Origin of the sequence: Spirillospora sp. NPDC000708, from assembly GCF_040299565.1 — a bacterium.
Taxonomy (GTDB): domain Bacteria; phylum Actinomycetota; class Actinomycetes; order Streptosporangiales; family Streptosporangiaceae; genus Spirillospora.
In genome coordinates, this window is sequence record NZ_JBEPCJ010000016.1 from 1 (window position 1) to 110,890 (window position 110,890).

The 110,890-nt window shown below is 73.9% G+C and carries 108 protein-coding genes (1 of these 108 cut by a window edge); 48 read left to right on the forward strand and 60 right to left on the reverse strand.

The features are described 5' to 3' along the window. Together ABT299_RS14070 and ABT299_RS14075 are read left to right on the forward strand one after the other, a co-directional pair. Positions 1-839 (forward strand): polysaccharide deacetylase family protein (locus ABT299_RS14070; RefSeq protein WP_500251000.1); only part of this gene is annotated, 839 nt, incomplete at its 5' end. Positions 840-842: 3 nt separating this feature from the next. After that, positions 843-1,622 carry a hypothetical protein gene (locus tag ABT299_RS14075; protein WP_500251001.1) on the forward strand — a complete coding sequence of 260 codons (780 nt, stop codon included), beginning with the start codon at positions 843-845 and terminating at the stop codon, positions 1,620-1,622. Positions 1,623-1,767: 145 nt separating this feature from the next. Here the strand turns inward: ABT299_RS14075 and ABT299_RS14080 are convergent, their stop codons facing one another. Then, positions 1,768-2,031, reverse strand: a complete 264-nt coding sequence (locus tag ABT299_RS14080) for a DUF397 domain-containing protein (RefSeq protein ID WP_387022482.1) — start codon at positions 2,029-2,031, stop codon at positions 1,768-1,770. Beyond that, entirely contained in the window at positions 2,022-2,831 is an 810-nt protein-coding gene (locus tag ABT299_RS14085) for a helix-turn-helix domain-containing protein (protein ID WP_500251002.1), read from the reverse strand. The genes ABT299_RS14080 and ABT299_RS14085 overlap by 10 nt, the downstream gene beginning before the upstream one ends. Positions 2,832-2,972: 141 nt before the next feature. Here ABT299_RS14085 and ABT299_RS14090 point away from each other — a divergent pair, with 141 nt between their 5' ends. Then, positions 2,973-3,368, forward strand: coding sequence for an ATP-binding protein (locus ABT299_RS14090; protein WP_500251003.1), 396 nt, complete (start codon positions 2,973-2,975; stop codon positions 3,366-3,368). Positions 3,369-3,398: 30 nt separating this feature from the next. Here the strand turns inward: ABT299_RS14090 and ABT299_RS14095 are convergent, their stop codons facing one another. Then, on the reverse strand, positions 3,399-4,457 hold the full coding sequence (locus tag ABT299_RS14095) for a LacI family DNA-binding transcriptional regulator (protein WP_190861098.1): 1,059 nt from the start codon (positions 4,455-4,457) through the stop codon (positions 3,399-3,401). A gap of 190 nt (positions 4,458-4,647) precedes the next feature. Between ABT299_RS14095 and ABT299_RS14100 the strand changes: the two genes are divergently transcribed. The 11 genes from ABT299_RS14100 to ABT299_RS14150 all read left to right on the forward strand — a co-directional run bounded on the left by ABT299_RS14100 (position 4,648) and on the right by ABT299_RS14150 (position 16,905). Beyond that, complete coding sequence (locus tag ABT299_RS14100) at positions 4,648-5,574, forward strand: ABC transporter permease (protein ID WP_190861101.1); 927 nt, start codon at positions 4,648-4,650, stop codon at positions 5,572-5,574. A 95-nt stretch (positions 5,575-5,669) separates the two neighbouring features. Beyond that, entirely contained in the window at positions 5,670-6,692 is a 1,023-nt protein-coding gene (locus ABT299_RS14105) for an ABC transporter substrate-binding protein (RefSeq protein WP_500251004.1), read from the forward strand. Between the two features lie 11 nt (positions 6,693-6,703). Beyond that, positions 6,704-7,516: an ABC transporter ATP-binding protein gene (locus ABT299_RS14110; RefSeq protein WP_190861105.1), complete on the forward strand. Its 813-nt coding sequence runs from the start codon at positions 6,704-6,706 to the stop codon at positions 7,514-7,516. An 84-nt stretch (positions 7,517-7,600) separates the two neighbouring features. After that, positions 7,601-8,749 (forward strand): Gfo/Idh/MocA family protein, encoded by a 1,149-nt coding sequence (locus tag ABT299_RS14115; RefSeq protein WP_387022500.1) that lies wholly within the window; start codon positions 7,601-7,603, stop codon positions 8,747-8,749. After that, positions 8,746-9,876, forward strand: coding sequence for a dihydrodipicolinate synthase family protein (locus ABT299_RS14120; protein WP_387022503.1), 1,131 nt, complete (start codon positions 8,746-8,748; stop codon positions 9,874-9,876). The genes ABT299_RS14115 and ABT299_RS14120 overlap by 4 nt, the downstream gene beginning before the upstream one ends. Then, complete coding sequence (locus tag ABT299_RS14125) at positions 9,873-10,673, forward strand: sugar phosphate isomerase/epimerase family protein (RefSeq protein WP_190861112.1); 801 nt, start codon at positions 9,873-9,875, stop codon at positions 10,671-10,673. The genes ABT299_RS14120 and ABT299_RS14125 overlap by 4 nt, the downstream gene beginning before the upstream one ends. Positions 10,674-10,710: 37 nt before the next feature. After that, entirely contained in the window at positions 10,711-11,988 is a 1,278-nt protein-coding gene (locus ABT299_RS14130; RefSeq protein ID WP_500251005.1) for a purine-cytosine permease family protein, read from the forward strand. A 101-nt stretch (positions 11,989-12,089) separates the two neighbouring features. Then, positions 12,090-14,180, forward strand: a complete 2,091-nt coding sequence (locus ABT299_RS14135; RefSeq protein WP_387022508.1) for a PQQ-dependent sugar dehydrogenase — start codon at positions 12,090-12,092, stop codon at positions 14,178-14,180. A 64-nt stretch (positions 14,181-14,244) separates the two neighbouring features. Beyond that, positions 14,245-15,186, forward strand: coding sequence for a LamG-like jellyroll fold domain-containing protein (locus ABT299_RS14140; protein ID WP_500251006.1), 942 nt, complete (start codon positions 14,245-14,247; stop codon positions 15,184-15,186). Positions 15,187-15,297: 111 nt separating this feature from the next. Continuing rightward, complete coding sequence (locus tag ABT299_RS14145; protein ID WP_500251007.1) at positions 15,298-15,879, forward strand: DUF4240 domain-containing protein; 582 nt, start codon at positions 15,298-15,300, stop codon at positions 15,877-15,879. Positions 15,880-15,918: 39 nt separating this feature from the next. Then, complete coding sequence (locus ABT299_RS14150; protein ID WP_500251008.1) at positions 15,919-16,905, forward strand: asparaginase; 987 nt, start codon at positions 15,919-15,921, stop codon at positions 16,903-16,905. A 44-nt stretch (positions 16,906-16,949) separates the two neighbouring features. Here the strand turns inward: ABT299_RS14150 and ABT299_RS14155 are convergent, their stop codons facing one another. Continuing rightward, on the reverse strand, positions 16,950-17,849 hold the full coding sequence (locus ABT299_RS14155; protein ID WP_500251009.1) for a YncE family protein: 900 nt from the start codon (positions 17,847-17,849) through the stop codon (positions 16,950-16,952). 140 nt (positions 17,850-17,989) lie between these two features. Between ABT299_RS14155 and ABT299_RS14160 the strand changes: the two genes are divergently transcribed. Next, entirely contained in the window at positions 17,990-19,441 is a 1,452-nt protein-coding gene (locus ABT299_RS14160) for a hypothetical protein (RefSeq protein ID WP_500251010.1), read from the forward strand. Here the strand turns inward: ABT299_RS14160 and galT are convergent. From galT to ABT299_RS14180, 4 genes are read right to left on the reverse strand one after another with little or no spacing between them, the layout of a single operon-like run. Continuing rightward, positions 19,428-20,489, reverse strand: coding sequence for a galactose-1-phosphate uridylyltransferase (gene galT, locus ABT299_RS14165; RefSeq protein ID WP_500251011.1), 1,062 nt, complete (start codon positions 20,487-20,489; stop codon positions 19,428-19,430). The genes ABT299_RS14160 and galT overlap by 14 nt on opposite strands. Positions 20,490-20,499: 10 nt before the next feature. Beyond that, on the reverse strand, positions 20,500-21,111 hold the full coding sequence (locus ABT299_RS14170; protein ID WP_190861132.1) for a GTP-binding protein: 612 nt from the start codon (positions 21,109-21,111) through the stop codon (positions 20,500-20,502). Further along, a complete protein-coding gene (locus tag ABT299_RS14175; RefSeq protein ID WP_151545489.1) occupies positions 21,092-21,472 on the reverse strand; it encodes a DUF742 domain-containing protein in 381 nt (126 codons plus the stop codon). The genes ABT299_RS14170 and ABT299_RS14175 overlap by 20 nt, the downstream gene beginning before the upstream one ends. 6 nt (positions 21,473-21,478) lie before the next feature. Next, the gene (locus ABT299_RS14180) at positions 21,479-24,247 is read right to left on the reverse strand and encodes a sensor histidine kinase (RefSeq protein ID WP_500251012.1); all 2,769 of its coding nucleotides are present in this window, start codon (positions 24,245-24,247) and stop codon (positions 21,479-21,481) included. Positions 24,248-24,545: 298 nt separating this feature from the next. On the opposite strand from ABT299_RS14180, the gene ABT299_RS14185 reads away from it, so the two are divergent. Next, complete coding sequence (locus tag ABT299_RS14185; protein ID WP_190857076.1) at positions 24,546-25,742, forward strand: extracellular solute-binding protein; 1,197 nt, start codon at positions 24,546-24,548, stop codon at positions 25,740-25,742. A gap of 84 nt (positions 25,743-25,826) precedes the next feature. Here ABT299_RS14185 and ABT299_RS14190 read toward each other — a convergent pair whose 3' ends face one another. Genes ABT299_RS14190 through ABT299_RS14200 form a run of 3 tightly spaced genes read right to left on the reverse strand, consistent with a single transcriptional unit; the run spans position 25,827 to position 28,053 of the window. After that, positions 25,827-26,120 carry a DUF1330 domain-containing protein gene (locus tag ABT299_RS14190; RefSeq protein ID WP_190857065.1) on the reverse strand — a complete coding sequence of 98 codons (294 nt, stop codon included), beginning with the start codon at positions 26,118-26,120 and terminating at the stop codon, positions 25,827-25,829. 29 nt (positions 26,121-26,149) lie between these two features. Next, entirely contained in the window at positions 26,150-27,568 is a 1,419-nt protein-coding gene (locus ABT299_RS14195) for an MFS transporter (protein WP_387022531.1), read from the reverse strand. Between the two features lie 26 nt (positions 27,569-27,594). Further along, positions 27,595-28,053 (reverse strand): MarR family winged helix-turn-helix transcriptional regulator, encoded by a 459-nt coding sequence (locus ABT299_RS14200; protein WP_500251013.1) that lies wholly within the window; start codon positions 28,051-28,053, stop codon positions 27,595-27,597. A gap of 172 nt (positions 28,054-28,225) precedes the next feature. Here ABT299_RS14200 and ABT299_RS14205 point away from each other — a divergent pair, with 172 nt between their 5' ends. Then, on the forward strand, positions 28,226-29,134 hold the full coding sequence (locus ABT299_RS14205; RefSeq protein WP_500251014.1) for an oxygenase MpaB family protein: 909 nt from the start codon (positions 28,226-28,228) through the stop codon (positions 29,132-29,134). Here the strand turns inward: ABT299_RS14205 and ABT299_RS14210 are convergent, their stop codons facing one another. Genes ABT299_RS14210 through ABT299_RS14225 form a run of 4 tightly spaced genes read right to left on the reverse strand, consistent with a single transcriptional unit; the run spans position 29,135 to position 32,416 of the window. Next, positions 29,135-30,043 (reverse strand): RecB family exonuclease, encoded by a 909-nt coding sequence (locus ABT299_RS14210; protein ID WP_190857074.1) that lies wholly within the window; start codon positions 30,041-30,043, stop codon positions 29,135-29,137. Positions 30,044-30,080: 37 nt separating this feature from the next. Then, on the reverse strand, positions 30,081-30,791 hold the full coding sequence (locus ABT299_RS14215; protein WP_190857062.1) for an MBL fold metallo-hydrolase: 711 nt from the start codon (positions 30,789-30,791) through the stop codon (positions 30,081-30,083). Between the two features lie 9 nt (positions 30,792-30,800). Then, complete coding sequence (locus tag ABT299_RS14220) at positions 30,801-31,721, reverse strand: PHP domain-containing protein (RefSeq protein WP_500251015.1); 921 nt, start codon at positions 31,719-31,721, stop codon at positions 30,801-30,803. A gap of 47 nt (positions 31,722-31,768) precedes the next feature. After that, positions 31,769-32,416, reverse strand: a complete 648-nt coding sequence (locus ABT299_RS14225) for a DUF6758 family protein (RefSeq protein WP_500251016.1) — start codon at positions 32,414-32,416, stop codon at positions 31,769-31,771. Positions 32,417-32,499: 83 nt separating this feature from the next. On the opposite strand from ABT299_RS14225, the gene ABT299_RS14230 reads away from it, so the two are divergent. Next, on the forward strand, positions 32,500-32,895 hold the full coding sequence (locus ABT299_RS14230; RefSeq protein WP_500251017.1) for an NUDIX hydrolase: 396 nt from the start codon (positions 32,500-32,502) through the stop codon (positions 32,893-32,895). On the opposite strand, the gene ABT299_RS14235 is transcribed toward ABT299_RS14230, so the two are convergent. Together ABT299_RS14235 and ABT299_RS14240 are read right to left on the reverse strand one after the other, a co-directional pair. Then, positions 32,881-34,299, reverse strand: coding sequence for a CPBP family intramembrane glutamic endopeptidase (locus ABT299_RS14235; RefSeq protein WP_500251018.1), 1,419 nt, complete (start codon positions 34,297-34,299; stop codon positions 32,881-32,883). The two genes, ABT299_RS14230 and ABT299_RS14235, sit on opposite strands and share 15 nt — an antisense overlap. A 22-nt stretch (positions 34,300-34,321) precedes the next feature. Beyond that, the gene (locus tag ABT299_RS14240) at positions 34,322-35,263 is read right to left on the reverse strand and encodes an HpcH/HpaI aldolase/citrate lyase family protein (RefSeq protein ID WP_190857057.1); all 942 of its coding nucleotides are present in this window, start codon (positions 35,261-35,263) and stop codon (positions 34,322-34,324) included. Positions 35,264-35,302: 39 nt separating this feature from the next. Here ABT299_RS14240 and ABT299_RS14245 point away from each other — a divergent pair, with 39 nt between their 5' ends. After that, positions 35,303-35,809, forward strand: a complete 507-nt coding sequence (locus tag ABT299_RS14245) for a hypothetical protein (RefSeq protein WP_500251019.1) — start codon at positions 35,303-35,305, stop codon at positions 35,807-35,809. A 17-nt stretch (positions 35,810-35,826) separates the two neighbouring features. Here ABT299_RS14245 and ABT299_RS14250 read toward each other — a convergent pair whose 3' ends face one another. From ABT299_RS14250 to ABT299_RS14260, 3 genes are all read right to left on the reverse strand, one after another. Beyond that, complete coding sequence (locus ABT299_RS14250) at positions 35,827-36,717, reverse strand: RNA polymerase sigma-70 factor (protein WP_190857055.1); 891 nt, start codon at positions 36,715-36,717, stop codon at positions 35,827-35,829. Between the two features lie 148 nt (positions 36,718-36,865). Continuing rightward, complete coding sequence (locus ABT299_RS14255) at positions 36,866-37,366, reverse strand: inorganic diphosphatase (RefSeq protein WP_190857054.1); 501 nt, start codon at positions 37,364-37,366, stop codon at positions 36,866-36,868. 42 nt (positions 37,367-37,408) lie between these two features. Further along, entirely contained in the window at positions 37,409-39,595 is a 2,187-nt protein-coding gene (locus ABT299_RS14260) for a SpoIIE family protein phosphatase (protein ID WP_190857053.1), read from the reverse strand. Positions 39,596-39,814: 219 nt separating this feature from the next. Between ABT299_RS14260 and ABT299_RS14265 the strand changes: the two genes are divergently transcribed. Further along, positions 39,815-40,819, forward strand: a complete 1,005-nt coding sequence (locus ABT299_RS14265; RefSeq protein ID WP_190857052.1) for a DUF5954 family protein — start codon at positions 39,815-39,817, stop codon at positions 40,817-40,819. Here the strand turns inward: ABT299_RS14265 and ABT299_RS14270 are convergent. Then, a complete protein-coding gene (locus tag ABT299_RS14270; RefSeq protein ID WP_387022557.1) occupies positions 40,814-42,265 on the reverse strand; it encodes an MFS transporter in 1,452 nt (483 codons plus the stop codon). The two genes, ABT299_RS14265 and ABT299_RS14270, sit on opposite strands and share 6 nt — an antisense overlap. Positions 42,266-42,272: 7 nt before the next feature. Then, complete coding sequence (locus ABT299_RS14275) at positions 42,273-42,683, reverse strand: nuclear transport factor 2 family protein (RefSeq protein WP_387022560.1); 411 nt, start codon at positions 42,681-42,683, stop codon at positions 42,273-42,275. A 75-nt stretch (positions 42,684-42,758) separates the two neighbouring features. Here ABT299_RS14275 and ABT299_RS14280 point away from each other — a divergent pair, with 75 nt between their 5' ends. Next, a complete protein-coding gene (locus ABT299_RS14280) occupies positions 42,759-43,367 on the forward strand; it encodes a TetR/AcrR family transcriptional regulator (RefSeq protein ID WP_500251020.1) in 609 nt (202 codons plus the stop codon). A 47-nt stretch (positions 43,368-43,414) separates the two neighbouring features. Here ABT299_RS14280 and ABT299_RS14285 read toward each other — a convergent pair whose 3' ends face one another. Further along, positions 43,415-45,193 carry an ABC transporter ATP-binding protein gene (locus ABT299_RS14285; RefSeq protein ID WP_500251021.1) on the reverse strand — a complete coding sequence of 593 codons (1,779 nt, stop codon included), beginning with the start codon at positions 45,191-45,193 and terminating at the stop codon, positions 43,415-43,417. Continuing rightward, on the reverse strand, positions 45,190-47,061 hold the full coding sequence (locus tag ABT299_RS14290) for an ABC transporter ATP-binding protein (protein ID WP_500251022.1): 1,872 nt from the start codon (positions 47,059-47,061) through the stop codon (positions 45,190-45,192). Before ABT299_RS14290 ends, ABT299_RS14285 begins: the two co-directional genes overlap by 4 nt. Before the next feature lie 77 nt (positions 47,062-47,138). On the opposite strand from ABT299_RS14290, the gene ABT299_RS14295 reads away from it, so the two are divergent. Then, positions 47,139-47,861 (forward strand): TetR/AcrR family transcriptional regulator, encoded by a 723-nt coding sequence (locus ABT299_RS14295; protein ID WP_500251023.1) that lies wholly within the window; start codon positions 47,139-47,141, stop codon positions 47,859-47,861. Positions 47,862-47,877: 16 nt separating this feature from the next. On the opposite strand, the gene ABT299_RS14300 is transcribed toward ABT299_RS14295, so the two are convergent. Next, a complete protein-coding gene (locus tag ABT299_RS14300; protein WP_500251024.1) occupies positions 47,878-48,891 on the reverse strand; it encodes an acyl-CoA dehydrogenase family protein in 1,014 nt (337 codons plus the stop codon). After that, entirely contained in the window at positions 48,888-50,054 is a 1,167-nt protein-coding gene (locus ABT299_RS14305; RefSeq protein ID WP_500251025.1) for an acyl-CoA dehydrogenase family protein, read from the reverse strand. The genes ABT299_RS14300 and ABT299_RS14305 overlap by 4 nt, the downstream gene beginning before the upstream one ends. A gap of 150 nt (positions 50,055-50,204) precedes the next feature. Here ABT299_RS14305 and ABT299_RS14310 point away from each other — a divergent pair, with 150 nt between their 5' ends. From ABT299_RS14310 to ABT299_RS14320, 3 genes are read left to right on the forward strand one after another with little or no spacing between them, the layout of a single operon-like run. Next, the gene (locus ABT299_RS14310; protein ID WP_500251026.1) at positions 50,205-51,041 is read left to right on the forward strand and encodes an enoyl-CoA hydratase; all 837 of its coding nucleotides are present in this window, start codon (positions 50,205-50,207) and stop codon (positions 51,039-51,041) included. Then, on the forward strand, positions 51,031-52,161 hold the full coding sequence (locus tag ABT299_RS14315) for an acyl-CoA dehydrogenase family protein (RefSeq protein WP_190857044.1): 1,131 nt from the start codon (positions 51,031-51,033) through the stop codon (positions 52,159-52,161). Before ABT299_RS14310 ends, ABT299_RS14315 begins: the two co-directional genes overlap by 11 nt. After that, positions 52,158-53,060 (forward strand): acyl-CoA dehydrogenase family protein, encoded by a 903-nt coding sequence (locus ABT299_RS14320; RefSeq protein ID WP_500251027.1) that lies wholly within the window; start codon positions 52,158-52,160, stop codon positions 53,058-53,060. The genes ABT299_RS14315 and ABT299_RS14320 overlap by 4 nt, the downstream gene beginning before the upstream one ends. Positions 53,061-53,129: 69 nt before the next feature. Here the strand turns inward: ABT299_RS14320 and ABT299_RS14325 are convergent, their stop codons facing one another. Next, positions 53,130-54,698 carry a FadD3 family acyl-CoA ligase gene (locus ABT299_RS14325; protein ID WP_190857042.1) on the reverse strand — a complete coding sequence of 523 codons (1,569 nt, stop codon included), beginning with the start codon at positions 54,696-54,698 and terminating at the stop codon, positions 53,130-53,132. 186 nt (positions 54,699-54,884) lie between these two features. On the opposite strand from ABT299_RS14325, the gene ABT299_RS14330 reads away from it, so the two are divergent. Beyond that, entirely contained in the window at positions 54,885-56,684 is a 1,800-nt protein-coding gene (locus ABT299_RS14330; RefSeq protein WP_500251028.1) for a CocE/NonD family hydrolase, read from the forward strand. A gap of 67 nt (positions 56,685-56,751) precedes the next feature. Here the strand turns inward: ABT299_RS14330 and ABT299_RS14335 are convergent, their stop codons facing one another. The 3 genes from ABT299_RS14335 to ABT299_RS14345 are packed head-to-tail and all read right to left on the reverse strand — an operon-like array spanning position 56,752 to position 59,638. Continuing rightward, positions 56,752-57,918, reverse strand: coding sequence for a GDSL-type esterase/lipase family protein (locus ABT299_RS14335; protein ID WP_500251029.1), 1,167 nt, complete (start codon positions 57,916-57,918; stop codon positions 56,752-56,754). Then, a complete protein-coding gene (locus tag ABT299_RS14340) occupies positions 57,915-58,247 on the reverse strand; it encodes a nuclear transport factor 2 family protein (protein ID WP_387022594.1) in 333 nt (110 codons plus the stop codon). The genes ABT299_RS14335 and ABT299_RS14340 overlap by 4 nt, the downstream gene beginning before the upstream one ends. Then, the gene (locus ABT299_RS14345) at positions 58,244-59,638 is read right to left on the reverse strand and encodes an MFS transporter (RefSeq protein ID WP_500251030.1); all 1,395 of its coding nucleotides are present in this window, start codon (positions 59,636-59,638) and stop codon (positions 58,244-58,246) included. The genes ABT299_RS14340 and ABT299_RS14345 overlap by 4 nt, the downstream gene beginning before the upstream one ends. An 85-nt stretch (positions 59,639-59,723) precedes the next feature. On the opposite strand from ABT299_RS14345, the gene ABT299_RS14350 reads away from it, so the two are divergent. The 3 genes from ABT299_RS14350 to ABT299_RS14360 all read left to right on the forward strand — a co-directional run bounded on the left by ABT299_RS14350 (position 59,724) and on the right by ABT299_RS14360 (position 62,224). Further along, a complete protein-coding gene (locus ABT299_RS14350; protein WP_500251031.1) occupies positions 59,724-60,434 on the forward strand; it encodes a TetR/AcrR family transcriptional regulator in 711 nt (236 codons plus the stop codon). Positions 60,435-60,459: 25 nt separating this feature from the next. Continuing rightward, entirely contained in the window at positions 60,460-60,936 is a 477-nt protein-coding gene (locus tag ABT299_RS14355; protein WP_500251032.1) for an RrF2 family transcriptional regulator, read from the forward strand. Positions 60,937-61,018: 82 nt separating this feature from the next. Then, positions 61,019-62,224: an MFS transporter gene (locus ABT299_RS14360; RefSeq protein ID WP_500251033.1), complete on the forward strand. Its 1,206-nt coding sequence runs from the start codon at positions 61,019-61,021 to the stop codon at positions 62,222-62,224. 18 nt (positions 62,225-62,242) lie between these two features. Here the strand turns inward: ABT299_RS14360 and ABT299_RS14365 are convergent, their stop codons facing one another. Further along, positions 62,243-62,698: a DUF6194 family protein gene (locus ABT299_RS14365; protein WP_500251034.1), complete on the reverse strand. Its 456-nt coding sequence runs from the start codon at positions 62,696-62,698 to the stop codon at positions 62,243-62,245. Between the two features lie 63 nt (positions 62,699-62,761). Between ABT299_RS14365 and ABT299_RS14370 the strand changes: the two genes are divergently transcribed. Next, the gene (locus tag ABT299_RS14370; protein WP_500251035.1) at positions 62,762-63,484 is read left to right on the forward strand and encodes a MerR family transcriptional regulator; all 723 of its coding nucleotides are present in this window, start codon (positions 62,762-62,764) and stop codon (positions 63,482-63,484) included. A 12-nt stretch (positions 63,485-63,496) separates the two neighbouring features. Here ABT299_RS14370 and ABT299_RS14375 read toward each other — a convergent pair whose 3' ends face one another. The 15 genes from ABT299_RS14375 to ABT299_RS14445 form a co-directional block, all read right to left on the reverse strand. Continuing rightward, complete coding sequence (locus tag ABT299_RS14375) at positions 63,497-64,507, reverse strand: threonine ammonia-lyase (protein ID WP_500251036.1); 1,011 nt, start codon at positions 64,505-64,507, stop codon at positions 63,497-63,499. Between the two features lie 10 nt (positions 64,508-64,517). Next, the gene (locus tag ABT299_RS14380; protein WP_500251037.1) at positions 64,518-65,321 is read right to left on the reverse strand and encodes a MaoC/PaaZ C-terminal domain-containing protein; all 804 of its coding nucleotides are present in this window, start codon (positions 65,319-65,321) and stop codon (positions 64,518-64,520) included. Continuing rightward, positions 65,318-66,493 (reverse strand): lipid-transfer protein, encoded by a 1,176-nt coding sequence (locus ABT299_RS14385; protein WP_500251038.1) that lies wholly within the window; start codon positions 66,491-66,493, stop codon positions 65,318-65,320. The genes ABT299_RS14380 and ABT299_RS14385 overlap by 4 nt, the downstream gene beginning before the upstream one ends. Then, the gene (locus tag ABT299_RS14390; protein ID WP_500251039.1) at positions 66,490-66,948 is read right to left on the reverse strand and encodes a MaoC family dehydratase; all 459 of its coding nucleotides are present in this window, start codon (positions 66,946-66,948) and stop codon (positions 66,490-66,492) included. Before ABT299_RS14390 ends, ABT299_RS14385 begins: the two co-directional genes overlap by 4 nt. Beyond that, positions 66,945-68,015 (reverse strand): acyl-CoA dehydrogenase family protein, encoded by a 1,071-nt coding sequence (locus ABT299_RS14395; protein WP_190857032.1) that lies wholly within the window; start codon positions 68,013-68,015, stop codon positions 66,945-66,947. Before ABT299_RS14395 ends, ABT299_RS14390 begins: the two co-directional genes overlap by 4 nt. Continuing rightward, positions 68,015-69,013: a bifunctional MaoC family dehydratase N-terminal/OB-fold nucleic acid binding domain-containing protein gene (locus ABT299_RS14400; RefSeq protein WP_500251040.1), complete on the reverse strand. Its 999-nt coding sequence runs from the start codon at positions 69,011-69,013 to the stop codon at positions 68,015-68,017. The genes ABT299_RS14395 and ABT299_RS14400 overlap by 1 nt, the downstream gene beginning before the upstream one ends. Further along, on the reverse strand, positions 69,010-70,173 hold the full coding sequence (locus ABT299_RS14405; RefSeq protein ID WP_500251041.1) for an acyl-CoA dehydrogenase family protein: 1,164 nt from the start codon (positions 70,171-70,173) through the stop codon (positions 69,010-69,012). Before ABT299_RS14405 ends, ABT299_RS14400 begins: the two co-directional genes overlap by 4 nt. Positions 70,174-70,255: 82 nt before the next feature. Then, complete coding sequence (gene casI / locus ABT299_RS14410; protein WP_500251042.1) at positions 70,256-71,911, reverse strand: steroid-22-oyl-CoA synthetase; 1,656 nt, start codon at positions 71,909-71,911, stop codon at positions 70,256-70,258. Continuing rightward, complete coding sequence (locus ABT299_RS14415; protein WP_500251043.1) at positions 71,904-73,103, reverse strand: NADH:flavin oxidoreductase; 1,200 nt, start codon at positions 73,101-73,103, stop codon at positions 71,904-71,906. The genes casI and ABT299_RS14415 overlap by 8 nt, the downstream gene beginning before the upstream one ends. A gap of 115 nt (positions 73,104-73,218) precedes the next feature. Next, positions 73,219-73,569, reverse strand: a complete 351-nt coding sequence (locus ABT299_RS14420) for a hypothetical protein (protein WP_190857027.1) — start codon at positions 73,567-73,569, stop codon at positions 73,219-73,221. Positions 73,570-73,571: 2 nt separating this feature from the next. After that, positions 73,572-74,345, reverse strand: coding sequence for an ABC transporter ATP-binding protein (locus tag ABT299_RS14425; protein ID WP_500251044.1), 774 nt, complete (start codon positions 74,343-74,345; stop codon positions 73,572-73,574). Beyond that, the gene (locus tag ABT299_RS14430) at positions 74,342-75,079 is read right to left on the reverse strand and encodes an ABC transporter ATP-binding protein (protein ID WP_387022635.1); all 738 of its coding nucleotides are present in this window, start codon (positions 75,077-75,079) and stop codon (positions 74,342-74,344) included. The genes ABT299_RS14425 and ABT299_RS14430 overlap by 4 nt, the downstream gene beginning before the upstream one ends. Then, a complete protein-coding gene (locus ABT299_RS14435; protein ID WP_500251045.1) occupies positions 75,066-77,324 on the reverse strand; it encodes a branched-chain amino acid ABC transporter permease in 2,259 nt (752 codons plus the stop codon). Before ABT299_RS14435 ends, ABT299_RS14430 begins: the two co-directional genes overlap by 14 nt. A 33-nt stretch (positions 77,325-77,357) precedes the next feature. Beyond that, the gene (locus ABT299_RS14440) at positions 77,358-78,779 is read right to left on the reverse strand and encodes an ABC transporter substrate-binding protein (protein ID WP_500251046.1); all 1,422 of its coding nucleotides are present in this window, start codon (positions 78,777-78,779) and stop codon (positions 77,358-77,360) included. Positions 78,780-78,901: 122 nt separating this feature from the next. Next, on the reverse strand, positions 78,902-79,663 hold the full coding sequence (locus ABT299_RS14445) for an SDR family NAD(P)-dependent oxidoreductase (RefSeq protein WP_387022644.1): 762 nt from the start codon (positions 79,661-79,663) through the stop codon (positions 78,902-78,904). A 190-nt stretch (positions 79,664-79,853) separates the two neighbouring features. Between ABT299_RS14445 and casG the strand changes: the two genes are divergently transcribed. Continuing rightward, entirely contained in the window at positions 79,854-81,482 is a 1,629-nt protein-coding gene (gene casG / locus ABT299_RS14450; RefSeq protein ID WP_500251047.1) for a steroid-24-oyl-CoA synthetase, read from the forward strand. Positions 81,483-81,537: 55 nt separating this feature from the next. Beyond that, positions 81,538-82,812 carry a M48 family metalloprotease gene (locus ABT299_RS14455; protein ID WP_500251048.1) on the forward strand — a complete coding sequence of 425 codons (1,275 nt, stop codon included), beginning with the start codon at positions 81,538-81,540 and terminating at the stop codon, positions 82,810-82,812. Positions 82,813-82,901: 89 nt separating this feature from the next. On the opposite strand, the gene ABT299_RS14460 is transcribed toward ABT299_RS14455, so the two are convergent. Genes ABT299_RS14460 through ABT299_RS14470 form a run of 3 tightly spaced genes read right to left on the reverse strand, consistent with a single transcriptional unit; the run spans position 82,902 to position 86,878 of the window. Continuing rightward, entirely contained in the window at positions 82,902-83,513 is a 612-nt protein-coding gene (locus tag ABT299_RS14460) for a PaaI family thioesterase (RefSeq protein WP_500251049.1), read from the reverse strand. Further along, complete coding sequence (locus ABT299_RS14465) at positions 83,513-85,705, reverse strand: acyl-CoA dehydrogenase family protein (RefSeq protein ID WP_500251050.1); 2,193 nt, start codon at positions 85,703-85,705, stop codon at positions 83,513-83,515. Before ABT299_RS14465 ends, ABT299_RS14460 begins: the two co-directional genes overlap by 1 nt. Positions 85,706-85,717: 12 nt before the next feature. Continuing rightward, the gene (locus ABT299_RS14470; protein WP_387022673.1) at positions 85,718-86,878 is read right to left on the reverse strand and encodes a steroid 3-ketoacyl-CoA thiolase; all 1,161 of its coding nucleotides are present in this window, start codon (positions 86,876-86,878) and stop codon (positions 85,718-85,720) included. A 303-nt stretch (positions 86,879-87,181) separates the two neighbouring features. Between ABT299_RS14470 and ABT299_RS14475 the strand changes: the two genes are divergently transcribed. After that, the gene (locus ABT299_RS14475; RefSeq protein WP_433148748.1) at positions 87,182-88,102 is read left to right on the forward strand and encodes an SDR family NAD(P)-dependent oxidoreductase; all 921 of its coding nucleotides are present in this window, start codon (positions 87,182-87,184) and stop codon (positions 88,100-88,102) included. A 108-nt stretch (positions 88,103-88,210) separates the two neighbouring features. On the opposite strand, the gene ABT299_RS14480 is transcribed toward ABT299_RS14475, so the two are convergent. The 3 genes from ABT299_RS14480 to ABT299_RS14490 all read right to left on the reverse strand — a co-directional run bounded on the left by ABT299_RS14480 (position 88,211) and on the right by ABT299_RS14490 (position 90,541). Then, positions 88,211-88,987, reverse strand: a complete 777-nt coding sequence (locus ABT299_RS14480; protein ID WP_190857011.1) for an SDR family oxidoreductase — start codon at positions 88,985-88,987, stop codon at positions 88,211-88,213. A 71-nt stretch (positions 88,988-89,058) separates the two neighbouring features. Next, a complete protein-coding gene (locus tag ABT299_RS14485) occupies positions 89,059-89,805 on the reverse strand; it encodes an SDR family NAD(P)-dependent oxidoreductase (protein WP_500251051.1) in 747 nt (248 codons plus the stop codon). A 61-nt stretch (positions 89,806-89,866) separates the two neighbouring features. Beyond that, a complete protein-coding gene (locus tag ABT299_RS14490; protein ID WP_190857009.1) occupies positions 89,867-90,541 on the reverse strand; it encodes a TetR family transcriptional regulator in 675 nt (224 codons plus the stop codon). A 161-nt stretch (positions 90,542-90,702) separates the two neighbouring features. Here ABT299_RS14490 and ABT299_RS14495 point away from each other — a divergent pair, with 161 nt between their 5' ends. After that, positions 90,703-92,229, forward strand: a complete 1,527-nt coding sequence (locus tag ABT299_RS14495; RefSeq protein ID WP_500251052.1) for an FAD-dependent oxidoreductase — start codon at positions 90,703-90,705, stop codon at positions 92,227-92,229. Next, positions 92,226-93,392 (forward strand): alpha/beta hydrolase, encoded by a 1,167-nt coding sequence (locus tag ABT299_RS14500; protein WP_500251053.1) that lies wholly within the window; start codon positions 92,226-92,228, stop codon positions 93,390-93,392. The genes ABT299_RS14495 and ABT299_RS14500 overlap by 4 nt, the downstream gene beginning before the upstream one ends. Positions 93,393-93,491: 99 nt before the next feature. Here ABT299_RS14500 and hsaA read toward each other — a convergent pair whose 3' ends face one another. Next, entirely contained in the window at positions 93,492-94,658 is a 1,167-nt protein-coding gene (hsaA, locus tag ABT299_RS14505) for a 3-hydroxy-9,10-secoandrosta-1,3,5(10)-triene-9,17-dione monooxygenase oxygenase subunit (protein WP_190857006.1), read from the reverse strand. A gap of 154 nt (positions 94,659-94,812) precedes the next feature. Between hsaA and ABT299_RS14510 the strand changes: the two genes are divergently transcribed. From ABT299_RS14510 to ABT299_RS14525, 4 genes are read left to right on the forward strand one after another with little or no spacing between them, the layout of a single operon-like run. Next, a complete protein-coding gene (locus ABT299_RS14510; RefSeq protein ID WP_500251054.1) occupies positions 94,813-95,973 on the forward strand; it encodes a 3-ketosteroid-9-alpha-monooxygenase, oxygenase component in 1,161 nt (386 codons plus the stop codon). Then, positions 95,970-96,212 (forward strand): ferredoxin, encoded by a 243-nt coding sequence (locus ABT299_RS14515; RefSeq protein WP_190857004.1) that lies wholly within the window; start codon positions 95,970-95,972, stop codon positions 96,210-96,212. The genes ABT299_RS14510 and ABT299_RS14515 overlap by 4 nt, the downstream gene beginning before the upstream one ends. After that, entirely contained in the window at positions 96,205-97,005 is an 801-nt protein-coding gene (locus ABT299_RS14520) for an SDR family NAD(P)-dependent oxidoreductase (RefSeq protein ID WP_190857003.1), read from the forward strand. Before ABT299_RS14515 ends, ABT299_RS14520 begins: the two co-directional genes overlap by 8 nt. Further along, complete coding sequence (locus ABT299_RS14525; protein WP_190857002.1) at positions 97,002-97,790, forward strand: SDR family NAD(P)-dependent oxidoreductase; 789 nt, start codon at positions 97,002-97,004, stop codon at positions 97,788-97,790. The genes ABT299_RS14520 and ABT299_RS14525 overlap by 4 nt, the downstream gene beginning before the upstream one ends. 99 nt (positions 97,791-97,889) lie before the next feature. Here the strand turns inward: ABT299_RS14525 and ABT299_RS14530 are convergent, their stop codons facing one another. Then, positions 97,890-98,324, reverse strand: a complete 435-nt coding sequence (locus ABT299_RS14530) for a MarR family transcriptional regulator (RefSeq protein ID WP_190857001.1) — start codon at positions 98,322-98,324, stop codon at positions 97,890-97,892. Between the two features lie 52 nt (positions 98,325-98,376). On the opposite strand from ABT299_RS14530, the gene ABT299_RS14535 reads away from it, so the two are divergent. The 3 genes from ABT299_RS14535 (at position 98,377) to ABT299_RS14545 (ending at position 100,690) form a co-directional block, all read left to right on the forward strand. Next, positions 98,377-99,216 carry an alpha/beta fold hydrolase gene (locus tag ABT299_RS14535; protein ID WP_500251055.1) on the forward strand — a complete coding sequence of 280 codons (840 nt, stop codon included), beginning with the start codon at positions 98,377-98,379 and terminating at the stop codon, positions 99,214-99,216. 68 nt (positions 99,217-99,284) lie between these two features. Further along, positions 99,285-99,806, forward strand: coding sequence for an RNA polymerase sigma factor (locus tag ABT299_RS14540; protein ID WP_500251056.1), 522 nt, complete (start codon positions 99,285-99,287; stop codon positions 99,804-99,806). Continuing rightward, positions 99,803-100,690 carry a hypothetical protein gene (locus ABT299_RS14545; protein ID WP_500251057.1) on the forward strand — a complete coding sequence of 296 codons (888 nt, stop codon included), beginning with the start codon at positions 99,803-99,805 and terminating at the stop codon, positions 100,688-100,690. Before ABT299_RS14540 ends, ABT299_RS14545 begins: the two co-directional genes overlap by 4 nt. A 9-nt stretch (positions 100,691-100,699) precedes the next feature. Here the strand turns inward: ABT299_RS14545 and ABT299_RS14550 are convergent, their stop codons facing one another. Continuing rightward, entirely contained in the window at positions 100,700-100,942 is a 243-nt protein-coding gene (locus ABT299_RS14550; protein ID WP_500251058.1) for a hypothetical protein, read from the reverse strand. 104 nt (positions 100,943-101,046) lie between these two features. Next, entirely contained in the window at positions 101,047-101,493 is a 447-nt protein-coding gene (locus ABT299_RS14555) for an ATP-binding protein (protein WP_500251059.1), read from the reverse strand. Positions 101,494-101,606: 113 nt separating this feature from the next. On the opposite strand from ABT299_RS14555, the gene ABT299_RS14560 reads away from it, so the two are divergent. From ABT299_RS14560 to ABT299_RS14570, 3 genes are read left to right on the forward strand one after another with little or no spacing between them, the layout of a single operon-like run. Then, positions 101,607-102,416 carry a helix-turn-helix domain-containing protein gene (locus ABT299_RS14560; protein WP_190856995.1) on the forward strand — a complete coding sequence of 270 codons (810 nt, stop codon included), beginning with the start codon at positions 101,607-101,609 and terminating at the stop codon, positions 102,414-102,416. Beyond that, on the forward strand, positions 102,413-102,601 hold the full coding sequence (locus ABT299_RS14565; RefSeq protein ID WP_500251060.1) for a DUF397 domain-containing protein: 189 nt from the start codon (positions 102,413-102,415) through the stop codon (positions 102,599-102,601). Before ABT299_RS14560 ends, ABT299_RS14565 begins: the two co-directional genes overlap by 4 nt. Before the next feature lie 11 nt (positions 102,602-102,612). After that, entirely contained in the window at positions 102,613-102,798 is a 186-nt protein-coding gene (locus tag ABT299_RS14570; RefSeq protein WP_500251061.1) for a DUF397 domain-containing protein, read from the forward strand. A gap of 227 nt (positions 102,799-103,025) precedes the next feature. Here ABT299_RS14570 and ABT299_RS14575 read toward each other — a convergent pair whose 3' ends face one another. Further along, positions 103,026-103,565: a carbohydrate binding domain-containing protein gene (locus ABT299_RS14575; RefSeq protein WP_500251080.1), complete on the reverse strand. Its 540-nt coding sequence runs from the start codon at positions 103,563-103,565 to the stop codon at positions 103,026-103,028. A gap of 423 nt (positions 103,566-103,988) precedes the next feature. Between ABT299_RS14575 and ABT299_RS14580 the strand changes: the two genes are divergently transcribed. Continuing rightward, positions 103,989-106,682 carry a DUF4132 domain-containing protein gene (locus ABT299_RS14580; RefSeq protein ID WP_500251062.1) on the forward strand — a complete coding sequence of 898 codons (2,694 nt, stop codon included), beginning with the start codon at positions 103,989-103,991 and terminating at the stop codon, positions 106,680-106,682. 69 nt (positions 106,683-106,751) lie between these two features. Then, a complete protein-coding gene (locus ABT299_RS14585; RefSeq protein WP_500251063.1) occupies positions 106,752-107,285 on the forward strand; it encodes a DUF488 domain-containing protein in 534 nt (177 codons plus the stop codon). A 26-nt stretch (positions 107,286-107,311) separates the two neighbouring features. Here ABT299_RS14585 and ABT299_RS14590 read toward each other — a convergent pair whose 3' ends face one another. The 3 genes from ABT299_RS14590 to ABT299_RS14600 all read right to left on the reverse strand — a co-directional run bounded on the left by ABT299_RS14590 (position 107,312) and on the right by ABT299_RS14600 (position 110,531). Next, positions 107,312-107,719 carry a nitroreductase family deazaflavin-dependent oxidoreductase gene (locus ABT299_RS14590; RefSeq protein WP_500251064.1) on the reverse strand — a complete coding sequence of 136 codons (408 nt, stop codon included), beginning with the start codon at positions 107,717-107,719 and terminating at the stop codon, positions 107,312-107,314. Positions 107,720-107,823: 104 nt separating this feature from the next. Continuing rightward, positions 107,824-109,044: an MFS transporter gene (locus tag ABT299_RS14595; RefSeq protein WP_500251065.1), complete on the reverse strand. Its 1,221-nt coding sequence runs from the start codon at positions 109,042-109,044 to the stop codon at positions 107,824-107,826. Positions 109,045-109,178: 134 nt separating this feature from the next. Next, complete coding sequence (locus ABT299_RS14600; RefSeq protein WP_190856987.1) at positions 109,179-110,531, reverse strand: ATP-binding protein; 1,353 nt, start codon at positions 110,529-110,531, stop codon at positions 109,179-109,181. 137 nt (positions 110,532-110,668) lie between these two features. Here ABT299_RS14600 and ABT299_RS14605 point away from each other — a divergent pair, with 137 nt between their 5' ends. Next, positions 110,669-110,890 carry the beginning of an NADP-dependent oxidoreductase gene (locus ABT299_RS14605; protein ID WP_500251066.1) on the forward strand. 714 nt of this gene lie beyond the right edge of the window, so only the first 222 of its 936 coding nucleotides appear in the window; it begins with the start codon at positions 110,669-110,671; the stop codon falls past the right edge of the window.

Below are 110,890 nucleotides of genomic sequence, written 5' to 3' on the forward strand. Positions count from 1 at the left end.
CCGCCGCACCCGCCCCCCCCCCCCCCCCCCGCGCCCCCCCCCGTCTCCCCCCCAGTGCCCCGCGCGGCCCGGGGGCGCCCCCCCCCCCCCCGGCCCGCCGCTCGCGGCGGTTCCGCCGCCACCTCACCGAGCTCGCCTTCGGCGTCCTCGCGCTCGCCGCGATCGTCCCGCCGGCGCTGGACGCGCTGGTCCCGCGGCGCGGCAGCGCCGGCACCGGGCGCGCCGAGACCGTCGTCACCCGCGCGATGCTCAGCCACGCCGGCACGGGCAACGCGTGCCGGCGCGGGCGCGTCGCCCTCACCTTCGACGACGGCCCCGACGTCTACACGCCGCAGATCCTGGAGGTCCTGCGCGCCTACGGCGTGCGCGCCACGTTCTTCATCATGGGGAAGAAGGCCGCCGCGCGTCCCGCGCTGGTCCGCGCGGTCGTCGCGGGCGGCCACCTCGCCGAGAACCACAGCTGGGACCACCCGCACATGGCCGATCTCGACGCCCCCGCGATCCGCCGCCAGCTCGCCGACACGACCGCAGCGATCATGCGGGCGGGCGCGCCGCGCCCCACCCTGTTCCGGCCGCCGTTCGGCAACACCGACGGCGTCGTGGACGAGCAGGCGCGCGCGCTGGGGCTGCGGGTCGTCCGCTGGTCGGTCGACACCAACGACTGGCGCGGGCGCCGGCCCGCCGACATCGCCGCCACCGTCCTCACGCAGGCCGGCCCCGGTTCGGTGGTCCTGATGCACGACGGCGTCGCCAACTCCGCCGCCACCATCCGGGCCCTTCCGGCGATCATCACCGGGCTCCGGGCGCGGGGCCTGTGCACGGCGCCCGACGCGGGGTAGCCGATGGCCTCCCGGCGGACCTTCATCGCGGGCGCCGTCGCCGTCGCGGCGATCCCCCCGGCCGTCTGGTCCCTGGCCGGGCGCGGCGGGACGGGCGACTTCACGTCCCGCACGTCCGGGCACGACCGCCTGGTCACCAACGAGTACGCGCACTGGAACCCGCGCGCGCCCGACGCGCACCGGTCCGCCGACTGGGACGTGACCAGCGGGTCCCTCTTCGTCCGGGACGGCGCCGGCTGGTCGGGGCCGCCCGACCGGGCGGTTCCGGACGCCCGGTCGTCCACCGGCACCGGGTCGAGCGTGTTCCGGATGAACACCCGCCGCGCCGACTTCGGCGACGTCCGGGTGACGCTGCGGGTCCGCGTGCTGCGGCTCGTGCCGGGCGGCGGCCGGGCGCCGACCGAGCCGACCGACGGCGTCCACCTGATGCTGCGCCGCCAGGACCAGACCGAGCTGTACGTCGCTTCGCTGGCCCGGCGGGACGGGCTGCTCGTGGTGAAGAAGAAGCTGGCCGGCGGCACCGAGAACGGCGGCACCTACACGACGCTCGCCCAGGTCCGGCACCCGTTCCGGCCCGGCGCGTGGCAGTCCTTCGACGTCCGGATCACCTCCAACGGGCGGTCGCTGGTGACCGTCGCCGTCCGCCAGAACGGGCGCGAGCTGCTGGAGGCCGTGGACGACGGCCGGCACGGCCCGCCGATCGTCCGGCCCGGCTCGATCGGCCTGCGCGCCGACAACTGCGAGTTCGAGTTCACCGACCTGCAAGCCCATCCGCTCCGGTGAGTCGCGGCGAGTCGTTGTCATGGCGGCGTCCATGACCGCGACTCGCCGCAAGTCAACGAGCCGGTAGGCGGACGTGCCCGGCCTGGCGGTGCGGACGGCCCCGTCCGACTCGGCCTGTGGAGGAGAAGGACGCGTGGCGGGACGGTCAGCGGGTCGCGCGGGCGGAGTTCACGGCGCTGCGCAGGGCCACGCGGGTGACCAGCAGGACGGGGCCGCCCGGGTCCTTGCTGTCGCGCACCGCCACCGCCTCAGCAACCGCCCCGGCCGCGTCCGCCAACTCGACACAGTCCCCGCCGTTCTCGCCACTGCGCGCACTCTTGCGCCACACGAGTCCGGCTACCTCAACGCAATTGCCGCCGTTGGAGCCGGTGTAACTGCTCTTTCGCCACTTCGCGTTCGTCAGGTCCATCTCTCCTGAATGACCTTTCTCATCAGGTCGCGCGACATGTCTTCGGTGAGCGCCCGCGAACGAAGCGCGATCAGGGTCCGGGTGAGCATCGACAGGTCCGTGGGGTCGTCCGTCGTGATCGCTCGTATGGCCGTTTCGATGTAGGCGACTTCGCTGCGGTCGTCCATCGTTGCGACCACGAACGCGCCCATGTTGCCGTCATGCTCGCCGCTTGCCAACACTACTTGAACCGTGATGTTGGGCAACATGCTCATTTCGATGAGGTGCTCGAGTTGTCCCCTGGTCGTCTCGGGTGTGCCCACGGGACGGTAGAGCGCCTGCTCATCCACCAGAAGGACCAGATCCGGCGGCACCCGCTCCTCGTTGTTCTTGAGGATGTACTGACGGCTGAGTCGCGCCTCTACCGCTTCCTGGTTGCCGCGCAGGAGAGCTGAGGCGTAGGCCGGGGTCTGGACCAGCCCGGCGATCAGCATGGGCTCCCAGGAGACCAGCGTTGCCGCGTCCGCCTCGATATTGGGCCAGTCGAACCAGACCGGCACCGGATGGCCATTCCTGTTCAGGTCCTCCCAGAGTTTGATGAGTGCTCCGTCGGCTTCGAGTAGGCGGTCTACAGCCTCGACGAAGGACCGGGTAGCGCGCCTGGTGCCGCTCTCGATGCGGCTCACCTGGCCTTTGCTGATGTTCGTGTGATCGGCGATGGACTGTTGCGTGATGTTCTTCGCTTCGCGCATCCGGCGCATCTGGCCACCGAAGGCGATCAGCGCGAGGGACTCCTTGGGACGTTGCCGTTTTGGGGGCATGACGCGAAGTTTCCTTCCTTGGTACCTCGCCAGGAGGACACGCCTGTCGCCAGTCGTTTCCAAGGCGATCTGGCAACCCCACGATACTGCGCAACATTGCTACTTGTGTTGTGTTCATCACACGTAGTGAGGAGAAGGATCATGGGTGAGGCGGCGCGGGGTGAGGGCGAGATGGCGGTGAAGCAGGATCTCGCGGTCGTGGCTGAGGTGCGGCGGTTCGTGCGGCTGGTCACCGGTCAGTGGGGCATGGACGACTTCGTGCCGTGCCTGGTGGCCAGCGAGCTCGTCACCAACGCGCTGCGGTACGCCTCCGCGTCCGACGACGATGTGACGTTCCGGATCGGGCGGGACGAGGACGGCGCGCTGTGGATGGAGGTGCAGGACGCCTCGTGTGACCTGCCGTGCGTCCAGCGGGCCGACACGATCAGCGAGGCGGGGCGGGGCCTGTTCATCGTCGATCAGTTCTGCCGCTGCTGGGGAGTCCGGCCGGTCGCCGGCAAGGCAGGCAAGATCGTCTTCGCCGTCCTCAACCCCTGAACAGGCGCCCGGTGCGCGAGGAGTGCGGGGTCAGCGGGGGGCGGCGGTGCTCTCGCGCAGGATGACGTGGCCGGCGACGCGCTCGATGCGGCTGCGGCGGGCGGCCGGCTCGCGGAGGGCGAGGCCCATGACGTGCTCGCCCATCGCCTCCAGCGGCAGCGCGACGGTGGTGAGCGGCGGCGCCAGGTCGCGGACGATCGGAATGTCGTCGAAGCCCGCGAGGGAGACCTCGCCCGGCACCGCGACGCCGTGGTCGCGCAGCGCGGCGAGCGCGCCGATCGCCATCACGTCGGTCACCGCGAAAACGCAGGTCGGACGGGGTGCGCGGCGCAGCAGCTCGGTCGCCGCGCGGTACCCGCCGTCGCGCGTGAAGGACTCCTCGACGATGTGCTCCTCGCGCACCCGCACCCCCGCCTCGGCGAGCGCCTCGGTGAACCCGCCGAGCCGGTCGGAGACGGTGGTGAGCGCGCGCGGCCCGGTGAGGACGGCGAAGTCGCGGTGGCCGAGGTCGAGCAGCGCGCGGGCGAGCGCCCCGGCGCCCTCCCGGTTCTGCGGCAGGACGGCGTCGACCTTGAGGCTGCGGTGCCGGCTGAGCACCGCGACGCGCCCGCCGGTGCGCTGGTAGGGCTCCAGCTCGCCGGCCATCGAGCGCTCCCAGTCGCGGTCCTCGAAGCCGGAGCCGATCAGCAGGATCGCGCGGGCCCGCTGCGCGCGCAGCATCGCCACGTACTCGATCTCGCGGGACGGGTCGCGGAACGTGCTGGCCAGCATGACGAGCATCCCGTGCTCGGCGGCGGTGCGCATCACGCCGCGGGCGACGGCGGCGAAGTAGGGGTCGCTGACGTCGTGGCAGATCACCCCGACCGCCTTGCTGGAGGAGCTGGCGAGGGCCTGGGCGTGCGCGTTCGGGGTGTAGCTGAGCTCGGCGGCGGCGGCCAGCACCCGCTCCCGCAGATCGGCCCTGACCTGCGACGTCCCGTTGAGCACGCGGGAGGCCGTGGCCAGCGACACCTCGGCCTGCCGGGCGACGTCCTGCAGCGTCACGTACGCCCGGTCGCCGGTGCGCGGCTCGTCCGCCGCCTCGGTCATGCGTCCTCCTCGTGGGAGCCGTCCTCCGCGCCCCCCGTGCGGGAACCGCGGCCGTCCCGCGGCCCCTCGCCGGCCGCCGCGCGGCGGGCCCGTTCGGAAAGACCCCCTTGACCGCGCCCGGCGCAGGTTCTTACGGTACCTCAGAAAGCGCTTTCTGAACGCGCTTTCTCGGCACGGTCCCGGAGGAACCATGGTGAGTCAGCACCTCTCGCGGGGGGACGACCCCCCGCGCTCGGCGAACCGGCCCCCGCGCGGGCACGGCACGTCGGACGAGAAGCCGGCGGCGGACGCCGCGGGGGTCGTCGAGCGCGCCCGGCCGGGCGCGGGCGAACGGATCGCGGGCGCGCTGGAGTCGGCCTGGCGGCCGGTCGCGCTGCTCGTGGCCTGCTTCGCCGCCTGGTGGGCGATCACCGCGTTCAAGCTGGTCGAGGCGTACCTGGTGCCCTCGCCGTGGACGACGCTGAAGCTCATGGGCGACAAGTGGGGCTACATCTGGCACCACACCTGGGTGACGACCTACGAGACCCTCATCGGCTTCGCGCTCGCGGTGGTCATCGGGGTCCTCGCCGCGGTGCTCATGGTGTACTCCAGCACGGTCGAGCGCACCCTCTACCCGATCCTGCTGTTCGCGCAGGTCATCCCCAAGATCGCCATCGCCCCGCTGTTCGTGGTCTGGCTCGGCTTCGGCATCGGCCCCAAGATCGTCGTGGCGGTGCTGATCGCGTTCTTCCCGGTGGTGATCTCGATGGTCGCCGGCCTGAAGGCGGTCGACCCGGAGATGCTGCAGCTGTCGTCCACGATGGGCGCGAGCGCGTTCGCCACCTTCAGCAAGATCCGGCTCCCGGCCTCGCTGCCGCACCTGTTCTCCGGCCTGAAGGTCGCCGTGACGCTGGCCGTCACCGGCGCCGTGGTCGGCGAGTTCGTCGGCGCGAACGAGGGCCTCGGCTACGTGATCCTGCAGGCCAACGGCAACATCGACACCCCGATGCTGTTCGCCGGGCTGCTGGTGATGTCCGCCATCGGCGTCGTGCTGTTCGTCGCCGTCGAGATCGCCGAGAAGCTGCTGCTCCCCTGGCACGCCAGCCGCCGCGGCGAGGCGGTCACCACCACCTACTGACCCGGTGCCCGTCCCGCGACGGGCGCCTTCCGAACCCGCCTCCACGAAACCGGCCGTCCGGCCGGGAGCTCACCCCACCCATGGAGGACCGTCCCATGAAACTCCGCATCCTCGCCGCCTCCGTCCTCGTCCCGGCCGTGGCCCTCGCGGCCGCCGCCTGCGGCGGCGGCTCCGACGAGACCACCGGCGCCTCGGGCAAGAAGCTGAAGAAGGTCACCCTCACGCTGAACTGGTACCCCTACGGCGAGCACGCGCCGTTCTACTACGGCAAGAAGAAGGGCATCTACGAGAAGCACGGCATCGACCTGGAGATCAAGGCGGGCCAGGGCTCGCAGAAGACCGTCCAGGCGACCGGCGCCGGGCAGACCGACTTCGGCTGGGCCGACACCCCGGCGCTGCTCGCCGCCGTCGACAAGGGCATGCCGATCAAGAGCATCGGGGTGTTCCTGCAGACCACGCCCGCGTCGGTGCAGGCGTTCAGCAGCAAGAACCTCAAGGCCCCCGCCGACCTCAAGGGCAAGAAGATCGCCATCACGGCGGGCGACGCGCTCTCGCGCACCTTCCCGGTCTTCCTGAAGAAGAACGGGCTGTCGGAGAGCGACGTCCCGCTGCAGAACACCGACCCGGCCGGGAAGATCGCCGCGGTCATCTCCGGCAAGGCGGACGGCCTCGTCGGGTTCGCCAACGACCAGGGCCCGACGGTCGCGAACAAGTCCGGCAAGCCGGTGTCGTACCTGCGCTACTCCGACTTCGGGGTCAACTTCTTCTCCAACGGCCTGCTGGTCGGCGAGCGGAAGCTGAAGAGCGACGCCGACCTGGTCAAGGACATGGTCGCCGCCACCAGCGAGGCGTGGAGCGCCGCCGAGTCCGACCCGCAGGGCGCGGTCGCGAGCATGGCCGGCGCGTCCGAGCAGCTGCCGCCGACCCCGGTCGTGTCCGAGCAGTTCAAGACCACGCTAACGCTGCTGCACACGCAGGCGACGCAGGGCAAGGCGCCCGGCGTCAACACCGAGGACGACTGGAAGCGGACGATCACGCTGTTCCAGCAGACCGGGGTCATCGGCAAGGCCGAGGAGCCGTCGAAGTACTGGTCGCCGCAGCTGGCGGCGCAGGGATGAGCGGACGGGCGATGAAGACCATGAGCCAACCGGGCAAGGCCGCGGCGGAGCAGGCCTCCGCCGTCGGGATCGACGAGGTGGCCGTCCGGTTCCGCAGCAAGAAGCGCGACGTCACCGCGCTGCGCGAGGTGTCGCTGGACGTCCCGATGGGGCAGTTCGTCGCCATCGTCGGGCCGTCCGGATGCGGGAAGTCGACCCTGCTGAAGCTGGTCGCGGGGCTGCTCAAGCCGTCCACCGGGACCGTCCGGCTGCGCGGCGAGCAGGTCGCGGGGCCGCGCGCCGACATCGGCTACGTGTTCCAGCGGGCCGCGCTGCTGGAGTGGCGCAGCGCCCGCAAGAACATCCTGCTCCAGGCGGAGATGCGCAAGATGCCCGCCGAGCAGGCGCGGCGGCGCACCGCCGAGCTGATGGAGATGACCGGGCTCACCGGCTTCGAGGACGCGCTGCCGCACGAGCTGTCGGGCGGCATGCAGCAGCGGGTCGCGCTGTGCCGGGCGCTGCTGCACGAACCGCCCGTCCTGCTGATGGACGAGCCGTTCGGCGCGCTCGACGCGCTCACCCGCGAGCAGCTCAACATCGAGATGAACCGGATCTGGCGGGAGACCGGCACCACCGTCCTGCTCGTCACGCACTCGGTCGCCGAGGCCGCGTACCTGGCGAACCGGGTCGTGGTGATGACCGACAGGCCCGGCACGATCGCCGAGGTCATCGACGTGGACCTGCCCGCGGAGCGGGACTACGCCGAGACCATGGCGCAGCCCGAGTTCGCTCGCGTCACCGGCCGGATCCGCAAGCTGCTCGGCGCCGGCGCGGCGCTCGACTAACCGGCCCCTCCAACCGACGAGCCGGCTCTTCCGACGCCGGCTCTCTCAACACTGCCCACATCACGAAGGCTGGGAAGGAACGGGATGGCACGCAAGTCCATCGGGATCGTCATGAACGGCGTGACCGGCCGGATGGGATACCGGCAGCACCTCCTGCGCTCGATCCTCGCGATCCGCGAGCAGGGCGGGCTGCGGCTCGCGGACGGCACCGACCTGTGGCCGGAGCCGGTGCTGGTCGGCCGGTCGGAGGCGAAGCTGCGGGACCTCGCCGCACGGCACGGGCTGGACGCCTGGACGACCGACCTGGACGAGGCGCTGGCCCGTCCGGACACCGAGGTCTACTTCGACGCGCAGGTCACCAGCGCCCGCGTCGAGGCGATCCGCGCGGCGGTCGCGGCCGGGAAGCACGTCTACACCGAGAAGCCGCTCGCCGACGACCTGGCGGGCGCGCTCGCGCTCGCCCGGCTCGCCGACGAGGCGGGCATCAAGCACGGCGTCGTGCAGGACAAGCTGTTCCTGCCGGGGCTGCTGAAGCTGAAGCGGCTGATCGACGGCGGCTTCTTCGGCCGGATCCTGTCGGTGCGCGGCGAGTTCGGCTACTGGGTGTTCGAGGGCGACTGGCAGGAGGCGCAGCGGCCGTCCTGGAACTACCGGGCCGAGGACGGCGGCGGGATCATCCTCGACATGTTCTGCCACTGGCGGTACGTGCTCGACGCGATCGCGCCGGTCAGGTCCGTGCAGGCGCTCGGCGCGACGCACATCCCCGAGCGGGTGGACGAGGACGGCAAGCCCTACGAGGCGACCGCCGACGACGCCGCGTACGGGATCTTCGAGCTGGACGGCGGGATCGTCGCGCAGATCAACTCGTCGTGGACGACCCGGGTGTTCCGCGACGAGCTGGTGGAGTTCCAGATCGACGGGACGGAGGGCTCGGCGGTCGCGGGGCTGCGGCGCTGCCGCGTCCAGCACCGGTCGATGACGCCGAAGCCGGTGTGGAACCCGGACCTGCCGGCGACGGAGGACTTCCGCTCGCAGTGGCAGGAGATCCCCGACAACACCGAGTTCGACAACGGCTTCAAGACGCAGTGGGAGATGTTCCTGCGGCACGTCACCGAGGACGCGCCGTTCGCCTGGGACTTCTACGCGGGCGCGCGCGGGGTGCAGCTCGCGGAGCTGGGGCTCCAGGCGTGGCGCGAGGGGCGCCGCCTCGAGGTGCCGGAGCTGCGGCGATGAAGATCGAGCTGCCGGAGCCGGACGGGACGCTCGTCCCGTACACGATGGGCGAGCCGCGCGCCTACCCGCGGCCGTCCGGGCCGCCGTCGTCGCGGGTCGCCTACGCGGCGGCGCACGTCGTCGCCGATCCGTTCGGCGACTCGCTGGACTGGGACGCGACGCTGGCGTTCCGCCGCCACCTGTGGTCGTACGGGCTGGGCGTCGCGGAGGCGATGGACACGGCGCAGCGCGGGATGGGGCTGGACTGGGCGACGACCCGGGAGCTCATCGTTCGCAGCAGTGAGGAAGCGCTTTCAGCAGGCGGCCGGATCGTCTGCGGAGCGGGCACCGACCAGCTCCCGCCCGGCCCGGCGACCCTGGAGCAGATCACCGCCGCCTACGAGGAGCAGCTCGGCGTCATCGAGGGCGCCGGGGCCGTCCCGGTGCTGATGGCGAGCCGCCACCTCGCCGCCGCCGCGCGCGGGCCGGAGGACTACGCGGCTGTGTACGGGCGGCTGCTGCCGCAGCTGCGGAACCCGGCCGTCCTGCACTGGCTCGGCCCGATGTTCGACCCGGCGCTGGAGGGCTACTGGGGCTCGTCCGACCTGGACGCCGCCGCCGACGCGGTGCTGGCGCTGATCCGCGAGCACGCCGCGTCGGTCGACGGCGTCAAGATCTCGCTGCTGGACGCCGGCCGGGAGATCGCGTTCCGGCGGCGGCTGCCGGCGGGCGTCCGGCTCTACACCGGCGACGACTTCAACTACCCGGAGCTGATCAAGGGCGACGCCGAGGGGCACAGCGACGCGCTGCTCGGGATCTTCGACCCGATCGCCCCGGCCGCCGCCGCCGCGCTGCACGCCCTCGACCGGGGCTCGGACGAGTACGAGGAGATCTTCGCGCCGACCCTGCCGCTCGCCCGGCACCTCTTCGAGACGCCCACCTTCTACTACAAGACCGGGGTCGTGTTCCTCGCCTGGCTGGCCGGCCACCAGCGGCACTTCCGGATGGTCGGCGGGCTGGAGTCGGCGCGGTCCGTCCCGCACCTGACCCGGCTGTTCCGGCTCGCCGACGCGGCCGGGCTCCTTCCCGACCCGGACCTCGCCGCGACCCGGATGCGCGCCTGGCTGACCGTCCAAGGAGCCGCATGACCAGGTTCAGCCTCAACCAGTGGACGGCCCGGCACTGGCCCGTGCCCGACCTGCTCGCCGGGTGCGCGGCCGCCGGCGCCGGGGTGGGCCTGTGGCGCGAGCCCGTCGCCGAGTACGGCCTGAGCCGCACCGCCAAGCTCGTCCGGGACCACGGCCTCACGGTCACGTCGCTGTGCCGGGGCGGCTTCTTCCAGAACCCGGACGCCCTGGCCGACAACCGCCGCGCGATCGAGGAGGCCGCGGCGCTCGGCACCCCGGTCCTGTGCCTGGTCAGCGGCGGCCTGCCGGACGGCTCCCGGGACCTGGACGGCGCCCGGGCGCGGGTCGCGGACCTGCTCGCCGAGCTCGCGCCCTACGCGGGCGAGCACGGCGTCCAGCTCGCGCTGGAACCGCTGCACCCGATGTACTGCTCGGACCGGTGCGTCGTCTCCACCCTCGCCCAGGCGCTCGACCTGGCCGCGCCGTTCCCGGCCGCGCAGGTCGGCGTCATGGTCGACACCTACCACCTGTGGTGGGACCCGGACGTGTGGGACGGCATCGCGCGCGCGGGCGCGGAGGGCCGGATCGCGCTGTTCCAGGTCGCCGACTGGGTGACGCCGCTGCCCGAGGGGGTCCTCACCGGCCGCGGCATGCTCGGCGACGGCCGCATCGAGCTGCGCCGGTTCCGCGAGGCCGTGGACGCCACCGGCTACACCGGCCCGATCGAGGTCGAGATCTTCAACGACGCGCTCTGGGCGATGCCGGGCGCCGCCGCCCTCGACCTCGCCCTGTCCCGCTTCGCCCAGCACGTGGCATGACGCCCCGGACGGCGTTCACCCGCGGCGAGCCGTCGCCATGACGGCGCGCGGGACGGCCGCTCGCCGCGAGCCGGCGGGCGGGGAGGGCGAGGGGCGGACGTGGCGGGCGGCGTCCGGGGCGTGGCTCGGGATCGGGACGGCGCCGGGCGCGCTGGTCCTCGGCGCGCAGGTCGGCGGGCGGCACGGCGGCGCGCTGCCCGTCGCCGTGCTCGCGGCGGGCGGCGTCGTGATGACCGCGCTGCTCGCCGCGCAGGGACGGCTCGGCCTGCGCCCGCCCGCCGGCGAGGGGGCCGGCATGACCGTCCTCGCCCCGCGCTACCTGCCGCCGGTCGCCGAGCGGGCGTTCACCGCGCTGCTCGCGGTCGCGATGGCCGGCTGGTTCGGCTTCAACGTCGGGCTCGGCGGCGCCGCCCTCGCCGCGCTCACCGGCCTGCCGGACGCGGCCGGGGCCGTCCTGCTGACCGTCCCGATCGTCGCGGTCCTGCTGGCCGGCGGCGGGCGCTGGAACGCGATCGCGGTCGCCACCACGCTGACCGCCATCGCGCTGATCGGGATCGTCGCGGTGCGGCTGCCGCCGCCCGCGTCGCCGGTGTCGTTCGCGCGGGACGGCCCGTTCACCGGGCTGGCCGCCGACCTGGCCGGCTACATCGGCTACGTGTCGGTGTTCGCGGTGCGGGCGCCGGACTTCACCGCCGGGCTGCGCGGCCGCCGCGACCTCGCGGCGTGCGTCGCGCTGCTGGTCGGCCCGGCGCTGGCCGCGTCGGTGGTGGGCGCGGGCGTCGCGGCGGCGAGCGGGTCCACCGACGTGGTGGCGGTGCTGGCCGGGCCGGACGGGCTGCCCGCCGCGAACCTGTTCGTCGCCGCGTCGGTGATCGCCCCGACGTTCGCCGCCGTGCACTCCGGGGCGCTCGCCGTGCGCCGCTTCCTCCCCGCGGGACGAGGGCCGGACGGCCCGCCCGGCGCGCGGGTGTGGGGCGTGCTGGCGGTCGCGGTGCCCGGCGCGGTGCTCGCCGCGCTGCGCGTCGACCGGATGCTGCTCGACTGGCTGACGGTGCTGGCCGCCGCGCTGCCCGCGCTCGTCCCGCCGATGGCCGCCGAGGCGGCGCGGCGGCGGCGGGGACGTCCCGCGCGCCCCGTCCGGACGTGGATCTGGGCGCCGGGCGCGGTGCTCGCCGTCGCGCTGACGCTGGCCGGGCACGCGGCGGCGGCTCCGGTCGGGCTCGCGGTGTCGGCCGCCGCGACGCTGGCGCATGCCTGGTCGGGGCGCGCCCGGCCGGCCTCCGGCCTCCCGATCCGGCTCCGAATTCGTTCTTGACGGCGGGCGAGAGCCGGTCGTACGTTCGGGAAAGCGCTTCCAGAAAGCGCTTTCCAATCCACTCCGTCCCCCACCCATCCCCCCCACCTTGGACGGTCGGAATGAAAAAACTGAGATGGTGCCTGCTGACGACCCTGGCGATGCTCGCCGCCCTCATCACCGTGCTCCCGGCCGGTGCGCAGGCGCGCGACGACGCCCCGATCCTCGACCCCATCCCCGACGACCCCGCCCCGTCCGGACTCGGCCTCGTCCTCAAGGAGGTCGCCCAGCTGCCCAAGTCGGAGCCCTCCGCACCGCCCACCGACCCGCGGCTGCAGCGCTGGAACCGCATCAACCACGTCGGTGAGCTGCCCGACCACTCGGGCCGGCTCTACGTCCCCGACCTGAACGGCAACCTGTACTTCCTCGACAAGAAGTCCGGGAAGTCGCACGTCTACCTCGACGTCAAGGCCGCCTTCCCCGACTTCTTCTCGGCCGCCGGCCTCGGCCAGGGCTTCGGCTTCGTCGCGTTCGACCCCGACTTCAAGAAGAACGGGAAGTTCTACACCACGCACGTCGAGTCGGGCGACGCGCTCAAGACGAAGACGCCCGACCTCACGCCGCAGCCGAAGACCGGCTACCACGGCGTCGTCGACGAGTGGACCGCCGACGACCCGAAGGCGCAGACCTTCCACGGCACCCACCGCGAGCTGCTGCGCATCGGCTTCGCCGGACGCATCCACAACCTGCAGCAGATCGACTTCAACCCCAACGCCAAGCGCGGCGACGCCGACTACGGCAAGCTCTACCTGTCCGTCGGCGACGGCGGCAACGGCAACGTCGGCGACAACGGCGGCGACCCGCAGAACCTCGGCGTCCCGCAGGGCAAGATCCTGCGGATCGACCCGTCCGGCAACAACTCCGCGAACGGCAAGTACGGCATCCCCGCCGACAACCCGTTCGCCGGCCAGTCCGGCAAGGTCGGCGAGATCTACGCCTACGGCATGCGCGACCCGCACCGGTTCAGCTGGGACACCGGCGGCACGCACCGCATGTTCCTCGCGCACATCGGCGAGCACGAGATCGAGTCGATCCACGAGGTGAAGGCCGGCGACAACATCGGCTGGAGCGAGCGCGAGGGCGCGTTCACCTTCCGCAAGGACGACCGCTGCCACCTGTACCCGCTGCCCGCGGACGACGCGAAGAACAACTACGACTACCCGGTCGCGGCCTACGACCACGACCCGCCCGCGAACTGGGACTGCTCCAGCGACACCGGGCACGCGATCTCCGGCGGCTACGTCTACCGCGGCGCCGCCCTCCCCGCCCTGCGCGGCAAGTACCTGTTCACCGACATCGTCGACGGCCGGCTCATGTACACCGAAGAGTCGGAGATGAAGCGGGACCCGGCCGGCAAGCACCGCGCGCAGATCTACTCGCTCGCGGCCTACGACACCAAGGGCAACCCGGTCACGATGAAGCAGCTCGCCGGGGACAACCGGGTCGACCTGCGCTACGGATCGGACGCCAAGGGCGAGCCCTACCTGCTCTCCAAGGCCAACGGCAAGATCTGGAAGGTCGTCGGCACCAAGAGCTACGCCGGCTGCCGTCCGAACGACATCCGCGAGAGCCGCCTCATGGCGGCGGACAACTGGGCGCCCGTCACGCCGTCGAAGTGGCGGTTCCCGGGCAACGAGGTCGTCCTCGCGGAGGAGGGGACGCAGCGGCCCGGCCCGCGCCGCCCCTTCGAGTACGCGGTGCTGAAGTCGGGCCCGGTGCTCGGCTCGTCCAAGATCGACGCCGAGGTGCGGCTCGACACCCCGGTCGACATCATCAACCGTGACGTGATCATCGTCTTCGGCTACCAGGACGACACGCACTTCTACTACGCGCACCTGTCCACCGACAACAGCATCTACCCGCACAACGGCATCTTCGTCGTCAACGGCGCGGACCGGCTGCGCATCGACCAGCAGTGGAACGCCAACCGCTCGCACGGCGCCCCGCCGACCATCACCGACGCCGACTGGCACCGCGTCCGCGTCGCGCACTGCGCCGACACCGGCGAGATCGCGGTCTACGTGGACGGCTCCACCCGTCCCGCCATGACCGCCCTCGACAAGACGTTCACGTCCGGACGCGTCGGCTTCGGGTCGTTCGACAACATCGGACGGCTCCGCGACCTGACCGTCCACGCGAACCCGGCACGGTAACCGGCCTCCCCGGGGCGGGCGGACCTCACCCGCCCGCCCCGGGGGCACCAGAAGGAGACCCTCCATGCTGCTCCGCCGCCGCATCACGGCCGCGACCGCCCTGCTCGGCGCGTCCGTCGTCGCCGCCTCGCTGGCCGCCCCGGCCCAGGCGTCCCCGGCCCCGGGCGTCGCCCCGTCCCTGAAGAAGAACCTCGTCTCGTACTACGACTTCGAGCACCCGGTCCGCGGCGACGCGGCCCAGGAGCGCGACCTCGGCCCCTCCGGCACCACCATCGGCCTCATCAACGGCGGTGCCGCGATGCGCGTCCGGGACGGCGCCCGCCGGCACGCGATCCAGCTCGGCCAGGTGAACCCGTCCACCGCGGGCAACGACGACTGGAAGGCCGGCGTCTACTCCGCGACCGGCGTCCCGTCCCTGCACGCGTTCAACGCCGCGCGCAGCGCGACCGTCGCGGGCTGGTTCAAGATGACCGGCACGAACCCGTCGCCCAACTCGGGCACCGCGAACCCGGACGACGTGTACAACGCGGTCGGCCTCATCGGCGTCCTCACCGGGGACTCCGACGGCCACGCCGTCCGCGCCCTGCTGGAGATCATCGACGTCTCCGGCACGCTCCGGCTCGTCGCGCTCGGCCGCCGCATCGACGGCGGCAGCTCGCAGACGTTCGCCGCGAACGCGGACTGGCGCACCCTCCTGCCGCAGAACACCTGGGTGCATCTCGCCGCCACGTTCGACTACGACACCGGCAAGATGGCCCTCTACAAGGACGGCGAGCCCCTCGACGGCTTCTACACCGTCTCGGGCGACCCCTGGAAGCTCCAGGGCACGCCGAGCCCGCACCTCGCCTCCGCCACCGACCCGCGCGGCATCAAGATCGGCGGCAGCTTCCCGCAGAACACCCGGGAGGCGAACCCCTGCAACTGCCGCATGGACGGCCTGATGTTCCTCGACCGGGCCATCACCCCGGCCGAGGCGCGCCTCCAGTACCGCATCGCCAAACGCTGAACCCCACCCCCAGGCCGCCGGTGCGCTCCGCGCGCACCGGCGGCCCTGTCGTACCCGGCGGCCCTGTCGTACCCGGCGGCCCTGTCGTACCCGGCTGCCAGACTGCCCCGCATGACCGAGGACGAGTTCTGGGACCTGGTCGAGCGGTCCCGCGACCACTCCCCCGACCCGGGCCGCCGGCTGGCCTGGCTCGAAGAGCGGCTCGTCCGCCTGCCGCCGGCGGAGATCGCCGACTTCCAGGTCCGCCAGGACGAGACGCGCCTGCGGTCGGACACCTACGCGCTCTGGGGCGCCGCGTACCGGATCATGGGCGGCCTGTGCTCGATGGACGCCTTCTGGTACTTCCAGCCCTGGCTGATCGGCCAGGGCCGCCGGACGTTCCACCTCGTCACCGCGGCGCCCGACCTGCTGGCGGAGCTGCCCGGCATCCGGCGCCTCGCGGGCCGCCCGATGGGTGGATGGTCGGACGCGGAATGGCCGGAATGGGAGTCGTTCAACTACCTGGCCGCCACCGCCTACGAGCGCGTCACCGGAGACGAGGACGGCCTGGGCGGCGCCCTGCTCGCCCGCGGCCACGAGACGCCGTACGACACCGCGCCCGCCGACCCGTCCTGGGACTTCGACGACCCGGCGGAGATCGCCCGGCGGCTTCCCCGGCTCTCCGTCCTCTTCCCGGCGCGGGCGCGAGGCTAGCGTGGGCCATGGCGAGTCGATCTTCGTGGGGAGGCCGGTATGAGCGTCGCGCTGTTCACGCTGGGCGGGACGATCGCGATGGCGGGGCACGGTCCCGGCCGCGACGGCGGGACGGTCGTGGCGCGGCTGAGCGGCGCCGACCTGATGGCCGCCGTCCCCCGGCTGGCGGGCGTGGGCGTGCCGCTGGAGGTGCGGGACATCGAGGCCGTCCCGAGCGCCCGGCTGACGTTCGCGCGGATCCTCGACCTGGTGCGGCGGGCGTCGGACGCGGTGCGGGACGGCGCGCTCGGCATCGTGGTCACGCAGGGCACCGACACGCTGGAGGAGACGGCGTTCCTCGCCGACCTGCTCTGGCCCCATGACGAGCCGTTCGTGATGACGGGCGCCATGCGGAACCCGACGCTGGCGGGCCCGGACGGGCCCGCCAACCTGCTCGCGGCCGCGCACGTGGCCGCGGCGCCGCAGGCGCGCGGGCTCGGCGCGCTGGTGGTCATGAACGACGAGATCCACGCGGCGCGGTGGGTGCGGAAGGCGCACAGTACGAGCACGGGTGCGTTCGCGTCGCCGAACGCCGGTCCGATCGGGTTCGTCCACGAGGGGCGGGTCGGCGTGCACGGCGGCGTGCCGCGCCGAGCGCCCGTCGAGGTCGACGCGGCGGCCCTGGCCGGGGTGCGGGTGGGGCTCCACACCGTCGTGCTGGACGACGATCCGTCGATGATGAACACGGAGGGGTGCGACGGGTTCGTCGTGGCGGGCTTCGGGGTGGGGCACGTGCCCGCCTCGTTCGCGCCGGTACTGGGCGATCTCGCGCAGCGCGTGCCGGTGGTGCTCGCGTCGCGGACGGGGGCCGGGCCGGTGCTGCGCGACACCTACGGCGCCGCCGGCTCCGAGACCGATCTCCAGCGGCGCGGGCTGATCAACGCGGGGATGCTCGACCCCTACAAGGCCCGCGTCCTGCTGCGGGTCATGCTCGCCGCGGGCGCCGGCAGGGACGGCGTCGCCGCCGCGTTCGCCGAGCGCGGGTGACGGCGTCGGGCGACAGCGCGGGCGACAGGCGACAGTGCGGGTGGTCACGCGGACGCGAGGCGGAGGCCGGTGTCCGTGGCGGCGATCAGCGTCCCGTCCGTGCTCAGCGCCAGGTCGTTCACCCGGGCCGGCAGGGGGACGCGGCGGCGCGGCGTGACGGACGCGGCGTCCCACACCAGCAGCTCGCCGCCGACGTCGGCGCCCACCAGGAGACGGCCGCCGGCGACGGCGGCGGCGACCGCGCCGATGCCGCCCGGCGCGGGCAGCGCCACCGCGGCGTCGCCGTCCAGGGTCCGGGTGAGCACCTCGGCGCCGGACGGCTGGACGAGGAGCGGCGGGCCGTCCGGGCCGGGCGCGAGCACCGCCTGCGAGCCGGAGGACGGCAGCGACGCGGCCTCCTCCTCCCGCTCCACGTCGAGGAGGCCGATGGTCCGCTCGGTGTCGCAGGCGAGGCCGACGAGGGGCCCGCTCGCCGGTGCGGCGTGCAGGATCCAGCGGTCGATGGCCGTCCAGTGGCCGAGCCAGACGCCGAACTCGGTGCGCAGGTCGCCGGTGCGGGCGTCCAGCACGGCGACCCGGGCGTCGCTGGCCGGGCCGAACACGGCGACGACGGCGCCGCGGCCGCCGTGGACGGCGAGCCCGAGCAGGTCGGGCTGCCCGTCGACGGCGACCTCGGCGCCGGTGGACAGGTCGAGGACGTGCACGCGGTCGCGGTGCGTCCAGGCCACCACGGGCGCGCCGTCCGGCAGCAGCCCGAACGCCCATTCCGCGCGGTGGTCGGGGAAGTCGGGGATCGGCGGGCCCAGCGCGGCGCGCGTGCGCAGATCCCAGCCCTGGCCGATGTTGGCGCCCTGGCCGGTCCGCGAGGCGAACGCCAGCGGCGGCCCCGCGGCCGTGGCGGCGACGCCGTCGAACGCTCCCTGCGCCAGCACGCTTTCGGGCATGCCTGGGAGGCTAGGGCACCGGGGTGAGATCGTTCCGCGAAGTGCGCGAAAACGCAGCGAACGCGGCCGCGTGCCGCGCGTGACCGTTCTCGCCCGGTCGTTCGGCGAAGGACCGGATGATGCCGGTAGGTTCCTGGCTTGTGGAGCCGATCGATCTGACCCCCGTCGAGCGGCGCGTGTGGCGGGCGTTCCCCACGGGCCGGCCCATCGACCTGCGCGACGGCGACGACGATCCGGAGAACGGCGCCGCGTGGGGAGCCGAGCGGACGGTCCGGGCGGGCGTGCTGCGCAAGCTGCTGCTGGGGCCGGCGGCCGACGGGGAGATCGCGGCGCTGCGGCTGAGCGGTGCGCGGATCTCGGGGCGGCTCGACCTGCGGTACGCGTCGGTCGCGCATCCGGTGCGGATGGCGGGCTGCCGTTTCGACGAGGCGCCGGAGCTGTACGGCGCGCACCTGCGGCAGCTGAACCTCAGCGGCTCCTTCCTGCCGGGCCTGGTGGCGCAGACCCTCAAGGTGGACGGGGTGCTGCGCATGACCGACTGCCGCGTCCCGGGGCAGGTCCGCCTGGGCGGGGCGCGGCTGGCCGGCGCCTTCTTCCTGGAGCGCGCGCGGCTCGGGGAGGACGGCGCGCGGAAGGAGGTCCTGCACCTCAACCACTCCGTCATCGAGGACGACTTCTGGGCGCCGGGCCTGGAGGCGCGCGGGGAGATCCGGCTGAACGGCGCGTCCGTCGCGGGGACGCTGAACCTCAGGGGCGCCGTGCTGCTGACCCCGGGCGGGCGGGCGTTCGACGGCGAGAACCTCACCGTGGCATCGGATCTGGTCGCCACCGGCGCGCGCATGGAGGGCGAGGTCAGCCTGCGCGGCGCCGCGATCCCCGGGCTGCTGGTGCTGACGAGCGCGCGGCTGTCCGACGCGTCCTGCGCGCTGCGGGCGACGAGCGCGGTGATCGGGGAGGTCTGGCTGCGGGAGGCGCGGGTCGACGGCCCGGTGAACCTGCTGCGCGGCCGCTTCGGGCTGCTGCACGCGGCGCCCGGCGCGCTCGGCGGCACGGTCTGGCTGGACGGCCTGACGTACGGTTCGCTCACGCCGCGGCTCCCCGCCAAGGTCCGCATCGCGATGCTGGAGCGGGACGAGGAGGGCTACGTCCCGCACGCGTACGAGCAGCTCGCCGCCGCGTACCGGCAGGCGGGCGACGACCGGGCGGCGCGGAACGTCCTGCTGGCCAAGCAGCGCAGGCACCGCTCGACGCGGCCCCGGTACGCGCGGCTGTGGGGGTATCTGCAGGACGTGACGGTCGGGTACGGATTCCGTCCGGTGTGGGCGGCGGCGTGGCTCGCGGGGCTGCTGGCGGTGGGCACCGCGGTGTTCGGGCCGCATCCGCCCGCACCGCTGAAGGCCGACGAGCATCCGCCGTTCAACGCGCTGTTCTACACGCTGGACCTGCTGCTGCCCATCATCGACTTCGGGCAGGAGAAGGCGTTCAAGCCCGCGGGCTGGCACCAGTGGCTGGCCTACGCGCTGGTCATCGCGGGCTGGGTGCTCGCGACGACGATCGCCGCCGGGATCACCCGGACGCTCAGCCGGCAGTGACCTCGCGGAGCCGCGCGGCGGCGGCCTCCGGCGGCACGTCGTTGATCCACGCCGCCATGCCCGACTCCGATCCCGCCAGGTACTTGATCTTGTCGGGGGAACGCCGGATGGAGAACAGCTCCAGGTGCAGCCGGACGAGGTCGCGGCCCTCGCCGGTCGGCGCCTGGTGCCAGCCCGCGACGTACGGCAGCGGCGTGCCGTACAGGGCGTCGCAGCGGCGGAGCAGGTCGCGGTAGAGGACGGCCAGCTCGTCGCGTTCGGCGGTATCCAGTGCGGCGAGGTCGGGGACGTGCCGGTGCGGCATCAGGTGGACCTCGACCGGCCAGCGCGCCGCAGCCGGGACGTACGCCGTCCAGTGCTCGCCCGACAGCACCACCCGGGTCCCCGCCCGCTCGGCCTTCAGCACGTCGTCGAACAGGCCGGGGTGCCGGGACGCCATGGCGAGCACGCGCTCGGTCCGCGGGGTGACGAACGGGTACGCGTAGATCTGCCCGTGCGGGTGGTGCAGCGTCACGCCGATCTCGACGCCGCGGTTCTCGAAGGCGAACACCTGCCGGACGGTCGGGATCTCCGACAGCTCGGCGGTGCGGTCGGCCCACGCGTCGATGACCGTCCGGACGCGGGACACGGGCAGGTCCGTCATCGCGGCGTCGTGGTCGTCGGTGAAGCAGACGACCTCGCAGCGCCCCGCGCCGGCGAACCGGGCGAACACCTCCGCGCCGTCGACCGCGGGCGGCACCGCCGGGGTCCGGGTGTCGAACGAGGGGAACCGGTTCTCGAAGACGGCGACGTCGTAGGAGTCGTCGGGGATCTCCGAGGCGGGACCGCCGGGGCACAGCGGGCACTGGTCGGGCGGCGGCAGGAACGTGCGCGTGTTGCGGTGCGCGGTGACCGTGACGTGGTCGCCGGTCAGCGGGTCGCGGCGGACCTCGCACACCGGCTCGACCGGCGGCAGGCCGCGGGGGTCGGGAACGGGGACCCGACCGGGGGACTCGTCGTAGTAGACGAGTTCGCGGCCGTCGGAGAGCCGCGCGCGTGTCCGGTGCATCGCCCGCAGCCTACAGGGCCCCGGCGTTCGCCGTCTCCGCCGCGTGCACCGCCAGCAGGTGCTTCACCAGCGTGGTCAGCACCTCCTTGCCGGATGCGCGCTCGCGGACGTCGCACAGCACGATCGGGGTGGCGTCGCCGAGGTCGAGCGCCTCGCGGATCTCGTCCTCGGTGTAGTCGTAGCCGTCGTCGAACATGTTGACGGCGATGACGAACGGGAGCCCGCGGTTCTCGAAGTAGTCGACGGCGGGGAAGCAGTCGGCGAGGCGGCGGGTGTCGGCGAGCACGACCGCGCCGAGCGCCCCGTACGACAGCTCGTCCCACATGAACCAGAAGCGGTCCTGGCCGGGGGTGCCGAACAGGTAGAGGACGAGGCCGTCGCGGATGGTGATGCGGCCGAAGTCCATCGCGACGGTCGTGGTCGTCTTCTGCTCGACGCCCTCGGTGTCGTCGACGCCGATGCCCCGGTCGGTGAGCAGTTCCTCGGTCTGCAGCGGCCGGATCTCGCTGACGGCGCCGACGAGCGTCGTCTTGCCGACCCCGAAACCGCCGGCGACGAGGATCTTCACCGCGATGGGCGCGGCGGGCGCCGGACCCGCGGCTTCAGAGGGCTTGGAGACCATGCAGCACTTCCCTGAGCAGGCGTTCCTTGGAGAGCGTGCTCTCCTGTTGTTGCGGGCGGGTGACGGTGATGAGCCGGTGGTGCAGCAGGTCGCCGAGCAGCACCCGGACGACCACGAGCGGCAGCCGGATCCGGGCGGCGATCTCGGCGACGGGCTGCGGCTGCAGGCACATCTCCAGGATGTCCAGGTGCTCGGGGCCGATGCCGGGCGACCCGGAGCGCGGCCGGGCCGCGGTCGCGACGATCGTGATCATGTCGAACGCCTCGGCCGTGGCGGGCCTGGCGCGCCCGCGGGTGAGCGCGTACGACCGGACGATCGGCCCGGCCTCGTCATCGAGCCATTCGCTCCCAGGACCGCTCATGCGGGCTCACGAGTCCTCGGTATCGAGGGCCTCGGCGCGCCCGCGCCGGGTGCCCTGCTGGATGGACGACATCATCGAGCGCAGCTCCTCGGGGGTGCGGCCGGCGCGCGGCGCGGGCTCGGGGGCGGGCCGGGCGCCCTGCTCCTCGCGCAGCTGAGCGGCCATGTTCTCCTGCCGGACGCGCTTCGGCAACGCCGGCCGGTCGCCGCGCGCGGCGCCCGGGGGACGGCGGCGGACCTCCCGCGGGGAGCGCGGCGTCCGCTGCGCGGCGGGCCGCTCGTCGTCGCGGCGCGCGGGCGGCTCGCCCCACGCGGACGGCGACCGGCGCTGCTCGGGCAGCGGCCCCTGCACGGGCTCGGCGAACACCGGCCGCGGACCGGTCGCCTCGGACGCCTCCCCCGGTCCGGACCCGTCGCCGGTCTCGCCGGACGCGTCGCTCGGGCCCCATCCGATCGGGCCGGTCGCGGCGCCGCCGGGGGCCGGGCCGGCCGGGACCCCGATCGGGCCGGTGGCCGGACCGTCGGAGGGCAGGCCGACCGGGCCCGTGGGCGGACCGTCGGAGGGCAGGCCGATCGGGCCGGTGGGCGGGCCGCCGGCGCGGTCGCCGAACCCGGTGGAGCGGCCCGCCGCGCCGCCGCCCGGGCCCGCGCCGAGCGGGTCGTCGCCGAAGGGGTCTTCGGCGAGCGGGCCGAGCGGGTCGTCGCCGAACCGCGGCGGGCGGGCGAGCGGCTCCGCGGGACGGGCCTCGGCGGGTTCCGGGCGCGGCGCCGCGGCGTGCCGTCCGGCCGGGAGGCGCAGCACGGCGCCGCCGGGCCCGTCGTCGTCGGGGCCGTCCGGACGGCGGCCGACGACGGCACCGACCGGGACGAGGGCGTCCTCGGCGCGGCGGGTGGTGAGCGCGGGCGGCGCCTCCAGCGCCTCGGCGTCGGCGCGGACGACGAGGTCCTCGGGCAGCAGCACGATCGCGGTCATGCCGCCGTACGGGGAGGTCCGCAGGGTGACCTTGACGCCGTGCCGGCGGGCGAGCCGGCCGACGACGAACAGGCCGAGCTGCGAGGCGTCGGACAGGTCGAACTCGCCGCCGCTGGCGAGCCGCTCGTTGGCCGCGGCGAGGCTCGGCTCGTCCATGCTGAGCCCGCGGTCCTCGACCTCCAGGGTGAAGCCGTGCGAGACGGCCTGCCCGTGCACCTGCACGGTGGTGTGCGGCGGCGAGAACGCGGTCGCGTTCTCGATCAGCTCGGCGAGCAGGTGGATGACGTCGGCGACGGCGGGCCCGACGATCGCGGCGCGGGTCATCGGCGCGACGTTGACGCGGGTGTAGTCCTCGACCTCGGACGCGGCGGCGCGGGCGACGTCGACGATCGCGACGGGGCTGCGCCAGCCGCGGCCGGGCGCCTGCCCGGACAGGATGATGAGGCCCTCCGCGTGCCGGCGCATGCGGGTGGCGAGGTGGTCGACCCGGAACAGGTCCTCCAGGTCGTCGGGGACCTCGATGCGCCGCTCCATCGAGTCGAGCAGCTTGAGCTGGCGGTGCAGCAGCGTCTGGCTGCGGCGGGCGAGGTTGACGAAGACGTCGCTGACGTTGCGGCGCAGCGTCGCCTCCTCGACCGCGCCCTGGATGGCGGTGCGGCGGGCGGCGTTGAACGCCTCGCCGACCTGGTCGATCTCGCGGGTGCCGAACGCCAGCGGCGGCGCCTCGGCGGCCACGTCGACCTCCTCGCCGCGGCGCAGCCGGCGGATCACGCCGGGCAGCCGGACGTCGGCGAGGTCGATGGCCTCGCGGCGCAGCCGGGCCAGCTCGCGGATCACGGACCGCGCCACCCACACCGCGATGACCAGGGACGCGACGACGGCGAGGAGGCCGAGGACGCCGGCCAGCACGACCCGGGTGATGATGCCGTCGGAGATCGGCTTGGCGCGCTGCTCGGCGCCCGCGGCCACCGACAGCTCCAGGCCGCGCAGCCGGGTGAGGTTGGAGTCGGCGGTGGTCTTCCACAGCGTCCCGGAGTCGGTGGACGGCCGGACGAGCGTGCGGGACGCGACGAACCGGTCCTCCAGCGCGCGGAGCCGGGCGTACTCCGGCATGCCGGTGACGCGCTGGTAGTAGGACTGGTCGTCGGCGCGCAGCTCGGACGAGGCGAACCCGTACAGGGCGCGCTGGGTGCCGACGAGCTTGACGAACTGGGCGTGCTCGGCGGGCGTCATCCGCCCGGCGGCGAGCGCGCCGGCGAGGACGGCGTCCTCCTCGGCGAGGGTCTCGCGGGCCCGCGACAGCGACGCCTCGTTGCGGGCGTCCTTGGCGACCTCGGAGTTGTCGAGGGTGGCGAGGGAGCCCTGCAGCGACCCGACGTCCGACAGCAGGGCGGTGTAGTCGGCGAACGCCTTGGCGCGGCCGGTGGCGCCGGCGTCGATGGCGCGCCGCCCGGTGCCGAGCGCGGCGAGCTCGCCGCCGATCCGGTCGGCGAGCCGGCGGGCCTGCGCGGGCGCGGCGCCGCGGGCGCCGGGGTCCTGGACGAGGCGGCGGAACAGCTCGGCCTGCCGGTCGGTGACGAGCCGCCCCGACTCCATCGCGGCGCGGTCTCCGTCGGTGCGGCTGCCGAGGTACACCATCGACAGCCGGCGCTCGTTCTGCAGGGCGCTGCCGAGCGCGCCGGACGGGTAGCCGAAGTGGTCCTGGACGGTCTCGACGTGCCGGAGGTTGAGGCCCTGGCCGAGCGCGATGCTCGCGGCGAAGGCCCAGAGCACGCCGAGCGAGACGACCGAGACGGTCACCATCAGGACGACCTTGAACCGGATGGACCGGAACCGCGACGCCTTGGGGACCCGACGGTGGCCGGCGGCGGGGTCCGAGGAGCGGCCTCGTTTTGGCACTTCGGTGACGACTTTCGCTCGTGGGGGCAGGTGGGGGCCGACAAGGTCCGGGCGGAACCCACAAGGTTCGAGCGGAACCGGGGAGGTCGCCGCGGAACGGACGGAAGCCTAGGGCGATCCCGCGCCGTGTGTCGACAGTTTCCAGATCATCACATTTTGTGTGCGCACGTGACCAAAAATAGCCCTACGATCTCTCAGCGTGATGGCGAACACCCCGAACCACGCGCACCGGGTGCGGCGCCCGCTCGCGGCGGCCGCGCTCGTGGTGGCCGCCCTGACCGCCGGGTGCGGCGGCGGCTCGACCGGCGCGGCACCACCGCCGGACATCCCGACGCAGCAGGAGATCGGCGCCTCGGAGGGCCGGCTCGACCTGGTCGTCTGGGCGGGCTACGCCGAGAACGGGTCGAACGACCCGAAGGTCGACTGGGTCACCCCGTTCACCAAGGCGACCGGATGCCGCGTCGAGGCGAAGGTGGCCGACACGTCCGACTCGATGGTCGCGCTGATGCAGACGGGCAAGTACGACGGCGTGTCCGCGTCCGGCGACGCGTCGCTGCGGCTCGTCTACGGCGGGACGGTCGCGCCGGTCAACACGCGGCTGCTCAGCGGGTACGGCGACATCGCCGGGTTCCTGAAGAACCAGCCGTACAACTCGGTGGACGGGCGGATGTACGGCGTCCCGCACGGCTACGGCGCCAACATGCTGATGTACCGGACGGACAAGCTGGCGCAGCGCCCCACGTCCTGGGACGTCGTGTGGAGGAAGGACTCCCCGGCGTCGGGGCACGTCGTCGCCTACGACTCCCCCATCTACATCGCCGACGCCGCGCTGTACCTGAAGGCGCACCGCCCGGACCTGAAGATCAAGAACGTGTACGAGCTGGACGAGAAGCAGTTCGGCGCGGCGATCGACCTGCTGAAGCAGCAGCGGCCGAACGTGAACCAGTACTGGGCGAACTACCTCGACGAGCTCCAGTCGTTCAAGAGCGCCGACAACTACGCGGGCACCGCGTGGCAGGTGACCGCGAACCTGGCGATGGACCAGCGGTCACCGGTCGCGACCACGATCCCGACGGAGGGCGCCACCGGCTGGTCCGACACGTGGATGATCTCGTCGAAGGCGCAGCATCCCGCGTGCATGTACAAGTGGATGAACTGGATCATCAAGCCGAGGGTGCAGGCGCAGGTCGCGCAGTACTTCGGTGAGGCGCCGGCCAACCCGAAGGCGTGCGCGTACACCGCGAAGGGCTTCTGCTCCACGTACCACGTCGGCGATCCCGCCTTCTACAAGCGGCTGGCGTTCTGGCGCACGCCGGTGAAGGACTGCGGGGACGACCGCGGCAACGACTGCGTCGACTACGCGCGCTGGACGCAGGCCTGGACGCAGATCAAGGGCTGACCAAGAAGACCCGGCGCTCGAACGGACCGGTACCGGGACCGCGCCGGGTGTCGCGTCCCGTGGACCCCGGCGCGGCATCGGTCGTCAGTCGAGACCTTCGATGATGCGGAAGTCGCGCTCGACGCCGTCGGCGAGTGCGGCCAGCGCCTCCTGGTAGGCCGCGCTCGCGCGCGCGGCGACCGCCTGTTCGAAGCTGTCGAACTCGATCAGGATGGTGCGCTCGGCGATTCCGGCGTCGTGCGCGACGACCCGGCCGTCGCGGGCGAGCACCCGCCCGCCCGCGGCCCTGACGGCCGGACCGGCCAGTTTGTTGTAGGCGGCGAGCTTCTCGGGGTCGGCGATGGTGCGGTAGACGCTGACCCAGTAGCCCTTGGCCACGGTGACCTCCTGTGTTCGGACGGCTTCGGTCAACCGGCCGGGTCCGCGATCGGATCCGTCTCGGCTGAGCGTCGGCGGGCGAGGACGAGGCTGGTCATCGTCGTGATCGCCATCGCGGCGACGCCGACCAGCGCGGCGGTGGTGTAGGCGCCGTCGTTCGGGAAGACGCGGCCGGTGCCGGTGCCGGCGGCCAGGACCAGACCGCCGATCGCGCTGCCCAGGGAGTACCCGACGCTGCGGACGACGTAGTTGAAGCTCATGGCGCTCGACGTCTCGCTCTTGGGCGTGACGGCCAGGATGACGCCGGGCATGGCGGCCGAGAAGCTGCCGACGCCGAACCCCAGCACGCCCATGGCCACGAGCAGTTCGGCCAGATTGGACCGGGCCGCCGCGAACAGGACGAACCCGCCGCCGACGATGGCGGCGCTGCCGGCCAGCAGCAGGGGGCCGTCGATCCGTTCGCGGACCCGGGGCGTGAGCTTGCCGGCGACGAACCCCAGCACGGAGAAGGGGATGAGGACGAGCCCCGCCACGAAGGTGCTCAGCCCGAACCCGTAGCCGGCGCCGTGCGGCGTCTGGGCGTAGCGGGTGATGAGCGTGAGCAGGAGGTACATGCCGCTCCCGCCGACGAACATGGCGATGTTCGCCCCGGCGACCGCCGGGTGCCGCACCGCCCGGACGTCGACCAGAGGCGTCGTGCTGCGCAGCTCGGAGGCGGTCCAGGCGCACAGCAGGAGCACGGCGGCGACGGCGAGGGTCACCGCCACGGCGAGGTGCCGGCTCCACAGGCTGCTCTCGCCGGCGAGGAACAGGACGAGGAGCAGTCCACCCGCCAGGACGAGCGCACCGGCCACGTTCACGTGAGCGGAGCGGCCTTCGGGAGCCGCGGGCACGGAGCGCCAAGCGGTCAGGAACGCGACGGCGGTGACGAGCAGGCCGAGGCCGTAGGCGGCCCGCAGTCCGCCGAACTCGGCGAGCAGCGCGGCCAGCGGGTAGCCGACGCCGGCCCCGATGATGGAGACCACCGAGATCAGGGCGATCGTGGCCGCGCCGCGCCGCTCGGGGAGATGGTCGCGGGCCACGCCCATCATCAGCGCCGTGAGGCCGAGTCCGGTGCCTTGGGCCGCTCTGCCGGCGAGCAGGCAGGCGAACGGCAGCGGCAGCACGGTGAGCGCGCTGCCGACGACGACGATCGCCAGCGTGGCGAGGATCGTGGCCCGCCGGTGCGGACCGGCGCCGAGCCGGCCGAGGACGGGCGTGGCGACGGCGCCGCTGAGCAGGGCGATGGTCAGCGTCCACTGCGCGCTGTCGAGGGAGACGTGGAACGTGGTCGCCACGCTGGTGATGAGCGGCGTCCCGAGGCTGCCGACCGCCGCCACGACCAGGGCGATGAACATCAGGGCGGGGACCAGCAGACGCGCCTCGGAACGCGCCGGGGCTGTGCTCATGGGCCGGTCGTGACCCTGGGCCGCGGTCACCGGTCCGACTCCTCTCGGGCGTGGCTTTCGAGCTCCGCCAGATGCAGCAGCGCCGGGAGGGCCGCCGCCAGGGCCTCGGCCTCGTCACCGGTGAGTTCGTCGATCAGCCGCGCGTACGCGTCGACGCCCGCCTGGCGCCGTGTCCGGACGTACGACGCGCCGGCCTCGGTCAGGCGCACCAGCGTCACCCGCTTGTCGGACGGATCGCCCGTCCGCTCGACCAGCCCGGACTTCTCCATCACCCGGACCACGACGGTCATCGCGGGCTGGGTGACGCCCTCGGCCGCCGCCAGATCGGTGATCCGTCGCGGGCCGGTCTTGTCCAGGGTGGCCAGGGTGGCGGCGGACGTCAGGCTCATGTCGCGGGGAAGGCGTCTCACGGCCCTGGTGGCCAGGTCGTAGAGGGCCGACCCGATGGCATCGGAAGCGTCGTGCGCGGCGCCTTGGCGACTCATGGGTGAAGCATAGCAGCTTTATATAGAGCCTTTATGCATATCTCGACCGGGATCCGGCGACACTCGACCGCGTCACCTCGAACGGGACGCGACACCGGGGCCGGTGTCGCGGCCATGGCCGGGTAATGAGACACTTACATCGGTTTGTCGCACGACGTCTGGTGAGGTGGGAATGTCCGCGACCGTCCAGCCCCCCGAGAGCGTGACCTGGCGGGTCCACATCGACCGGTCCATGTGGGTCGGCGGGGTGCGCAGCCTCATGCTGCAGGCCCTGCACCCCATGGCCATGTGGGGCGTCTGGCAGAACTCCAACTTCCAGGAGGACCCCTTCGGCCGGCTCCAGCGCACCGCCGACTTCGTCGGCGTCGCCACGTTCGGCACCCGCGAGGAGATCGACGCGCTGGCCCGGAAGGTCCGCGACATCCACCGCAGCCTGCGGATCCTCAACCACGACACCGGGAAGAAGGAGCGCCTCGACCAGCCCGAGCTGCTGCTCTGGGTGCACTGCGCCGAGGTCTACTCCTACCTCCAGGTCGCCCGCCGCGCCGGTCTCCTGCTCACCGACGCCATGGCCGACCGGTACCTGGACGAGCAGCGCAGCACCGCCGCCTACGTCGGGCTGCACGCCGAGGACGTCCCCGGCAGCGTCGCGGAGATGGAGCAGTACCTCGCGAGCATGCGCCCGCACCTGCGCGTCACCGAGGAGGCGGCGGCCACCGTCAGGTTCCTGATGTGGCCCACGATGCCGGAGAACCTGAAGTTCCTCGCCCCTGGAAAGCCGGGCTACTTCCCCTTCGGCGCGCTCTGCTACTACTCGCTGCCCGACTGGGCCCGCAAGATGTACGGGGCGCTTCCCGAGGTCCCGCAGCCCGCCGTCACCGCCGCGCTCCGCTCGTTCCGCCTCGCGATGAACTCGGTGCCGGAGAAGCTGCACGACTACGCGTTCGCCAAGCCCACCCGCGAGATGCTCGAACGCGCCCGGCAGAACCTCGCCGCCGAGGGCTACGACGTCAGCCGCGGACTCTACGGCCTCCGCGACCCGCGCCGCTGGAAGTCCCGGAAGGCCCTGACCGCCGCCTGATCAGGCGTCTTCGCCGAGGGCCGCCCACGGCTCCTTGCGAGGGGCGGCCTCGCGGCCTTCGGGGCAGTGGCGGGCGAAGTCGCACCACGAGCACAGCCGACCGGGACGCGGCGGGAACTGCTCGTCGAACGGTGCGTGGTCGACCGGCGGCGCGTCGCGGCCCGGCCCGGTGTCGCGGCTCTGCGCGCCGACGCGGGTCCGGGCGTTCTCGCCGCGACGCGGGGCGGGGACGCGCGCCCGGTACGCGTCGTCGGCGGCGGACGCCTCCGCCGCGATCTGCTCGGCCCGCCTGATGTGCCGCTGCAGCGACTCGTCGGTGTGCTCCCAGACCGCGACCTCGCCGGACGGCAGGTGGTGCAGCTCGACGCGGTGGCACGGGCGGCGCAGCACGCGGGACGCGGCGACCGCGTAGATCGCCAGCGCGAGCGAGCCGCGCGCGTCGTCGGCGGTCTGCACGTGCCGGCCCGTCTTGTAGTCGACGACGACGAGCTCCGAGCCGCGGGCGTCGAGCCGGTCGATGCGGCCGGACACGGCGATGCGGTCGGTGCGGGCCGCGACGGTGCGCTCGACGCCGACCGGCTCGTCCGCCGGGTCGAGGCCCGCCGCGTACCGCTCGGTCATCTCGCGGGCGCGCTCGCGCCACCGCGCGGACTGCGCCTCGTCCCGGAACCCGTCGGTCAGCCAGCCGCGCGCCAGCAGGGTGCCGGCGGCCTCCGGGGTCCGCTCGGCGGGCGGCAGCCGCCACCAGCCGGCGAGCGCGTTGTGCACGGCCGCGCCGACGCTGTTGTGCGCCCACGGCGGGCCCTTCGGCGGCATCGGACGGTCCAGGTAGGTCATCCGGTACCGGCGGGGGCAGTCCAGCCAGGTGTTCAGCCGGGACGGCGTGCACGCGTACAGCCGCTGGGGCATGCCGTCGAAGCCCAGCTGCTCGGCCCCGGCCACCGGATCAGTCGTCGTCCTGCTCGCGGGCGAGCGAACCCCAGGTCTCCCAGCGGGCGTCCTCGTCGCCGACCGTCGTCTCCTCGCCCTGGCCGGGCAGGATCCGCAGGTCCTTCGGCAGCGGGGTGAGCAGCGCGCCGATCGAGTTCAGCTGCTTGCCGAGCTCGTCGTACACGCCGCCGATCGAGCCGGGGCGGCCGCGGTGCAGGGTGTCGCCGGAGAACAGCACGCCGAGCTGCTCGCTGATCACGCTGACGCTGCCGGGCGTGTGGCCGGGGGTGTGCAGCACCTCCAGCTGGGAGTCGGCGATCTCGAAGATGCCGCCGTCCTCCAGCCAGATGTCCGGTTCGAGGGAGCGCAGCGCCTTGGCGTCGTCCTCGTCCTTCTCCTCGCGGGCGAGGCGGCCGAAGTAGTCCCGCCACAGCACCCGGTCGCCGCGGTGCAGCGCGATCGGGGCCCAGTTCTCCTCGTCCTCCTCGCCGGCGGCGGCCACCTCCAGCACCACCTCGAGGCGGTGCTCGTTGCCGTCGGTGAGCAGGACGGCCATGACCTCGCGTTCGCCGACCTCCTTGAGGATGGCCTCGGCGTCGAAGGCCGGGTCGATCACGATGACCTCGTCGTCGTCGCCGACGATGTAGGTGTTGTTCTCGACGTCGTACTCGGTGTCGTCGAGGGTGAGCTTCCCCGACGTCGTCACCTGTTCGATGCGCGCGTCCACGCTGGCACCCTACCGTGCTTCCGGGGCGGTTCCGGGCGGCACCGCTCCAGTGCCCGAAGACACCGCGTCAGCGCCCGCGGAGACGGGCGAAGAGACGGGCGCCGAGCCGGTGGACGCGGCGACGAGGGCGGCGTAGGCGTCCGGGGCGGTGGTCTCCGCGCCGAGGCGGTCACCGGTCAGGGCACCGTGGTCGTCGCTGGAGCCGGTGGCGGCCAGGCCGAGGTCGCGGGCGAGGCCGCGCAGCGCGGCGCGCTCCCCCGCGTCCTGGTCGGGGTGGTCGACCTCGATCCCGGCGAGGCCGGCGGCGGCGAGGCCCGCGATCACCTCGTCGGAGAAGACGTAGCCGCCGCGCCGGGTCCGCGGATGGGCGAGCACGCACACCCCGCCGGCCGCCCCGACCAGCCGGATCGCCCGCGCCGGGTCGAGCGCGTACCGGTCGGCGTGCGCGCGGCCGCCCTCGGCGATCCAGTCGCGGGTGAACGCCTCGTCCGGGGACGCGACGACGCCCGCCTCGACCATGGCGCGCGCGATGTGCGGGCGGCCGACCGCCTCGCCGCGCGCCAGCGCGCGGACCCGCTCCCAGGTCACGTCCGCGCCCAGCTCCCGCAGCCGCTCCACCATCGTCCGCGCCCTGATGACGCGGTCGTCGCGGATCCGGGCCAGCTCGGCGGCGAGGGCGGGCTCGGACGGGTCGAACAGGTACCCGAGCAGGTGCAGGCTGCGCCCGTCGTGCTTGCACGACAGCTCGACGCCGGGGACGAGCGTCAGCCCGTCCGGCAGAGCGGCGGCGGCCTCGTTCCAGCCGGCGACCGTGTCGTGGTCGGTCAGCGCGACGACGTCCACGCCGTTCGCGCGGGCCCGCCGGACGACCTCGGACGGCGGGCGCGTCCCGTCGGAGACGTCGCTGTGGCTGTGCAGGTCGATGCGCATGCGCCCTTTCTAACAGCCGCCGGCCCGGCGGGCGGGCGGCCGTCCGCCTACTCGTCGAGCCGGGGGCTGTAGGCGCCGTAGGGAAGGTCCAGGTCCATGCCGGGTTCGCGCAGGTCGAGGAGGTTCTGGCGCTCCAGCATCAGCACGCCGGCCTCGGCGGGCCACAGCACCGCCCACAGCCAGTCGCCCATCGCCTCGCCGACGTAGACGGCCCGGTCGGGCCGGGTGCCGACGGCCCACATCGGCACCGAGTGGCCGCAGGTCGCGGCGGGCCCGCTGATGTCGATCTTGGCGTCGGGCGGGCTGCCGTCGAACCCCGGGCCGGGGTCGCCGCCGTCCAGCCCGGCGTAGTGGCCGCCGAGCCCGATGCCGGGCTCCTCGGCGATCAGCACCAGGTCGGCCGGGCCGCTGAGCAGGCCCGGCCCGGACAGCGCGACGGCCGTCGCCCGGGCGCCCGAACGCTCGTCGCCCACCGCGCAGAAGCCGGTGACGAGCCAGGCCGGCGGAAGGGGCCAGGGCGTCCAGACCGGGACCCTGGCGTCCTGGAGCACGGCCGCCAGCCCGTCCGGGCCGGGGCGCTTGGACGGCTGGCGGGGTAGTACGGCGCCGTGCACGCCGCAGCTCCAGTCGCTCGACCAGAGGCCCGGCGCGCTCACCGGGCCCGCGCATCGCGGGCATGTGGGCTCCGACCTCATGACTACCCACCCTGCGCGCCGATTCCCGCCGCCGTCAAGTTCCCCGAGGTAGCGGACCGGGCAAGGCGCGTCAAAATGGTGACATGAGGGTGCGCTGCGTCGGGGGGATCGTGAGGGACGCGAGCGGGCGGCTGTTGCTGGTGAGGCGCGGCCGGCCGCCGGGCGCCGGCCTGTGGTCGGTGCCCGGCGGGCGGGTCGAGCCGGGCGAGGACGACGCCGCCGCGGTGGTCCGGGAGCTGAAGGAGGAGACGGGCCTGGACGTGGTGGCGGGCGCGCTCGCCGGGTCGGTGGACCGTCCCGGCCCCGGAGGCGTTGTCTACGAGATCCACGACTACGAGGCCCGGGCGGTGGGCGGCGTCCTGCGTGCCGGGGACGACGCCGCCGACGCTCGCTGGGTCACCGCGGCGGAGCTGCGGGAGCTGCCGCTGACGGACGGCCTGGTCGAGGCCCTGGAGTCGTGGGGCCTACTGGGGCCGTGAGACGAACGCGGGCTCGGCGTCCTGCGGGACCGCGCCGGGCCCCGGGTCTTCGGCCGCGCCCGCCGTGACGGTCTGGATCCTCTTGCGGCGCGCCAGCCAGACGACGACCGCCGCGTACAGCAGCATCGGCGCGACGTCGGCGGCGACGGCCTGCCACGGCACGGAGCCCTGGTCGATGTCGAGCTTCCCGACGGCGGCCGGGCCGAGGAACGCCAGCAGGTTGTTGAACACGTGCAGGGCGATGCCGGACTCCAGCCCGCCCGTCCGCGTCGCGAGCCAGGCCGCGACCGCGCCGAACACGAAGATGTCGAGGATGCCCCAGCCGGTGTAGCCGTGCAGGGACGTGAACGCGGCCGACCCGATGACGATCCCGGGCCACGGGGTGCGGAACACGGCGCTGAACGCGCGCCCGACCCGCCCGGTGCGGGTCTCCAGCGTGCAGGCGCCCACGGCCTGCAGCAGCCAGCCGCGGAAGACGACCTCCTCCGCCGACGACTGGAGCGGCACCAGCAGGACGATCACGAGGGCGGCGGGCGCGAACCGGCCCCAGCCGACCCAGTGCTCGCCGCCGGACGAGTCGTCCGGGAGGAACGCGCTCGCGACGATCGACGACGCGTACGACAGCACGCAGAACCCGACGGCGAGGCCGCAGCAGGTGAGCAGCCAGCGCCAGCGCACCCGGCCCGCGACGGACGCGAGGGTGCCGGGCCTGCGACGCTGCACGAGCCACGCGGCCAGCAGCGCCATCGGCAGGAAGACCGCGATGACGGCCAGGTTGAACGCCAGGTCGGCGGTCGGGTTCCCGAAGATCGTGTCGGCGCCGCTCCCGGTGGCGTCGGGTGCGTCGCCGGTCGCGATGACCCGCACCACGATCCCGATGATCATCATGCCGATCGCCAGCGCCATGCCCGCGACGATGATCACCGCACTGCCCACGAGCGGCCGCCACCAGCGGTGCAGCGGCGTCCGCGCCATCCGGTGGAACGGGGTGCCGGGCGGCGGCGCGGCCGTCCACGGCCCCTTCGGACGCGGCGGCCCGTACCCGGTGAACCCCTGCGCGGCGTAGGGGCCGTAGGGCGCGCCGTACGCCGGTGGGTACGGGCCGGCGCCGTACTGGCCCGGATAGGGCTGGGCCGTCGACTGGGGTTGGGCGCCCTGGCCGGCGGGCCATGTCCAGCCGGTCGGCGCGGGCAGCCCATCCGAGGTCGGGCCGGGCGAGCCGGCCGGGCCGGGCGGCACAGGCGGGCCGATCACGGGCGGCGCGGGCGCGGGCGGCGCGGGCGCGGGGGCCTGCGGCTCCGGCGCCCCCTCGGACCCGTCCGACATACCGGGATCGAGCGGGGCCCAGCCGTTCTCGTCCCCTGCCATCGGCACCTGGTCCTCTCCCCGCGACGGTTCTCCCATGTGGGACGAATGGTACGTCCCGTCAGGTCGCCGGGGCGTCGAAGCGCTTGGTCCGGGCCATCCCGGCGGCGCGCCCCTTCGCCGCGACGACGAGCGCCATCTTCCGGGACGCCTCGTCGATCATCTCGTCCCCGAGCGTGGCGGCGCCGCGCCCCTCCACGGTGACGTAGTGCTCGTAGGCGTCCAGGATCAGCTCGGCGTGGTCGTAGTCCTCCTGCGACGGGGAGAACACCGCGTTCCCCGCGTCGATCTGCGCCGGGTGCAGCACCCACTTGCCGTCGAACCCGAGCGCGGCCGAGCGCTTCGCGACCCGGGTGAACGCGTCGACGTCCCGGACGTTGAAGTACGGCCCGTCGATGGCCTGCAGGTCGTTGGCGCGCGCGGCCATGAGGATCCGCATCAGGATGTAGTGGTAGGCGTCGCCCTCGGTGTACCCGGGCGGCTGCTCCCCCACCACCAGCGTCCTCATGTTGATCGAGGCCATCAGGTCGCCGGGGCCGAACACCAGCGCCTCCAGCCGCGGCGACGACGCGGCGATCTCGTCGATGTTCACCATGCCCTTGGCGTCCTCGATCTGCGCCTCGATGCCGATGCGGCCCGCCTCGAACCCCATCGCCCGCTCGATCTGGGTGAGGAGCCGGTCGAGCCAGCGCACGTGCGAGGCGTCCGACGCCTTCGGCAGCATGATCGCGTCGAGGTTCGCGCCCGCGCCCTCGACGACCTCGATCACGTCCCGGTACGCCCAGTGGGTCTCCAGGTCGTTGATCCGCACCACGCGGGTCTTGCCCGTCCAATCGCCGTCGTTGAGCGCGGCCACGACGGTCTTGCGCGCGCCCTCCTTGGCGGACGGCGCGACCGCGTCCTCCAGGTCGAGGAAGATCTCGTCGGCGGGGAGCCCCTGCGCCTTCTCGATGAAGCGGGGATTGCTGCCGGGGACCGCGAGGGTGGTACGTCGAGACCGCATGAGGCGGATGCTATCCAGCGCGTATGAGACGCTTTCCGCGTGGGTGAGCTGAACCGCGCGCTGGTCGAAGAGGCGGCGAAGAGGTCGGGGCTGCTCTGGCTCGACCTGCCCGGCCTGCCGCAGCCGCGCGCCGCGTGGCACGTGTGGCACGACGGGTCGGCGTACGTGCTGACCGGCGGCGAGGGCGAACAGCCGCTGCCGGGCCTGCCGGACGCCGAGCGGGTCACGGTGATCCTGCGCAGCAAGGACAAGGGCGGCCGGCTGGTCGCGTTCACCGCCGGCTGCGAGCGGGTCGAGCCCGGCGGCGAGCTGTGGGACGAGGTCGTGCCGCTGCTGGTCAAGGAGCGGCTGAACGCCCGCACCCACGAGGGGCAGGCGGAGACCTGGGCGGCCGAGTCGTGGATCGTCCGGCTGACCCCGGTGGACGCGGTCGACGACCCGGACCCGGAGGCGTACGCGACGGTGCGTCCGGTGCCGACGCCGGCGACCACCGCGGGCCCGCCGCCGAGGATGTTCGGCGGCAGGCGCCGCAGGGTCGACGAGTAGCCGCCGGCGGGTCCCCGTCACATCGGCAGCGTGCGGCCCTCCGCGATCGCGCGGAGCTTGTCCGGATTCGCCACCAGCTGGATGTCCCGGACGCGCCCGTCGTCGCCGACGGTGGCGCTGATCACGCTGATCGGCCCGTCCGGGCCGTCGACGACCACGGCCGGCCCGCCGTTGATCTCGACCTGCCGCAGCCGCCAGTCCTCGGGGGCGACGCCCTCGTAGGGGCGGGTGGCGATGTTCGCGAAGAACCGGGCGATGAGGTCCGCGCCGTGCACGATCTTCCGCGGCGCCTGGACCTTGCCGCCGCCGTCGGTCCACAGCGTCACGTCCGGGGCGAGGGTCTCCATGAGCCGGTTGATGTCCCCGCCGACGACCGCGTCGAGGAACCGCTCCGTCGCGGCGCGCCGCTCGGCGCCGCCCGCCTCGAACCGGGGACGGCGCGCCTCGACGTGCTTGCGCGCCCGGGTGCCGAGCTGCCGCACCGACGTCTCCGTGCGGTCCAGCGCCCGCGCGATCTCCGCGTACGGGTAGCCGAACACCTCCTTCAGCACGAACACGGCGCGTTCCAGCGGGCTGAGGGTCTCCAGCACGACCAGCATCGCCATCGACACCGACTCCGACAGCTCGGCGCCCTCCGCCGCGACGTCCGGGGAGGTCAGCATCGGCTCGGGCAGCCACGGGCCGACATAGGTCTCGCGCTGCGCGCGCGCCGACCGCAGCCGGTCCAGCGCCACGTTCGTGGTGATCCGGACGAGGTAGGCCTTGGGGTCCTGGACGTCGGAGCGGTCGGCGGCGGACCAGCGGATCCACGCGTCCTGGACGGCGTCCTCCGCGTCCGCGGCGGTGCCGAGCATCCGGTAGGCCACCGCGAACAGCAGGTTGCGGTGCTCCTCGAAGACATCAGACATGATCGTTCAGCCTTTCACGGCCGGGCACGCGCGCCCGCCCTCACCACCGAGGACGGGACGCCCGCCCGGATCGTGACATCGCCGCGGAACCGACGCCACCGGGCACCGCACACCCGGCCTCCGGGCACCGCACGTCGCGGCGTCCCGGCTAGCGCGATCCGGCGAGGTGGGCGTCGGCGGCGCGCTCGATGGAGTCGCCGATCTCCCGGTCGGCGACGAGGCGGTCCTGCCAGCCGCGCACGTCGGTGTCCTTGCCGGGCTCCAGGTTCTTGTAGATGTCGAAGAAGTGCGCGATCTCGTCCAGGAAGTGGTTCGGCACATCGCTCAGGTCGCGGACCGACTCGTAGCGGACGTCCCGCGCCGGCACCGTGAGGATCTTGGCGTCGGGCAGGCCGCCGTCGTGCATCCAGAACACCCCGACGCTGCGGACCGACACCTGGCAGCCGGGGAACGTGGGCTCCTCCAGCAGGACCATCGCGTCCAGCGGGTCGCCGTCCTCGGCGAGCGTGTCGGGCACGTAGCCGTAGTCCACCGGGTACTGCGTGGAGGTGAACAGCATCCGGTCCAGGCGGATGCGCCCGAGCCGGTGGTCCATCTCGTACTTGTTGCGTGATCCGCGCGGGATCTCGACGATCATCTCGATTTCCATGGTGCCTCCCCAGCAGGGTCGTACCCGGCATGCCGGGCCGCCCTACTCCCCCGATGCCGGAACGTGCAGCGCGAGCAGCGTCACGTCGTCGGACTGCTCGTACCCGGCGAGCAGCCGGGCGACCAGGTGGTCGACGAGCCGTCCCGGATCGGCGGCGGCGCCCGGCGGCAGCTCCGCCGCGGCCGCGACCAGGTCGCCGAGCCCGGTGTCGACGCCGCGCCTGCGGTTCTCCACCAGCCCGTCGGAGTACAGCACGACGGTGTCGCCCGGCGCCAGCGAGAAGCTCGCCTGCTGCCGGTGGCTCGGCCAGCCCAGCGGGGTGCCCGCCTCGACGTCGCTGAGGCCCGGCGGCGCGCCCGCGGGCAGCAGCAGCGGCGGCGGGTGCCCGGCGCTGGTGTACAGGCCCTGCCCGGTGGACGGGTCGATCACCAGGTAGGCGACGGTGGTGAACTGCTCGGCGTCCTCGGTGGCGCTGAACAGCCGGTCCAGGCCGGACAGGACGGCGGCGGGCCGCGGGTCGGTGAGCGCGAGCGCGCGCAGCGCGTTGCGCACCCGGCCCATGATCGCGGCGGCCAGCACGCCCTTGCCCATGACGTCGCCGACGACCACCGCGAGCCGGCCGCCGGGCAGCTTGAACACGTCGTACCAGTCGCCGCCGACCTGCACGTGCCGGGTCACCGGGTCGTAGCGCGCGGCCATCCGCAGCTCCGGGGAGCTCGGCAGGTCGCCCGGCAGCAGGCTGCGCTGCAGCTGCTCGGCGGTGCGGTGCTCGCGCTCGAACAGCAGCGCCCGCTCCACCGCGAGCGCGCACTGCCCCGCCAGCGCCTCCAGGAACACCTGCTCGTCCTCGGTGAGGAACCGGGTCCGGGTGAAGGCGAACCGCAGCACCCCGATGGGCGCGCCCGCCGCCAGCAGCGGCAGCGCCACCCACGCCTGCTCGCCGGGGCCGCGCCGCCGCTCCGCCGCCGCGGCGGCCTCGCCCAGCTGCCGGCGCAGCTCCTCGGGGTTCTCGGCGACGAACGGGCGGCCGTCGCGCGCGGCGGCCGACATCACGCCCGGCTCCGCGACGGCGAGGCTGTCCGGCCAGGCGTCCGAGCCGTCCGGCCCGGAGTCCGCGTCGGCGCCGGACGGGTCGTCGGCGGGGGCGACCGGGGTGAGCCGCGTCCGGCCCTCGTCCAGGAGCGCGACCGTGCAGTGGTCGACGCCGACCGCGGACTGCCCGACCTCCACGATGACCCGCACGACCTCGCCGACGGTCAGCGCCTCGGCGAGCATCGAGGTGGCCTGCTGGAGCCGGGCGGTGCGCAGCGCGGCGGCCGAGAGCTGGCCGGTGAGCCTGCCGCGCATCTCCTCGGCGTCGCGGCGGCCGGTGACGTCGGTCCCGGCGCACACCCACTCGATCACCGCGCCGTCCCGGCGGATCGGGACGGCCCGCACCTCGAAGTGCCGGCGGCCGCCGGACGCGGTGAGGACGCGGCAGTCGACCTCCAGGACGCGCCCGTCGCGCATGCAGGCGCGCCACTCGGCGGCGACGCGGTCGTAGTCCTCGGGATGCACGGCGGCGATCCAGCCGCCCCGCGCGTACGCCTCGGGGGTCTGGCCGGTGACGGCGCGCCAGTGCGGCGCGTCCTCGCCGGCGGCGCCGTCCGCCGCGGTCGTCCACACCACCGGGGTCGTCGCCTCGACCAGCGACCGGTACCGCTCGGTGCGGCGGGTGATGGCGTCCTCGACCGCGCGGCGGACCGTCTCGTCCTGGACGATCAGCGCCGCGCCGAGCATCGCGCCGCCGGGGCCGCGCACCGGCAGGCACGCGCAGACCCAGACCCGCTCGCCGTAGGCGTCGGGCGCGGCGGCGTCGGGCACGGCGGCTCCGGGCGTGCCGGGCGCGGGGCCGGCGGGTGCGGGCGCGCGGACCTCCAGGCCGGTGACGGGACGGCCGTCGTCCAGGACGCCGCGCAGCGCCGGTTCGAGGACGGCCGCGAACTCGCCGTCCAGCACCTCGGCGAGCCGCCGCCCGACGGGGTTCACACCGTTGCGGCCGCCGGCGCCGCCGCCGCGCAGCAGCGCGCGCAGCGCCTCGTTGGCCCGGCGCAGGCGCAGCCGGGCGTCGAGGAACGCGACGCCGAAGGGCACCTCGGTGACCAGTGCACCGAACAGCGCCGAGTCGGCCAGGGCCGTGCCGGTCCAAGCCGAGCCGGTCCGAGCCGTGTCGCGGGCATCCGGGACCATCGCCTCATCCCCCGGTGTCGATCCGGCCACCAGTCTAGACGCGGCCTCCCCCGGACGGCGGCGGTCGCGCGAGCCGTGTCCGGCCGCGGCGGTGCGGGCCCCGCGGCGCCGCATCATCTGCCGGACATAAGCCGCCGATCGGGAGAAGTCGCACGTCAGCGGGGGTCCGGTTCCGCGGATTCGCCTGCGGGCCGCCGCACGGAAACCGACTATGAGGGCATGACGTTCCCGTTGATGCAGGGGTACGACCACATCAACCTGGTCGCCTCCCTCGATCCCGTCGCGGCCGTGCGGGACCGCGAGATCGGCGACGCGATCCTCGCCTTCCCCAAGCTCCTCCCGGCCGGGTCGCCCGACTTCGGGTACGCGGTGCAGACCGGCGCGGAGTGGCGCATCGGCTGCCTCGGCGCGACCGACCCGTCCGCCGCCCGCTACGGCCTGGCCGCCGACCTGCGGCGGGACGCGGCGGACGGCGGCCACCCGCCCGGCGTCGCGCGGGCGATGCTCGCGGCGGCGGGCCGGCTCGACCCCGAGGAGGGCGACCAGCTCCCGAAGGACGAGTGGGAGATCGGCGACCGGCGCTACCGGATCATCCGGGTGGAGAAGTACACGCTGCTCGGCGACCGGGTGATGGAGCCGCCCCGGCCGACCGACACGCCCGGCACCTGCGGCGACGGGATGCTCCGCGGCCACCTGCTGGAGCCGGCGGCGCCGGCCGGCCAGTGGGAGGCGCAGCTGAGGCTGAACCTGGTCGGCTTCATGCCGGTGCCGGGTTCCGTCCCGGCGACGGTGCTGACCGAGGCGCAGCACGCGGTGCGGACGCATCCGGGCGTGGTGCTGCTGCCGCCCACGTTCATCGCGGTCGAGGTCAAGGAGAACGGGTGGGCGCCGCTGACCGGCGGCGACGACCCGGAGGAGACGCGGCACCGGCTGGCCCGCTACTTCGGCGACCTGCTGCCGCGGCTGCGCGAGTTCCAGGGCGACCCGCCCGAGCCGGCCGAGCTGGCGGAGTGGGACCGGGCCGCCGAGCAGATCGAGGCGGCGACCGGGCACGCGTTCACGGCGGCGGGGCGCGAGTTCCGCACCGTCCGCATCTCGCGGATGCTGCGGCTCGGCCGGGACGGGCCGGAGGCCCCGCGCCCCTCCGACCAGGAGCGCTACGGCCTGTCCGGCGCCGTCCACGACGAGGAGTACGACGAGGAAGAGGAGGAGGAGACCTCATGACGGCCGGGCGGCGGCCGCCCGGCCGGTGACGAGGAACACCACCGCCGCGACGGCGCACAGCGCGCCGGCCGCGCCGAGGCTCGCGACGTCGAAGCCGTGCACCGCCGCGCGCGCCGCCTCGCCCGGATGGGCCCGCAGGTAGTGCGCGGCGGCCGTCCCCGCGACGGTGCTGAGCAGGGCGGTGCCGAGGGACGCGCCGATCTGCTGCGACGTCATGACGGTCGCGCCCGCCACGGCCGTGTCGGGTCCCGCGCCGAGCGTGGCCGTGCTGTTGGCGGTGACGAGCACCCACCCGGTGCCGAGGCCCACCAGCAGGAACACCGGCAGCACGTGCGTCCAGTAGCCGCCGTCGACGCGGACGGTCCCGAGCAGCGCGAGCCCGGCGGCGATCACCAGCAGGCCCGGGGCCAGCAGCGCCCGCACCGGCGCGCGGACGAGCAGGGGGCTCACGCACCGGACGCCGATCATCAGCCCGGCGGTGAGCGGCAGGAACGCGACGCCCGCCCGCACCGGCGGGTACCCGAGGACGTTCTGCAGGTAGAAGGTGAGGAAGAACAGCGCGGCGAACATCCCGACCGACAGGCCGAGGACGGCCAGGTACGAGCCGCCGCGCCGCCGGTCGAGGACGACCCGCGGCGGCAGCAGCGGCCCGGACACCCGGGTCTGCGCCCACGCGAACGCCGCCAGCAGCGCGACGCCGGCGGCCAGCGGTCCGACGGTCGTCGCGGCGCCCCAGCCGTCCGGTTCGGCCCGCGCGAAGCCGAGGACCAGGCTCATCAGTCCCGCGGTGGCGAGCAGCGCCCCGACGGCGTCGACCTTCACGCCCGGCGTGCGCGGCACCGCGCGGACCGCGTAGAGCACCCCGGCCCCGGCGGCGACCGCGATCGGCACGTTCACGAACATGCACCAGCGCCAGTCGAGGTAGTCGGTGAGGACGCCGCCGAGCACGACGCCGAGCCCGGACGAGCTGCCCATCACCGTCCCGTAGATCCCGAACGCCCGGCCGCGCTCGGCCGGGGCCGGGAAGGACGCGGCCAGCGTCGCGAGGACCGACGGGGTGAGCAGGGCGCCGAAGGCGCCCTGGGCGGCCCGCGCGGTGAGCAGCAGGGCCGGGCCGGGCGCCGCGCCGCCGAGCGCGGACGCCAGCGCGAACCCGGTCAGCCCGATCAGCAGCGCGCGGCGGCGGCCGATCAGGTCCGACAGCCGGCCGCCGAGGAGCAGCAGGCCGCCGTAGGCGAGCGCGTAGACGGTGATCACCCACTGCCGGTCCGGGTCGGACAGGTGCAGGGAGCGCTGCAGCGACGGCAGCGCGATGTTCATGATCGTCATGTCGATGCCGATCATGAGCTGGGCGGTGGCGACGGCGGCCAGCGCCCACCAGCGCCGCGGGGCGGGCGCGGTCCGCGCCGCGCCCTCCCGCTCTCCGGGAACCGTTTCCGTGGTCACGGCCGCCTCAGAACATGCCGTTGGAGTTGGCGGCGGTGTCCGGGATCGGCTGCATCACGTCCCAGTGCTCGACGATCCGGCCGTTCTCGAACCGGAAGATGTCGACGATCGCGGTGCCCGCCTGGCCGGGCACGCGGATCCCGTGGACGTGCGCGATGACGCGGTCGCCGTCCGCGTACAGGCCCTTGACCTCGGCGCGCAGGTCGGGGAACTCGGCCCGGATGCCGTCGACGAAGCCGCGGAAGCCCTCGATGCCGTCGGCGATGCGCGGGTTGTGCTGGACGTAGCGGTCCCCGATCAGCCGGGCGGCGGCGTCGAAGTCCTTGCGGTTGAGCCCGGCCTCGTAGAAGGCCAGGACGGTCGCCTTGTTCGCTTCCTGCTCGGCGATCGTCGCCTCGTGGTGGGCGGTGGTGGTCACGGCGGAGCCCTTCGTTGACTGAACAGCTGTAGCGCTACGACTGTAGCGCAAGAGCCGTCGCATTAGAATGCCCGCATGGGAACGGCATCGCCCTCCCGCGGGCGGAACCGGCGCGGCCAGGGCGAACGGCTGCGCGAGGAGATCGTGGCGACCGCGCTGCGGCTCCTGGAGGAGCTGGGCGACGACGAGGCGCTCTCGCTGCGCGCGGTGGCCCGCGAGATCGGCATCGCGGCGACGTCGGTCTACCTGCACTTCGCCGACCGGGACGCGCTGGTCCTCACGGCGATGCGCAGCAGCCACGCCGACCTCGTCCGGGCGAGCGACGAGGCCGAGGCGGCGGCCGGCGACCCGGTGGGCGGGCTGCGCGCGCGCGTGCAGGTCATGGGCAGCTGGTCGCACGACCACCCCGGCCTCTACAAGGTGCTGCACGAGAGCGCCGTCAACCAGCGGTGCGACATGTCGTTCAAGATGGAGCTGGGCAAGCGCACCACCGAGGCCGTCCAGCGCTGCATGGACGCGGGCCTCGCCCCCGCCGGCGACGCGGCGTCCGTCTCGCTCGACCTGCGGGCGGCCGTGCACGGCGCGGTGTCGATGCGCGTCAACCAGCCCGACCTGCCGTGGGAGCCGCTGGAGGAGCAGGTCGACCGGCTCCTCACCAAGCTCGTCGGCGTCCGCCTCCCCTAGAGACGACGCCTGGCGACGGCCGCTGGAGACGGCGCCTGGCGACGGCCTCAGAGATACGCGCGGGCCTGGAGTTCGAACAACTCGGCGTAGAGCCCGCCTTCGGCGAGGAGCGTGGCGTGGTCGCCGGCCTGGACGACCCGCCCGCCGTCCATGACGACGATGAGGTCGGCCATCCGGACGGTCGAGAACCGGTGCGACACCAGGATCGTGATCGCGCCGGTGCCGGCGGCGGTGCGGCGCGCGGCGTCCAGGTAGCGGCGGAACAGGGCGTCCTCGGTGGGCGCGTCGAGGCTCGCGGTCGGCTCGTCCAGGACCAGCAGCAGCGGGTGGTCGCGCATCATCGCGCGGCCGAGGGCGAGCTTCTGCCACTGGCCGCCGGACAGGTCCGCGCCGCCCTGGAACGACTTCCCGAGCGGGGTGTCGAGGCCGGACGGCAGCTCGTCGATGACGCTCGTCCCCGCGGCCCGGTCGAGGGCGGTGCGCAGGGCCTCCTCGTCGTCGAGGCGCGGCAGGTCGCCGATGCCGACGGCCTCGCCCGCGCGCAGGTTCCACTTCACGAAGTCCTGGAAGGCGGCGGACGTGCGGGCGCGCCACGCGGTCCGGTCGACGTCCGCCAGGTCGGCGCCGTCCAGCAGGATCCGCCCGCTCGTCGGCGGATACAGGCCGGTCAGCAGCTTGACCAGCGTCGTCTTGCCCGCGCCGTTCTCCCCGATCAGCGCGACGGTGCCGCCGGCGGCCAGGACGAGGTCCACCCCGCGCAGGACCGGGACGTCGGTGCCCGGGTAGGCGAACGCGACGTCCTGCAGCGTGATGCCGTGGTCGAGGCGGTCGGGGGCGGCCGCGCCGCCGGAGCGCTGCGCGGCCGCGTGGTCCTCCAGCCACAGCAGGCTCTGCGCGGCGGACGCCGTGGTGACGACCTGCCCGATGGCGTTGGACGCCTGCGACACCGTGAGCTGCGCGCGCCGCAGCAGGCTGACCGCGAGGACGACCTGTCCCGCCGACGCGTCGCCCCGCGCGGCCCGGACGGCGATGAACGCGATCGCGCCGGAGAACGCGGCGGCGTACAGGAACCAGCCGAGCGCGCTCCACAGCGCGCCGGCGGACGCGGCGCGGACGGTGGCGCGGCGCGCGGCGGCGGTGAGCCGGTCGTGCCGGGCGCGCAGCTCCGCGCCGAGCCCGTACGTCCGCAGCTCCTTGGCGGGCCCGGCGGTGGCGGCCAGCTCGAACAGCTCACCGGCGAGGCGCCGCCGGTCCGCGACGGCGGCGTCGGCGCGCTCGCGCAGCGCGACGGACCGCTTGTCGGCGAGGTACGGGGGCAGCCCGGCGAGGGGCAGCAGCGCGAGCGGCGGGTAGACGGTCGCGAGCAGGACGGCGATCCCGACCGTCCGGACGGCGACGGACGCGAGCGTGAGCGCCTGCCGGGGCCCGGACGCGAGCATCGGGCGGCGCTGTTCGAGCCGTTCCAGCTCGGTGAGGTAGTCGGGGCGCTCGAAGTGCTCCAAGCCGGGGACGGCGTTGACGAGCGCGGCGATCCGGGCCGACAGCCACACCGACACCTCGTCGGTCAGCGCGGTCAGCCGGCCGGCGGACACGATCATCAGCGTCCAGGACAGGGTGAACAGGACGGCGACGGTGACGGTCCCGGCGATCCCCGCGGGGACGTCGTGCCGTGGCAGCGCGTCGACCATCGTGCGGATGCCGAGCGGGTAGGTGATCTGGGTGAGCGCGGTCGCGAGGACGGTGAGCGCGGCGACGGCCATGGGGCGCGGCGCTGCGCGGAACCCGTCGGAGACCAGGACGCGGAACGTGCGGCGAACCCTCGTCATGCTTCTTCCCCCTCGGCGCCCTCGGCGCCCTCGGCGCGGTCGTCGCCGTCGTCGCGGAACCGGGCGGCCTGGAGGCGGAACATCTCCGCGTAGATCCCGTCGAGCGCCATCAGCTCGTCGTGCGTGCCCTGCTCGGCGAGGCGGCCGCCGTCCAGCACGCAGATCCGGTCGGCGCGCCGCACGGTCGAGAAGCGGTGCGAGATGACGATGGACGTCAGGCCGCGCGTGAGGTCGAGGAACCGGTCGTAGAAGGCGGCCTCGGCCCGGACGTCCAGCCAGGCCGTGGGCTCGTCGAGGACGAGCACCGTCGCGCCGTGCTCGACGGCGAACAGCGCGCGGGCGAGCGCGACGCGCTGCCACTGGCCGCCGGACAGGTCGGTCCCGCCCTCGTAGCGGCGGGACAGGACGGTGTCCCAGCCGACCTCCGCGGCGAGGTCGAGCGCCCCGGCGCGGGCGGCGGCGCGGTCGCGTCCGGCGGCGTCGTCGAGGTGCTCGACGGCGCCGAGCGCGATGTTCTCGGCGAGGGACAGCGGGTAGCGGTCGAAGTCCTGGTACACGGCGGCGAACCGGCGCTGCCAGCGCGCCGCGTCGAGGTCGCGGAGCGGGACGCCGTCCACGGCGATCGTCCCGCCGGTCGGGTCGTGCATGCGGGCGAGCAGCTTGACCAGCGTGGTCTTGCCGGCGCCGTTCGCGCCGACGATCGCGGTGGAGCGTCCCGCCGGGATCTCCAGGTCGAGTCCGTCGAGCACCGGGTCGCCGCCGGGGTAGGCGAAGCGGACGCCGTCCAGCCGGATGCCGTGCTCGGGGAGCCCGGCCGGGTCCCGGCCGCCGTCGAGCTCCTCGCGGGCGGCGCGCAGGCGCGCCTCCAGCGCGGCCTGGTCGGGCAGCGCCGAGACCATCCACTCGGCGGAGATGTCGCTCGTGGTGACGGTGCCCGCATACATGGTGGCGGGCAGCAACGGCAGCATGACCGACAGCTCCCGCAGGCCGATCTGGTGGTGCAGCGCCGCGTACGCGAGCGTGCCGCAGGCGACGAGGTAGGCGGCGAGCACGGCGCCGGCGAGCAGGTAGGCGCGGCGGGCGAGGCGGGCGTAGCTCTCCCGGGTCGTCGCCATGCCCGCCGCCCAGTGCTCGCGGTACCGGTCGACCGTCCAGTCGCCGAGCCCGAAGACGCGCAGCTCCTTCGCGGCGGTCGGGCGGATCGCCAGGTAGAGGAAGTACCAGGCGCGCCGCAGCACCTCGGCCTTCGTCCGGAACCCGACGATCTGGGCGAGGATGATCTTCCGCAGCGGGCGCCGGATCAGCAGCCACACCGCGAGCAGCGCGAGCCCGAGCCACCACCGGAACGTGGCGAGGACGGCGCACGCACCGATCCCGGCGAGCCGGGAGCCCGCGGCGGCGGCGAGCGCGACCGGCGCGTCCGCCGGGACGTGGCCGGTCAGCGTGCCGCGGGCCAGTTCCAGCCGGTCCCGGATCTCCGGGTCCTCCAGGTGCGCGACGCCCACCGGGCCGCTGACGGCGGCCATGAGCCGGCTCTGCAGGTCGTCCACGAGGCGCGCCTTCACGCAGGCGCTCAGCCACTCCTGGTACGGGCCGGTGAGGAGGGTCGCCGCGTAGAGCAGGCCGGCGGCGAGCAGCGCGCCGGCGAGGGCGCGCCCGGCGGCGCCGTGCAGGTGCGCGGCGGCGGCCGCCGGGATGCGCCCGGCCGCGTAGCCGAGCGCGACGAGGCTCGCGTTCGGCAGCACCGCGTTCGCCACGACCAGCAGGGCGATGGCGGCCGCCCAGCCCTTGCCCGCGCCCCAGAGCATCCGCAGCGCGCGCACCCGGCCGGACCCGGCGAGCCGTTCCGTGAGCCCTGCCCCGTCCACGTCGACCTCCAAAAGTTGATGCGCATCAACTTTGGCAGAATAGAACCGTCCGGCCCGCCGCACCAGAGGTCCTCTCCATGCCGACCGCCCGCCGTCCCCGCCAGGCCCGCGCCATCGAGACGCGCCGCCGCGTCTACGAGGCGGCGATCGCCGAGTTCGAGCGGTCCGGGGTCGAGGCCGCCCGGATCGAGGACATCGTGGCCGCGGCCGGCGTGAGCTGGGGGACGTTCTTCACCTACTTCCCCAGCAAGGACGACGTGGTGCTGGAGGCCGCGATCGTCACCTGCGCCGCGTTCGCGGACGCCTGCCGCACGGGCCTCGCCGCCGGGTCGGGCACCGGCGCCATCGTCGGCAACGCGTTCACGGCGCTGCGCCGCGCCGCGCCCGCGCCCGGCCCGCTGCGCGACGCGATCATGCGCGGGATCGCCAACCAGCCCGAGCGGCTGTCGGACCACCTCGGCGAGGACGTCCCGAACCCGGTCCTCGCGCTGGCGGAGGTGCTGGAGGCCGGGCAGCGGCGCGGCGACGTCGACGCCGCGGAGCCCGCCGAGTCGCTCGCGGCCGTCCTCGTCCACGCGACCATCGCCGCGGGCCAGCGGGAGGCCGCGATGGAACGGGCCGCCGGCGCGACGGAGCGGTCCGGCCTGCCGCTCACCGTCCTCACCATCAAGCTGCTGCTGCGCGGGATGCGCCCTGACGCGGCGGCGGAGACCGGCGACGCCCGGGAACGCGCGCTCGACCGTACGGCGGCGGCGCTCCGCGAGGCGGCCGCCCCCGGTACCGCACCACGAACGGACTGAGGCCGGGACGGGGCCTCTAGAGGTCGCCGCCCGCCGTGATCAGGGGCCAGAGCCCTCCGGTGCCCGCGTCGACGGCGCGGGCGCCGAGGGCCTCGCCCCATTCGGCCTCGTTGCCGCACTCGTCGCGCCACGCCCACAGCCGGGTGGTGGCGTGCCGGAGGCCGTGCTCGTCGGTGAACCCGATCGCGCCGTGGACCTGGTGGGCGAGGCGGCACACCGTCCCGGCGGCCTCGCTCGCCGCCGCCTTCGCCGCGGCGATCGCGAAGCCGGTGCCCTCGGCGGCCGCGGCCTGCGCCGCGACGGTCGCCATCAGCGTCTCGCCCGCCATCTCGGCGAGATGCTGCTGGACGGCCTGGAACCGCGCCAGCGGACGGCCGAACTGGACGCGCTCGCCCGCGTACCGGACCGCGAGGTCGGTGGCCGTCTCCATCGCCCCGGCCATGAGCGCCGCGCGGCCGAGCGCGCCGCGCTCCCGGAACGCCTGCGCGGTCGCCGCCGAGGCGAGCACCCGGGCGGGAGCGGCGCCGTGCAGGTGGACGGTGTCGCGCGGTTCGCCCGCGAGGTTCGCACCTTCGTCGACCTCGTAGCCGCCGCGCGGGACGAACGCGACATGCTCCGCGACCAGGACCGCGGTGCCCTCCGCGTGCCGCGCCCACGGGACGCGCGGCAGCGTGCCGGTCAGCGTCCGCGCGCCGTCGTCCTGCCTGAGCGCGACGTCCGGTCCCGCGACGGCGGCGGTCAGCGGCCCGGACGGGACGTCCGCGCCTGCGGCGGCGAGCAGCCATCCGGCTAGCAGCGCGGTCTCCACCATCGGGACGGCCGCCGCGCGCCGGCCCAGCACCCGCAGCACCTCGGCGGTGGTGGCGAGGTCGGCCCCGGCGCCGCCGCGCTCCTCGGGGACGGGCAGCAGCGTCACGCCGACCCGCTCCAGCTCGTCCCAGAGGCGCGGGTTCCAGCCCTCGCCGGGGTCGGCGTGGCGGGCGCACACCGCGTCCACGGTCTCGACCAGGTCCCGGACGATGTCGTTCACCGGGTCTCCCCCTTCGGCAGCACCGACTTGGCGACGACGCCGCGCAGGATCTCGTTGGTCCCGCCCCGGAGCGTGAACCCGGGGCTGTGCAGGACGGACCGCGCCAGCAGGTGCGCGAGCGGATCGGACGACGCGAGGTCGGGCTCGGCCCGGGCGAGCAGGCGGACCGTCTCGATCAGCGCGCCCTCGAACCGGGTGCCGAGGTCCTTGACGGCGGCGGCCTCGGTGGCGGGGGCGTCCCCGGCGGCGAGCCGCGCCGCGACCGCGAGGGACATCCGCCGCAGCGCCCACAGCCGCGCGACGACCATCCCGACCCGGGCCCGGTCGCCGGCGTCGGCGCCGCGCTCGGCGAGCCGTCCGGCGACGGCCGCGAGCAGCGGGAACGTGCTGAGGATCCGCTCGGGGCCGCTGCGCTCGAACGCCAGCTCGCCGGTCACCTGCCGCCAGCCGTCGCCGACCGTGCCGAGCACGCGGTCGTCGGGCACGAACACGTCGGTGAGGACGACCTCGTTGAAGTGGTGCTCGCCGGTCAGCAGCCGGATCGGGCGGATCTCCAGGCCGGGCGCGCCGAGGTCGACGATCAGCTGGGTGAGGCCCTCGTGCCGGCTCGGCCCGGGCGGTCCCGTCCGGACCAGCGCGATCATGGCGTGCGCGAGGTGGGCGCCGCTCGTCCACACCTTGGCGCCGTTGACGGTCCAGCCGCCGTCGGCGCGCTCGGCCCGGGTCCGGACGGACGCGAGGTCGGAGCCGGAGTCGGGTTCGGACATGCCGATCGCGAAGTGGATCTCGCCGCGCGCGATGCCGGGCAGGTAGGCGCGGCGCTGCTCCTCGGTGCCGAACGTGAGCAGCGACGGCCCGGACTGCCGGTCGGCGATCCAGTGCGCGGCGACCGGCGCGCCGGCCGCGAGCAGCTCCTCGGTGACGACGAACCGGGCGAGGGACCCGGCCCCGCTCCCGCCGTACTCGCGGGGGAACGTCATGCCGATCCAGCCGCGCTCGCCGAGCCGCCGGCTGAACGCGGGATCCCAGCCCGCCAGCCAGTTGTCGGCGTGCGGGGCGATCCGCCCGGCGGCGGTCTCCTCGGCGAGGAACGCGCGGACGTCCCGGCGCAGCTCGTCCAGCTCGGGCGGCAGCGCCGCCGCGTCCAGTCTCAGTGCGGGCACGGCCCCTTCTTACCGGATCCCGCCGGAACGGGATTCGGCGGCACCCGGCCGCGGGCGGGGCGCGGATCCCGCTGGACGGGAGGCGATGGCGGGGGCGGTGGACGACGGCGGCTACTCTACCAAACAGTTGTTAGAAAGAAGGGAGGCGACGTGGTCGTCGAGTACGAGCGGCGCGGCGCCGTCGCGGTCGTCACGATGAACCGGCCGGAGTACCGCAACGCGCAGAACTCCGCCATGACGTACGCCCTCGACGAGGCGTTCTACCGCGCCGCCGAGGACGACGGCGTCGCGGTGATCGTGCTGGCCGGGGCGGGGCCGCACTTCTCCGCCGGGCACGACATCGGCACCCCGGGACGGGACGCCGACGCGACGTTCCCGCGCCGCGCGGGGATGTGGTGGGACCACGTCGGCAAGGCGGGCGCGGAGAGCCGGTTCGCCCGCGAGTCGGAGGTGTACCTCGGGATGTGCCGCCGCTGGCGGGAGATCCCGAAGCCGATGATCGCGTCGGTGCAGGGCGCGTGCGTGGCGGGCGGGCTGATGCTGGCCTGGGTCTGCGACCTGATCGTGGCGTCGGACGACGCGTTCTTCGCCGACCCGGTCGTCCGGATGGGCATCCCGGGCGTGGAGTACTTCGCGCACCCGTGGGTGATGCCGCCGCGCGTCGCCAAGGAGTTCCTCTACACCGGCGACCGGATGCCCGCGTCCCGCGCGTACGAGCTGGGCTGGGTCAACCGGGTCGTCGCGCGCGACGCGCTGGAGGAGGAGACCCTTGCGCTCGCGGGGCGGATCGCCGCGATGCCCCGGATGGGCCTCGCGCTCACCAAGAAGGCCGTGAACCAGGCCGAGGACCTCCAGGGCATGCACGCGGGCATGGACGCGGTGTTCGGCCTGCACCATCTCGCCCACGCGCACAACGCGGAGACCGGCGGCGACCCGCTGGGCGGGCAGGACGCCAGGAGCATGAGGGAGGCACCGCATGGATCTTGAATTCGGGGCGGCGGACGAGGCGTTCCGCGCCGAGGTACGCGGCTGGCTGCGCGCGAACGTGCCGGCCGAGCCGCTGCCGTCGCTGGAGACCGAGGAGGGCTTCGCGCTCCACCGGGAGTGGGAGCGGCGGCTGGGCGGGGCGCGGCTCGGCGTCGTGTCGTGGCCGGAGGAGTACGGCGGGCGCGGCGTCTCCGTCCTCCAGTGGCTGATCTTCGAGGAGGAGTACTACGCGGCGAACGCGCCGGGCCGGGTGAGCCAGAACGGCATCAACCTGCTGGCGCCGACGCTGCTCAAGCACGGCACGCCCGAGCAGCTCGCGCGGGTGCTGCCGCCGATGGCCGCGGGCGAGGTGATCTGGGCGCAGGCGTGGTCGGAGCCCGGCGCGGGCAGCGACCTCGCCGCGCTGCGCTCCACCGCGACCCGCACCGACGGCGGGTGGCTGCTGAACGGCCAGAAGACGTGGAGCTCCCGCGCCGCGTTCGCCGACCGGGGCTTCGGCCTGTTCCGCTCCGACCCCGAGTCGTCGCGGCACAAGGGCCTGACGTACCTGATGTTCCCGCTGGACGCCGAGGGCGTGACGGTCCGCCCGATCGGCCGGCTGGACGGCAAGCCCGCGTTCGCCGAGCTGTTCCTGGACGGGGTGTTCGTCCCGGACGAGGACGTCATCGGCGCGCCCGGCGACGGCTGGCGGGTCGCGATGAGCACCGCGGGCAACGAGCGCGGGCTCACGCTGCGCAGCCCCGGCCGGTTCACCGCCGCGACCGAGCGGCTCGTCGAGCTGTGGAAGGAGCGCGCCGACCCGTCCGACACGGCGCTGCGCGACCGGGTCGCGGACGCGTGGATCCGGTCCCGCGCGTACCGGCTGAAGGGCTTCGAGACGATCTCCCGGGACGACGACATCGGCGCGGAGTCCAGCCTCAACAAGATCTTCTGGTCGGAGCTGGACGTGGCGCTGCACGAGACCGCGCTGGACCTGCTCGGCCCGGACGGCGAGCTCGACTCCGACTGGCTGGAGGGCTACGTGTTCTCCCTGGCCGGCCCGATCTACGCGGGCACCAACGAGATCCAGCGCAACGTGATCGCCGAGCGGCTGCTCGGCCTCCCGAGGGGGTCCCGGTGAAGTTCGTCCTCTCCGCCGAGCAGCGGATGTTCGGCGAGACGCTGCGCCGGCTGCTGGCCGGCGCGCAAACCGCGAAGGCCGTCCGCGCGTGGGCGGCGGGCGACGCGGCGCCGGGCCGGGCGCTGTGGTCGCAGGCCGCCGAGGCGGGCGTGTTCGCGCTGGCCGTCCCGGAGGAGCACGGCGGCGCCGGGCTGCTCCCCGTCGAGCTGGCCGTCGCGATGGAGGAGCTGGGGCGCGCCGCCGCGCCCGGCCCGTACGTCGAGACGCTCGCCGCGGCCGAGTTCCTGGGCGACGGGGACCTGCTGGCGAGGATCGCCGAGGGCGAGGCGCTGGTGTCGGTCGCCGTCCCGCACGCGCTGGACGCCGACGTCGCGGACCTGGTCGTCGCCGCCGACGGGACCGCCGTGCGGGCCGGCGGGCGCGTCGCGTCCCTCGACCCGGCCCGCCGCCTGTTCCGGGTGGACGGCGCGCCGTCCGGCCGCACCGACCTCGGCGTGCTGCTGTGCGCCGCGCAGCAGGTCGGCCTCGGCCGTGCCCTGCTGGACGTGTCGGTGGAGTACGCGAAGACCCGGCAGCAGTTCGGGCGCCCGATCGGCGAGTACCAGGCCGTCAAGCACCACCTCGCCACCGCGATGGTGGAGCTGGAGTTCGCGCGGCCGCTCGTCTACGGCGCGGCCCTGTCGTACAGGACGGGCGACTTCGCGCGGGACGCGTCGGCCGCGAAGGTCGCCGCGTCCGACGCGTCGTACCTCGCGGCGAAGACGGCGCTGCAGGTGCACGCCGCCATCGGCTACACCGACGAGTACGACCCGTCCCTGTGGATCCGCAAGGCCCGCGCCCTGTACTCGTCCTGGGGCACCCCCTCCGAGCACCGCGCCCGCGTCGTCGCCGCCCTCTGACGTTCGGCCCGCGGCGGGTCGCCGTTCACGGGAGGCACCGTGAACGGCGACCCGCCGCAGGTGAACGGGTCAGGCGCCGGCCTGCTCCTTGAGCTCGACGCGGCGGACCTTGCCGGAGGCGGTCTTGGGGAGGTCGTCCACGAAGACGACCTCCTTGGGGACCTTGAAGTTCGCGAGCCGCTCCCGGCAGTGCGCGATCAGCTCGTCCGCGGTCGCGGTGCGGCCGGGGCGGAGCCGGACGTAGGCGCGGCCGACCTCGCCCATCCGGGCGTCCGGGACGCCGACGACGCCGGACTCGGCGACCGCGGCGTGCCGGGCGAGGACGTCCTCGACCTCCGCCGGGTACACGTTGAACCCGCCGACGACGAACATCTCCTTGGACCGGCCGGTGATGGACAGGTTGCCGCGCTCGTCCAGGCGGCCCCGGTCGCCGGTGTCGAGCCAGCCGTCCCGGATGGTCTCGGCGGTCGCCTCCGGGTCGTCGAGGTAGCCGCTCATCACGTTGTAGCCGCGGACGAGGATCTCCCCGTCGGTGCCGGCCGGCACCGGCTCGCCCCGGTCGTCGACGATCTTCACCTCGACGTCGTCGATGGCCCGGCCGCACGTCGTCGCGATCGTCTCGTCATCGTCGTCCAGCGAGCAGGCGGACACCGTGCCGGAGCACTCCGTCAGCCCGTACGCGGTGATGACCTGCGGGAACAGCTCCTCGCGGATCCGCCGGACGAGCGCGACCGGCACGTCGGCGGCGCCGGTCACCGCGAGCCGCAGCGAGGACAGGTCGCGCTCGGCGCGGCCCGGCGCGTCCAGCAGCGAGGTGTAGATCGTCGGCGGGCCGGGCAGCACCGTGATCCGCTCCGCCTCGATGATCCGCAGCGTCTCCGCCACCTCGAACACCGGCTGGAGCACCATCGTGGCGCCCTTCAGCACGCACGCGATCACGCCGGCCTTGTAGCCGAACGAGTGGAACATCGGGTTCACGATGAGGTAGCGGTCGCCGGCGTGCACGCCGGTCCGCGCCGCCCACGCCTCGAACGTCCGGACGTTCTGCTCGTGCGTGCACATCACGCCCTTGGGCTTGCCGGTCGTCCCGGACGTGAACAGGATGTCGGCGACGTCGCCGGGGCGGACGGCGGCGGCCCGCGCGTCCGCCTCCGCGAGCGGGACGGCCTTGCCGGCGAACCCGGCCCAGGACGTCACGCCCGGCCGCTCCTCGCCGTTGAACGTGACGACGGCCTTCAGGTCGGGCAGGCCGGGGTAGGCGCCGGTCGCGTCGACCCCGAGCATGCCGGGGTAGTCGATGCCGAGGAACCCGTCGGCGACGAACAGCATCCTCACGCGGGCGCGGGTCAGCGGCCAGCGCGCCTCGTCGCCCTTGTACCGGGTGTTGAGCGGGACGAGCGTCGCGCCCGCGCCCATGGCGCCGAGGACGGTGACGATCCACGGCAGCCCGTTCGGCGCCCAGATCGCGATCCGGTCGCCCGGCTCGATCCCGGCGCCGGCGAACGCGGCCGTCGCCTCCCGCACCCGGTCCCGCAGCTCCGCGAACGTCACGCGGACGTCCCCGTCCACCACGGCCTCGGCGTCCGGAAACGCCTCCGCCGCCCGTGCCAACACCGCCGGAATCGTCAGTTCGCCCATGAGAGCCCATGGTGGCCCCGGTCACCCCGGATCCGCCAGACCGTCCCGCTCACCGGTACCCCGCGAGACGCTCGCGCGGCCGGCGGGTAGCGCATCAAATAAACATTTTTGTTCGTTTGGGGTTCCCGGCGGGCGCGCGGGTTGTTAGCGTCCCGCCCAAGCACCTCCGACCCCGGGAGTCGCGCCATGCGCCGTCTCGCAGCCGCGTGCTCGCTGATCCTGGTCCTCGCCGCGCTCGCCGTCCCCGCCTCGGCGGCGCCCGCGCCGGCGGCGCCCGCGCCGGCGGCGCCCGCGCCGGCGGCGCCCTACGGCATCGCCGTGCGGCGCAACCTCGCGCTGAAGCTCAAGGACGGGACGCTGCTGCGCGCCGACCTGCACGTGCCCACCGACCGCGCCACCGGGAAACCGGCGCGCGGCCCGTTCCCGGTCATCATCGGGTTCACCCCGTACGGCAAGACGCCGTCGGCGGAGACCGGCTCGCCCGGCACCGGCGGGCTCAACCCGTACCTCATCGAACGCGGCTACCTGGGACTCGTCGTGGACGTCCCCGGGACGGGCGGCTCGCAGGGGAGGTTCGACCTGTTCGAGCCGTCCGAGGCGCAGGCCGGCGCGCAGATCGTGAACTGGGCGGCGCGGCTGCCGAACTCCAGCGGCGAGGTCGGCATGCTCGGCCTGTCGTACCTGGCGATCGACCAGCTGTTCACCGCCGCCGCGGTCGGCCCGCACTCCCCGCTCAAGGCGATCTTCCCGATGGCGGCGTCCGCCGACCCGTACCGCGACCTGTTCGTCAGCGGCGGCGCGCTCAACGTCGAGTCGCCGCTCGGCCTGGTCTTCGGCTACGGGGTCACCCGGGTCACCACGCCGTTCGTGGAGCTGCCCAAGGATCCGGCGGCCGCGCTCGTCCTCGCCTACGAGCACCTCATGCAGGCCGGGCCGTTCGAGCTGACGATCGCGCGCGACATGCTCACCAACGGCCCGCGCAGGTACGACAACGCCTGGTGGAAGGAGCGGGCGCCGGAGAGCGTCCTGCGCAGGATCGTCGCCAACGGCGTCGCGGTCCATCTCGTCGGCGGGCTCTACGACGTCTTCCAGCGCGGCGAACCGCTGCTCTACGGCCCGTGGACGCACGGCGACATGGGCAGCGGGCAGGACCTCGACGCGATCCAGCTCGCCTGGTTCGACCACTGGCTGAAGGGGCGCGGCACCGTCTCCACCGCCACTCCCCTCCACGTGATCGAACCCGGCGGACGGCGCTACGACACCGCCGACTACCCCCTCGCGCAGGCGCGCCCGACCCGGATGTACCTGCGCTCCCAGGGACGCCTGACCTCCGCGCGGCCGACCGGCGCCGAACCCGCCGACTCCATCGCGTTCACCGGCCTGTCGAACCCGTGCACCCGGTCCACCGACCAGTTCGCCGCCGGGCTGCTGTCGCAGCTCTTCGCCGGTGCGGGCGTCGCCTCGCCCTGCACGGGCTCCCAGCGCGAACCCGTCAAGGGGCCCGGCGAGACCACCTACACGTCACCGGCGCTGGCCGCGCCGCTGAGGCTCGCCGGGCCGATCGGCGTGACGCTGCGCGCCGCGTCCACCCGCCCGGAGACGCTGTGGGCGCTCACCCTGGAGGACGTCGCGCCCGACGGGACGTCCACCGACCTCAGCGGCGGCGCGCTCATGGGCTCGATGCGCGCGGTCGACGGGAAGCGCAGCTGGAAGGGCGCGTCCGGCGGCTGGGTGTACCCGTACCACCCGCTCACCCGCGCGGCGCGGCGGCCGGTCGCGCCCGGGGCGGTGACCCGGTACGACATCGAGATCCGGCCGGCGTTCGCCACCGTCCCGGCGGGCCACCGCCTCCGCGTCCGCGTGGCGACCGCCGACTTCCCGCACCTCGTCCCGCTGGCCGACCTGCCGTCGCTGGCCGGCGGGCGGTACACGATCCGCCACGACGCCGCGGCGGTGTCGACGATCGACCTGTCCACCCTCCCCTGACCCGCGCGTCCCCTGATCCGCGCGTCCGGCCGGGGCCGGTCCCACGGGGGACGGCCCCGGCCGCACGTCACAGCGCGTCGAGGTCGACGGCCTCGGCCATCGCCCGGTACCCCGCGTCGCCCGGATGCAGGTGGTCGCCCGAGTCGTGGGCGGGGTCGAGGGCGTCGCCGAGCACCGCGGCGACGTCGAGGACGGCGTCGTACTCCCCCGACCCGCGGATCCAGGCGTTGACCTCCGCGCGCGCCGCCTCGCTGCGCGGCGTGGAGAAGGCCGAGCCCCGCATGGGCCCGAGCGTCGCCCCGACCGTCCGCAGGCCCGCGGCGCGCGCCCGGCGGATCATGTCCCGGTGGCCGGCGATGACGTCCGCCGCCGGCACCACGGTGCACGGGGCGAGGACCGGGAACGGCGGGTCGCCGGCGACCTCGCCGATCCCGACGTCGTTGATCCCGACGAAGACCACGACGGTGCCGACCCCTGGCTGGCCGAGGACGTCGCGGTCGAACCGGGCGGTGGCGCGGTCGCCCAGCCAGGGCGAGTCGACCGTCACCCGGTTGCCGCCGATCCCCTGGTTGAGGACGGCGCGCGGCCGGCCCGCCGCGACCAGCCGCCGGGCGAGCAGGTCGGGGAACCGCTGGTCGGTGTCCGGGGTGCCGCCCGTCCCGTCGGTGAGCGAGTCGCCGAGGACGACGATGCCGTCGCCGGGGGCCGCCCCCGCGGCGGCCACGTCCACGCCCGCGAGCAGGTACCAGGACTGCGAGGTTTCGGTGAAGGCGGCGCCGTCGCCGTCGGCGCGGTGATCACCCGCCGCCCGGTACGTCGTCGCGAGGGCCTGGGCGTGGAACGTCACCGGCCCGGACGGCTCGTCCAGGACCATCGTGACCGTCACCGCGTCCAGCGGCCCGGCCGGGAACGGCACGCCGTCCGTGGCGAGGTCCGCACCGGGCGGGACGGCGAAGGAGGACGCGCCGTCCACGGTCAGCTCCCGCAGCGTGCCGGGCTTCACCGCCGCGCCGCCCGCGGACGCCGCGACCGTGGCGCCCGCGATCCGGACCGGCGCCGTGCCGTAGCGGTTGGACAGCCGGAGCCGCAGCGCGTCGCCGCCGATGCCGAGCCGGACGGTCTGGCGGACCGTCCGGCCGCCGAGGCCCTCCTCGGACCAGTTCGGGGCGAAGCCGGGGCCCGGCCGCTGCGGCGCGGTGGTCCAGGCGGCGGCCCACGCGCGGTCTCCGGTCATCCGAAGAACCCGACGACGCCGCGGATGCGGTCGCCGTCGAACTCGACGACGTCGTAGCCGGTCGCGGCCTCGCCCAGCCGCCAGGTGAACAGCGCCCGGTCGTGGTGGACGCCGATCACGTCGCCGAGCGCGAAGCGCAGGTCGCCGAAGTTCGCCTGGGCGCGCCCGATCGCCTCCGACAGTTCCGCGTGCCCGCGCAGGCCCGCGTAGTCGGGGTCGCTGTAGAGCGCGTCGTCGGTGAGGACGGATCCCATGAGCGACTCCCGGGCGGCGGCGTCCCGCTCGTTCCAGATGTCGAGGTAGGCGTTGATCAGGTCGGTCGCGGTCATCGGAGGGCTCCTTCGAGAGAGGTGGACTCCCCGTCCCGGACCTCGGGACGGGCGGGTTCGAGGACGAGGGCGATCAGGCCGCCCGCGACGGTGGCGGCCGCGGCGGCCCAGCCGGCGGCGTGCAGGCCGTGCAGGAGGTCGCCCGGGCCGTTGGCGATCGCGACGAACGCCGCCAGCCCGAGGGCGCCGCCGATCTCCTTGGCGCTGCTGGCCAGCCCGGACGCGACGCCCTGCTGCTCCGGTGGGACGCCCGCGCCGGCGGAGGCGAACAGCGTCACGAACGCGACGCCGCCGAACAGGCCCCAGACGACGCTGCCGGGCAGCAGCGTCCAGAAGCCGCCGCCGGCCGTGGTGCCGGAGACCATCGCGGCGATGCCCGCGCCCGTGCCGATCGTCGAGACGGCGAGCGTGGTGCGGATCCCCCAGCGTCCGAGCAGCACCGGGGTGGCCTTGAGCGCGGCGAGCATGCAGACCAGCGTCAGCGGCAGGAACGTCAGACCCGCCTCCAGCGAGCTGTAGCCGAGGACGGGCTGCAGGTAGGAGGTCAGGATGTAGTAGCCGCCGCCGAGCGTGCCCTGGAAGACGGCGATCACGACCATGGTGGTGGCGAGGCCGCGGCCGCGCGCCAGCCGTAGCGGGATGAGCGGGTCGCGGGTGCGGGCCTCCACCGCGAGCAGCACCGCGAACAGGACGGCGCCGGCGGCCAGCGACCCGGCGGCGCGCGGGGACGCCCATCCGGCGTCGGGGCCGCTCGCCAGCCCGAACACCAGCAGCGCCGATCCCGCGGTGGCGAGCACCGCGCCCGGCACGTCGAACGAGCCGGGCGCGCGGGCCGGGTCGGCGGGCAGCAGCCGCGGCGCCGCGAGGGCGCAGCCGAGCGCCAGCGGCACGTTGACGAAGAACACCCACTCCCAGCCCAGGTAGTGGGTCAGGACGCCGCCCAGCAGGGACCCGGCGGCGAGCCCCGCGCTGCCCGCCATCCCCCAGGCGCCGAGCGCCTTGTTGCGCGCGGGGCCCTCGGCGAATCCGCGGTAGATGAGGGCGAGCGTCGCGGGCGTCAGCAGGGCGCCGCCCGCGCCCTGCACCGCGCGGGCGGCGACGAGCGTCCCCGCACCGGACGCCAGGCCGCCCGCGAGCGAGGCGGCGCCGTACAGCGCGAGGCCGGTCATGAACATCCGGCGGGCGCCGAGCCGGTCCACGGCCCGCCCGCCGAACAGCAGGAGCCCGCCGAGCCCGACCGAGTAGGCGCTGACCACCCACTGGACGGACGACGGGCCGAAGCCGAGCGCGGACCCGATGCCGGGCAGCGCCACGTACACGATGTTGTAGTCGAGAGCCACGATGAGCTGCGTCAATGCCAGCAGCGCGAGCCGTGGCCGGTGCCCTTCCATGCCATCTCCTACATGCCGTTGATTTACTACACGCCGTTCAATTCGAGCACGCCGTACAGTAGTCCAACGCTGTAGAGTGTCAAGCGTGAACGACCCGACCCCGAGCCGCCGCGCCCGGCTGCGCGCGCAGACCAGCGACGAGATCAAGGCGATCGCGCTCAAACTGCTGGCGGAGGGCGGCCCGGACGCGATCTCGCTGCGCGCCATCGCCCGCGAGATGGGCATGACGGCCGGCGCGATCTACAGCTACTTCGCCACCCGCGACGACCTGGTCACGACGCTGATCGGCGACGTGTACGGCGCGGCGGTGGACGCCGCCGAGGCCGCCCGCGACGCCGTCCCGGAGTCCGACCCGGGCGGCCGGATCCTGGCCTGGGCGCAGGCCATGCGGGAGTGGGCGGTGGCCAACCCGGAGGGCTTCCGGCTGATCTACGGCGACCCGGTGCCCGGGTACCAGGCGCCCGGCGACGGCCCCGGCAAGGCCGCCGAGCTGCGCGCCTGCACCGGCCTCGTCGGCCTCGTCGCCGCCGCCTGGCCGGCCGCCGCCGCGCTCCAGGCGGACGGCCGCCGCTACGCCTGGGACGACTTCGACCCCGGGCTCGTCGGCCACGTGCGGGAGGACTTCCCCGGACTGCCGCCGGAGGCGCTCGCGCTGACCCTGCGGGTGTGGGGGCGGATGCACGGGCTGATGGCGCTGGAGATCTACGGACACCTCCGGCCGCTCGTGCACGACCCGGCGGCCGTCTACCGGGACGAGATGCGCGACCTGATCGCCTCCCTGGGCCTCGCCGCCTAAACGGGGACATGTATAGTCCCGGTTCATGAGGATGGGCGAGGGCGTCGAGTGGGGACTGCACTGCTGCGTGACGCTCGGCTGGCTGGACGACCGCGCGCCGGTGTCGATCCGGCGGCTGGCCGCCTGGTTCGACCTGCCGCAGGAGTACCTGAAGAAGCGCCTCCAGCCGCTCGCCCGCGCCGGGATCCTGACCTCGGCGCCGGGCGTGCGCGGCGGCTGGTCGCTCGCCCGCCCGCCCGGGAGGATCTCGGTGATGGAGGTCGTCACCGCCCTCGAAGGGCCGCTCGAGGCGTTCCGCTGCACCGAGATCCGGCAGCGCGGGATCGGGGGCCGTGACGCCGGCCGCGAGTTCGAGGCCCCCTGCGGCATCTCCGCCCTGATGCGCCGCGCCGAACTGGCGTGGCGCCGCGAGCTGGCCGGCACCACCATCGCCGACCTGATGGACCGAGCGCCCGACGGCGGCGCCCGCACCCGGCGCAACTACGGCCGCCTCACCGACTGACCGCTCCGCCGACCGACCGCCATACCGACCGCCGCACCGACCGCCGCATGGCCTGGGCTTCTCTGGAGAGGAAACAGGGACATTGAATACCCCGATACATCGACAGAGGGAGGCGCGGTCCGCACCGGCCGCGGACCCCGCCCCGCGCGGGCTCGGATCCACGCTGATCCTCGGGCTCGGCACCTTCGCCGTCGGGACCGACGCCTACGTGGTCGCCGGCTTCCTGCCCGACATGGCGTCCTCGCTGCACGTCTCCGAAGGCACCGCCGGGCAGTCCGCCACCGCCTTCGCGATCACCTACGCCGTGCTGTCCCCCGTGCTCGCGACCGTCCTCGCCCGCGTCCCCCGCCGCGCCCTGCTCGTCGCCGCGCTCGCCGTGCTGGCCGCCGCCAACCTCGGCTCCGCGCTCGCGCCGGACTTCTCGGTCCTCATGGTGTCGCGCGTCGTCGCCGCGGCCGGCGCGGCGGCCTTCACCCCCAACGCCGGAGCGGTCGCCGCCTCGCTCGTCGCCCCCGCCCAGCGCGCCCGCGCCCTGGCCGTCGTCATCGGCGGCCTCACCGTCGCCACCGCCCTGGGCGTCCCCCTCGGCAGCCTCGCCGCCCGGACCCTCGACTGGCACGTCGCGCTCGCCCTCGTCGCGGCCCTGTGCGCGGTCGCCGCCGCGGGCGTGCTCCGCGCGATGCCCGCGCTCCCCGGCGGCCCCCGCATCCCGCTCCGCCGGCGGCTCGCCGCGCTGCGCCACCCCGGCGTCGTCGCCGTCCTGCCGCTGACCGTCCTCGGCATGGCCGCCGGTTACGGGCTGTACGCCTACGCCGTCCCCATCATGCGGGCACTCGGCGCCGGCGGGAGCGCGGAGCCCTGGCTGCTGTTCCTCTACGGCGCCGGGGCCGTCGCCGGCAACCTGGTGGCGGGGGCGCGCGTCGACCGCCACGGCCCCCTCCGCGTCCAGGCCGCCGGCTACACCGCCCTCGCCGCGACCCTGGCCCTGTTCACCTGCGCGTCCGCGACGGGCACGTCATGGCTCCCGGTCACCGCGCTCCTGATGATCGCCTGGGGCGCCACCACGTGGTTCCAGACCCCGGCCCAGCAGGTCCGCCTCATCAACGCCGCCCCGCAGGAGACCGCCGTCGTCGTCGGGCTGAACGCCTCCGCCCTCTACGCCGGCATCGGAGCCGGCACCGTCCTCGGCGGCGTCCTCCTCCCCCACGGCGCCACGGCGGCCCTCGCCGCCTGCACCGCCCTAGCCGTCCTCTGCCTCCTCCACCTGTTCCTCACCCGCCGCCACTGACCGCGCCGCTCGCCCCGCTTACGGCCGGCGGAGGGCGGAGCGCCTCTCGTAGCGGCGGCGGGCCTGGCCGTGCGCTGTGCGGAGCAGCTCCCGCATCGCCTCCCCGGTCGCCGGTCCCGGATTCACCACGGCGAGCCAGCCCGCGTCCTCGTAGACGGGGTGCGCTTGGAGGACGTCCGCCGCGCTCGGATCGCCGGGGCCCTGCGACGTCCACCGCGCGAAGGCGTCTTTACCGGCGGCGATGTTCACCCGGAACGCGCCGGGCCGGTCCAGCCGCGACTCCTCGTCTCCCGGGTAGTCCTTCGTCACGACCGTCGCGAACGGCTGCGTCGCCTTCGGGACGGCCCCATCCGGCGCGTAGTAGAAGAACGCGTCGCCCCACGCGATCTCGGGCGAACCGTCGTCCGGCCCGGGTTCGAGGACCAGCACGCCTCCGAGGCCGCGGACGAACTCGATGATCTCCTCGATGCTCATGCCTTCTAGCGTTACATTCATGTGCTTGTGGAGACTTCGAGGCGGAAAGTACGAGGCCACGCCGTGAGAAGTCGCAACTCGCTGCGCACGGTCGACGTCGCCCGACGCGCGGGGTGCTCCGTCCAGCAGGTGCGCAACCTCGAACGCGACGGCGCGCTCCCGCCCGCGTCGCGCACCGCCTCGGGCTACCGGCGCTACGCCGAGGCCCACGTGCGGTCCGCGCTCGCCTACCGGGCCCTCGCCGCCGCCACGGGCCCCGTCGAGGCCAAGACGATCATGCGCGCGGCGCAGGCCCACCCCCGCTCCGGCCTGCTCGCCCTGCTGGACGACGCGCACGCCCGCCTCGCCGCCGAGCGCCGGGACCTCGCGCTCGCCCGGGACGCCGCCGAGGCGATCACGGCCGAGCCCATGGGCAACGTCCGCCCGTCCGACGCGATGACCGTGTCCGAGCTGGCCGCCGCCCTCGGCGTCCGCACGTCCACGCTGCGCCACTGGGACACCGAGGGCCTCGTCGTCCCCGCCAGGACCGGCCCGAGCGGCGCGCGCAGGTACTCGCCCGCGGACGTCCGGGACGCACGGATCGTCCACCAGCTCCGCCTGGCCGGCCACCGCATCGCCCCGCTGCGCGCCCTCATGCCGGAGCTGCGCCGCGCCCGGCGCTGGGCCGACCTGACCGCCGCCTTCGACGCCCGTGACGCGGCCATCGACGCCCGTTCCAGGGCCCTCCTCGAAGCCGCCGCCGCGCTGGCCGCCCTGCTCGCGCCCGAGGACGAGCAGCCTGCGTGACCGGCGCCCGCCTCAGGCCCCGTGACCGGAGGCGATGCCCGGAGCGATCCCGACCCATCGGCGGTAGGCGTCCATGTCGACGTTGCCTCCGCACACGATGGTGGCCACGTGCCGCCCGGCGAAGCGGTCCCGGTCTTCGAGGACCGCCGCGACGCCGAGCGCGGCCGACGGTTCGACGACCAGGCCCGCGTGGTCGAGGAGCAGCCGCATGCCCGCGGTGATCGACTCCTCGCGGACCAGGACGGCGTCGTCGGCGACCTGGAGGAGGTCGTCCAGGACGACCGGGATGGGCCGCCGGCCCGCGACGCCGTCGGCGATCGTGTCGGTCGGGCCGGTGGTGACGACGCGTCCCCGGCGCCACGACAGCGTCATCGCCGGCGCGCCCAGCGGCTGCACGCAGATCACCTCGACGCCGGGCGCCAGGGCCTTGAGCACCTGGCCCACGCCGGTGGCCAGCGCCCCGCCGCCGAGCGCGATGAGGACGGCGTCGAACGCCGGCGCGGCGTCCGCCAGCTCCAGGCCGATGGTCGCCGCGCCCTCGCAGGTCTCGATGTCCAGGCTGTCCTCGACGAGCCGGACGCCGTCGTGGCGCGCGACGTCGGCGGCACGCTCGCGGGCCGCCTCGAAGTCGCCGTCCACCACTTCCAGCCGGGCGCCCAGCGCGCGGATGCGGTCGAGCTTGGCCGCGGGCGCGGAGCGGGACGCGACGACGGTGACGTCGAGGCCCCGGCGGCGCCCCGACCAGGCGAGGGCCTGGCCGAGGTTGCCCGCGCTGGCGCACACCGCGGCCCGCGAACCCGCGCCGGGACCGGCACCGGGACCGGCGAGCAGGCTCGCGACCACCTCGGTGCCGCGCCCCTTGAAGCTGCGGACCGGGTTCGCGGTCTCCAGCTTGACGCTCACCGCGCACCCGAGCTCCGGCTCCAGCGCCTCGCACCGGTACAGCGGCGTGTCGAGGAAGACCGGATCGATCATCTCGCGAGCCGCCCGGACCCGCCCGACGTCGATCCGCGTCCTCACCACGCCTCGAACCCTAACGCGCCCCGGTGAAGGCCGCCCGGGCGGCGGACAGGACCGTGGTGCCGTCCACGGAGGCTTCGAAGGCCGTCGCGCCGCCGTCCTTCCACGCCTCGACGGCGAGCTCGTCGCCGGGGAACACCGGGGAGGCGAAGCGCGCTTCGAGTTCCTCCAGGTCGGCGGGGTGGGCGCCGACCGCGGCGGCCAGCGGCAGGGTCACGGCGGCCAGGGTGCACAGGCCGTGCATGAAGGGCCGCGGCATGCCCGCGGCCTTGGCCGCCTCCGGGTCGATGTGCATGTGGTGCCGGTCGCCCAGCAGCCGGTAGAGCGCCGCCTGGTCCGGGTCCGTCCGGACGGGCACGGACAGGTCCGGCGCCCCGGACGGCCGGGGCCGCGCCGACGGGCCCCGCTCGCCGCCGAAGCCGCCGGATCCGGGCGCGAACAGCGACCACGTCGCCTCGAAGTACGGACTGGTCACGGTGACGTCGAAGACGGCCGCGCGGCCCTTGTCCCAGACGTCGGAGACGTGCGCGGACATCTCGACGGCTCCCGCACGCGGGAGGGGCACGAGGACGCGGAGGCGCTGCGTCCCGTGCACCGCCGTCCGGACGTCGAAGGCGCCCGCGGAGCCGAGCGCGTCGGGCGCCCACTGCGCGAGCGTCAGCGCGAACGTCGGCAGGACCCGCAGCCGCTCCTCGAAGACGAGGTCGAGGTCGGTGGCGTGCGCGCCGACCGCGAGCGCGTAGAGGATGGGGCGCGTCTCGTCGTACTCGACGGTGCGGGCGCCGAGGGCGCGGCCCTTCCAGTCGCCGGCGTTCACTGGTCCGCTCCCAGGATCAGGCCGCTGGTCGGGACGCCGGTTCCGGCGGTGACCAGGACGTTGTGGACGTCGCCCGGCTGGTTCACCGAGGCGCCCCGCACCAGCCGGACGGCCTCGGCGATGCCGTTCATGCCGTGGATGTAGGCCTCGCCGAGCTGGCCGCCGTGGGTGTTGAACGGCAGGCGGCCGGTGAGCGCGAGGTTGCCGTCGGCGATGAAGTCCTTGGCCTCGCCCCTGGCGCAGAAGCCGAGCTCCTCCAGCTGCGGGAGGACGAGCGGCGTGAAGTGGTCGTAGAGGATCGCGGCCTGGATGTCGGCGGGCGTCAGGCTCGACTGGGCGTAGAGCTGGCGTCCGACGAGCCCCATCTCGGGGATGCCGGAGATCTCGGAGCGGTAGTAGCTCGTCATCATGTGCTGGTCGTTGCCCGAGCCCTGCGCGGCGCCCCAGATGAGGGCGGGACGGTGCGGGAGGTCGCGGGCGCGCTGCGCGGACACGATGACGAGGGCCTGGCCGCCGTCGCTCTCCTGGCAGCAGTCCAGCAGGTGAAGGGGTTCGGCGATCCAGCGGGACGCCTGGTGCTCTTCGAGGGTGATGGGCCGCCCGTGGAACCACGCCTTGGGGTTGGTGGCGGCGTGCGCGCGGTCGACGACGGCGACGCGGCCGAAGTCCTCGCTGGTCGCGCCGTACTCGTGCATGTAGCGGGTGGCGAACATGGCGACCCACTGCGCCGGGGTCGACAGCCCGAACGGGGTCATCCACGAGTAGGCGGCGCGGTCGGCGCTGACGTCCATCGGCCGGCTCGCCTGGCCGAGGCCGTAGCGCTCGCCGGACCGCTCGTTGAACGCGCGGTAGCAGACGACGACGTCGGCGACGCCGGTCGCGACGGCCATCGCGGCCTGCTGGACGGTGCCGCAGGCGGCGCCGCCGCCGTACCCGACGCGGGAGAAGAACGTCAGCTCGCCGATGCCGAGGTTGCGCGCGATGTGGATCTCGCTGCTGGTGTCGGCGGTGAAGGTGACCAGGCCGTCGACGTCGGACGGTTCGAGCCCGGCATCGGTGATGGCGGCGAGGACGGCCTCGCAGGCGAGCTGCAACTCGCTGCGCCCGGACTCCTTGGAGAACTCGGTGGCACCGATGCCGGTGATCGCGGCGGCGCCGGGCAGGACGCTCACGCGGCGCCTCCCTGCTCTCGGCCGGCGGGAAGCTCGACGACGGCGGTCCCGGTGACGTGCGGGCCGATCGCGTTGACGCCGCGCACGGCGATCTCGACGCGGTGGCCGTCGTCGTGCTTGGCGGAGACGGTGCCGGTGAGGACCATGGTGTCGCCCGGGTAGTTGGGGGCGCCGAGCCGGATCCTGATCGCCTTCACCCGGGCGGCGGGTCCCGCCCAGGAGGTGACGTACCGGTCGACGAGCCCGTTGGTGGTCAGGATGTTCATGAAGACGTCCTTGGAGCCGCGCTCCTCGGCGAGCGCCGGGTCGTGGTGGACGTCCTGGTAGTCGCGGCTCGCCAGGGCGGTCGCGACGATCATCGTGCGGGTCAGCGGGATCGGCAGCTCGGGCAGCTCCTCCCCGACGGCGACCTCGTCGTAGGCGCGGCTCGCGGTCCGGCTCGCGGTCGCGCTCACAGGGCGGCGCCCAGGGCCTCGAGGTCGGCGGACGCGCCGCCGAGCATCCCGGAGATCTGCTTGCCCCACAGGAAGTGCCGGTGGACGGGGTAGTCGACGTCGACGCCGATGCCGCCGTGCAGGTGCTGGACGCGGTGGACGACGTTGAGCCCGCCCTCGTCCGACCACCACTTGGCGACCAGGACGGCGGTGTCGGCGTCCTCGCCCGCGTCGATCAGCGACACGGCGTGCCACACGGAGACGCGCAGCGCGTCGATCTCGATGTAGCAGTCGGCGAGCTGGTGCTGCGCGGCCTGGAAGGTGCCGAGCGGGCGGCCGAACTGCTCGCGGGTGGAGAGGTAGTCTGCGGCGAGGCGGAGCGCGCCGTCGGCGACGCCGGTCTGGACGGCGGCGAGCGCGACGCGCGACAGCCGCAGCGCGGTGCCGAGGGACCCGGCGGGGAGCTGCTGCGCGGGCGCGCCGTCGAGGGTCAGGGTGGCGGCGCCGTCGTGCGCGGTGGTGTCGACGTGCTCCCAGCTCACCCCGTCGACGCCGGTGCCGAGGAGGAACAGGCCGGGGCCGGCCGGGGTGCGGGCGGCGACGAGCATGAAGTCGGCGCCTTCGGCGTAGGGGACGGCGGCCTTGGTGCCGGTGAGCCGCCATCCGTCGCCGTCGCGGGCGGCCTCGCAGCGCGGGTCCGCCGGGTCGGCGGGCGCGAACTCCTCCAGCGCGAGCGTCAGCCGGGCCGTCCCGTCGACGACGCCGGACACCAGCAGCCCGGAGGTGTTGTGCGCGGCCAGGGTGAGCGCGGCGGCGAGCGACGGCCACAGCGGGACGGGCGCGACGGCGCGGCCCTGCTCCTCCAGCAGGACGCACAGCGCGCCGACGCCGAGGCCGGCGCCGCCCGCGTCCTCGGGCAGCGCGACGCCGAGCAGCCCGGCGGACGCGAGCTCGCCCCAGAGCGCCTGGTCGGTGCCGGTGCCGGAGCGCTCGGCGGCGCGAATCCGCTCCTGCGTGGCGTGGTCGGTGAAGATCTGCCGGGCCAGGTCCCTGACCGCTTCCAGCTCCTCGCCAAGGGTGAAGTCCATCAGCGCTCCTCGTGTGCGGCCGGGCGGAACACCGGCAGCGAAAGGTCAGGGTCGGGGTCGATCCAGTCGAGGACGACGGACATGCCGACCTCGACGTCCGCGGGCTCGACGCCCGCCATGTTCGCGATCAGGCGGGTGCCCTCGGCGAGCTCGATCACCGCGACCACCAGCGGGTAGTCGAACGCGGGGTGCCGCGGGTGGTGGTTGACCGTGAAGGTGTAGACGTGGCCCCGGCCGGACGACTCGACGGTGTCCCACGCGAACGAGCCGCACTGGGGGCAGCAGGGGCCGGGCGGGTGCCGCAGCGACTTGCAGTCGGCGCACCGCTGGACGACGAGGCGGTGCTCGCGGGCGGCCTCGAACCAGAACGCGTTGTCGGGGTTGATCGCGGGACGCGGCCGCAGCGCCTTCGGCTTCTCCTCCGCCTGCTCGACGGGCTTCTCGGCGGCCTGCGCGGCGGGCTTCTCGGCGGGGCGGAAGCGGAGCGTCCGCCACCGCTGCGTCGCGACGACCTCGCCGGACGCGTCCCGGTACGTCTTCACCGTGCTGACGAACCGCCCGGCCCCGAGACCGGTCCTCTTCTCGGGGGAGATCGACTCGACGTGCTCCTCGACGGACACGTGGTCGCCCGGGACGAGCTCCCGCTCGAACTCCAGCTCGGAGTCCGTCGCGACGACGGAGGTGTAGCCGCCCTCGGCGAGCAGCGCCACCAGCTCGTCGAACCCGCTCGGCTCGGACGGCGGGCGGACGGTCGCCGCGTAGCCCCGCATCGTCCACGCCTGGACCATCGACGCGGGCGCCACGACGCCGTCGCGCCCGGTGGCCTTCGCGGCGTCCTCGTCCAGGTAGATCGGGTTCGCGTCCTCCATCGCCTCGACCCAGTGCCGGATCATCGGCACGTTGACCGGGTCCTGCCCGGGGCGCCGCGCGACCAGCTCGCGCCCGACCCACGCCTGGAGGCGCTCCTCGTAGTCCCCGCTCACGCCGGCGCCGCTCATGACCGCTTCACCCTCGGCAGCCCGAGCCCCTGGACGGCGACCATGTCGCGCAGCACCTCGTTGACGCCGCCGCCGAAGGTGTTGACGATGCCCTGCCGGGACAGCTGCTCGATCTGCCCGAACAGCACCGCGCCCGGCGACTCGGGACGGATCCGGCCCGCCGCGCCGAGGATCCCGGTCAGCGTCCGCTGCACGAAGATGTGCGTCTCGGTGCCGTAGGACTTCGCCGCGCCGGCCTGCGCGCCGGTCAGCTCCCCGGCCTCGACCGCCATCGTCATCTTCCAGTTCATCAGCCGCATCGCCTCGAGCCGGGCGTAGGTGCGGGCGAGGTCGGCGCGCACCCACGGCAGGTCGATGACGCCGTTCTCGCGGGCCCAGTCCCGGACGTCCTCCCACAGCCGGATCATCCGGCCGCCGAGCGCGGCGAGCCCGATCCGCTCGTGGTTGAGCTGGGTGGTGATGAGCCGCCAGCCGCCGTCGACCTCCCCGACGACCTCGGTCGCCGGGACGCGGATGCCGTTGTAGTAGGTCGCGGTCACGACCATCCCGCCGACCGTCTGGATCGGGCTCCAGGAGAAGCCGTCCGCGCTGGTCGGGACGATGAGGATCGAGATGCCCTTGTGCTTCGGCACGTCCGGGTTCGTCCGCGCGGCGAGCCAGACGTAGTCGGCTGTGTTGGCGCCGCTGGTGAACACCTTGTTCCCGTCGACGACGTAGTGGTCCCCGTCGAGGACGGCCCTGGTGCGCAGCGAGGCCAGGTCGGTGCCGGCGTCGGGCTCGGAGTAGCCGATCGCGAAGACGATGTCGCCCGCGAGGATGCCGGGCAGGAACCTCTTCTTCTGCTCCTCGGTCCCGTACCGCATCAGCGTCGGGCCGACCGTGTTCACGGTGACGAACGGGAACGGCAGGCCCGCGCGCTGCACCTCGTCGAAGAACACGTACTGCTCGGCGATCGACTTGCCCTGCCCGCCGTACTCGGCGGGCCAGCCGTAGCCGAGCCAGCCGTCCTGGCCGAGCATCTTGACGATCTCGCGGAACGTGCCGCCGCCGACGCCCTCCTCGCCGGCCCGGCGGCGGACGTCCGGGGGCAGCAGGGCCGCGAAGTAGGCCCTCAGTTCCGCGCGCAGTTCCCGGTGCGCTGCGGACTCACGCAGATCCATGTACGCCTCTCGTGGTCGTCGAGCCGGTTCGGCCGTGTCCGGTGGGGTCGTGTCCGGTGGGGTCGGGGTGGTCGGGGCGGGGTCAGGGGAGGAAGCGTTCGCGGCCGCTGGCGGCGAACTCCGCGCGGAGCGCCGCCTTGTCCGCCTCGGTCATCGGACGGTAGCCGGGCGCGCCGCGGCCGGCCCACCGGTAGACGGGGTCGGTGGTGCGCCACCCCTCCAGTTGCAGCTGCTTCTTGCTGAGCTTGCCGGAGCCGGTCGTCGGCAGCGCGTGCGAGACGCGGACGAAGCGCGGCGCGCCCTTGGTGCCGAGGTCGTCCTGGGCGGCGAGGAACGCGGCGAAATCCAGGTCGGCGAACTCCACGTCGGCGGGGATCTCGATCGCGGCCATCACCTGGTCGCCGGAGCGCGGGTCCGGGACGCCGAACGCGACCGCGTCCACGATCTTCGGATGGCGGCGGACGACGGTCTGGGTGAGCAGCGCGGAGATGTTCTCGGAGTCGACCCGGATCCAGTCGCCGGACCGTCCCGCGAAGTACAGGAACCCGGCCTCGTCGATGTAGCCGAGGTCGCCCGTCCAGTACCAGCCGTGCCGGACGCGCTCGGCGTCGGCCTCGGGGTTCTTGTAGTAGCCCTCGAACTTCTCGGCGCCGTCGACGTCGACGATCTCGCCGACCGCCTCCTCGGGGTTGGTGACGCGGCCGTGCCCGTCCAGGACGGCGCGGGCGCACGTCTCGCGGGTCTCGGGGTTCACGATGCGGACACCGCCGTGCATCGGGACGCCGAACGCGGTCGGCGGGGTGTCCGGCACGCGCTTGATCATCCCGGCGCCCTCGCTGGACCCGTACCCCTCGACGAGCCGCGCACCGAAGCGGCGCAGGAACGCGGCCTTGTCCTCCGGCGACGCCTCGGTGCCGAACCCGTGCGTGAGGGTGTTGTCGGCGTCGTCCGGCCGCTCCGGCGTCGTGAGGATGTAGCCGATCGCCTTGCCGACGTAGGTGAAGAACGTCGCGCCGTAGAAGCGGACGTCCGGCAGGAACCCGGACGCGGAGAACTTCGGCGTCAGCACGACGCACGCGCCGGCGGCCAGCGACGGCGCCCACAGCGCCATCAGCGCGTTCCCGTGGAACAGCGGCATCGGGCAGTAGCTGATGTCGTCGCGCTTGATGTCGTACTTGGCGCTGTTGGCGCGGCCCAGCTCGGCGAGCCGCCCCTGCGAGCAGCGCGCCGCCTTGGACGCCCCGGTCGTGCCGGAGGTGAACAGCAGCAGCATCTGCGTCTTCGGAGTGATCGCCGGGTCGCGTTCGGGCTCGCAGGCGTGGCTCTCGACGAGCGGCGCGTAGCCGGGGTCGTCGACCAGCAGGAAGCGGTCGCGGGGGACGCCGACGTCCAGGCCGTCCAGCAGCTTCGCGCCGGCCGCGTCGGTGACGATCAGCTGGAGGTCGGTGTGCCGGACCTCCTGCTCCAGGTACGCGCCGGTCCGGGTCGGGTTGATCCCGACGATGGTCGCACCGCTCAGCGCCGCCGCGCCCAGCCACAGGACGTACTCGGGCACGTTGTCGAGCAGCACGCCGATGTGGAACGGTCCGTCCCGGCGCAGCCCCCGGGCCAGCGCCGCGCGCGCGGCGCTCTCCCTGACGACCCCGTCCCACGTCCACGTCCGCTCGCGGCTGCGCAGGCCGGGCCGCTCGTCGCCCAGCCTCTCCAGGAGCAGGTCCGCGATCGTCTCGTCACGCACTCGCGCTTCCCCAGGCGGGCTCGGTGGACAGGACGCAGTGGGTGCCGCCGTAGATCGCCGTCATGCACTTGTTGCAGTGGATGCACAGCGACCCGGTGGCGGGCTCGTCCTTGATCCGGTTGATCAGGTCGGGCTCGCGCAGCAGCGCGCGGGCCATCGCGACGAACTGGAAGCCCTCCGCCATGGCGGTGTCCATGCCGGCGCGGTCGGTGACGCCGCCGAGCAGGATCATCGGCAGCTTCACCGCCGCGCGGATCTGCAGGGCGTCCTTGAGCAGGTAGAGGTCCCGGTACGGGTAGGACTTCAGGAAGTGCTTGCCGATCAGCTTGATGCCGAGCCTGGTCGGCTGCTTCATGACGGCGGCGAACTCGTGCAGCGGCGCGTCGCCCTTGAACAGGTACATGGGGTTGAGGAGGGAGCTGCCGGCGGTCATCTGGAGGGCGTCGACCGAGCCGTCCGCCTCAAGCCACCGCGCGACCTGGATCGCCTCGTCGATCCAGAAGCCGCCGGGCACGCCGTCGTCCATGTTCAGCTTCGCGGTGACCGCGATGCGGTCGCCGACGGCGTCGCGGACGGCGCGGCCGATCTCGCGGGCCAGCCGGGCGCGGTTCTCCAGCGACCCGCCGTACTCGTCCTTGCGGTGGTTGACCTTGGGGCTGAGGAACGAGCTGGTCAGGTAGTTGTGCCCCATGTGGATCTCGATCGAGTCGAACCCGGCCTCGATCGCCATCCGGCCCGCGCGGGCGTGCGCCTCGACGACCCGCTCGATGTCCGCGTGCGTGGCGGCCCGGGCGACGGTCTGCGTCGTCAGGTGGAAGTGGCGGCTCGGCGCGAGCGAGGGGAGCTTGTTGCTCTTGGGGTTGGCGACGGGGCCGGCGTGCCCGATCTGCGCCTGGACGGCGGCTCCCTCGGCGTGCACGGCGTCGGTCAGCTTCCGCAGGCCGGGCATCGCCTCGTCCCGCCAGTGGATCTGCCGGCTGTCGGTCCGGCCCTCCGGCGCCACCGCGCAGTACGCCACGGTCGTCATCCCGACGCCGCCGCGGGCGTGCCGCACGTGGAAGTCGATCAGCGCGTCGGTGACCTGCCCCTTCCTGGTCAGCCCCTCGTAGGTGGCCGCCTTGACGGTGCGGTTGCGCAGCGTGATCGGCCCCAGTTTCGCCGGGGTGAACACATCGGGGGTTTCCTTGGTCATCGAGTTCCCTGGGTGAGTCTTGCGGGTCGCCGCGGGCCCGGGTGGGTGCCCCTCGACGTTAATCAGCGGGATGCCCGGACGTTCCGGACATCCCGCTGACTGGGAGCGACGGGCCTCAGCGCGATTCGAGCGCCGCGGTGATCTGGTCGGTGTGGGACTGCTGCTCCAGCAGCTGCCGCAGCAGCCACAGCCGCAGGACGCGGGTCACGGCGGACGCCAGGTACAGCGCGGCGCCGAGAACCGTCACCGCCAGGAAGCCGGTGGCGAGCGTCTGCAGCGACCCGACGTCCCGCATGTCGTCCTGCGCGAGCGAGACGTTGTAGGCGACGAACGCGCCGACCACCCCGACGACCATCGCGAGCGCGCCGGCGATCCGGAGCGCCCCGTCGAAGCGCGGGCCGTCGGCCTTCAGCCTCTGCCGGGCCACGTCGTCCTTGAACTTCTCGCGTCGTTCCTCGGTGAGCATCGTCAACCTCCCAGGTAGTCGCCGGCCATCCGGCCCTCGATCTCGGCGGGCGCGCCGGCCGCCACGACCCGCCCGTTCAGCATCAGCGCCGCGGTGTCGGCGATCGGCAGCACGGCGCGCGCGAACTGCTCGGCCACCAGCACCGACAGGCCCTCCTCGACCAGCTCGGCGACCGTCTCGTACATCCGCGTCACGATCATGGGCGCGAGGCCCATGGACAGCTCGTCGAGCAGCAGCACCGCGGGGTCGGTGCCGAGCGCCCGCGACAGCGCGAGCATCTGCTGCTCGCCGCCGGACATCGACCCGGCGAGCTGGTCCCGCCGCTTCCCGAGGATCGGGAAGCGGCCGTACGCCTTCTCCTCCAGGTCGGCGAGCTTCGCGCCGGTTCCGGTCGCGGCCCACAGGTTCTCCCGGACGGTCAGGTTCGGGAACACGCCCCGGCCCTCCGGGATGGAGCAGACGCCCAGCTTCGCGGCGTCCTGCGCGGAGATGCCGTTCACCTTCCGCCCGGCGAAGCGCAGTTCCCCGCCCGTCGCCGGGCGCAGGCCCGCGCACACACGCATGGTGGTGGACTTGCCGCCGCCGTTCGGGCCGAGCAGCGCCAGCAGCGAGCCCGGCCTGAGCGCGAGGTCGACGCCGTGCAGCACCTCGATCGCGCCGTACCCGGCGCGGACGCCGGCCAGCTCCAGCAGTGGCTCCGCCCCGGTCTCCGTCCCGGTCATGCGTGTGCCCTGCGGGGGGACGACCCCCCACGCCCCCCGGTTCGCTTCGCTCATTTGAGAGCCTCCTCGGTGCCGATGTAGGCGGCGACGACCTTCGGCGACTCGCGGACCTCCCGCGGCGTGCCGGACGCGATCAGCTCGCCGTAGTCCAGCACGTGGATGGTCGAGCACAGCCGCATGACCAGCGGCAGGTCGTGCTCGACCAGGCAGATCGCGAGGCCCTCCCCGGCCAGGCCGGTGAGCATCTCCGCGAACGCCTCGGTCTCCCGCTCGGTCTGCCCGGACGCGGGCTCGTCGAGCAGCAGGACGCGCGGCGAGGTCATCAGCGCCCGCGCCACCTCGACGACGCGGGCCCGCCCGATCGGGATGTCCGACACGTCGCGGTCGGCGATGTCGGTCAGCCCCGTCCGTTCGAGGACCCGGTCGGTGGCCTCGTTCAGGTCGAACCGCCCGCGGCGGCCGCGGCTGCGCAGGACGTCCCCCGCGACGCGGACGTTGTCGCGCACCGACAGCGACAGGAACAGCTCCAGCCGCTGGAAGGTGCGCGCCATGCCGCGCCGCGCGCGCTTGGCCGGGGACAGCCCGGTGATGTCGGCGCCGTCCAGCAGCACCTGACCGGACGCGGGCTTCTGGAGCCCGGTGATGGTGTTGAACATCGTGGTCTTGCCGGCGCCGTTCGGGCCGATCAGTCCGGTGATCCGCCCTTCGTCCATGGTGAGCCCGACGCCGTCCACCGCGGTGTTGCCGCCGAACCGCACGGTGATGTCCCGTGTCTCAAGCAGGGGCATTGGCCTCTCCCTTCCCGGCCAGGACGGGCGCGGGACGGGCCGGCCGGTGCGCGGCCGGCAGCCCGAGCGCCCGGTCGAGCTCGGCCCGCAGCTCGTCGGTGTACGGCTCGTCCACGCCGGCGAGCTCCGGCGGCGTCCGCGCGGCGCGCCCCTCCGCCTGGTACATGTCGCCGACGAGCGGCAGGAACATCGCCGCGCACAGCGCGGCGATCCCGAACGTCCAGGCGCCGATCACGCCGGTGAGGGCCAGGACGTACAGCACCGCGCCCGCCGCGCCGGACGCGTACAGGACGGGCCTGGCGCCGTCGCGCGTCCGCCGGTAGCCGTCGGCGATGTCGTGCACGAACCCGCTCGGGTTGCGTCCGACGCCCATCCCGACGAGCGCGGTCAGGACCAGGACGAGGTGGCCGAGCAGGGTGTAGACGTTCGCCATCCCCTCGTGTCCCAGGGCGAGGTCGTTGAACGTGGCGACCAGCACCGCGGATCCGACCCCGGCCATGAGCCCGCCGACCAGCGCGCCGCTGATGTAGCCGATCCCGGCGACCACGACGAGCATCAGCAGGCCGAGGCTGCCGACGAAGGTGAAGTTCTCCTGCGAGACGGTGCCGGTGGCCGACGCCATCAGCACCCCGCCGAGCCCGGCGATCGCCGCCGAGATCATGAAGACGCTCAGCTTCAGCCGGACGAGGTCCTGGCCGAGCATCGCCGTCGCGGCCGGGCTGTCCTTCATCGCCGCGAGTCGGCGCCCGTATCCGCTGCCCCGCAGCGCGGCGAGCCCGATGCCGATGAGCGCGAACAGCACCGTCGCGGTCAGCAGCGAGGACGTCCCGTTCCGCAGGTCGAGCGGGCCCGCCCGCAGCGGCGGGACGACCAGCGACCCGTCGGGGAACAGGGTGAACCTCACTCCGAGCAGCTTGTGTTCGGTGGTGTCGCGCAGGACCATGTTCGACAGGAACTCCCCGAACGCCAGCGTGGCGAGCGCGAGGTAGAGGCCGCGCAGCCGCAGCGCCGGAAGCGCGACGAGCCCGCCGACCAGCGCCGCCGCGACGACGGCCAGCAGCACGCCCTGCACGTTCAGCCGCGCGTCCAGGCCGGTGCCCCGCACCCCGAAATGGAACGCCACGACCGTCGCGACGGCCCCGAACGCCAGCGGCGCGAGGTTCAGCTCGCCGGCGTAGCCGGTGAGGACGGTCAGCGACAGCGCGATGATCGCGAACGTCATGCCGAGCGCGAGCGTGGTGATGCCCGCGTCCGACAGCAGCAGGCTGTAGAGGTACACGCCGGCGACCAGGACCGCGCCCCACACCGCCGCGGACCGCACGGTCGGCGGCCGGTACCGCTCGCGGGTGCGGACGGCGGCGCCGCGCAGCCGGTCCTGCGGCAGCACCACCAGCACCGTGAACAGGATGATCATCGGCAGCGAGACGCGCAGGTTGCCGGTGAAGGTGCCGGCGGACGGCAGGTAGGCCAGCACGTAGTTCGCCGCGAGCCCCAGCACCATCGCGCCCGCGAAGGTGCGGGGGATGCTGCGCAGTCGGCCGAACATCGCCGCGGCGAACGCGTCGATCACCAGCAGGGTGAGGTGGTCGGCGTCCAGCGCGCCGCCGCTGATCGGCACGATCAGGACGCCCGCGGTCACCGCGAGGGTGGAGCCGAGCGCCCACGACAGCATCGCGGCGCGCTCGGGGTCGTGCCCGGTGAGGCGCAGCAGGTCCGGGTCGTCGACCGAACCGCGCGTCACCACGCCCGCCCGGCTGCGGGTGAACAGCACCCGCAGCCCGGCGGCGATGGCCACGGCGGCGACCAGGCAGACGATCTCGTGGTACCGGACCTCCACCCCGCCGACGGAGACCTTCGCGCCGGTGCCGAAGAACATGTCCACGGTGCGGGCCTGGTCGGGGTCCCACACCCACTGGGCGAGGTACACCGTGCCGAGCAGCACCGAGACCGTCACGATGATCTTCGTGACGTCCGCGGTGCCGCGCAGGCCCTTCATGATCACCGCGTGCAGGGCCGCGCCCATCACCGGGCCGACCACCCCGATCACCGCGACCAGCGCCAGCCACACCGGCCACCCCCACTGCTGGAACTGCCAGTAGAGGAACGTGCCGAACATGGCCTGCGCGCCGTGCGCGAAGTTGAAGATCCCCGAGGTGTTGTACGTCAGCACCAGCCCGGACGCCGCGATGGAGTACACCGCGCCGAGGACGAGGCCCAGGATGGTGTAGGTCAGGAACGTCGTCATTGGTTCACCGCCATGTGTCGCGCCTCCGGCGGGTCAGGAGGACTGGGGCTTGATGACGTCGCCGGTCAGGAACTTGGTCGACTTGCGGTCGCCGTCGAGCGTGGTGCCCCAGGTCTTCGGGTCGGTCTTGATGACGAAGTCGCCGCCGCACTCGAACTCGCCGACGTTCTTCGGGAAGACCTGCTCGTACTTGTCGCCGTGCAGCCGCACCATCAGCGCGCACGACGCGGGCTTGTTGGCGCCCGGGTCGGTCGGCGCGTGCAGCCCGCCGCCCGTCCACTCGTGGACCTTCGCCAGCTCGTTGACCATGCACTGGCGGGTCAGTTCCGACCCGCACGCCTTGGCCGACTGCGCCCACAGCAGGAACGCAGACGTCGCCTGCATGCCCAGCAGCGCGATCTTGCCCTTGTGGGCGTTGACGATGTCCATGTACTGCTTGACCGCGGGCACCTTGGCGGCGTTCTCGAACGGCTGGAAGATCATGCCGATGTTGATGTCGTCGCCGATGCCGGACTTGTTCCACTGCGAGACGAGCGAGCTGTACCAGGTCGCCTCGAACAGGTACGTCGGCTTGAGGCCGGCCCGGTCGTCCGCCTCCAGCAGGCCGAACGCGGCCGGGGTCGGCGAGCCGGACGTCCACAGGGTCTTCGCGCCGCAGTCCTTGATCTTCAGCGCGAACGGCGTGTAGCTGCTCTCACCGGCGTTGTTGGTCTTGACGCCGCAGTCCAGCGGCTTGACGCCGATCTGCTTCATCGCGGCCTCGACCTTGGCGTTGCCGGTCTCCACCGCGGGGGAGGTCGTGTGCAGCAGGTCCGTCTTGTCCTTGAAGTCCGGGAACTCCTTCTCCGCGATCCGCAGCGCCCCGATGTTGTACAGGTCGACCGGGTACGGGACGGCCTCGTACTTCATCGGGCCCATCGCCGCGTTCGGGCCGACGGTGTAGCCGGCGACCGTCGGCAGCTTGCAGCCGACCCGGTACTGCTCGGCCGCGTCGTCCATCGCGAAACCCTGCCCGACCAGCATGAAGTCCTGCTTGCAGGCCTGCTGCATCACCTTCACGGACTGCGTGTAGGCGGCGTCGTACTGGTCGCCCTTGATCTTGCGGCCGTTGATGCCGCCCTGCTGGTTGCACCAGTCGATCATGGCGCTGACCGCGTCGCCCATCTCCTTGGACAGGCCCGGCGCGGTGGTCGAACCGCGGTCGTCGCCGAACCCGATGCGGATCTCGCCGTCGGTGACGCCCTGGTCGGTGGAGCCCTTCGCGTCGCCCTTGCCGCACGGGGACGGCAGCGTCCCGAACGAGGTGGCGCTCGCACCGGCGCCGGTGGAACCGCCGTCCCGCGTCCCGCCGCCGCCGGACGTCGCGTCCGAGCCGGAGCGCGAGCTGGCGCAGGACGCCAGCAGCGTCACCGCGAGGGCGCCCACTGCGAGGCGTCCGATCTTCTCGACCTTCATTAGGCCGTTCTCCTTTCACCGGCCGCGGCGAAGCGGCGGTGGGGTGGGTGAGGTGCGGCGGGGGGCGTTGGTCTCTGCCCTCGGCTCGGGCGTGCCCGGTCGGCCGGTGGGGTCCGGAGTGGTCAGCCGAAGTAGGCCTGGCCGCCGTCCAGCGGGACGGTGGCGCCGGTCAGGTAGCGCATGGCGGGCTGGACGAGGGCGACGACGGCGTTGCCGATGTCGGCCTCGCAGTCGCCGATGTAGCCGAGCGGGATGGTCTTGCGGAACTCCTCCGCGGCCTCCGGGTTCGCCTCCGCCCACTGCTTCAGCCCGGGTGAGAGGGCGTGCGGGGCGATGGAGTTGGCGCGGATCCCGTCCGGGCCCCACTCGGCGGCGGCCGTCCGGGTCAGCGACCGCAGCGCCTGCTTGGCCGCCGCGTACGCGCCGTACGTCGCCGGGTCCCAGCGGACCATCGCGGACGTGACGAGGTTGACGATGCTGCCGCCGCCCCGCGCCTTCATGTGCGGGTGGCACGCCCTCATGAACGCGAACGCCGCGAACGGGCCGGTCATGAAGCCCTTCTGGAACTTGGCGTCGCTCATCGTCAGCAGCGGCCCGTAGGCGCCCGAGTAGGCGTTGTTGACGAGGACGTCGACACCCCCGAACCGGGCGGCGACCGCGTCCACCACGCCCGGGATCGCTTCGGTGTCCGCCACGTCGCAGGCGAACGGCTCGGCCTCCGCGCCCCGCTCCCGGACGAGGCCGCACGTCGTCTCCAGCTTCGCCGGCGTCCGGCCGAGCACGGCGATCGCCGCGCCCTCGGACGCCAGCGCCAGCGCGATCCCCTGGCCGACGCCCTGGCCCGCACCGGTGACGATCGCGACCTTCCCGTCGAGGCTTCCCATGTCATCCCCCCTGCATCCGTCCTGGTGCGGTCATGGTGATGTGACGCGGCCCACGCGTTCGTCGCAGTCCCGCTGACCGGGAACGCTCCAAGTCGGGCGGGTACCCTGCGGCTCGGTCTCGCTCAGCGGAAAGAGCCGCTGGATCCCGCGGCCGAGGTGAGAGCCTTCGGCCACGCGAGGAGGAGGCCACATGCCCACGACGGCGATGGAGATCATGCAGCGGCTGACGGGGCCCGGCGGCGAGTTCGAACTGCGCGAGGAGGACGTCCTCGGCGCCCGCCTCCCGGTGTTCGCCGGGCGGGCCCGGAGCCTGGGCGAGGTGCTCGCACGCTCCGCCGGGTACGGCGACCGCGACTACATCGTCACCGCGACCCGCCGGCTGAGCTTCGCCGCGCACGCCGCGCAGGCCGCGTCGCTGGCGAAGGCGCTGCGCGAGGAGCACGGCGTGCGGCCCGGCGACCGCGTCGCCATCGACGCCGCCAACACCCCCGAATGGATCGTCGCGTTCTGGGGGGCGATCGCGGCGGGCGCCATACCCGTCGGGTACAACGCCTGGTGGGCGCCCCGCGAGGTCGAGTACGCCCTCGGCCACACCGAGCCGGTGCTCGTCGTCGCGGACGCCAAACGCGCCGCCCAGATGCCCGCGGGCACCCGCGTCCTCACGATCGAGGAAGACGTCCCGGCGCTCGCGACCCGGTACCCGTCCGCCGCCCTGGACGTCCCGGACGCCGCCGAGGACGACCCGGCGGTCATCCTCTACACCAGCGGCACGTCGGGCCGCCCGAAGGGGGCGGTGCACTCGCACCGCAACCTGACCTCGGTGATCGAGTACCACCGGCTGAACGACGCGCTGCTGCGGGCCTTCGGCGACCCCTCCGACCCCGCGTCCCGCCGCTACCTGCTCGCGCTGCCGCTGTTCCACATCGCCAGCCTGCACAACCTCGCCGTCCCCCGGCTCGCCACCGGCACCGCCGTGGTCATGCACGAGGGCGCGTTCGACGTCGACAAGGTCCTGCGGCTGATCGAGAAGGAGCGCGTCACGAACTGGGGCGCCGTGCCCACGATGGCGAACCGGATGATCGAGCACGGCGACCTGTCCCGGTACGACACGTCCTCGCTCACCGGGTTCGCGCTGGCGTCCGCGCCGTCCTCCCCGGCGTTCAAGGAGAAGCTGCGCGCCGCGTTCCCGCCGGCCGCGAACGCCCTCGTCGACAGCTACGGGCTCACCGAGACGTGCACGGGCGTCGCCGTCGCGTCCCCCATGGACCTGGCCGAGGCGCCGGGCACGCTCGGCCGCCCCGTCGCGGGCGTCGCGCTGGAGATCCGCGACCCCGACGGCAAGCCTCTGCCGGAGGGAGAGGAGGGCGAGGTCTGCGTCCGCAGCGCCTACAACATGCTCGGCTACTGGCGCGACGAGGAGGCCACCGCCCGCGCCATCGGCCCCGACCGCTGGCTGCGCACCGGCGACATCGGCACGGTCGAGCAGGGCCGCCTCCGCCTCACCGCCCGCCGCTCCGACCTGATCATCCGCGGCGGCGAGAACGTCTACCCGGCCGAGATCGAGAACGCCCTCGCCGAGTACCCGGGCGTCCGCGAGTGCATCGTCCTCGGCGTCGCGCACCCCGACCTCGGCCAGGAGGTCCTCGCCGTCGTCGTCTTCGGCGCCGATCCCGCCTCCGAGGCGGACCTGACCGCGTTCGCCCGCGAGCGCCTCGCCTACTTCAAGGTCCCGTCCCGCTGGAAGATCACCACCTCGCCCCTGCCCCGCAACGCCACCGGCAAGGTCATCCGCCGCCAGGTCGAGGAAAGCCTCGGCTGATTCGTTACCGGACGAACCGGCCACCACCCCGAAGATCGCTTTAGGATCCTCGGCCATGAGCGGAGTGATCACGCCCGACCAGTGCCCGGACTGCGCCGACCCACTGACGCCGGTCGCGGGCTTTCCGGCCTGGTGCGCGGCCTGCGGATGGGGCGTGGTCGAGACGCCCGCCAGCCCGACCCCGCGGCCCGGCCTTCTCCGCGCGCGCCTCGACCAGAGGTCGGCGCGGATGGTCGAGTCGCTGTACGAGGAGGTGGCGGGCTCCTCCGCGCACCGCCCGGGATGGGACGCCGCGCGGGTCGCCTCCTACGGGGTCGCGCTCTGCGTGCACGCGCTGGCCGTCGCCCTCGCCGCCACCGCCGTCTGCCTGATCGTCCTGATCCCGAACATCGTGACGGTCGTCCTGGCGATCGTGGCCGCGCTGATCGCCTGGGCGATCCGGCCGCGCTTCGGCAGCCTGCGCAAGACACCGGACGTCCGCCGCCGCGCCGACGCGCCCGCCTTGTTCGGCCTGCTCGACCGGGTGGCGTCCGATCTGGGGGCGCGGCCGATCGACGCCGTCGTCCCATCCGAGGCGTACAACGCCGGCTATGCCGCGCTCGGGCTGCGCCGGCGCCGCGTCCTGGTCCTCGGACTCCCGCTGTGGGAGGCGATGCCGCCCGAGCAGAAGGTCGCGCTGCTGGGCCACGAATTGGCGCACGGCGTGAACGGCGACGCCAGGCACGGGGTGATCGTCGGCACGTCCCTGTCCACGCTGGGCCGCCTGCACGGCCTCCTCCGGCCGGGCCCTAGGGACCACAGGCAGAACTACTTCATCGACCTCGCGGTGCGGACGATCCAGCGGGTGGCAAGCGGCCTGGTCGCCGCCGTGTTCGTCCTCCAGCGGGCGCTCACCCTCCGCGCCGGGCAGCGGGCCGAGTACCTCGCCGACGACCTCGCCGCCCGGATCGCCTCACCGGCAGCCACCGCCGACATGCTCGGCACGCTCCTGGTCGCGGAGGACACGCACGCCACGACCGTCCAGCAGCACATGCTCAACGACCGCAAGACGGACTACTGGGATGCCTACCGCGACGCGCTCGCCGCCGTCCCCGAGTCCGAGCGCGAACGCCGCCGCCGCACCGCCGCGCACCGGGCCCTGCGCGTGGACGAAAGCCACCCGCCCACGCATCTGCGCATCGCGGTGCTGCGCGGCCGTCCGGCCGCCGAACCGGCGGTCGTCATGGAGCCCGGTGAGGAGGAGCGCATCCGCGCCGAACTCGCCGCCGAGTACGGCACGATCGCCCGCCGCCTCCGCGACGACGCCCGAGAGCGGCTCTACCGCCACTGATCCGGGACGCGCGATCGACCGTAGCCGCATCCTACGTAGAACGCATCTACGTGATCTGGGGCGAGAATCGGCGCCCCACCGCACAAGGGTCAGCGGGGGCGGGGTGGGTGTTTGGCTATGAAGAGGCCCTCGGCGGTGACGCAGGTGCGGCCGCCGGCGCTGATGGCGCCGGTGGTGCGGATCTTGCGGCCGTCGACGGAGACCTGGCGGGCGGTGACCGTCAGGGGCTCGAACAGCGGCGTCAGGTGGTGGTAGCGGAGGGTCAGCTCCGCCGTCATGCCGGACGTGCCGGCCCAGCCGTTCGCGACGCCGAGGGTGTGGTCGAGCAGGAGGGCGGAGACGCCGCCGTGGACGCTGGACGGCGGGCCCTGGTAGGGCAGGTCCAGCGTGACGGCGCTCTCGATGGAGCCGTCCGGGCGGCCCACGTAGGCGAGCGGCGGGGCGATCGGGTTCTCCGGGCCGGTCGCCGGGTCGTGGCGGGTGTTGCCGTCGCCGCGCCACATGTTCACCAGGCGGTCGCGCAGCGGCGGGGCCTGCGCCTCCAGGTCGTCGGCGACGGCGTTGAGCCGGTCGGCGATGTCGGCCATGTCGGCGCCGGAGATGTCGCCGGCCCGGACGAGCGCGCCGATCACCCGGCGGGCCGCGGCGGCGGCGCCGTCCACGCCGCACGCGCCGCGTTCGGCCTGCAGGTCCATCGGCATCAGGCCCTCCCGGCGGGCTGCGGGTCGCGGGGCAGGCCGAGGAGCCGTTCCCCGATGATGTTGAGCTGGACGTCGGTGGTGCCGCCCGCGATCGACATGTTGCGGGAGTTGAGGAACATCCACGTCGGGTCCTGCATGCCGCCGGCGCCCTCGCCGGTCAGCGCGTCCGCGCCGATCCAGTCGACGGCGGTCTCCCACACCTGCTGGATGTGCTCGACGCCGATCAGCTTGCCGATGCTGGACTCGGCGCCGGGCTGGCCGCCGGCGAGCGAGCGCAGCGTGGTGCGCAGGCCGAACAGGCTGCTGGACTGGGCGTCGCAGAGGATGCCGCCGAGGGTGGTGAGGCGCTCGTCGTCGGCGCCCTCGGCGGCGAGTTCGAGGAGGGCCTCGCCGCCGCTGCCGAGCGAGGAGTCGTTCGACAGCGAGACGCGCTCGTTGGCGAGGGTGGTGCGAGCGAGCCGCCAGCCGTCGCCGGGCCGGGCGACGAGCAGGTCGTCGGGGACGAAGACGCCGTCGAGGAAGACCTCGTTGAACAGCTCGTCGCCGGTGAGCTCGCGCAGCGGGCGGATGTCGATGCCGGGCGACCGCATGTCGAGCAGGAAGTAGGACAGGCCCTTGTGCTTGGGGACGGACGGGTCGGTGCGGGCGAGCAGGATGCCCCAGTCGGCCTGGCGGGCCATGGACGTCCAGACCTTCTGCCCGGTGATCCGCCAGCCGCCGTCGACCTTCTCGGCGCGGGTGGAGAGGGCGGCGAGGTCGGAGCCGGCGCCGGGTTCGGAGAACAGCTGGCACCAGCGGACGTCGCCGCGCAGCGAGGCGGGCAGGAACCGCTCGTGCTGGGCGGGCGAGCCGTGCGCGATCAGCGTCGGGACGACCCAGTTGCCGATGATCATGTCGTGGGCGCGCAGGTCCGCGGCGCGCATCTCCTCGGAGATGACGAGCTGGGTGACGGCGTCGGCGCCCTTGCCCCAGGGGGCGGGGAGGTGCGGGGCGGTGTAGCCGCGGTCGGCGAGGTAGCGGGTGCGCTCCGCGCCGGTGAGGGCCTTGGCCGGTGCGAGTTCGGCGCGGATCTCCGCGCGGATCGCCTCGGCCTCCTCGGGGAGGTCGACGCCGAGCTCGCGGCGGACGCCGGCGAGGGTGAGGGACGCGACGCGGCGCCGCCAGGAGGCGGTGGAGCCGAGCAGGACGCGCAGGGTCTGGGTGCGGCGCAGGTAGAGGCTCGCGTCGTGCTCCCAGGTGAAGCCGATGCCGCCGAGGGTCTGGATGCAGTCCTTGGCGGTCTGGAACGCGGCCTGGACGCTGGTGGCCCCGGCGACGGCGGCGGCGAGGGACGCCTCGCCGGGCTTCGCGGCGGGGTCGTCCTGGGCGCGGGCGGCGTCCCAGGCGCAGGCGCGGGCCTGCTCGGCGTGGGCGAGCATCCGGGCGCAGCGGTGCTTGACGCCCTGGAACTGGCCGATGGGGCGGCCGAACTGCTCGCGGACCTTGGCGTACTCGGCGGCGGTGGTGGTCGCCCAGTCGGCGAGGCCGGACGACTCGGCGGCGAACAGCGTCGCGGCGAGGTCCCGCACGTCCTGCGAGTCCAGATCCACGACCGACTCCGCGGGGACGGTCGTGTTCTCCAACCTGATCCTGGCCAGGCGGCGGGTGAGGTCGTGGCTGGGCAGCGCCTCCACGGTGACGGCGTCGCGCGGCAGGACGACCCACGCCGTCGCGTCGCCGTCGGCGGCGGGCAGGACGAGCACGTCGGCGAAACACCCGCCGAGCACCGGCGCCGAGACGCCGGTCAGCGCGATGCCGCCGCCGGTGCGCGACAGCGTCACGCCGCCCGCGTCCAGCCCGACGGCGCCGAGCGTCGTGCCCGACGCCAGCCCGGGCAGGTGCGCGGCGTGCCCGGCCCGGTGCAGCACCGCGCTCGCGAGGACGGTCGGCAGGAACGGTCCAGGCGTCATCGCCCGGCCGAGCTCCTCCGCCACGACGGCCAGCTCGACCAGCCCGTACCCGGCGCCGCCCGCGTCCTCCGGCAGGTGCAGGCCGAGCAGGCCCTGCCCCGCGAGATCGTCCCAGAACGCGGGCGCCTGCTCGGTTCCGGCGTCGACGGCGGCGCGGACAGCCGCCTGCGTCACCTGCCGGGACGTGAAGGCCCGCACCGCGTCGCGCAGGTCGCGGTGCTCCTCGGTCAGCCCGATGGTCATAGGTGTGAGTCCTCAGATCCGTTCGATGATGGTGGCCGTGGAGTGCGCGCCGCCGGCGCACATCGTGACGAGCGCGGTGGACTTGTCCGCCCGCTCCAGCTCGTTCACGGCCTGGGTGATCAGGCGGGCGCCGGTGGAGCCGACCGCGTGGCCGAGGGCGATGGCGCCGCCGTTGACGTTGACCCGGTCCATGTCGGGCTCGTGCACCGACGCCCACGACAGCACGACCGACGCGAACGCCTCGTTGATCTCGACGAGGTCGATGTCGGAGAGCGCCATCCCGGCGCGGTCCAGCACGTGCGAGGTCGCCTCGACGGGGCCGTCCAGGTGGTAGTACGGGTCGGAGCCGACCATGCCGGACGCGACGATCCGGGCGCGCGGGCGCAGCCCGAGCGCGGCGGCCTTCTCGGCGGACATCAGCAGCACCGCGGCGGCGCCGTCGCTGATCTGCGAGGAGTTGCCGGCGGTGTGGATCCCGCCGGGGACGACCGGCTTCAGCCCGGCGAGCGCCTCGGCGGTGGTGTCGCGCAGGCCCTGGTCGCGGGACACGACGGCGGTCTCGCCGGTCGGGCCCTCCCTGGTCATGACGGGCGCCTCGATCTCGACGATCTGCCCGGCGAACCGGTCCTCGTCCCACGCGCGCCGCGCCTTGGCCTGCGACGCGACGCCGAGCGCGTCGGCGTCCGCGCGGGTGATGCCGCGCTTCTCCGCGATCCGCTCGGCGGCGGTGAACTGGTCGGGGTAGTCGATCTCCCAGCCGTCGGGCGCCGGGCTGCCGGTGCCGGGGGCGAGCGCCTGCCCGAGGAACACCCGGCTCATCGCCTCGACGCCGCAGCCGATGCCGGCGTCGATGGCGCCGGACGCGATCAGTCCCGCGATCAGGTGCACCGCCTGCTGCGACGACCCGCACGCGCAGTCGATCGTGGTGCAGGCCGTCCGGTACGGCAGGCCGGCGTACAGCCAGGCGTTGCGGGTGACGTTGTTGGACTGCTCGCCGACCTGGGTGACGCAGCCGCCGACGACCTGCCCGATCGCGGCGGGGTCGACGCCCGCGTGCTCCAGCAGCCCCTTCTGCGTCAGCCCGAGCAGCTGCGCCGGGTGCAGCCCGGACAGCGCGCCGTAGCGCTTGCCGACCGGCGTCCGGACGGCGTCGACGATCACGGCCTCGGCCATGGGGATCTCCTTCTCTCTTCGCCGACCAGCGGCGAGGCGCCGTCGGGAGGCGCTCGACGGCGACGGCTCGCCGCAGCTCAACGGGTGGGGTCGGTCAGGACGCCCTCGGCCCAGCGGTCGTCGGCCTTCATGGCGGCGAGACTAGAATTCGTTCTCGATACTGGCAAACGCGGTCCCACTCACCGGTCCGCGCTGACCACGCGGGTGTAACGGGCCCGCTCAGCGGGACGGTCGCCGCGGGCCAACTAGAATACGTACTAGTCTCCGGTCCGGCCGACACGCACGGACATACCGGGAGCATTGATGAACGCTGACCTCTCCCTGGCGGGCCGCACCGCCATCGTCACCGGCGCGGGCGCCGGGCTCGGCCGCGCCGAGGCCCTCGCGCTGGCCGCGCAGGGCGCCAACGTCGTCGTCAACGACATGGGGCCGGCCGCCGAGAAGGTCGTCGCCGAGATCACCGGGGCGGGCGGCAGCGCGATCGCGGTCACCGGGGACGTCGGCGACTGGTCCATGGGCGACACCCTCGTCTCCGCCGCCGTCGACACCTACGGCTCGCTGGACGTGCTGGTCAACAACGCCGGCGTGCTGCGCGACAAGATGCTGTTCAACCTCTCCGAGCCGGACTGGGACGACGTGATCCACGTCCACCTGAAGGGGCACGCGTCGGTGTCGCGCGCCGCGGCGGTGCACTGGCGGGCGGCGAGCAAGGCCGCCGGCGGGCCGGTCTACGGCCGCGTGGTCAACACCGCGTCCGAGGCGTTCCTGTTCGGGTCGCCGGGCCAGCCGAACTACTCCGCCGCCAAGGCCGGCATCGTCGCGCTCACGCTGTCCACGTCCGCCGGGCTCGCCCGGTACGGGGTCCGCGCCAACGCGATCTGCCCGCGCGCCCGCACCTCCATGACCGAGGCGACGTTCGGCGAGGGCACCTCCCCCGGCGGTCTGGACGCGATGGCGCCCGAGCGCGTCGGCACGTTCGTCGGGTACCTCGCCTCGCCCGCCGCGGAGAAGATCAGCGGCCAGGTGTTCATCGTGTACGGCGACATGGTCGCGCTGATGGCGGCGCCCGTCGTCGAGCAGAAGTTCACCGCGGCGGACGGCGTGTTCTCCGTCGAGGAGTTCGGCGAGCAGATAACGCCGTACTTCGCGGACCGCGACGCCCACCGGACGTACGCCGCCTACAGCGTGGCCGCGCTCGACACCACCGGCACCAACGCCCGCTGATCTCGGGATGTCCGAAGGCCGCCCCCGGCGCGGAGGGGCGGCCTTCGGCGTCTTCCGGTGACACGACCGTACAGCTCAGAAGACGGTATAGGTCAGAAGAGGTACAGGTCAGAAGACGGCCGGGCCCCGGAGGGTGGCCTCGGCGCCGCCGTCCACGTAGATCACCTGGCCCGCCATGTGCGAGTTCGCGGGCGACACCAGCCAGGCGAGCGCCTCGGCGATCACGATGGGGTCCGCGTACCCGTTCAGCGGCATCGGCACCGCCTCGTTCATGATCTTGAACATCCGCTCGTCCTCGAACAGCGGCGCGCTCATCGGCGTCCGGACGACGCCGGGCGCGACCGCGTTCAGCGGGATGCCGGCGCCCGCCCACTCCGGGGCGACCGACACGCGCCGCAGCCACTGCGCGAGCGCCGACTTCGACGACGGGTAGAGCCGGTTGCCCTGCTCCGCCGCCAGCACCCGGTCCGCCGCCGCGAGCGCGGCGGGCTCGTCGCCCTCCAGGCACGCGCGCAGCACCGCGTCGTCCACCGGCTGCGTCCCGGAGATCGAGCCGACCACGGCGGCGCGCGGCGCCCGCGCCCCGGCGAGCGCCGGGCGCAGGCCGTCCAGCAGCGCGACCGCGCCGAAGTAGTTGACCTGGACGGTCAGCGGCGTCGGCCCGGTCACCCCGGCGCAGGCGACGGCGCCGTCGAGCGTGCCGCCGGAGCGTTCCAGCACCTCGGCGACGGCCTCGATCCGGCCCTCGGCGGTGCTCAGGTCGGCGCGCACCTCGGCGTCGCGCAGATCGACCCCGATGACCTCGTCGCCCTGCTCGCGGAGCAGCTCCGCCAGCGTCTTCCCGATGCCGGAGGCGGACCCGCTCACGGCGATGACGCGTCCCATGTACGACTTCCTTTCGATGTCCCGGACGGGTCCGGGCGTGCCGGTGGGCCGCCGGACGGCGTGCCGGAGGGCTAGAGGTGCGAGCCGCCGTCGACGCGCAGTTCGGCGCCGGTCAGGTAGGCGGCGTCCGGCGACCCGGCGAACGCGATGACGGACGCGATCTGCTCGGGGTCGGCGACCCCGAACGGCGACACGATCCGCGTGAAGTAGCTGAGGTCGATCCCCTTGGGGAACATGTCCGCCCTGGTCAGCGGGGTGTTCACGGTGCCGGGTGAGATCGGCACGACGCGGATGCGGCGCGCGGTCAGCTCGGCCGCGAGGCTCAGCGAGAACGCCAGCACGGCGCCCTTGGACGCCGAGTAGGCCGTCATGTACGGGTTGCCCTGCGTGGCCGACAGCGACGAGGTGTTGATGATGACCCCGGTGCCGTCCGGGAGGTGCTTGAGGGCCTCGCGGCAGAACAGCGCGGTGCCGACCAGGTTGACGTTGAAGATCCACGTCAGGTCCGCGACCGACAGCGTCTCGATCGGGGTGGTCCTGTGCACGCCCGCGACGTTGACCAGCACGTCGATGCCGCCGAGCGTCTCCACCGCGGCCGCGACCGCCGCGATCACGGCGGGCTCGTCGGCGACGTCGGCGACGCGCGTGGCGACCGTCCCCGGGCCGGGGGCTCCGGCGGCGGTCTCGGCGAGCCCGTCCTCGGACAGGTCCACGGCGAAGACCGCGGCGCCCTCGGCGGCGAGCCGGTGCGCGGTGGCCCGCCCGATGCCCGACCCGGCCCCGGTGAGCAGCACTTTCACGCCGTCATAGCGATTCATGCCGGAACGCTAACCGCGGCCCGGCGCGCCCCGCCGGGACGATCCCGATGAACGGGAGCGCCTACTCGGGGGCGTCCCCGGAGGCGTTCCGGGAGGCGCTTCCGGGGATGTTGCCGGGCGCGTTGCCGGGCGCGTTCGAGCGGGGCGCGAGGAGCAGCTTGCAGGCGAGCCGGATGTCGGTCTCCACGTCCGCCATCGACGCGCGCCCGTTCAGGCTCGACTGGAGCACGCCGTACCAGCACTGCATCAGCAGCCGGACGAGCGTGACGTCCTGCGCGGTCGGCACCTCGATGCCCACGGCGCGCAGCAGGATCTCGCGGAAGGTGTTGTCGATGTGGACGGTGTCGGCGACCGTCGCGACGTGCGCGGTGTTGGACGCGTGCAGCATCGACGCCGACAGCACCGGCTGCGCCATCAGGTACCGGCTGGCCTGCACCAGCATGTCGGCGACCGCCTCCTCGGGGGCGGTGCCGGGGGTGGGCTCGGTGACCTGGTCGCGGAGCCGGTCGACCTGCGCCGCCATCACGCCGGTGAACAGGTGCACCTTCGACGGGAAGTACCGGTACAGGGTGCCGATCGCCACCCCGGCGGCCTTCGCGACCTCGTGCATCTGGACGCGCTCGAGGGACTTCTCCGCGCCGATGCGCGCCGCCGCGCGGAGTATGCGCTGGCGGCGGTCGTGCTGCTCGGGTGAGCTCGGCTCGGCGGACAGCCGCGCCGACGCGATCCTCGCCACGATCCTCCACGTCCTTTCCGGTGCTGACAAGGAACAATATCCGGAGTCCCGGCACGTCCCGCGATCGTCGATACCGGTCAGTGGGACCGGGCGGCCCCGCGCGCCGCGGCCCCGCCTACGTTGTGGCCGCGCCAGCACCCGAGGCTCGAAGGGGACGTCACGTGGGAAACGCCGGGGAATCGTGGGACGACGAATACGACGTCGTGGTGGCCGGTTCGGGGGCCGGCGCGATGGCGGGGGCGCTCGCGGCGGCGTCCGGCGGGCTGCGGACGGCGGTCCTGGAGAAGACGCGGGTCCTCGGCGGGACGTCCGCGTACTCGGGGTCGGCGATCTGGCTGCCCGGGACGAAGGTGCAGGAGCGGGCCGGGATCGGCGACTCGGCCGAGGCGGCGCGCACCTACCTGCGGGCGCTGATCGGCGACGGCACCGCCGCGCACCGGGAGGCGTTCCTGGAGACGGCGCCCGAGCTGGTGGACTTCCTGGAGCGCGACCCGGCGCTCGAGTTCGAGTTCCAGCCGTTCCCCGACTACTTCGACGCGCCCGGCCGGATGGCCATGGGGCGGTCGTTCGTCCCGCTGCCGCTGCCCGCCGAGCGGCTCGGCGACCTCGCCGGGCTCGTCCGGCCGCCGGTCGACCGGGACCGGGCGGGCCGCGGGCACTCGGCGTCCAGGCCGCTGGTGCAGGGCCGGGCGCTGATCGGCCGGCTGCTGCTGGCGATCACCGCGACGGGCAACGGCGATGTCCGCACCGGTACCGCGCTGACGGGCCTGGTCACGCGGGACGGCCGGGTCACCGGCGTCCTCGCGGCGACGGCGGACGGCCCGCGCCGGTTCCGCGCCCGGCGCGGCGTGCTGCTCGCGGCCGGGGGCTTCGAGTCGTCGGCGGCGCTGCGCGGCGAGCGCGGCGTCCCCGGGGGCGCCGGCCGGACGATGGCCCCGGACGGCGCCAACACCGGCGACGCGATCACCGCGGCCGTCGAGGCGGGCGCGTCCACCGGCCTGCTCGACCAGGCGTGGTTCTGCCCCGGCGTGCTGACGCCGGACGGCCTGCCCGCCTTCACGCTCGGCTTCCGCGGCGGGCTCATCGTGGACGGCTCGGGCCGCCGGTTCGCCAACGAGTCGCTGCCGTACGACCAGATGGGGCGGCGGCTCGCGGCCGCCGAGGGCCCCTTCCACCTGATCTTCGACGCCCGCTCGAAGGGCCTGCCGGCGATCTCCGTCCCGCCGGTGACGCTGGAGGAGCAGGTGGCGTCGGGCAGGTGGGTCGAGGCGGGGTCGCTCGCGGACCTCGCCGCGAAGACCGGCCTGCCCGCCGACGCCCTCACCGCGACCGTGGAACGCTTCAACGGCCTCGCCGCGAAGGGCGCGGACGAGGACTTCCACCGCGGCGAGGACCCCTACGACCTGTTCTTCACGGGCGGGAAGCCCGGCCTCGTCCCGGTCGACGAGCCGCCGTACTACGCCGCGGAGATCGTGCTCAGCGACCTCGGGACGAAGGGCGGGCTGCGCACCGACCCCGACGGCCGCGTCCTCGACGGCTCCGACCGCCCCATCCCCGGCCTCTACGCCGCGGGCAACACCAGCGCATCGTTCACCGGCCCCGTCTACCCAGGGCCGGGCATCCCGATCGGATCGGCGATGGCCTTCGCCTACCGCGCCGTCCAGGACATGAGGAGGAACCGCACTTGACTTCCGCCAAGGGGCGCGCGGCCGCGATTACGGCCGCCGCCGTGGCCGCGGCGGGCCTCGCCGCCACCGCCGTCCCCGCCCACGCCGACCCGGGGCGGCGCGGGACGCTGCTTTCGAGCCGGCCGCTGGACACCGCGGCGGCCCTGCCGTCCGCGTCCTTCACCCGCGCGATCTCCTACGTCTCGGAGGGCGTCGGCGGCAAGCGGATCACGGTGACGGGCACCGTCGCCGTGCCGAAGGGCAAGGCGCCGCGCGGCGGCTGGCCCGTGATCAGCTGGGCGCACGGCACCACCGGCACCGCCGACGCCTGCGCGCCGTCCCGCGACACCGCCGCCGGCCCGGCGCACGACTACCTGTCGATCACCGAGGGCTACCTCGACAAGTGGGCGGCGCGCGGGTTCGCCGTCGTCCAGACCGACTACGAGGGCCTCGGCACGCCGGGCGGGCACCCGTACATGAACGGGGCCAGCGAGGCGAACACCGTCCTCGACATCGTCCGGGCCGCGCACCGCGTCGACCCGCACATCGGACGGAACTTCTACGTCGCGGGCCACAGCCAGGGCGGCCAGGCCGCGCTGTTCACCGCCGCCGCGGAGAAGGCCGGCGACGTGCGGCTGAAGGGCGCCGTGTCGATCGCGCCCGGGTCGCACATGGCCGAGACGGCGCAGTACGTCCAGGCGCAGTACCCCGGTGCCGAACTGGCGCTGCCGTTCCTGTTCGTCCTGCTGAACGGGGCGAAGGCGGCGAACCCGTCGTTCCACCCGGAGGACCTGCTGACCCCGGCGGCCGCGAAGGTCCTGGAATCCGGGCGGCGCGACGCGTGCCTCGCCCAGCTGAGGGAGGCCGGGTCGGCGATCCCGCTGAGCGGGGTCTTCCGGCCGGGCGCCGACCTGACCGCGTTCGAGACGTACTTCGACACGCAGGAGCCCAGCCGCCTCGACCTGAGCGTCCCGACCCTCGTCGCGCAGGGGACGGCCGACACGTCGGTCTCGCCCGCCGCGACGAAGGGCCTCATCGCCGACCTGTGCAAGCGGTACCCGGACATCTCGTACCGCGAGTACCCGGGCGCCGACCACCGCGCCAGCATCGAGGCGTCCTTCGACGACGCCCTGAAGTTCGTCCAGGCGGTGCAGTCGGGCCGCACACCGTCCGGCGCCTGCTGACGGATCCGGCGTGCCGTCCCCTCGCCGGGGCGGCACGCCGGTTCGCCTGTCCAGGGCGCCGGCCGCGCTCGCGGCCCGGCGCGCCGGCCTCCCGGGGCGTCAGACGAGGTTGTCCTCCACGGCCAGGCCGAACTCGCCGCGGCCGTACATCGACAGGGCGTGCTCGACGTCGTTCGCCACGTGCACGCTGCCCGCGTGCGCGTCCCGCCAGGCCCGCTCGATCACGTTGCCGCGGTGCAGCGAGTTGCCGCCCGCCGTCTTGAACAGGATGTCGATCGCCTCGATGGCCCGCTCGGTGCCGCGCACCTGGTCGCGGCGCGCGCGCAGCCGCAGCTCCATCGGGATCTTCTCGTTGCGGACCGCGTACGCGTAGATCTCCCGGACGTTCCGGTCGGTCTGCAGGATCGCCGCGTCGATCTCCGACGCCGCCCGCGCCACCGCCACCTGCGCGAACTGGTCCTCGACGAACCGGCCGCCGCCGAGGCTCAGCCGGATCCGGTCCCGCATCCGCTGCACGTACAGGTCGTGGCAGCCCGCCGCCATGCCGATCACGCTCGCCGCGACCGTCGTGGTGAAGATCGTGCCGAACGGCAGCCGGTACAGCGGCCCGGTGTTGACCTTCCGGCCCGCGGTGCGCAGCTGCGCCTGGTCGAAGTTGCGCATCGCGCGGTGCGCGGGCACGAACGCCCGCTCCACCACGATGTCGTCGCTGGCGGTGCCGCGCAGCCCCATCGAGTCCCACACCCGGCGGATCTCGTAGTCCGTCCGCGGGACCAGCACGGTCATGAAGTCGACCGGGCGGCCCTCCGCGCCGACGACGAGGCCGCCGAGCAGCGCCCAGTCCGCGAACTCGCAGCCGGACGAGAACGCCCACCGCCCCGACACCTCGAACCCGCCGTCCACGGGGGTGAGCCGGCCGATCGGCGCGTACGACGAGGCGACCAGCACGTCCGGCCCCGGCTCCCACACCTCCTGCTGGGCCTCGTCCGGGAACAGCCCGAGATGCCAGGAGTGGACGCCGAGGACGGCGGTCACCCAGCCGGTCGAGCCGCACGCTCCGGAGACGGCCCTGACCACCTCGTAGAAGGCGACCGGGTCGTCCTCCGCGCCGCCGTAGCGGGTCGGCTGCAGCATCCGGAACACCCCGGCGGCGGTCAGCTCCTTCATCGTCTCGGCCGGGATGCGGCCCTTCTCGTCCACGGACCGGGCCCGCTCGGCGATGCCCGGCAGCAGCTCCCGCACGGCTTCCAGGACCTCGTTGCTCATGCCCGCTCCTCGCTCCCGTCTTTTCTGGTCCGGCCCTCGCAGGACACCATGTCACCGTGCCGCCGCGGGGACGCGCGTCCCGGCCACCGAGACTTCCGGGACCGGACCGCGGCCCGCGACCTACCGTTCGAATCACCCGTCCATCGCTGAAGGGATGATCCACGTGACAGCAACCGAGTCGGACGCCGTCCGCAAGATCGAGGCGGAGGCCATCTCCTCCCGTTTCGCCCGGGGATGGCACTGCCTCGGGCCGGCCGAGAAGTTCAAGGACGGCAAGCCCCACACGGTCAACGCGTTCGGGCAGAAGCTCGTGGTCTTCACCGGCGAGGACGGCAAGACCAACGTCCTGGACGGCTACTGCCGGCACATGGGCGGCGACCTGTCGGACGGCACCGTGAAGGGCAACGAGATCGCCTGCCCGTTCCACGACTGGCGCTGGGGCGGCGACGGGCGCTGCAAGAAGATCCCGTACGCGCGTCGCGTGCCGCTGCGCGCGCGCACGGCGTCGTGGCCGACGATGGAGAAGAACCTGCTCCTGTTCGTCTGGAACGACCCGGAGGGCAAGCAGCCGCCGGACGACGTGACGATCCCGGAGATCGAGGGCGCCACGCGCGACGACTGGACGGACTGGCGCTGGACGGAGCAGGTCGTCCACACCAACTGCCGCGAGATCATCGACAACGTCGTCGACATGGCGCACTTCTTCTACATCCACAACTCGTTCCCGACGTACTTCAAGAACATCTTCGAGGGCCAGGTCGCGACGCAGATCATGAAGGGCAAGAGCCGGCCGGACGCCCGCCGCGAGGCGAGCGGCCGGGGCGGGCCGCGGATGCTCGGCAACAGCTCCGTCGCGTCCTACCACGGGCCGTCCTTCATGATCGACGAGCTGACGTACCACTACGAGGGCTACGACCTGCACTCCGTGCTGATCAACTGCCACTACCCGATCGACGAGAACTCGTTCTCGCTGCACTCGGGGATCATCGTCCAGCACAGCGACAAGCTGCCGCCGGAGCTCGCCGAGGCCACCGCCGAGAAGCTGTCGAACTTCATCCTCACCGGCTTCGAGCAGGACGTCGCGATCTGGAAGCGCAAGGCCCGGATCGACAACCCGCTGCTGTGCGAGGAGGACGGCCCGGTCTACCAGCTGCGCCGCTGGTACCAGCAGTTCTACGTGGACGTCGCCGACGTGCGGCCGGAGATGACCGACCGGTTCGAGTTCGAGATCGACACGACGCGGCCGGTCGAGTCGTGGGAGAAGGAGGTCGAGGAGAACCTCGCGCGGCGGGCCGCCGAAGGGGCCTCGGCGTGACGATCCGCCAGGACGAGCGGCTGGTGGACGGGCCGCTGCTGCCCGTCCGCTGCCGCCGGTGCGCCGCCGAGGTGCTGGTGCGCAAGTCGAGCTGGGAGCAGACGAGCATCCAGTGGACCGCGCAGGCCCGCGCCGCGTGCCCCGAGCTCGCCGCGGACCCGCACGAGACCTGCCCGGCGCTGCGCTCGGCGATCCAGGAGGCCGCGCTGACCGGATCGATCACGGTGATCGATGAGTGACGCGCTGGCCGGCCGGTCCGCGATCGTGACGGGCGCCGGCGACGGCATCGGGCGCGGCATCGCCCGCCGGTTCGCCGCGGAGGGCGCCCGCGTCCTGGTCGCCGAGCTGAACGCCGAGACGGGCGAGCGGGTCGCGCGGGAGCTGGCCGAGGAGTTCGGGGCGGACGCCCGGTTCGTCCCGACCGACGTGACCGACCGCGACCAGGTCGAGGCGATGGTGGCCTTCTGCGCCGACCTGTGGGGCGGCGTGGACGTCCTGGTCAACAACGCGTGGGGCGCCGGGACCGTCAGCCGCGTCGAGACCAAGACCGACGAGAACCTCGCCCGCGGCTTCGCGATGGGCTACTACGGCCCGTTCTGGGCGATGCGCGCCGCGTTCCCGCACATGAAGAGGCAGGGCTGGGGCCGCGTCGTCAACATGTGCTCGCTGAACGGCGTCAACGCGCACATGGGCACCCTGGAGTACAACTCGGCGAAGGAGGCGCTGCGCGCGCTGACCCGCACGGCCGCCCGCGAGTGGGCGCCGACGGGCGTCGTCGTCAACGCCGTCTGCCCGGGCGCGAAGAGCGCCGCGTTCCGCCGGATGGCGGCCGAGCATCCCGAGATCGAGGCCGCCGCGGACCGGGCCAACCCCATGGGCCGCCTCGGGGACCCCGAGACCGACATCGCGCCGGTCGTGCTGTTCCTGGCCTCCGACGGTGCCCGCTACCTGACCGGAAACACCCTGTTCGTGGACGGCGGCTCGCACATCAACGGCGTCGCCTGGACCCCGGACCTGGACGGAGAACAATGATCGACCGCTATGGCCCGTGGGCCGTCATCGCCGGCGGCTCCGAGGGCGTCGGCTCCGCCTTCGCCCACCGGCTGGCCGACGCGGGGCTGAACCTCGTGCTGATCGCCCGCAAGCCCGGGCCGCTGGAGCGCACCGCCGAGGAGGTCCGCGCCAAGGGCGTGGAGGTCCGCACCCTCGAACTGGACCTGGTCGCCCCGGACCCGCTGAAGCGGATCCGCGAGGTCACCGACGGCCTGGACGTCGGCCTCCTGGTCTTCAACGCGGGCGCCAACAGCTACGGCCACGAGTTCGTGTCCGGCGACCTGGACCGCTTCCAGGGCGTCATCGACCTGAACATCACCGCGCAGCTGTCGCTGACGCACCACTTCGGCGCGCTGATGAAGGAGCGCGGGCGCGGCGGGATCCTGCTGGTCGGCTCGCTCGCCGGCTACATGGGGCAGCCGCAGATCAGCATCTACTCGGCGGTGAAGGCGTTCGGCCGCGTGTTCGCCGAGGGGCTGTGGCTGGAGCTGCGCGAGCACGGCGTGGACGTGCTGGAGCTCGTCCTCGGCGTCACCCGCACCCCGGCGATGGAACGCGCCGGCCTCAACATGGACATCCCGGGCCTGAACGTCGCCGAACCCGACGACATCGCCCGCGAGGGCCTGGAGCACCTGCCCGACGGGCCGGTCTGGGTCGCCGGCGGCAACTACAGGGCCGCCCAGAAGCGCAACGGCTTCCCCCGCAACGAGCTGGTCGCGGGCGCCCACGAGGCCATGAAGCGGATGCTCCCCGAGCCGTCCTGACCCGTCCCCTTCCTTCCGGCCGCCCCGCTTATCCGGGGCGGCCGCTGTCATCTCTGGCCATCGTGCCGTCGGGCGGGGCCGCTTCGCGGGCGGCCGCCGTCATGCGGGACCGTCGACGTGCGACGCGTAGAGGCGCCTGAGAAGCTGGTTGAGCTGGGCGCGTTCCGCCGGGTCGAGGGCGCTGAGGAACCCGTCCTGCTCCTCGGCCGCCGCGTCGGCGATCGCCGTGACGAGCGCCTTGCCCCGGTCGGTGAGCGCGACGGTGCGGCGGCGCCTGTCCGCCTCGTCCGGGCGCCGCTCCACGAGCCCGCGCCGGGCCAGCGAGTCGAGCACCGCGACGATGTTGCGGGCGTCCACGGCGACGAGCCCGGCGAGCCGCCGCTGCCCCTGCGGTCCGTGCTCGTCGAGCATCACCAGCACCGCGTACTGCCCCTGCGTCAGGTCGTGCGCGGCGAGGAACGCCGTCCACGACCGCGCCGTCAGCGAGCCCAGCCGGGCCAGGAGGAAGCCGGTTCCCCGCTCGTACGCGTTCACGGCCCCATCCTAGTTAGTGGACATGCCTCATGTCGTTTGGTAGACATGGAACATGTCAATCCGCCATGCCCGCGTCCCGATCGACGGCCACTGCCTGCACGTCGCCGAGTCCGGCGACCCGCGCGGCCGGCCGTTCCTGTTCCTGCACGGCTGGCCCGAGTCGTGGTGGACGTGGACGGGCGTCATGGCGGCCGCGCCCTCCGACGCCCGGCTGATCGCCATCGACCTCCCCGGCGTCGGCGCGTCCACCGGGGCCGTCGACGGCGGCTCGAAACGCGCGCTCGCCTCGCTCGTCCACGGCCTGGTCGAGCGCCTCGGCCTCGCCGACCTCACCCTCGTCGGCCACGACGCCGGAGGCATGATCGCCTACGCGTACCTGCGGCACTACGCCGCCGCGCGCGTCGTCATCATGAACACGGTGATCCCCGGCCTGGACCCGTGGGACGACGTCCTGCGCGACCCCCGCGTCTGGCACTTCGGCCTGCACGCCGTCCCGGCGCTGCCCGAGGCACTCGTCCGGGGCCGCGAGCGCGAGTACTTCGACTACTTCTACGACGTGCTGTCCGCCGACCCGTCCAGGATCACGCCGGAATCGAGGGCCGCGCACGCCGCCGCCTACGGCACCGGTGCCGCGCTCACCGCCGGCTTCGACCTCTACCGCGCGCTCGCCCAGGACGCCGAGGACAACACCGCCTGCACCGGCCCCATCTCCACCCCGCTGCTCTACGTGCGCGGCGACCGCGAGGGCGGCGGCACCGACGCCTACGCGCGCGGCTTCCGCGCCGCCGGCGTCCGCGACCTCACGACGGCGACCATCGAGGACGCCGGGCACTTCGCCCAGGAGGAGCAGCCGTCCCAGGTGTGGTCCCGCATCGCGTCCTTCGCGGGGTGAAAGATCCGGGGATCTCATGACATGTGCAGGTGACCCCCGAGGAGGCCACATGCGGAGGATCCCCGCTCATGGATAAAGAGGAGTTCGCGGCCGTCTACGCCACGACCTACCGAGGGCTGCTCGGGTACGCGCTGCGCCGCTGCGACACCCCCGAGGACGCCGCCGACGTCGTCGCCGAGACCTTCACGATCGCCTGGCGGCGCGCCGCCGACATCCCGTCCGGTGACGGGGCCCGGCTGTGGCTGTACGGGGTGGCGCGCCGCGTCCTCGCCAACCACCGGCGCGGCGTCCAGCGCCACGCGCACAAGACGGCGGCGCTGCGCGCGGGCCTGGCCACGCCCGTCCACGACGACGACTCCCCCGTGGCCGAGGTGTTCGCCACCCTCCCCGAACGGGACCGCGAGCTGCTCACCCTCGTCGCGTGGGAGGGCCTGACCGTCCCCGAGATCGCGGCGGTTCTCGGCTGCTCCCGCAACGCCGTGAGCATCCGCCTCCACCGCGCCCGCAAACGCTTCGCGCGCGCTCTGCGCGCCGCCGGCGTCGACCAACCGGGGCCGGGCAGGCCCGTCCTGAGGAGCGAACTGGCATGACGTACCCGGTCGACGACCTCGTGGCGTCCCTGAACCCCGTCCGCGAAGACGACATCCCCACGCAGGACAAGGGTTCCCGCGCCCTGCTGGCCGCCATCACCGCGGAGACCGCCCCGGCCCCGCGCCGCCGCTTCCGCCCCCGCCTGCGACTGCGCTTCGCGGTCGCCGCCGCCGTGGCCGTCGCCGCCGCCGCGGCGCTCATCATCCTTCCGGCCCGCGACGCCGGCCCGCTGCGCAGCTACGCCAACGCCGCCGTGCGGATCGACGTGACGGGCGACGACGAGTACGAGGTCGAGGTCAAGGACGCCTACGCCGACCAGCGCGAGTTCCGCGAGGCGTTCGCGAGGTTCGGGCTGGACGTCCGGCTGCGGATCGTGCCGGTCTCCCCGGGCGAGGAACGCCGGATCATCCGCGTCGGCTCGCTGCAGGCCCCGAGCGGCGACCTGCCACCGGGCGGCGTGACAGGCACGTCCGACACCGACCTGAAATGCGCGGCCGACCAGGGCACCTGCCCGCTCCGCGTCAAGCTCGGCGGCGCGATGTTCCATCTGGAGGGCGCCGACATCGTCCTCGGCCGCAAGGCCCGTCCCGGCGAGGTCTACCAGGACGCCTACGCCGCGCCCGGCGACCGCCCGAAGAGCCTGCACCTCACCGGACGCACCGTCCGCCAAGCCCTCCCCGACCTCGACCGCCGCGGCCTGACCTGGGCCTTCTTTCTCGGCGAGTTCAAGCCCGACCTCTCCGGCGGCGGCTGGGACCCGCCCGCGAACTGGCGTCCCGCCGGCGACCGCCGGATCACCGGCGCCTGGATGCGCAGCTCGGACTCGGTCGGGCTCCTCGTCACCCCGGAGAAGGGCGACCCCGAACCCGTCCCGGACAACTGACGCGCCGTCTCACCACGTCGCGGGGAACATGCGGTGCCTGAGCAGGCGGCCGACCCGTTCGGCCGCCGCTTCGGCATCTCCGCACGGGAAAAAGAAACGGCTCCGACGCCGCAGCGCCTCGCAATAAACCCACCCGCCTCCGGCCACAGGACGCACGCCCACAACAACGCCCACGTCCTCGGCGACGCCGCTCGCGTAAATCCACAACAACGGCTCCGGGAATGGAAAACGGTCGTCCCGGTAGAACTTCACGCATCGCCAGCCGTCCATTCGCACGGCGACGGACAGGTGATCCAGATACCGGACGGCGCATTCACGCGGACACCTCCACCGCCCCAGGAGAACCCGGCGGGGCATCAGAACGCGACCTCCGCCCAGACCCATTTGCCGGGGCTCGTCCGCTCCACACCGCACCGGCTGGCGAGGGCCTGGACGATCGGCAGGCCCCACCCGCCCGTCCCGTCGTCGTGCCCCGCGTCCAGCGCACACGGGTCGGGGACGATGTCGTCCAGCGTCATCTCCGCCACCGGCCTGGCGACCGGCATGGCGTCCGAGGCGTCCCACACCTGGAGCACGACGGCCCGCGCCTCCCGCACGAACCTGACCCGGATCTCCCGATCCGGCGTACTTTGTATCGCATTCGCGACCAGTTCCCCAGCGATGAGATGAACGTCCCCCGCCAGGGCCATGAGACCCCATTCAGTAAGCCGGAACTCGACCAGCGCCCGCACCATCCCCGGCACCGTGGCCGCCGCCAGACAGACCACATCCAGTTCGCCCGAATTAGCGGCTTTAATCCCCATGACCTCCCCCTTCCCTCCCGCGATTTCAAGGACAAGAATGAGAGGGACTGGTTACGTTGTCACCATTGCCGGACAGGTTGGCAACTACCGCTCCCCCCGGAAGGCGGTCGATCATGGTCAGGAAGTCCCCCGACCCGGACGTCTCGCTCTACGCCCTCATCGCCTACTACCTGCGCTTCCTCCGCCAGAAGCACCGGATGACCCAGGAGGAGGTCGGAAAGATCATCGGCTGCACCAAGAGCCAAGTTTCCAAGTACGAGGGCGGCACCCGCCAACTCGACGAACGCGAGGCCGACATCCTGGACCAACTATGGGACACGGGCGGCATCCTCACGATCCTCCTGCGCTACGCCAAACTGGGCGTGGACCCCAACTGGTCCGAGAAGCTCCGCAGGTACCAGCGCGACGCGTCCGTCCTCCGCATCTACAGCGAGAACATCATCCCGCTCCCATTCCAAGTGGAGGGGTACGCCAGAGCCCTGCTGAGCGCGGGTCACGCCGCCGGGCTCGTGGACGACCTCGACGCCGCAGTCGCAAGGCGCATGGAACACCAAGCCGCCATACTCGCCGACGATCCCAGAATCTGGGCCGTGCTCGACGAGGTCGCCCTGCGTCCTATGGGAGGCACCTCGGTCATGGAGGAACAGCGTGACCTGCTCCTCAAGCTCGCAGAGCTTCACCACATCTCAATCCGCGTCCTGCCAGAGAGTGCAGCGCCCCATATCGGATTGGACGGCTCCTTCTGCTGCTTCGAGCTCCCCAAGAACGTCCAGGTCGCGTTCGCTGGAACGAATCTCGACGTCGGGCGAGTCATAGAGGGCCAAGGCGAGGCGGCCGGTGTGGCTGTACGCTTCGAGGGGATCGCAGCGCGGGCCTGGAACGAGACCCAGTCACTCGAATGGATAGCGAGGATGCGCACATGACGACTTGGCGAAAGTCCAGTCACAGTGGCCAAGGCGGCACTGGCGAGTGCGTGGAATTGGCTCGCCTTTCCCACGGCGTCGGCGTCCGTGACAGCAAGAACCCTGCGGCGGGCCATCTCGAACTCCCCCACCGGACCTTCGCCGCGCTGCTCGACCACTTGAGGCGCGAGCGTCCCTCCAACTGACGGAGCGCAGCGTGACAACCTGGCGGAAGTCCAGCTACAGCGACGAGACCGGGGGCGCCTGCGTCGAACTGGCTCGCCTTTCGCCCGGGATCGGCGTTCGTGACAGCAAGAACCCTGCGGCAGGCCATCTCGAACTCTCCCACCGAACCTTCGCCGCGCTGCTCGACCACTTGAGGCGTGAGCGTCTCTCCAGCTGACGGAGCGCAGCGTGACTACCTGGCGGAAGTCCAGCCACAGAGCCCTCCGAGTAACAGGCTCGTCTGTCGAGTCTGCGTAGGGGGTGTCCGCGAGGGGCGCGGTCTTCCGCATGAGGGGCGAACATCGGCGGCATCTCTAGCGACGTCCGCGCGTCTTCTGCTTGGTGGGACGCCGGGCTCCGGGTTCAGCTGCGATGCAACCGGATGCCCGGCGTCCATACGTCGCCTCAGCCGTCCTGGGTGGGGACGAGCGAAATGTTGTCGAGGTAGAGGTGGTAGGCGGGGCCGTACGTACCGACTTGGAAGCCGAGGCTGCGTTCGGACGCGGTGGAGTACATGGCGACCGGTACTTCGAAGTGCTGCGTGGTCGTGGTGAGCGCGACTGGGCGGTCCCAGTAGGGGATGTACTGGCCGGTGTTGTAGGTGTAGACGCTCACGTCGAGGGTCACGTCCCGGGTGGCCCGGGCGTCGAAGGACAGCGTGTAGAGCTGCTGGCCGGTAAAGGACAGGGGCGAGTACCCGATCGAGCGGTCCCACGGGTTGACGATGCCACCCGGGAGATCGCCGAAGCCGCCGGACGGGACGTCGGCCTCGAGCTCTCCGTTCGTCGCGCGGATATCAACGTCGTTGCCCCACCACTGGCCGGTGTTGTTGGTGAAGGTCGAGTCGCCGAGCATCTCGCCGGGTGCCGGGTCAGCCAGGGCGGTACCACCGCTACCGGCGACCGCTAGGACGGCCACGCTCAGCGCGGCGACGAAGTGACGCATCGATTTCACGGAAGGTTCCACCTTTCGTCGGGGGGAAGCCGATCAGGGCCGATTAGATCATGCGTGAATCTGGTTAACAACTCTCTCGTTGAATGAAATGCGCAGACTTGTGAAGTGATCACACACCGGTGCAGGCTGTGACCCGGACTGGCCAGTCGACCATCGCCGGTGGAGACCTCCGGTCGAACGCGTCGCCTGGCTCGTCCACCGCGCGAACCGCCGCCTCCGCCACCGCGGCGCCATCGCAGGCGACGCCTGGCTGCACACCCGAGCGGCTGTCCGGCCCGCAGCCGGACAGCCCCTCCCGAGATCTCGGTCGCGCTGTGGCGCGGGCGGGGGCGCCCTTATGGGGCGTCCCACAAGGGGTCAACGAGGTAGGGGAAGGCGGTCCTGGGTGTCGGCGGGGGCGTCTAGCGTGGCCGCATGAATGATCATCCCCCCGAGGCCGGCGACGAGGACGTCCTCACCATCCCCGCGGCGCTGCGCACGGAACTGCTGATCAGGCGCGGCGGGGCGGTGCCGAGCCCGCCGCCGGCGGTCGATCCGGCCGCCGCGGGACGGATCGCCGACCGGCTGGCCGGGAACCGCGCCGCCGTCGACCGGATGCTGGGCCACCTGGGCAGCGACCCCGGCGCGGTCCGGGCGGCGCGGGCGTACCTGGACGGCGAGCCGGACCCGCGCGGCGCCGCCGCCGTCGCCCTCGTCGAGACGCACGTGTCCCGGGGCGAGGACCACGACCACTGGATCGCCGCGTGGTCCGTCGAGAACGCCGTGCCCTGGGTCGACGCGTGGGCGGTCGCGCACGGGCTCGCCTTCGCGGCCCGCGCCGGCGCGGAGGCGGACGGCCTCGCCATCGGCCGGGACGAGCTGAGCGGCGACCACGTCCTGGAGGCCCGCGGCTGGTCGGAGCACCGGCTGCCGTGGGCGACGGGCCCGGCCGGGCGGCGGACGCGCGCGCTGCTGGCGGTCGCGGACGAGGCCGACCACGCCGCCGCCGTCGCGGCGCTCGCCGGGCACCGCGCCGCGCGGCCGCAGCGCCAGGTGGTCGCCTTCCTGGTTCCCGACCAGGAGGAATGGGTGGACGAATGCGTCCGGGAACGGCCCGAGCCGGAGACCGACGCGTCGAAGCTGCTCTGGTGCTCGCTCGGGTCCGCGGGGCAGCTCGCCCGGCTGCGCGGCGCGAACCGGGCGAGGTTCGGGGACAACGAGATCGGCCTGGACGTCCTGCTCACGGCGGCGGAGGGGATCGGGCCGGCCGTCGCTCCGCACCTGGCCGCCGCGCTCAAGGACACCGACTGGGAGGTGCGCGACATCATCCACGGGTCGGGGTTCAACGCCCGCGCGCGCAAGGCGATCTTCCAGGTGCTGTCGCTGCTGCCGAGCGACGAGGCGTTCGCGCTCGTGGCGGGCGACACCGCCCGGCCGGGCGGGCTGGCCGCCCTGACGGCGATGATCGAGCGCTTCCCGGTCCGGGCGGTCCGCCTCCTCGCGGAGCGCGCCGGGGAGTCCGACCAGGCGAGACGGCTGCTCAGCGCGCACCTGCGGGCTCATCCCGAGCTGGAGGCGCGGGCGCAGGACGCCCGGGCCCGTGCGGCGGCCGAGGCCGTCGAGGCGGCGCGGCTGCCGGAGGCGCCCGAGAGCGCCGTCCCGAAGGCGCTCCGGAAGCCCGCGAAGGACGGCGCCCTGCCCTGGGCCCCGACCGCCCTGCTCCCGCAGATCCTCATGCGGGGCCGCGAGGACGCGCTGCCGGAGGCGGCGACCGCGAACCTGCTCGCGGCGCTCGGCAAGGCGACCCCGAAGCGTCCCCCGACCGCGCCGCTGCGGGAGGCGATGGACGCGCTCGACCCGGTGTCCCTCGCGCGGTTCGGATGGGCGCTGTTCGAACTCGGCCGCTCCATCGGGGAGGAGTCGCGGGCGGTCTGGGCGCAGCTCTGCTGGACCGGCGACGACGAGACGATGCGCCGTCTCGGCGCGCTGGCGCGCGCCGCCACCGGCCAGTCCCACATCAGGATGCCGCTGAACGGTCTCGACGTGCTCGCCGCGTCCGGTTCGGACGTCGCCCTCCTGCAACTCCACCTCGTCGCCGACAAGGCCCGGCCCAAGCGGCTGAAGAACAAGGCGGGCAAGCTGCTCACCCAGGTCGCGGAGGCGCGCGGCCTCACCCTGGACCAGCTCGCCGACCGGATGGTCCCCGACTTCGGGCTGGACGCCTCGGGCGGCATGACGCTCGACTTCGGGCCGCGCTCCTTCCGGGTGGGCTTCGACGAGCAGCTCCGTCCCGTCGTGTTCGACGACACCGGCAGGCTGCGCAAGTCGCTGCCGAAGCCGGGCGCGAAGGACGACCCCGAGCTCGCGGAGGCCGCCGGGCGGGCGTTCGCCGGGCTGAAGAAGGACGTCCGGAGCGCCGCGTCCGACCTGGTCCGGCGGATGGAGCGGGCGATGGCGCGGCAGCGCCGGTGGAGCGTCCCCGACTTCCGCCGGTTCTTCGCCGAGCATCCGCTCGCGTGCCACCTCGCCCGGCGCCTGGTCTGGCTGTCCGAGGACGAGGACGGCGCGGCCACCGCGTTCCGTCTCGCCGAGGACCGCTCCTTCGCCGGCGTGGACGACGAGGCCCTCGCCCTGCCCGACTCGGGGGCCGTCCTCGTCGCGCACCCGCTGCGGCTCGGCGAGACCGTCGCCGCGTGGAGCGAGCTGTTCGCCGACTACGAGATCCTCCAGCCGTTCCCGCAGCTCGGCAGGCCGGTCGGCGCGCTCACCGAGCGGGAGCGCGCGAGCGACCGCATCGAGCGCTTCACCGGGACGCGGGTCGGCGTCGGCGCGCTGCTGAGGCTGGAACGCGAGGGCTGGCGCCGCGGCCCGTCCGGGGACGGGGGCGTGCAGAGCACGATGCGGCTCGACTCGCCGACCGGGCACACGGTCGTCCTGGACGTCTACCCGGGATTCCTCGCGACGTCCCCTGCGGGCCTGGAGGAGCAGACGCTGGAAGGGGTCTGGATCACCGACCACGACGCCTTCGACTACGGCGGCGACAAGTCGGAGGCGACGTTCGCCGAGCTGGACGACGTCACGGCGTCCGAACTCCTCTACGCCCTGAAGACCGTCGCGAACCACACGTGACCTTCGCCTCCGCCCCTCTGATCAGGGCCCCTGTGCCGGCGGCTTCGCGGCATGTGCTCATCCTGGAGTGTGGACGAGAAGCGGCCATTGCTGACGTTCGGGCACGGGACGGCGGGGCGGGAGGAGTTGGCGCGCCTGCTGCACGGCGCCGGGGTGCGGTCCGTGGTGGACGTTCGGACCGCACCCGGCAGCCGCCGCAACCCGGACGTGCAGCGCGACGCGCTGCGCGAGTGGCTGCCCGCGGAGGGGATCGGCTACCGGTGGGAGAAGCGGCTCGGCGGCTTCCGGAAGGCCGCGCCGGACTCGCCCGACACGTTCTGGCGGAACGACTCGTTCCGCGGCTACGCCGGGCACACCCGCGACCCGGAGTTCGTGGCCGCCATGGACGAGCTGCTGCCGGAGGCCGACCGGACGTCCACGGCCGTGATGTGCAGCGAGTCGGTCTGGTGGCGCTGCCACCGGCGGCTCATCGCCGACTTCGCCGTCCTGGCCCGCGACCGCCCAGTGCTGCACCTCGCCCACGACGGCCGGCTCACCGGGCATCCGCCGACGTCCGGTGCCCGCCTCCGCCCGGGCGGCCTCCTCGTCTACGACGGCGAGTAGCGGGGGCGCGGCAGGACGGCGGCCGATCAGGGCTCCGGTTCGACGAGGAACACCGGGTGGTCCTCCCGCGCCTCGAAGGCGTCCCGCACGAACGGGACGATCCGGAACTTGCGCCGGTAGGCGCGCAGCACGCGGGACGCGCGGTCATCGTCGACCTCGGTGAGGCGCACCGGCCGGAGCCGCCGCCCGCGGCCGAGGCGCGCCCGGCCGTCCGCGCGCGCGTTGCGGACCCAGTGGGTGTCGCCGAACGGCGAGACGAGCCACTGCCGCCCTTCGAACTTCAGCAGGGCGACCGGCGCGGTGCGGGGCAGGCCGCTGCGCCTGCCGCGGGTGCGCAGCAGGACCAGCGGCCCCATCGGGACGCCCCATCCGAGCAGCCGGAGCGGGCCGCGGCTCATCCGTGCCAGCTTCGGCGGGAGTTCGACGGAGGCCATCACCGCTCCTTCGCTGCAAGGGATCGGGCGCCGCAGCCGCGCCGCGCCGAACCGGGGAATCGTTCCCCACTTGAGCGTGGCACGCATCCCGCCGCCCGGCAACCCTAAGCGGGGGATATTTCCCCGCTTTTCTCCTCGCCGCCGGTCAGGCGCCCGAGCAGGACGGTGGTCGCGGCCATGGCGGCGGCGGTCGCGCCGCCGAGCAGCATGACCGTCCGCGCGGACGTGTGGTCCAGGACGGCGCCTCCGACCAGGGCGCCGCTCGACAGGGTCGCCTGGAACGACGCCGTGAACAGGACCGAGGCCGCCTCCGGGCTCTCCGGAGCCGATCGGGCGAAGCACGCCTGCGAGCAGACCGGGACGGCGCCGTAGCCGATCCCCCAGACGACGAGCAGCGCGAGGGCGCCCGGTTCCGCGCGTCCCAGGAACGGCAGCGCCAGGACGGCGACGGCGATCAGGGCTCCGGCGGCACCGAACGCGGCGTGCGGGCGGCGGGCAGCGGCCGTGCCCGCGAGGAACGTGCCCGCGACCCCGGCGGCGCCGTACGCGAGCAGGAAGAGCGTGATCCGCGCCGGCGGCACGTCCGTGACGCCTTCCAGGAACGGCGTTACATAGGTGTAGGCCCCGAAGTGCGCGAGGACGATGAGGAAGGTCAGCAGCAGGGCGGACCGGGTTCCGGTGCCGCGGAGCATGCCGCGCAGCACGCCGAGGCGCGCGGCCCGTTCGGCGGGCAGCGGCGGCAGCAGCAGGACGAGCGCGACCAGCACCCCGGCCGACAGCAGGCCCGGCATGAGGAACCCGGCCCGCCATCCGGCGAGGTCACCGATCAGCGTGCCCAGCGGCACGCCGACGACCGACCCCAGCGGGACGGCCGAGAACACGACCGCGGTGGCCCTGCGCGCCGACCGGGCGGGGACGAGCCGGCCGGCCAGTCCGGCGCCGATCGACCAGAAGCCGCCGATGACGATCCCGACGAGGACCCTGGACAGCAGCACCGCCCAGTACGCCGGTGCCGCGGCGGCGACGGCGTTCGCGGACGCCAGCAGGAACATGAAGGCGCACAGCATCCGGCGGCGGTCGACGCCCGCGGTCGCGACGGTGACGGCGGGCGCGGCGGCGGCCGCGACATAGCCGGGCAGCGCCATCATCAGCCCGGCCGTGCCGTCGGAGACGGTGAAGTCCCTCCCGATCGGGGTCAGCAGGCCGATCGGCAGGATCTCGGTGGTGACGATGGCGAAGATGCCGGTCGTGACCGCGAGGACCGCGGGCCAGCCGGACGAGGGAGGGGCGATCCGGCCGGTGGCCGGAGGAGTGGCCGTGCGCATCGGTGCCGTCCTGGGGTCGGGAGCGCGGGGACGCGTCACAGCCAACAGGCGGCGCCGGAGCCGGGCTGGCGGATTCCCGACGCCGACATGGGTGACGTCGGTTTCCCGCGACCGGGCCTCCAGGGGACGGCGCGCTACGGCCCGTCGCCGTCGTCCGCCTCAGAGGGCTCGGCGGCGGTGTCCTGCAGGGCCCGCTGGGTGGCCTGGTGGACGCGGACGGCCAGCACGGCGCGCGCGAACCGGGCGGCGAGCTCGCTGTCGAGGACGTCCGGGACCTGCTCGACGCCGATCAGCCCGCCGGGCCTGGCGATGACCGCGCCGGCCTCGCCGACCTTGACGCCCTGGCCCTCGCCGAGCTCCTCGACGGCCGGGAGGTCGAGGGCCGCGCGCAGCGTGCCCTGGAGGGAGCGGACGGTGGCGGCGTCCCGGTCCGCGCGCTCGGCGGCGATCTCGGCGCGCCGCTCGGCCCGCTCGATGCGGGCGTCGGCGCCCTCCGCCCGGGCGGCGGTCTCGTCGGCGAGCCTCTCGGCGCGGTCGGCGCGCGCGGCCTGCTCGTCGGCGCGGGCCGTCGCGGACTCGCGCTCGGCGGTGAGGCGGGCGGCCTCGGCCTGCGCGGCGGTCAGCTCCTCGCGCAGCCGCCGCTCGGTCTCGGCGGCGGCGTCGAGCCGGGAGCGCGCCTCGTCGAGCTCGGCGCGAGCCTCCTTCAGCTCGGCGTGCGCGGTGGCGAGCGCGGTCTGCTCGCCCGCGAGGCGGCCGGCGAGGGCGTCGCGCTCGTTCTCGGCGTCGGTGCGGGCCTGGTGCTCGGTGCGCCACGCGGCCTCGGCGTGCTTGCGGAGCCCGTCGGCCTGGGCGGCCTCGTTGGCGGCGGTGGCGCGGGCCTGCTGGGCGGCGCCGGCCTCCTTCCAGGCGCCGGCCTCGCTCTCCTGCGCGGCGGCGACGCTGGCCTTCGCGGCGGCCATGCCCTTCTGGAGCTCCTCGATCGCGGCGGCGGCCTCCGCGCGGGCGGCCTCGGCACGGGCCTCGGCCTCGCGGGTGCGGGCGTCGGCCGCTGCGGCGGCAGTGCGCTCGGCGCGCGCCTCGGCGAGCGCCTCCTCGGCGCCGTCGATCGCGCCGCGGACCTCCCCGTCGAGCCGTTCGCCGAGCGCGGCGGCGGCCTTGACCAGCTCGACGACCATGTCGCCGAGCCGTTCGACGTCGTCGCCGAAGGTGCGCAGGGCGGCGGTCCCGGCGGCGTCGCGCCGCTCGGCCTCCCGCGCGTGCGCCTCGCGGTGCGCGTCGCTGCAGAACCGGGACGCGCCGGGCGGGAGCGGGCGCGCGCAGTGCTGGCAGATCCCGGGCCCGGCCTCCTCGGCGGCCGCTCCGGCGGGCGCCTCCGGTTCCGGTTCGTCGCCGCCCGCGGGGTCGTCGGGCAGCGGCCGCAGCGGCGCGGTCGCCAGGTCGAGGGCCTCGGTGCCGGCGGCCGGAAGGCCGTCTTGATCGTCGTGCACGCCAGCATCCTAGTGAGATATGACAAATCCGTACGTGACCGAGCGAATCGGGCATCACTTTTCGGTGGGGCGGCGGAGTTGACCTCGACCTTGGTCGAGGTCCTAGCGTGCTGCGTGATCGACTCTGGGGAGGAATCATGCGGGTCGCGGGGTTCAGCGAGCCGGGCGGACCGGACGTGCTGAGGCCGATGGAGATCGCGGCGCCCGAGGCGGGGCCCGGCGAGGTCCGGGTCCGGGTCCGGGCCGCGGGGGTGCAGCCGTTCGACCTGGCCGTCCGGGAGGGATGGACGCCGCCGGGGACGCCGGAGGGGTTCCCGCGCGTGCCGGGCAACGAGTTCGCGGGCACGGTCGACCAGGTC

Coding starts and splice junctions, on each gene's coding strand:
- ABT299_RS14075 (WP_500251001.1), top strand. CDS start 843: ATGGCCTCCCGGCGGACCTTCATCGCGGGCGCCGTCGCCGTCGCGGCG.
- ABT299_RS14080 (WP_387022482.1), bottom strand. CDS start 2,031: ATGGACCTGACGAACGCGAAGTGGCGAAAGAGCAGTTACACCGGCTCC.
- ABT299_RS14085 (WP_500251002.1), bottom strand. CDS start 2,831: ATGCCCCCAAAACGGCAACGTCCCAAGGAGTCCCTCGCGCTGATCGCC.
- ABT299_RS14090 (WP_500251003.1), top strand. CDS start 2,973: ATGGGTGAGGCGGCGCGGGGTGAGGGCGAGATGGCGGTGAAGCAGGAT.
- ABT299_RS14095 (WP_190861098.1), bottom strand. CDS start 4,457: ATGACCGAGGCGGCGGACGAGCCGCGCACCGGCGACCGGGCGTACGTG.
- ABT299_RS14100 (WP_190861101.1), top strand. CDS start 4,648: ATGGTGAGTCAGCACCTCTCGCGGGGGGACGACCCCCCGCGCTCGGCG.
- ABT299_RS14105 (WP_500251004.1), top strand. CDS start 5,670: ATGAAACTCCGCATCCTCGCCGCCTCCGTCCTCGTCCCGGCCGTGGCC.
- ABT299_RS14110 (WP_190861105.1), top strand. CDS start 6,704: ATGAAGACCATGAGCCAACCGGGCAAGGCCGCGGCGGAGCAGGCCTCC.
- ABT299_RS14115 (WP_387022500.1), top strand. CDS start 7,601: ATGGCACGCAAGTCCATCGGGATCGTCATGAACGGCGTGACCGGCCGG.
- ABT299_RS14120 (WP_387022503.1), top strand. CDS start 8,746: ATGAAGATCGAGCTGCCGGAGCCGGACGGGACGCTCGTCCCGTACACG.
- ABT299_RS14125 (WP_190861112.1), top strand. CDS start 9,873: ATGACCAGGTTCAGCCTCAACCAGTGGACGGCCCGGCACTGGCCCGTG.
- ABT299_RS14130 (WP_500251005.1), top strand. CDS start 10,711: ATGACGGCGCGCGGGACGGCCGCTCGCCGCGAGCCGGCGGGCGGGGAG.
- ABT299_RS14135 (WP_387022508.1), top strand. CDS start 12,090: ATGAAAAAACTGAGATGGTGCCTGCTGACGACCCTGGCGATGCTCGCC.
- ABT299_RS14140 (WP_500251006.1), top strand. CDS start 14,245: ATGCTGCTCCGCCGCCGCATCACGGCCGCGACCGCCCTGCTCGGCGCG.
- ABT299_RS14145 (WP_500251007.1), top strand. CDS start 15,298: ATGACCGAGGACGAGTTCTGGGACCTGGTCGAGCGGTCCCGCGACCAC.
- ABT299_RS14150 (WP_500251008.1), top strand. CDS start 15,919: ATGAGCGTCGCGCTGTTCACGCTGGGCGGGACGATCGCGATGGCGGGG.
- ABT299_RS14155 (WP_500251009.1), bottom strand. CDS start 17,849: ATGCCCGAAAGCGTGCTGGCGCAGGGAGCGTTCGACGGCGTCGCCGCC.
- galT (WP_500251011.1), bottom strand. CDS start 20,489: ATGCACCGGACACGCGCGCGGCTCTCCGACGGCCGCGAACTCGTCTAC.
- ABT299_RS14170 (WP_190861132.1), bottom strand. CDS start 21,111: ATGGTCTCCAAGCCCTCTGAAGCCGCGGGTCCGGCGCCCGCCGCGCCC.
- ABT299_RS14175 (WP_151545489.1), bottom strand. CDS start 21,472: ATGAGCGGTCCTGGGAGCGAATGGCTCGATGACGAGGCCGGGCCGATC.
- ABT299_RS14180 (WP_500251012.1), bottom strand. CDS start 24,247: ATGGTGACCGTCTCGGTCGTCTCGCTCGGCGTGCTCTGGGCCTTCGCC.
- ABT299_RS14185 (WP_190857076.1), top strand. CDS start 24,546: ATGGCGAACACCCCGAACCACGCGCACCGGGTGCGGCGCCCGCTCGCG.
- ABT299_RS14195 (WP_387022531.1), bottom strand. CDS start 27,568: ATGAGCACAGCCCCGGCGCGTTCCGAGGCGCGTCTGCTGGTCCCCGCC.
- ABT299_RS14200 (WP_500251013.1), bottom strand. CDS start 28,053: ATGAGTCGCCAAGGCGCCGCGCACGACGCTTCCGATGCCATCGGGTCG.
- ABT299_RS14205 (WP_500251014.1), top strand. CDS start 28,226: ATGTCCGCGACCGTCCAGCCCCCCGAGAGCGTGACCTGGCGGGTCCAC.
- ABT299_RS14210 (WP_190857074.1), bottom strand. CDS start 30,043: ATGCCCCAGCGGCTGTACGCGTGCACGCCGTCCCGGCTGAACACCTGG.
- ABT299_RS14220 (WP_500251015.1), bottom strand. CDS start 31,721: ATGCGCATCGACCTGCACAGCCACAGCGACGTCTCCGACGGGACGCGC.
- ABT299_RS14225 (WP_500251016.1), bottom strand. CDS start 32,416: ATGAGGTCGGAGCCCACATGCCCGCGATGCGCGGGCCCGGTGAGCGCG.
- ABT299_RS14230 (WP_500251017.1), top strand. CDS start 32,500: ATGAGGGTGCGCTGCGTCGGGGGGATCGTGAGGGACGCGAGCGGGCGG.
- ABT299_RS14235 (WP_500251018.1), bottom strand. CDS start 34,299: ATGGGAGAACCGTCGCGGGGAGAGGACCAGGTGCCGATGGCAGGGGAC.
- ABT299_RS14240 (WP_190857057.1), bottom strand. CDS start 35,263: ATGCGGTCTCGACGTACCACCCTCGCGGTCCCCGGCAGCAATCCCCGC.
- ABT299_RS14250 (WP_190857055.1), bottom strand. CDS start 36,717: ATGTCTGATGTCTTCGAGGAGCACCGCAACCTGCTGTTCGCGGTGGCC.
- ABT299_RS14255 (WP_190857054.1), bottom strand. CDS start 37,366: ATGGAAATCGAGATGATCGTCGAGATCCCGCGCGGATCACGCAACAAG.
- ABT299_RS14260 (WP_190857053.1), bottom strand. CDS start 39,595: ATGGTCCCGGATGCCCGCGACACGGCTCGGACCGGCTCGGCTTGGACC.
- ABT299_RS14265 (WP_190857052.1), top strand. CDS start 39,815: ATGACGTTCCCGTTGATGCAGGGGTACGACCACATCAACCTGGTCGCC.
- ABT299_RS14280 (WP_500251020.1), top strand. CDS start 42,759: ATGGGAACGGCATCGCCCTCCCGCGGGCGGAACCGGCGCGGCCAGGGC.
- ABT299_RS14285 (WP_500251021.1), bottom strand. CDS start 45,193: ATGACGAGGGTTCGCCGCACGTTCCGCGTCCTGGTCTCCGACGGGTTC.
- ABT299_RS14295 (WP_500251023.1), top strand. CDS start 47,139: ATGCCGACCGCCCGCCGTCCCCGCCAGGCCCGCGCCATCGAGACGCGC.
- ABT299_RS14315 (WP_190857044.1), top strand. CDS start 51,031: ATGGATCTTGAATTCGGGGCGGCGGACGAGGCGTTCCGCGCCGAGGTA.
- ABT299_RS14325 (WP_190857042.1), bottom strand. CDS start 54,698: ATGGGCGAACTGACGATTCCGGCGGTGTTGGCACGGGCGGCGGAGGCG.
- ABT299_RS14330 (WP_500251028.1), top strand. CDS start 54,885: ATGCGCCGTCTCGCAGCCGCGTGCTCGCTGATCCTGGTCCTCGCCGCG.
- ABT299_RS14335 (WP_500251029.1), bottom strand. CDS start 57,918: ATGACCGGAGACCGCGCGTGGGCCGCCGCCTGGACCACCGCGCCGCAG.
- ABT299_RS14340 (WP_387022594.1), bottom strand. CDS start 58,247: ATGACCGCGACCGACCTGATCAACGCCTACCTCGACATCTGGAACGAG.
- ABT299_RS14345 (WP_500251030.1), bottom strand. CDS start 59,638: ATGGAAGGGCACCGGCCACGGCTCGCGCTGCTGGCATTGACGCAGCTC.
- ABT299_RS14355 (WP_500251032.1), top strand. CDS start 60,460: ATGAGGATGGGCGAGGGCGTCGAGTGGGGACTGCACTGCTGCGTGACG.
- ABT299_RS14365 (WP_500251034.1), bottom strand. CDS start 62,698: ATGAGCATCGAGGAGATCATCGAGTTCGTCCGCGGCCTCGGAGGCGTG.
- ABT299_RS14395 (WP_190857032.1), bottom strand. CDS start 68,015: ATGGACTTCACCCTTGGCGAGGAGCTGGAAGCGGTCAGGGACCTGGCC.
- ABT299_RS14400 (WP_500251040.1), bottom strand. CDS start 69,013: ATGAGCGGCGCCGGCGTGAGCGGGGACTACGAGGAGCGCCTCCAGGCG.
- ABT299_RS14405 (WP_500251041.1), bottom strand. CDS start 70,173: ATGGATCTGCGTGAGTCCGCAGCGCACCGGGAACTGCGCGCGGAACTG.
- ABT299_RS14415 (WP_500251043.1), bottom strand. CDS start 73,103: ATGACCAAGGAAACCCCCGATGTGTTCACCCCGGCGAAACTGGGGCCG.
- ABT299_RS14420 (WP_190857027.1), bottom strand. CDS start 73,569: ATGCTCACCGAGGAACGACGCGAGAAGTTCAAGGACGACGTGGCCCGG.
- ABT299_RS14425 (WP_500251044.1), bottom strand. CDS start 74,345: ATGAGCGAAGCGAACCGGGGGGCGTGGGGGGTCGTCCCCCCGCAGGGC.
- ABT299_RS14430 (WP_387022635.1), bottom strand. CDS start 75,079: ATGCCCCTGCTTGAGACACGGGACATCACCGTGCGGTTCGGCGGCAAC.
- ABT299_RS14435 (WP_500251045.1), bottom strand. CDS start 77,324: ATGACGACGTTCCTGACCTACACCATCCTGGGCCTCGTCCTCGGCGCG.
- ABT299_RS14440 (WP_500251046.1), bottom strand. CDS start 78,779: ATGAAGGTCGAGAAGATCGGACGCCTCGCAGTGGGCGCCCTCGCGGTG.
- ABT299_RS14445 (WP_387022644.1), bottom strand. CDS start 79,663: ATGGGAAGCCTCGACGGGAAGGTCGCGATCGTCACCGGTGCGGGCCAG.
- casG (WP_500251047.1), top strand. CDS start 79,854: ATGCCCACGACGGCGATGGAGATCATGCAGCGGCTGACGGGGCCCGGC.
- ABT299_RS14455 (WP_500251048.1), top strand. CDS start 81,538: ATGAGCGGAGTGATCACGCCCGACCAGTGCCCGGACTGCGCCGACCCA.
- ABT299_RS14460 (WP_500251049.1), bottom strand. CDS start 83,513: ATGCCGATGGACCTGCAGGCCGAACGCGGCGCGTGCGGCGTGGACGGC.
- ABT299_RS14465 (WP_500251050.1), bottom strand. CDS start 85,705: ATGACCATCGGGCTGACCGAGGAGCACCGCGACCTGCGCGACGCGGTG.
- ABT299_RS14470 (WP_387022673.1), bottom strand. CDS start 86,878: ATGGCCGAGGCCGTGATCGTCGACGCCGTCCGGACGCCGGTCGGCAAG.
- ABT299_RS14475 (WP_433148748.1), top strand. CDS start 87,182: ATGAACGCTGACCTCTCCCTGGCGGGCCGCACCGCCATCGTCACCGGC.
- ABT299_RS14480 (WP_190857011.1), bottom strand. CDS start 88,987: ATGGGACGCGTCATCGCCGTGAGCGGGTCCGCCTCCGGCATCGGGAAG.
- ABT299_RS14485 (WP_500251051.1), bottom strand. CDS start 89,805: ATGAATCGCTATGACGGCGTGAAAGTGCTGCTCACCGGGGCCGGGTCG.
- hsaA (WP_190857006.1), bottom strand. CDS start 94,658: ATGAGCAACGAGGTCCTGGAAGCCGTGCGGGAGCTGCTGCCGGGCATC.
- ABT299_RS14510 (WP_500251054.1), top strand. CDS start 94,813: ATGATCCACGTGACAGCAACCGAGTCGGACGCCGTCCGCAAGATCGAG.
- ABT299_RS14520 (WP_190857003.1), top strand. CDS start 96,205: ATGAGTGACGCGCTGGCCGGCCGGTCCGCGATCGTGACGGGCGCCGGC.
- ABT299_RS14525 (WP_190857002.1), top strand. CDS start 97,002: ATGATCGACCGCTATGGCCCGTGGGCCGTCATCGCCGGCGGCTCCGAG.
- ABT299_RS14535 (WP_500251055.1), top strand. CDS start 98,377: ATGTCAATCCGCCATGCCCGCGTCCCGATCGACGGCCACTGCCTGCAC.
- ABT299_RS14540 (WP_500251056.1), top strand. CDS start 99,285: ATGGATAAAGAGGAGTTCGCGGCCGTCTACGCCACGACCTACCGAGGG.
- ABT299_RS14545 (WP_500251057.1), top strand. CDS start 99,803: ATGACGTACCCGGTCGACGACCTCGTGGCGTCCCTGAACCCCGTCCGC.
- ABT299_RS14555 (WP_500251059.1), bottom strand. CDS start 101,493: ATGGGGATTAAAGCCGCTAATTCGGGCGAACTGGATGTGGTCTGTCTG.
- ABT299_RS14560 (WP_190856995.1), top strand. CDS start 101,607: ATGGTCAGGAAGTCCCCCGACCCGGACGTCTCGCTCTACGCCCTCATC.
- ABT299_RS14565 (WP_500251060.1), top strand. CDS start 102,413: ATGACGACTTGGCGAAAGTCCAGTCACAGTGGCCAAGGCGGCACTGGC.
- ABT299_RS14575 (WP_500251080.1), bottom strand. CDS start 103,565: ATGCGTCACTTCGTCGCCGCGCTGAGCGTGGCCGTCCTAGCGGTCGCC.
- ABT299_RS14580 (WP_500251062.1), top strand. CDS start 103,989: ATGAATGATCATCCCCCCGAGGCCGGCGACGAGGACGTCCTCACCATC.
- ABT299_RS14590 (WP_500251064.1), bottom strand. CDS start 107,719: ATGGCCTCCGTCGAACTCCCGCCGAAGCTGGCACGGATGAGCCGCGGC.
- ABT299_RS14595 (WP_500251065.1), bottom strand. CDS start 109,044: ATGCGCACGGCCACTCCTCCGGCCACCGGCCGGATCGCCCCTCCCTCG.